Origin of the sequence: Marinobacter profundi, from assembly GCF_002744715.1 — a bacterium.
In the GTDB taxonomy this organism is placed as follows: domain Bacteria; phylum Pseudomonadota; class Gammaproteobacteria; order Pseudomonadales; family Oleiphilaceae; genus Marinobacter; species Marinobacter profundi.
Genome location: NZ_KZ319371.1, coordinates 1 through 111987, shown reverse-complemented (window position 1 = coordinate 111987; position 111987 = coordinate 1). Strand labels below are relative to the sequence as shown.

Here is a 111987-nt window from a genome sequence, read left to right as displayed (position 1 = left end):
GCCGGCGGCCAGGGCTGGGGCCACCTTGCGGGTGATCATAGCCACCGGGAAGTTCCAGGGTGTGATCGCCGCCACCACCCCGATGGGCTGTTTGATCACCACGATGCGCTTGTCCCGGCCATGGCCCGGGATCACGTCGCCATAGGCCCGCTTGGCCTCCTCGGCGAACCACTCGATAAAGCTGGCGCCGTAATTCACCTCGCCCCGGGCTTCTGCCAGCGGCTTGCCCTGTTCTGCGGTCATCAGCCGGGCCAGGTCTTCCTGGTTCTGCATCACCAGGTCAAACCACCGGCGCAGGATACCCGCCCGCTCCTTGGCCGGACGGGCACGCCATTCCGGCCAGGCCGCCTCGGCGGCCTGGATGGCCTGCCGGGTATCGTCGGCGCCCATGTCCGGCACGTTAGCCAGATGTTCGCCATTGGCCGGGTTGGTCACCGGCAACAGATCACCGGAACGGGCCTTGACCCATTCGCCATTGATATAGGCGCTTTCGCGCAGCAGTTGCGGATTCGTCAAGCTGATAGTCATCACAGTCCTCACAGAAGAGAGTCAATGCCCTCAGAGCAGATAGCTTTCAATCACATCCCTGACAAAGGCAGCATAGTCGTCAACGGCCACATTCTGGTCGCGGTATTTCCGGCGCTTCAGGTACCAGTCCTGCAACAGGGCCTTGATCATCGAGGCCACCAGCCGGGCATTCCTCGGCCGGTACACGCCTGCTTCGATACCGTCCTCGATAACACCCAGGAAGATGTCCTCGATTTCCAGTTCGATGGCCACCGCATCGCGCTTTTCCGGCGCCGGCAGGCTCTTTGCCTCCATGTAGGAGAAATAGAACCAGGCCCGCATCAGTTCGCTCAGGTACAGGTGCGCCTTGATCGCCGAGAACAGCTTGTCGCGAACCTCATCCACCTCGCCAGTGTAGTGCAAGAGGGTACGGCGGGTGATGGTGAAGCCGTGGCTCTGGATCAGGTGGATCAGGTCGTCCTTGTTGCGAATGTAGGCATAAAGGCCGCCCATGCTCATGCCCGAGTCCGAGCACAGGTCCCTCAGGGTCATGGCGTGGAAGCCCTTGGAGTTAGCCAGCCGCAGGGTCGATTCGATGATCCGGATCAGGTTCCTGATCGCCGTTGCTTCTTTCTTGATACTGATCCTGTCCTTGTTCTGGCGGTAAACCTCGCGGACCACATCCTCCTTGGACATGCTCAACTCGTTGCGAAATGCTTCGTAGTTTTCAATCATTGGTACCACGCCTGTCTGCTCCTGCGGCGGGGATTATATACGCCCGATCACGCCACCGACAGGAACCGGTCCTGGGTTGCCTGGTCGACGCGCAACTCGTTACTGGGCGCCTCGTGCACCACCTGGCCCTTCTCAAGAATGTACGCCCTGCGGGCATGTTTGAGGGCGAACCGCACGCTCTGGTCGGTGAACAGGATGGTGGTGGTCTTGCTCAGATCGTCGATCAGCTCGCCGATTTGCTGCACGATCACCGGCGCCAGTCCCTCGTTCGGTTCGTCCAGCAGCAACAGCCGCGGCTGGATCATCAGTGACCGGGCCACCGCCAGCATTTGCTGCTGGCCTCCGGAGAGGGTAGCACCGTCCTGGTCCGCCCGTTCACCCAGCATCTCGTACTTTTTGAGAATGCCGTCCACGGTCCAGCGGGCAGCACTGCCTTTGCGCTGGTAGGACGCGACCTCCAGGTTGTCCCGCACCGTCAGGCCGGGGAAGATCCGCCGGTCCTCCGGCACGTAACCGATCCCCGCCCGGGCAATCTGATGGGCCGGCAGACCGTGGATCGGCTTGCCATCAAAGATCACCTCGCCGGAGCGCGGCGGTGTCAGGCCCATGATGCTTTTCAGGGTGGTGCTCTTGCCGGCACCGTTGCGTCCCAGGATGCACACGGTCTCGCCCTCGTCCAGGTGCAGGGTGACACCCTGAAGCGCCTGGCTCTCGCCGTAGAAGGTCTGGATATTGCGAACATCAAGAATCATGCGTTGGCCTCCTCGACCACTTCCTCGTCTTCCTCGCCCAGGTAGGCGACACGAACCTCCGGATGGTTCTTCACTTCCTCCGGAGTGCCGGCAAACAGTTTTTCACCGCGATGCATGACCAGGATGCGGTCGGCAAGATTGAACACCACATCCATATCATGCTCGGTGATCAGGAAGGTGTAATCGCCACTGTCTGCCAGGCTCTTCACCAGCCTGGTGGTGCGCCGGGTTTCGTCCGGGGTCATGCCGGCGGTGGGCTCGTCCAGCAGTACCAGCTTGGGTCGGGTTGCCAGCACCATGGCAATTTCCAGCAAGCGCTTGTCACCGTAGCTGATGACCTCGGCACGCTGGTCCTTGAGGCTGTCGATGCCGAGCCGTTTCAGATACTCCACCGCCTCCTGCTGGATCCCGGTATTGCGGGAGGCAATGTTGAACAGTTTCCGGCTGTGACCATGGTAGGCGGACAGCACCACCTCCACGTTCTCCTGCACCGTCATCTCCGGGAAGATGTTGTTGATCTGGAACGAGCGGGACACCCCCAGACGGCTGATCTTGTGGGGCGGCAGCCCGGTGATGTCCTGCCCGTCCAGGGTGATCTTGCCTTCGGTCGGCTGCATCCGCCCGGACACCATGTTGTAGAAGGTGGTCTTGCCGGCACCATTGGGCCCGATGATGGCAATGGTTTCCTTCGGCATTACCTCCAGATTGATACCGTTGACGGCGGTAACGCCACCAAAGCGCTTGGTGAGGTTGTCTATGGTCAGGATCGGCTTGCTCATTTCTTCACCTCCAGCCACCAGTCAAGGGCGGTTCCGAGCAACCCCTTGCGGAAGAAAATCACCATCATCGCCAGGATGATGCCCAGAACCAGCATCCAGGACTCGGTGAAGCTGGTGATCCAGGTTTCCAGCAGTACGAACACCGCCGAGCCGACAAACGGCCCCAGGAAGTAGCCGGTGCCACCGAGAATCGCCATCAGAACCGGTTCGGCGGACATGGACCAGTGCAGCAGTTCCGGACTGGCCACCCGCAGGAACGGGGCAATCAGGCCGCCGGCAAGACCGGCGAAGGTACCGGCAATGACAAACGCCACCAGGCGGTAGGTACGCACGTTCAGCCCGGCGAAGGACACCCGCTCCGGGTTCTGGCGGATCGCCCTTAGGATCATGCCGAAGGAGCTGCGGCAGATCAGGTACAGCACCACCGCGGCAATGGCGACAATGGCCAGCACCACATGGTAGTAGACTGCCGGGTTACCCAGGGTCAGGTCCAGGCCGAGCCCGAAGGAGCCCAGGGTGAAGCCGGCCAGGCCGTCACTGCCGTTGGTCACCGAGCGCCACTGGTAGGCGATGGCGAACACCATCATGCCGAACGCCAGGGTGAGCATGGCGAAATAGACCTCGTTCAGGCGGACGCTGAGGAAGCCGATTACCAGGGCCAGCAGCGCCGAAGCGCCCATGGACACCAGCAGGCAGGCCAGGAAAGGCCATTCCAGGTGGATCAGCACCAGCGCCGTGGCGTAGGAACCGATACCGAAGAAGGCCGCATGGCCGAAACTGAGCATGCCGGTGTAGCCGAAGATCAGGTTGAAACTGGCTGCGAACAGGCCAAGGATCAGGATCTCGGTGAGGATAAAGATATAGAAGTAAGAGGCAATCCAGGGCACCGCAATCAGCCCGGCGATCACCACGGCCATCAGGCCCATCAGAATCTTGGTCTTCATGCCGTCGCCCCCTTGCCGAGGATGCCATTGGGTTTGAACAACAGAACCAGCGCCATGCCAAGGAACGGCAGCAGCAGGTTCACTTCCGGCAGGTAGCGACCGCCAAAGCCGTGAATCAGGCCGAGGACGATGGCGCCGAGCAGTGCGCCCGGGAAGCTGCCCAGGCCGCCAATAACCACCACAATGAAGGACTCGATGATAATCTTGTCACCCATGCCCGGGTCCAGGGCCCGCATCGGCGCAGCCACCACACCGCCAACGGCGGCCAGCCAGGCGCCAAAGGCAAACACACCGGTGACCACCATGCGGGTGTTGATGCAAAGGGCTTCGGCCATGTCCCGGTCCAGCGCGGCAGCGCGCATGATGCGACCGACGCGGGTGCGATTGAACAGGTACCAGAGCCCCGCCAGCAACAGCAGGCCGATAACAATCACGAACAGACTGTAGGTGGATACAGAACTGCCCAACAACTGCACCGAGCCGGACAGCAACTGTGGCGGCTGGACCACCTGGATACCGCTACCCCAGATGGTGCGGATACTCTCGTTGATGATCAGCAGGATGGCGAAGGTCAGCAGCAGGCTGTCCGCCACATCCCGGCTGTAGATGAATCGCAACAGCACCCGATCAATGATGACGGCCAGGATGGCCACACCGATCGGTGCCAGTAAAAGGGCCGCCCAGAAGGGCATTCCCACAAGGTTGATCAGGGTGAACGCCAGGTAGGCTCCCAGCATGTAGAGAGCCCCGTGGGCAAAGTTGATGATGTTCAGAACACCGAACACGATATTCAGACCCACTGCGATGATGAATAGCAGCAGGCCGATATCGAGACTGTTCAGCAACGCCGCTCCGATGCCAGACATGGATTACCTCATTAGGTTAGGGCCGGTTACGTGGCGCCCCGGAGGGCGCCACGGCAAGCTGTTGAAAAGGTTCAGATCAGAGCTTGCAACCGGTCTCTTCGATGGTGCGGGCAACTTCTTCACCGTCAAAGATCTGCAGGTTGGTCAGGGTCCGGATGCCGTGCTCGGGGTGCATCGGTCCGGAAACACCCCAGTTCGGGCTGACCATGGCCTGGTTGTCGCCTTTGCGGAAAGTCACCGTGCCGTTCGGGGCTTCCATGCTCATGCCGCTGAGGGCCTTGGCCACAGCCGGGCCGTCGGTGGTTCCGGCCGCTTCCATCGCCTGCTTGTAGGCGTAGATGGCAGCGTAGGCACCCTCGGCGTTATAGCTCGGCGGATTGCCGTAGGCATCGATGTAGGCCTTCACGAAACGGTCGTTGATGTCGTTGTTATAGGCCTCGTACCAGTAACGGGTGGACAGGTGCACACCTTCGGGCATTTCCTCACCCAGGGCGGACAGCACTTCGGTGGCTGCACCAACGGTGAACATCAGCTCCATGTCCTTCTCGAAGAAGCCACGGGTATTGGCCTGACGGATGAAGTTGACCAGGTCACCACCCCAGACGGAGATCAGCACACCGTCGGCACCGGAGTTCATCACCCGGTCAATGAACGGGGTGAAGTCCTCGGCACCGAAGCGCGGGAAGTTGGTCTCCGACATCAGGTTAACGTCCGGTTTGATGTCCTTGAGGTAGTTACCGAAGAACTCCCAGGACTGGTGACCGAAAGCGTAGTCCGGTCCGATGGTGGTCCAGTTGGTGGCATCGGTTTCCGCCGCCACCTTCGCCGCAGCCTTCATGTTCTGGGCCACGTTGACGCTGATGCGGTAGGTAAACGGGTTACACAACTTGCCGGTGACGTCCGGCGTAGCCGCGTGGGTGATGATCAGCGGCTTCTGCAGCTCCGGCATGGTCGGCACCATACCCTGGGCCACACCCGAGCTGTCCAGGCCCACCAGGGCATCCGCCCCTTCCGAGTAGACCAGCTTGCGGGCGGCCTGGATGGCTACTGAGGCCTTGCCCTGGCTGTCCTCGTAGATCATTTCCACCTGGCGACCGAGGATGCCGCCGGAGGCGTTGATTTCCTTTACCGCCAGATCAATACCCTTCTGGGCAAACTCACCGTAGGTGGCAGCACTGCCGGAGAGGATGTAGAGGCCGCCGATGCGGATCGGATCCTCGGCATAACTGGTCCCGGCGGTACCGAGAGTGGTGGCTGCGGTCATCGCAACCAGCAGTTTCTTAATGCTTGGTTTTTTCACGGTATTGCTCCTGTGTTCTTGTCTTTGTTGTCACTGGAACTTTCAGGCCCATTGAGTCGGGCCGGTTTTCGTGGCTCTGAATGCGTTGTTCGCGCTATCGCAACCTCCTGCTGACCATGGTCAGCCCGATCATCGGGACAGGGAGTCCCGGAGAATGTTCTTGCGGATCTTGCCGGTGGCGGTCTTGGGCAGCTCGCCCAGTACCACCTTACGCGGCGCCTTGAAATGCGCCATGTTGTCCCGGCAAAAGGCAATGATGTCCTCGGCGGTCAGCTCGTCACTGTCGTCCACCGGATTGACGAAGGCACAGGGCACCTCGCCCCACTTCTCGTCCGGCATGGCAACTACCGCCGCTTCGGAGACTTTCGGGTGGCGGTAGAGCACTTCCTCGACCTCCAGGCTGGAAATGTTCTCGCCGCCGGAAATGATCACGTCCTTCGCCCGGTCCCGGATTTCGACGTAGCGGTCAGCATGCATGACTGCCAGATCGCCGGTATGAAACCAGCCATCCCTGAACGCCTGGTTGGTGGCTTCCGGGTTCTTCAGATAGCCCTTCATCACGGTGTTGCCGCGGATGCAGATCTCGCCCATGGTCCGGCCGTCGGCCGGTACCGGCTCGCCGCTGACCATGTCGAGAATGTCCACGTCGTCCAGGCCATGGGTGGGCACGCCCTGGCGGGACATCTTTACCGCCCTCTCTTCCAGGGGCAGCGCCTGCCATTCCGGCTGGGGCACGCACAGGGTGGACGGGCCGAAGGTTTCGGTCAGGCCGTACAGATGGGTGATCTCGAAGCCGATTTCTTCCGCCTTGCGGATCACGCTGCTGGGGGGCGCGGCGCCACCAAGGGCAAAACGGGCGCCCCGGGAAAGCCGCAGCTGCTCACGGCCGAGGTCCTGCACCAGCATGTTCATCACCACCGGGGCGCCACACATGTGGGTCACGCGGTTTTCCTCGATCCGGCGATAGATCTCCCGCGGATCGACTTCCCGCAGGCAGACATGGGTGCCGCCGACGGCGGCGATCGCCCAGGTGTAGGCCCAGCCGTTGCAATGGAACATGGGCAGGGTCCACAGGTAGACGGTGTCGGCGGTCATGTCGAAGGCCATGGCGTTCGACATGGCGGCCAGGTAGGCCCCCCGGTGATGGTAGACCACGCCCTTGGGATTGCCGGTGGTGCCGGAGGTGTAATTCAGGGTGATGGCATCCCACTCGTCCTCCGGCTGCGACCACGACGCTTCCGGGTCGCCCTCCGCGAGCAGGGACTCATAATCCAGTTCCGCCAGGCCGTCGCTGGGGCCGGCCTTGCGCTCGATGGCCACCAGCAGTGGCGGTACCTCAAGCTCGGCAACTGCCGCCCGGACCTGGTTTTCCCACTGGGTGTCGTAGAACAGCACCCGCGCCTCACCATGGGCCAGGATGAAGGAGAGGGTGGCGGCGTCCAGCCGGATGTTGATGGCGTTGAGCACCGCCCCCGCCATGGGAACCGAGTAGTGGGACTCGAGCATTTCATGGCTGTTGGGGCACAGGATCGCTACCGTGTCGCCGGTGGTAATGCCCCGGGCGCGCAGGGCATCCGCCATCTGCCGGCAACGGCGATACAGGTCCCGGTAGGACAGGCTCATGTCATCGTCGATGACCGCCTGCTTGTCCGGGTAGACCCGCGCCGAGCGCTGCAGCAGAGTCAGCGGGGTCAGGGCGGAATGGTTGGCGGCGGTCTTGTTCAGGTTCTTGTATTTGTTCATATCGCACCGTGTTGGACTGTCCGGATTACTTCAGAAAGCCCGGATTGTTGATTCGCAACCGGGCCTCCGTCATGCCCTTCAGAACCGATCTCAGTTCCGGATCATCGCCATCGAGCCGGCGGTCACGGAGGGCCCGGGCGAGGGTCTGCTCACCCTGTGAAGGGGCATCCGGTAACCGGTGTCCGGCCAGGAATTGCGACAGCGACCGGTCGGTGGCTTCCGGCTCACCCTGAGCCCGCTGCTCGATCTCCCGGATGGCCATGCCCATGGCGTTGGCGATCATCAGGGCCTGGTATTTCTGCTCCCCCGCCAGATCCGGTACCAGGGAATCCAGCAATACCTGGCGGGCCTCGGTCAGCAGGTCGCGGCTATCCGGCTCGTTGATCATTGCCCTTCCTCCAATTCCGGAATCTGGTTCAGCAGGTCGTATTCCATCTGGGCCACCATGCGCCCGGTCAGGGCCAGCTCCAGCGAGTGCTGTTCTCCGGACATATGCCGGCGTGCCTGTTGCAACGCGATCATCGCCCAGCGCACCAGCGCCATGACTTCCCAGTAGCTGACTGCAGCCGGATCGATGTCGGCGCCACTCACCTCCCGGTAACTGGCCAGAAGATCGTTTTTGTCGCCAACGCCACCGACTTCCCGGTCATCACCACCGAAGCGCCAGCTGCGGCAGCAGAGCCAGCCAAGGTCCTCGCAGGGATCACTCCAGGCGGCAAATTCCCAGTCCAGCACCGCGGTCAGCTCGTCACCATCTACCATGTAGTTTCCGGTGCGGAAATCGCAGTGGCACAGCGCCGTCGGGCCGGGTTCCGGCGCGTGATCCTCAAGCCAGTTCAGGGCCCATTCCAGCACCGGATGCGGTTCCCCGATTTCCTCCAGGTAGCGGCGGTACAGCGCCACCCGGCTCAGGGCCGGATTGTTCCCGGCCGGCAGTTCGAGAAAAGCCAGCGAATCCATCGGCGGCCGCACCGTGTGCAGCCGGGCCAGCTCGGCACCGAGCCGGCGCACGAGGTGCCGACGCTGATCCTCGGTGAGATCACCCTTGACCAGTTGGCGCGGTGAGGCGGTACCGGATGCCCGGCTCATGACATAAAAGATACGGCCGCTGATTTCGGCGTCCTCACACAGCCAGAGCGGCTCCGGAGCGGTAACTCCGGCGCCGAATGCGGCCTGCAACACCCGGAACTCCTCCGGCCGGGACAGACTCTCCGCCACCCCGGAGGGAGCGTCCTGCCGGACCACGAATTCCTGTCGGCCCGGCCGGTCGCCGCCGTCTAGCTCCAGGGTTAACCCGAAGTTGTCCTGAATGGCGCCCCCGGAGAGCTTGCTGAACTGGATGACTCGCGCGCTGCGGGCGCCGCTCTGCCGGACAACAAAATTGCTGAAGGTGTCGGCCAAGGCAGACATCAGGGCTTCACTCCCCAATGCCAGAAATCGGTGCGCTCCGACAGCAGCAGCTTCGAGAACACCATCTTGTGCACTTCCGAGGCACCATCCACCAGGCGGGCCTGGCGGGCATAGCGGTAGATCCATTCCAGCGGGGTGTCCTTGGAATAGCCCCGGGCGCCACAGAGCTGGATCGCCGTATCGACGGCCTTATGCAGGGTATCCGCCACCGCAACCTTGGCCATGGACACTTCCTTGCGGGCAAAGTCGCCCTGATCGAGCTTCCAGGCGGCATGCATGGTCAGTAGCCGGCCGATCTGGATCTCCATGGCGGCCTCGCCCAGCAGCCACTGGACACCTTCACGCTGGGCCAGGGTCTGGCCGAAGGATTCGCGCTTCTCGACATAGTCGGTGGCGATTTCCAGGGAACGACGGGCCAGGCCCAGCCAGCGCATGCAGTGGGTCAGGCGCGCAGTGCCCAGACGGATCTGGGTCACCTTGAGGCCGTCGCCCACCTCCATCAGCCGGTTCTCGTCGGGAATCTCCAGGCCGTCAAAACGGATCTCGCAATGGCCACCGTGTTCCTCCGGCCCCATGATCGGAATGCGGCGGACCACTTCCCAGCCCGGATCGTCCTTGTGGAACATGAAGGCGCTCAGGCCCTTGCGGGTATCGTCGGAGGTTCGGGCAATCAAAATGAAATGGGACGCCTCTCCGGCCCCGGTGATGTAATGCTTGTGACCATGGATCACCCAGCGGTCGCCCTTGCGGGTAGCGGTGGTCTGCATCATGCCGGGGTCCGACCCGCAGCCGGGAGCTGGCTCGGTCATGGCGAAGGACGACCGGACCCGGCCCTCGACGATGGGCTTGAGCCAGCGCTCCTGCTGGGCCTCGGTAGCCACCTTGGCCAACACGATCATGTTGCCGTCATCGGGCGCTGCGGAGTTGAACACCACCGGCCCGAAGATGGACCGGTTCATTTCCTCATAGCAGGCCGCCATGCCGGAGATATCCAGTCCCTGGCCACCGAGGTGCTCAGGAATCTGCAGGCACCACAGGCCCTGCTGCCTGGCCTTGGCGCGCATCTGCTCCAGATATTCCGGCGCAATGTTCTCATGCTCGTCGTAGGCGTCCGGGTTCTGCTCCAGCGGTAACAGTTCCTGTTCCACAAAGTCCCGGATTCGTGTGCGGTACGACTCGTTCCTGGGGTTCAGATTGAAGTCCACAGCCTGCTCCTTACAGCGAGGATTGAAGATGGCCGCCATCCACCACGAGGGTGCTGCCGGTCATGTAGTCGGAAAGGTCCGAGGCCAGCAGCAGCAATGGCCCGCTCAGATCCCCCGCCTGGCCGAGGCGGCGCTGGGGGATCCGGCGAATCATTTTCTGGCCGGGCTCGGTCGCGAAGAAATCACGGTTAAGATCGGTCTCTATGTAGCCGGGAGCCAGGGCATTGACGCGAATACCATAACGGGCCCATTCCAGCGCCAGTGCCCGGGTCAGCTGCTCGACACCGGCCTTGGCCGCCGCGTAGGGCGCCACGTTGCCGGCCACCCGATGGCCCAGGATGGAAGAAATCATGATGATGCTGCCGCCCCGGTTGATGGCGGACAGACGGCGGGCGGCCTCATTGGCCACCAGCCAGCAGCCCTTCAGGTTGGTGTCGACCACCTGGTCCCAGTCGGAGCCGGTATGGTCCAGGGCCTTTTTGCTGGTGGCGACGCCGGCATTGGAAACCACCACATCCGGAATGCCGACGTCATCGGCCATGGTGTCGAAGGCTTCGGTGACACTCGTCTCGTCGGTGACATCCATGGTGACCACATGGATCCGACCGGCATGCTCGGGAAAATCGCTTTTGAGAGATTCCAGCGCCTCGCGGCGGCGGCCACTGACGATGACCGTGGCGCCGGCTTCGAGCAGGCACCGGGTAAAGCTGTGGCCCAGGCCGCCAGCGGCGCCGGTGACCAGTGCGGTCTTGCCGCCAACGTGCAGGGACCAGTCTCTATTGCCAGGGTTCGTGTTATTGGAATTGTTCATATCTCGACCTCCGGAACCCAAAAATAGAACGAGCGCTCGAAATATTCAAGAGGCAAAATGAAAAAATCCAACCGATTGCGGGATTGGTCGGGCGAGCCAATTCTTTAACTGGCAGGGTAGAGTGGGGGGGGGCGACGTGGCTGCTTCAGGCTGCAGCCGGTAAATCTGGCGGGTCGATCGGAACTGAACTGTTTTCAGGGAGCAGGCAGGGATGCAGTCATGCAGCCTGCCTGCTCATATGGAGGCGATTTCGGTTACTGCACGGACGATTCCGTAGTGCCGGCCTGGGACACTGTGGTACCGGTGGGTGGACGGTAATGCAGGGAGTAAATGACCCGATCCAGCACCGACTGGCCATTCCAGGCGGGGTCCGTATTGATCATGCCGACGACCGCCCAGGTAGTGTTCGTTTCATCCCGGGTAAAGCCCGCAATCGAACGGACATCTTCCAGAAAACCGGTCTTGATCCGGCCCTGGCCATCGAGGCCGGTGTTGCGCAGGCGGCGGGCCATGGTTCCGTCCATGGCGATCAGCGGCATGGAGGCCATCAGGTCGGCGCCATAGGGGCTCTCCCAGGCGTGCTGCAGAATCTGCACGCCCTGGCGGGCAGTAATCCTGCCGTGGCGGGTCAATCCTGCGCCGTTATCGATCACCATGCCGGCGGTATTGATGCCTTTGGCTTCCAGCCATTGATAGATGGCGCGGATGCCGGTAACCCGGTCGTCGTCATCGTCGGCGGCACGGGTTTCGGCGCCAATGGTCAGCAGCAGCTGGCGAGCCATGACGTTGCTGCTCCACTTGTTGATGTCCCGCACCATGGTGACCAGGTCCGGCGAAGTGGTCCGCAGGATCAGTCGGGCATCCTCCGGCGTGGTATCAGTGCGGTCCTGCCCGGCAATGGTAATGTTCATGTCGGTCAACAAACTGCGGATCAGCGAGGCCGTGTACTGCTCATGGGGCAGCAGTGACATATACGCTGTGGTGCGACAACCCTGGGGCAGTTCGCCACTGACCCTTACCGTTACCCGGTTATCATCGTGAAACACCGGCTGCCAGGTAAAGCTGCGGCGTGACGGGCATGGCCCTTCGGGCAGCGCGGTTACCCGGTTATCCAGTACCACTTCGGTCAGGGCCGGGGTGGTCCAGGCCTGGGTGCCCCGTTCGTCAGCCCGGACCTGGAAGTGCAGCAGGTTCAGGTTGGTCAGATAGGCGGAGGGCTCCACCAGGAAGGGGCGATAGGGGTTGTCGCCGTTATCCTCGAACTTCGGGAGCCCCCCTGACAGGCGGAAATAGCTGCCATCAAGCACCAGGTCTCCGGTAACGGCACTGATGCCCATGCCGCGGAGTTCGCCCAGCAGGCCCCACAGGCGCTCATGGGTCAGTTTGGGGTCGCCGCCAAGTTTCACATAGAGATTGCCGTCCAGGGTGTCGCCCCGAACCTCGCCGTCCATGTAAAAGCTGGTGTTCCAGTGATGGGTCGGCCCGAGAATCTCCAGGGCCGCGTAGGTGGTCACCAGCTTCATGATGGAGCCGGGACTCATCAGGGTATCGGCATTGATGAACTGTTCAATCCCCGGGCCATTCAGCGGCACTGCCGCCAGGCTGAGGGCATTCTCATCCTTCAGGGACTTCAGCGCGTAATCGCGGATTTCGTTGCTCCACACCCGGAAATTGCCGTCGGACCGGTCGCCGGGTTCGGCCGCGGGGGCAGGGGCAATGTTCAGGACCAGGGCAGTCGCCACTACAGCCTGCATAAGGCTGACGCTGCGCCGGTTATTCTGTTTTTTTGTGGTCTGGTGCAAGACCGGTGCTTGGCGCGGCATAGTACAGGGCTCAAATGAGTTCTCAGTGGGTTAACAATAGCCCATCTTTCCCGGTTGTTCTATGTGGGCAAGCTCTACATGACGTTAAAAAATGCCAGTAGGGTTATGGTTTAGTTTGCTTTTTTGTGACAGCTTGTAAGTGCTCCATGGAAATCATGAAGTTAGACTGGTCATTTTCGGCCAACCGATCTGACGGAGTCATCGGTGGCGCTGCGGTCATGGCATCTTCCCGCCAAAAGGCGTCTCCTGTTCCGGTACCCGAGCGTCTTTCCAACAACAACCAGAAGGAGAGCCTGATGATTGGTATCCCCATTGGTCTGCTGACCGCCAACGCTGTGGAATGGGTTTTCCACAAACAAGTGCTGCATGGCCTGGGCCGCAACCGCGACAGTTTCTGGGCCTTTCACTGGCACGATCATCACCGCAGTGTTCGCAAGAACGGTTTTCTCGACGAGGATTACCGTCAGCCGCCCCTGACCTGGAATGCCCAGACCAAGGAAGTGGCCGCCCTGGTCGCCGGTGCTGCAGCGGTGACCCCGCTGTTGCCGGTGGCACCGTTCTTCGTCGGTACTCTCTATTACTGTGCCTGGAATTATTACCGGGTGCACAGGAAGTCACACCTGGATCCCCAGTGGGCCCGGGAGCATTTGCCCTGGCACTACGATCACCATATGGGGCGGAACCCCAACGCTAACTGGTGCGTTACCAGGCCCTGGTTTGACAACCTTATGGGGACCCGGGAGCCAATGGAAAGTCGCCAGCCGGCGTCATAATACCGACGTTTGCGATACCCGCGGCCGGCCCGGCAAGGCCGGCTCTGAACCACTGAAGAAGGTCTTGTCCATGCCCAATGTTGTTACCCATAACCTGAATGTCCTCGGTTCCGTGGCCACCTCGTCCCTGACGGCGTGGCGCGGGTGCCTGGTGGTTCAGCAGGCGGTCCAGCCGGAAAAACCGATCCTTCTGTATGACATCGAGGCGTGCCCGTTCTGCCGCCGGGTGCGTGAGGCGCTTACCGCACTGAATCTGGATGTGGAGATCCGCCCTTGTCCGAAAGGTGGGCGTCGCTTCCGTGCCGAAGCGGAGGCGCTGGGTGGCAAGCAGCAGTTCCCGCTGCTGGTCGACCAGAATACCGATACGGTCATGTATGAGTCGGCAGCCATTGTCGACTACCTGTTCAGCCAGTACGCCGGTCGCCCGGTGCCCCGCTATTATCGCGCCCGGAGCTACCAGCCGGTGCTGGGCTCTGCGGCATCCGCCGCCAGTGGCCTGCGCGGTATGCGGGCGCGGCAGGGCAGGGTGCCGGAACAGGCCCTGGAGTTGTGGAGTTTTGAGGGCAGCCCGTTTTCCCGCCTGGTGCGGGAAAAGCTGTGTGAACTGGAGATCCCCTACACGCTGCACAACCTCGGCAAGGAACACTGGAGCGAAGTCGGCCCGGCCAGGCAGCGCATCAAACCGGGGCCCTATACGCCGATTCCCGGCGGCAAGCGCGATGCCTTCTTCCAGCAGCACCGGCGGGTGCAGGTGCCCTATCTGGAAGACCCGAATACCGGGCAGGGCCTGTTCGAGTCTGCCCGCATTCTCGACTACCTCGAGCAGCAGTACGCGGTTTAGTCCCAGACCGGGGCGAAGGACGGATTGGCGAGGCGTTCGCCGCGATCAAGGGCATCGATTGCGGCAATTTCCTCTGCGGTCAGACGGATTTTCAGTGCATCCAGGTTGGCCTTCTGGTGCTGGGGCCGGGTCGAGGAGGGAATGGGAACTATCCCGCGACTGACCACCCACGCCAGGGCAATCTGCGCGGGTGACGCGTTGCGTTCCGCGGCTATGCGTTGCAAGGTCTCGTCCTCCATCACCCGGCCGACCGCCAGTGGCATGTAGCCGGTGACCTGCATGCCCAGCTGCTGGGCATGCCCGACCACCTTGCGATTGGCCAGGAACGGATGCACCTCCACCTGGTTGGTGAGGATCGGGCTGTTGCCGAGAATGTCCCGCGCCCGGTCCATCTGGTCACAGGTAAAGTTGGACAGGCCAATGTGCTCGGTCAGGCCCTCGCGCTGGGCATTGCGCAGGGCACCAAGATAGTCTTCCATGGGTACTTCGTCACCGGGTGAAGGCCAGTGGATCAGCGTCAGGTCCACATGATCGGTTTTCAGCCTGGCCAGGCTGTCGTGCAGGCTGTGGATGAGGTCGTCAGGCTGCAGATGGGTGTGCCAGATCTTGGTGGTGACAAAGATTTCCCGCCTTGGAATGCCGCTGGAGGTGATGCCATCGCCCACTTCCGCTTCATTGCCGTACATCTGGGCGGTATCAATATGACGGTAACCCAGGGAGAGGGCACTTTTGACGGCATCCCGGGCGTCATTGCCCTGCAGCCGGAAGGTGCCCATACCGATCTGCGGAAGTGTCTCGAATGACATAGCGTCCTCCTTTGCTGAACCCTCAAAAAAAGTTCTGACTGTTATGTGGTGGCCCTGTGCTGGCTCTTCAAGTGGGCCGCGGGTATCATGCGGCCTGCACAAAAACCGGATGACAAGGGGCGAACCGTGCTGACAGGACACTGCCTGTGTGGTGATATCAAGTTCGAATACGACGGTCCGCTCGGGCCGATTTCACTGTGCCATTGCAGCCAGTGTCGCCGCGCTTCCGGCAGTGCCTTTGCTGCCAGCGCCCCGGTCCAGACGGTCCGTTTCCGTTATCTGGCCGGCGAGGAGCTGGTCCGGGAGTACGAATCCCGCCCCGGCAAGTTCCGCGGTTTCTGTCCCCGCTGTGGCAGCCAGCTATACAGCCGGGTGGATGCCATTCCCGGTATCCTGCGGCTGCGGGTTGGTGCCATCAATGAGCCGCTGGGCAAAGGGCCGGCGTCCCACGACTATGTTGCCTCGGGGTCGGACTGGTTCGCCATTACCGATAATATCCCCCGATTCGATAAAACCCGGCGCACCAACGATCCCCACTGAACGCTCCCGGGTACACGGTTACTCTGCCGGCACCAGCCGGTAAACCTTGCCCTGCGGTGCATCCGTCAGCAGCCAGAGCATACCGTCCGGGCCCATGCGAACATCACGGATCCGGGCGCCGAGATCTGTCAGCAGGTCCTCCTCTTCGGTTACCTCGCCATCGTCGATAGTTAGCCGGACCAGCTTCTGCATTTTCAGCGCGCCGACAAACAGGTCGCCCTGCCAACCGGGAAAATGCTCTCCGGTATAGAACGCCATTCCCGACGGCGCAATCGAGGGATCCCAGTAGTGCAGGGGCTGGGCCATGCCTTCTTTCTTCACCCGATTGGTAATTGGCAGACCGGAGTAGTCAATGCCGTAGGTGATTTCCGGCCAGCCATAATTGATGCCGGAACGGATGATGTTGATCTCGTCGCCACCTCGCGGGCCATGCTCATGGCTCCAGATTTCACCGCTGACCGGGTGCCGGACCATGCCCTGGATGTTGCGGTTGCCCCAGCTGTAAAACGTGTCATTTGCTCCGGCCTTGCCAACAAACGGGTTGCCCGGAGCGGGTTTGCCATCCACCGTTATCCGGTGCACACCGCCGGCGTCATCCTCCAGATCCTGCGCCCGGTCCATTTCCCCGCGGTCACCGACCGCCACGTAGAGTAATCCGTCGCGGTCAAACACCATGCGGCCGGCAAAGTGGCGGGAGGTGTTGCCACGCGGGGCCGCTTCGAAGATGACCGTGACCTCCTCCAGGCGAGTGCCATTCAGGGTTGCCCGCGCAACCCGCGTGGTCATGCCGTCACGGTTCCGGTGAGCGTAGCTGAGAAACAGCGTGTTGTTGTCGGTGAACTGCGGATGCAGCACGACATCCAGCAGGCCACCCTGGCCCGACACCACCAGTTCCGGCAGCCCGGTCACCGGGGCCTCTTGCAGGGAACCGTTCTGGATCACCCGCAGGCGCCCCGCGCGCTCGGTGACCAGCTGCCGACCGTCGGGCAGGAAGGCAATGCTCCAGGGATGCTCCAGTCCGCTGGCGACCGTTTCCAGGCGAAAACTGGCTTTGTCCGACTGCCAGGTTTCCGGTGCGGACCATGCCATAGAACTGACCGTGATGAGCCCGAGGATGACGGTTGTCTGCATGAATGTCCTGATGATCCTGGTCATCGGCGGTCTCCTGTTCCCTGTATTCACGGAGTGTCCATCAGCATAGCACCGGGGAGCAGCTCCCGCTGTCGGAACACCTGAATTTTGGTGTTGAGATGCTGTCAGGTATTTTAAATTAGAATGATTCGCATTAAGATATCGGGGATTCGATGGAGCTATCTCTAGCTAACCCAGTTTTACCTGACCCGTTTGTACCTGACCATTTGTTCCTGACCCAGGTATGACTAACCCCTGTATGACGGAGTGTAAGATGTCCCCAACCCCGCGAGCCCGGTTTCGCCGCAGTGCCCTGGTGTCTGCAATCGCCCTTGCTTCCCTGCCGGCTGCAGTGCTGGCCCAGCAAGCCGAACCCACATTGCTGGATGCCATCCAGGTCTCGGCCGAGCGTGACGAGCCGGCATCGGAATCTACCGGCAGTTACAGCGCCGGCACCACCAGCACAGCCCTGAAACTGAACCTGGGCCACCGGGAAACCCCCCAGTCGGTTTCGGTGATTACCCGCAAGCAGATGGACGACTTTGGCGAAGTGGACGTCAACGACGTGCTGGAAGGGACAACCGGTGTCACTGTGGAATCGGTGGAAACCGACCGTACCTACTACACCTCCCGCGGCTTTGATATCAACAACTTTCAGTACGACGGCGTGGGTCTGCCTGCGGTCTACGACAATGTACAGGGTGACCTCGACACCGCCTTCTATGACCGGATCGAAGTCCTGCGGGGTGCCAACGGCCTGATGACCGGCACCGGGAATCCGTCCGCGACCATCAATTTTATTCGCAAGCGCCCCACCGCAGAGACCCGGGCGGCGGTTGCGGTCACCGGCGGTTCCTGGGATAACCGCCGGGTGGTTGGCGACCTGTCCGGTTCGCTGACCGACTCGGGCAAGGTGCGCGGACGGGTGGTGGCAGGTTACCAGGAGCGGGATTCCTGGCTGGACCGCTACAGCCAGCAAAAACAGATGTTCTACGGCGTACTCGAGGCTGACCTGACGGCCAGCACCCTGCTTGCCCTGGGTCATGCCACCCAGACGTCCGATACCGACAGCCCGCTGTGGGGGGCCTTGCCCCTGTTTCATACCGATGGCACCGCGACCGGTTACAGCCGCTCGACCAGTACCTCGGCGGATTGGTCCTACTGGGATAACGTGCAACACAACAGCTTTGTGGAACTGACCCAGCGCCTCGGCGGTGGCTGGCAGGTGAAGGGTTCGGTACTGCGCCTGGAAAATGACAGCAATTCGGAACTGTTCTACCAGTTTGGCACCCCGGATCCGCAAACCGGTGAAGGTCTGATGGCCTACCCCAGCCAGTATGACCTGAATACCGAACAGTACGTGGCTGACCTGTCCGCCAGTGGCCCGTTCCGTCTGGCCGGCCGCATCCACGAGCTGGTGGTGGGAGCCTCCCGGGCCCGTTCGGAAACCGTGGACGAGTCCCGCTACGGGCAGGGGATCGGTGATCCGCTACCGCCGCTGGATGAGTGGACCGGCGATTACCCGCGTCCGGTATTCGATAACGGTACCGCCGGCTCGGACTGGACCGACCGGGAAACCAGCACCTACGCGGCCGCACGCTGGACGCTGACTGACCGCCTGACCGCCATCACCGGCATTCGCCTGGCCTGGCTGGATAGCACAGGCACCAGTTATGGAGCGAGCAAGGCAACCAGCTACGACGCTGAGGAGACACCGTACGCCGGACTGGTCTACGACCTCAATGACAACCATTCCGTCTATGCCAGTTACAGCGAGATTTTCACCCCGCAAACCGAAGTGGACATCAACCGTGACCGTCTCGATCCCATCGAGGGTGCCAACTACGAACTCGGCCTGAAAGGTGAATACCTGGATGATCGCCTCAGGTCCACGGTGGCGCTGTTCCGCACCCGGCAGGACAACCTGGCGGAAGCCGCCGGCACCTTCGAAAACGGCGTGGATACCTATTATCGTGGCGTGGAAGGCATCACCAGTGAAGGGGTGGAGCTGGAGCTGGCTGGCGAAGTGAGTGATTCAGTCCAGCTGTTTGCCGGCTACACATGGATCAACATCGAGGATGCCGATGGCCATTCCGCCAAGTCTTTCATTCCCGAGCATCTCGCCCAGCTGCGGGGAATCTGGAAGGTGCCGGGCGTTAACGGTCTGGAGCTGGGCAGCCAGCTGCGCTGGCAGTCGGCGATCAGCCAGGTGCAGGGCGTGGCGACTACCGGAGCGAATGCCGGCCAGAGCATCGTGACCGAGCAGGACAGCTATGCGGTGCTGGACCTGATGGCCAGTTACGATTTCGCCCGCAACTGGAATGCAACGCTCAACGTAAACAATGTGACCGACGAGAAGTACATCGAGAGCCTGAAGAAGTTCGGTGCTTCGGCACAGGGCTTCTACGGTGAGCCGGCCAGCGCCAACCTGACCGTAAGCTGGGTGTACTGAGCCGCGCCAGGTATCGGGGAGCCGGCTTGCGGCTCCCCACTGATCATCCTTCAACAACCGTGCAGCAACAGGGAGCAGGAACCGTGACACCGGAGCATGAAATCATTGAAGGTATCAAGCTGGCGGCCGGCGCCGGCCTGTTCATTCTGCTGGCGACCACTGCCCTGGTGTGGCTGGTGCCCGGCGTGCCGGCGTGATTGCGCCCAGGCGTTCCTTGCGGTAGACCCCGCAGGTCCCGCAATAGCCCCCCTGCGGAAGCTGGTACTTCAGACAGCAGCCGCGGCGCTGGGGAATTCCGAATGTCCTGCCGTCGAATCTGGCGGGAATCCAGTCAATAAACCTTGCCGCATCACAATCGAAAGCCTCCAGCCACTCGCTTGCCAGGGCACAGAGTGCCGCTGGCGGCGCCTTGTCGTACAACGCCGAAAAGGGCATGCCCAGCCCGAGGCCCACACTGCTCCAGTAGGCACCGGGGCTGACGCCAAACGCCTGGCGGAACACCGGATACCAGCGGTTGGCGTGGTCGGCCATGGTGGTGAGAAAGCTGTCTGCGTCGAGCTCCGTCGCGGTTTCCCGCCAATGCCAGCGATGATCGCCACCGGCGGGCAGCAGGAAAATATCGGCGGCCGTCAGCGCCGGCGCTTTGCCATCCAGCATCAGCCGCAGTGAGAGGGGGGCAATGACATCCAGGGCAAGTGCCTGCTGCAGTACTGAGAGTCGTGCCCTCAGTTCCCTGGGGTTGGGGTTCCCGCCCGCTTCGCCGGACACTTGTGCCACCAGGTGATCGGGCGTCGTCAGGCAGTGCTGGAGTGTCAGGGTGTCCGGAGTCCGGTGAACGCCGTGCAGCCGGTAGCTCCGGCGGATCTCGTCGCTGGCGGCACCCGCCAGTTCCCGCAGCGCAGACCAGCGTTGCGGCCAGCCACGCCCCTCGGTCTGCACGGCTGGCTGCCTTTCAGCGACGGCCATGGCGGCTCAGTCCCCAGAGGAAGTACAGCCCGCCGACCAGCGCCGCCAGCAGGCCCGCGGGCAACTGGTTGGGGTATAGCACGACCCGGGCCAGGTAATCAGCAAGGGCGAGCAGGGCTGCGCCGGCCAGTGCCGCGGTGACCAGTTGCCGGCCGACCGTTTGCTGGCCCATTACCCGGGCCAGATGAGGCGCCATCAGACCGACAAAACTGAGGGGACCGATAACAACGGTAGCTGCAGCGGTCAGCACGGCGGCCAGCACCAGCAACAGGATTCGTGCCCGTTGCACATTGAGTCCCAGTGACGATGCCGGAGTCTCACCCAGGGGCAGCAGCGTCAGGGCGCGCACCGCGAGGGTGGTGACGGCAATCAGTACCGTCATCACCGCCGCCAGGGCCAGCGCCTCGGACTCCGATACCAGCCAGGTGGAGCCGTACATCCAGTTCAGCAACTGCGCGGCCACGGTTCCGCCCGAGGCCATGACCAGTCGCAATCCGGCATCCATAAATACATACAGTGCAACTCCGCCCAGCAACAGCTGGTTGCCGGCAAAGCGGTGGCGACGGGCCAGCAGCATCAGCAGCATCAGTGCAGCAGCGGCACCCAGGGTGCCGGCCGCCAGCTGGCCGGCCCGGCCGACCTGGGCGCCCAGCAGCACCATGGCTACCATCACCAGTGCCGAGCCGCCGCTAATGCCGAGAACTTCCGGGCTCGCCATGACATTGCCGGTCATCCGCTGAATGATGGTACCGGCCAGGCCCAGTGCCACTCCGGCCGTTATGGCCGCCAGCAGCCGCGGTCCGCGCCAGTTCCAGGCGTCCGCCCAGTCTGCCGGGGGTGTCCAGCGCCAGCCTTCGATGCCCGGTGACCAGCCCATGGCGGCGATGATGGTGGTTAAAAGGACCAGCAGCAGTATGCCGGCGGCAACGCCTGTCGGCCGGCGACGGGGCACGAAGGAGGCCGGTCCGGAGGGCTCTCCGGGCATGTGATGGGTGTTGTTGACGCCGCGCAACGCCAGCAGAATGATCGGCCCGCCGATCAGCGCTGTGGTGGTTCCCGTAGGTACCAGCGAGCCATTGCCCCAGGTGGTCGCCCACTGCGCAAGGGTATCGGCAAGCAACAACAGGCCGCCGCCGAGCAGGGTGCTCCAGGCCAGCCGGCTGCGCAACGTGCGTGCGCCCAGCAGACGTGCCAGTACCGGTGCTGCCAGGCCAACGAAGGCAACGACGCCGACCCGGCTGACCACGGTTGCGCTCATCAACACCACGAGAAACAGGGCCAGCAACCGCAGGGCATCTACCCGGGCTCCCAGCCCGTGGGCAGACTCGGAACCCAGCTGCAGTAACTCGAGCGGTCGCATCAGCAACACCAGGGCAATACCCAGCACCAGCACCCGTGGCCATAACTCCAGGAACTGGGACCAGTTGTTCTGTACCAGTGATCCGGCCCCCCAGATAAACAGATTGCCCAGCCACTCGCCCTGCAGCAGCAGGAAGCCCATGTTCAGGGCGCCCATGAAGAAGGTGATGACCAGGCCGGCGAGAATCACGGTGACCGGGGAGAAGCCCAATCGCCAGGTCAGCGCAATGACCAGACCAATAGCCAGCAGGCCACCGGCGATGGCTGCAAGGTCCGGGCTGAATGCCAGCATTGCCGGCGCGTAGAGGGTGGCGAGTGTGACGCCAAACTGGCCGCCGGCCTCCACACCCAGGGTGGTGGGGGAGGCGATCGGGTTACCCAGCACCTGCTGGGTGACGGCACCGGCAAGGCCGAGACCACAGCCGATCAGGATGGCGACGGCAATCCGTGGCGCCCAGCTGAAGTGGGCCATCACCGACGCATAGTGGCTGCTGTCGTAGCTCCAGAACGCCGTTACGAGGGTGGTCAGGTTGGCCTGCGGCAGCATGGGCAGCGCACTGGTCGCCAGGGCCAGCAGCCACAGCAGCAACGTCGCCAGCGGTAAGCGGCGGGGCAGCCCCGGGGGCTGGCCTGTGGGGTGGCGGGTCGAGCGCTGGGCAGAGGTCGGGGCAGAGGCGCTGTCAGAGGTGCTGTCAGAGTTGCTGTCAGAGGTGCTGTGAGAGGTGCTAGCGAACATGGTTGCTGCCTCCGGCAAGCAGGGCGTCGGTGAGCAGAAGCGCGAGGCGCTTGACCGGGTAGAGACCGCCAAATGTCCACACCGGGTCGACCTGATAAACCTGCCGGTTCCGTACCGGCGGCAGGTGGCTCCAGAACGGGCTGTTCGCCAGGCTGTCAGCCAGCCCCGGCAGGGTGGGTGAAATCACCACAAGCCGGGCGTCCCGGTAAGGCGCGAGGGCGTCCAGGCCAATTACCGAAAAACCCCAGAAGTTGCCGTCATAAGGCCACACATTGTTCAGGCCCAGCGCTTCAATTGCTGTATCCAGCATGCCGTTCGGGGTATTTATCCGGACATGGCGAGGATCCAGAAAGCTGACCAGGGCAATGTCGTCGCCACTGTGCCCGGCGCGTTCGAGGCGGCTGCGCTGGGTGGCCAGGGTTTGCTCCACGTCCGCAATCACCGCTTCGGCCCGTGCCGTCTGGCCCAGCATGTCGCCGAGGGTGCGCAACATGTGGCGCGCCTGGCGGTAAGGGTCGTGACCTTCCTTGTAGACACTGATGACGTAGGTCGGGGCTATCCGGTTGAGCAGGTTTCCCGCCGGTGACATTTCACTGCTGGTGACAATCAGGTCGGGTTTCAGTTCGGCAATCGCCTCCAGGCTCGGTGCGGTGCGCGATCCCACGTTGTGAACCCCTTCCGGCAGCGCGGGTTCGTGCACCCAGTGGCTGTAGCCGTCCCGGTCGGCAATGCCGATCGGGGTAACACCCAGCAAGAGCAGGGCCTCGGTGGCGGCCCAGTTCAGGGCAACCACCCGCTTCGGGGTCGTCGCCAGGCTCACCGAACCGTTTTCGTGGACCCAGCTCCCGGCGTGGACCGGCGCCGCTGTCGCCATGGTTACCCCTGCCGCCAGCATCGTCACTGCCAGCAGCCCCAGCGTTATCCGGCCGCTGCCGGGTGTCGTCTGCCGCCTAGTGGACATAGGACACCCACTGGCCCGGAGACCGCTCCATGACCCCCATGGCGACGTCATAGATAGCCTCCAGAACCCCGCTGTTCATTATGTCGGCCGGCCGGCCATCGGCGATGATTTCGCCGGCCCGGAGTGCCACCAGGCGGTCGCAGAAGCGTGCGGCCAGGTCCACATCATGGAGCACCACAATGACGGTCAGGTCCCGTTCGGAAGCCAGCCGGTGAACGAGTCGCAGGGTTTCCACCTGGTGTTTTACATCCAGTGCGGAAATGGGCTCGTCCAGCAGCAGGCAACGAGTCTGCTGGGCCAGCAGCATGGCAATCCACGCCCTTTGGCGCTCGCCGCCGGACAGGGTATCCACCGAGCGGTAGGTAAACGGTGTCAGCCCGGTATCGGCAATGGCCTGACTGATCAGCGCGTCGTCTTCAGGGGTATAGCGACCCAGCGGCCCCCGCCAGGGATAGCGGCCAAGGGAAACCAGCTCCCTCACGGTCAGGCCATCGGTCGCGGGCGGGTGCTGGGGCAGGAAAGCCACCTGGCGAGCAAACTCCCGGCTGCCGGTGCGGCTTACCGGTAGGCCCTGCAAGGTGACGGTGCCGGCCGACGGCGTTATCTGGCGCGCCAATACCCGGAGCAGGGTGGACTTGCCGGAGCCATTGTGGCCGAGCAGGGCGGTCACTTCGCCTTCGGTAAAGCCAAGGCTGAGGTCTTCGAGGATGCGATTGCTGCCGATCGTAACGGCAAGATCGGCCACTTCAAGAAATGCTGGCATGCGGACTCCCGGCGGTCCCCGGAGGCAACGGGGCTGGGGTGGGCTTGGAAAGTCCGCAGAATAATCTAAATGCGAATCAGTATCAATGATGTTTTGGTGGTATCACCAGGCTTGTCCGGTCTGTACCCGCCACTGGGCGGCGTAGGGGCCATCCCGTTCCAGTAACTGCTCGTGGCTGCCTTGCTGGACGACCTTGCCATTTTCAATGACGGCAATGGTGTCCGCATCGACAATCGTGGACAGCCGGTGGGCGATCATGATGACCGTGCGGTTGTGGCCGATGCGTCGCAGCGAGCGCTGGATGGCGGCCTCGGTCTCGTTGTCCACGGCGCTGGTGGCTTCATCCAGTACCAGAATGGGTGGGTCCTTGAGCAGGGCGCGGGCCAGTGACAGGCGCTGACGCTGGCCGCCGGACAGGCGCACCCCGCGTTCGCCAACCTGGGTGTCCAGTCCTTGTGGCAGGGCTTCGATAAAGGACCAGGCCTCTGCCGTGCGTGCCGCGTCGATGATCTGCTGGTCACTGGCGGCAGGCCGGCCGTAAGCGAGGTTCTCCCGGATCGTGCCGTCGAACAGGTAGACATCCTGGCTCACCAGGCCAATGGCTTCGCGCAGGGATCTCAGGCTCACTTCGTGGATGGGCTGGCCGTCGATCAGGATGCGGCCCGCGTCTGGGTCGTAGAACCGCAGCAGCAGTTTGATCAGGGTGGATTTACCGGACCCGGTTGCTCCTACCAGGGCCAGGGTATTGCCCGCCGGCACGGCGAGGGAGATGCCATCAATGCCGGCACCGCTGGCCGGATAACGAAAGCTGACCCCGTCGAAGGTTACCTCACCACGTACCGGTCCTGGCAGGTGATTGCCCGGGTCATCCCGGACCTGCACCGGCTCGGCAAGCAGGTCGAGGATGCGCCGGGTACTGGCCATGGCCCGCTCGAACAGGTCAATGACTTCTGCCAGGCCGGTCAGCGGCCAGAGCAGGCGCTGGGTCAGGAACACCAGTACACCATAGGCACCCACGTTGAGAGCGCCGGACAGGGCCTGCATGCCGCCGACGATAAAGGTCGCCAGGAAGCCGGCCAGGATCGCCATACGGATCACCGGAATGAAGGCGGAGCTGATGCGGATCGCCTTGCGGTTGGCCTCGACGTAGGCCTCGCTGCTCGCTTTCAGGCGTTCGGCTTCCCGTTGCTCGGCGGTGAAACTCTTGATGGTGGCAATGCCGCCAAGGTTGTTCGACAACCGGCTGGACAGGTCGCCGACCTTTTCCCGTACGTCGGCATAGAGAGGGCCGGCCTTGCGCTGGAAGTAAAACGCGCCCCAGATGATCAGCGGAATCGGGGTGAACGCCAGCAGGGCGATCACCGGCGACAGCACAAAGAACACCGCGCCTACGGCAACCACGGTGACCAGAACCTGAATCATCGCGTTGGCGCCGCCATCAAGAAAGCGCTCCAGCTGGTTGACGTCGTCGTTCATGGTGGCCACCAGCTGGCCGGAGCTGCGGGCCTCGAAAAAGCTCATGTCGAGCTTCTGGGCATGCTCATAGGCGTCCTGGCGCAAGTCCGATTGCAGCCGCTGGGCGAGGTTGCGCCAGAGGATCTGGTAGAGGTACTCGAACAGGGATTCGCCGGCCCAGATAAAAAAGGTGAGTACGGCAAGGATCAGGATCTGTTCCCGGGCGGATTCGAAGCCCAGCGAGGCGACGAAGCTCTCTTCCTGGTTGACTACCACATCGATGGCGATACCGATGAGGATTTCGGGGGCAATATCGAACAGCTTGTTGATGACCGAGCAGGTGGCGGCCGCGATGATCTGGCGGCGGTAGCCTCGGGCATAGCGCAGCAGCCGGCCAAGGGCCGCGAAGCTGCTGGTGGTTTTGCTGATCGTGTGCTGGGTCATGTTGAGCTCCGCGAGCGCCGGAAAAGCGGCAAGGGTAGCGGATTTGGCTGGCGCTTAAAAGAGAATCATTATCAATGCATTGGTGGGAGGCTCAGGATCGTTTGATGTTGCGTTGCAGCCAGCGGTCGAGCTGGTCGGCAAATTCCTTGCGATCCCCCTGGGAGAAAGCGGACGGGCCGCCGGTCACCTGGCCGGCGTTGCGCATTTCTTCCATGAAGTTACGCATGGCAAGGCGCTGGCGAATATTCTCGTTGGTAAAGGCCTGGCCCCTCGGGTTGAACACGTCGGCGCCTTTTTCGATGGCCTCGGCAGCCAGGGGGATGTCCTGGGTGATGACCAGGTCGCCTTGGTGCATCTGGTCCATGATCTCATTGTCGGCGACATCAAATCCCTGGGGTACCTGCCGGCGGCGGATGTAAGGGCTGGGCGGCAGGCTGATGACGTGGTTGGCAATGAAGGTGGTTTGCACCTGCCAGCGTATGGCAGCACGGCAGAGGATTTCCCGGATGGGCACGGGGCAGGCGTCGGCGTCGACCCAGATCGGCATGAGGTTTTCCTTGGTTGGTGGCCTGGGGCAGAGTTTAACTGCTGTGGCAATACTGGCGATAGATCAGGGCAATATCATTGCTCTGATGGTATATAATCGTGCACTCATTCAGTTAACAGGAAATGATAATGTCCCAGCTTCCTCCCTGTCCGAAATGCAGTTCCGAGTATACCTACGAAGACGGTCCCAACCTTGTCTGCCCGGAATGCGGCCATGAATGGTCCGAGGCCGAGGCTGCCGAAGCGGCGGCGGGCAAGGTGATCCGGGATGCCAACGGTAACGAACTGCAGGATGGTGACACCGTCACGGTGATCAAGGACCTCAAGGTCAAGGGCTCCAGCCTCGTGGTCAAGGTCGGCACCAAGGTGAAGAATATCCGCCTGGTGGAAGGCGACCACGATATTGATTGCAAGATTGACGGCATCGGTGCTATGAAGCTGAAATCGGAGTTCGTGAAGAAGGCCTGATCAAATCAGTGTTTATCCGGGAGCGCTTGGAGGCAGTGAATGACTGAGAAGGGTCATGAGCGGGAAAATCAACCCGATCCCCAGACGGTAAAAAAACACGAGCTGCACCAGGAACTCCCGGTCGACTTTCCTGATCCGTTTTTCCGCGCACTTCACCGGATCATCCGGTTTGCGATTCGCGTGCTTGCGGTGCTCATGGTTGCGGTGATCCTGTGGGGGGTGGGTGATGTCATCTACATCATCTACGACCGACTGGTTACGCCGCCCTTCCTGCTCCTGAATATCAACGATATCTTCTACACGTTCGGCGCCTTCATGGCGGTGCTGATTGCGGTGGAAATCTTCATCAATATCCGGCTGTACCTTGGTACCAATGTCTTCCCGGTCCAGTTAGTGGTGGCAACGGCGCTGATGGCCATTGCCCGAAAGGTCATCGTGCTGGATTTCGATACGCTTACGCCGATGTACCTGATCGGGATTGCCGCGACAACACTGGCGCTGGGGATTACCTACTGGCTGCTCAGGCAGGGCAACCAGCAGCACGAATGGGATGACTGATACTGCGGGTTGTCCTGCCAGCGTTCGTTCCTGCCGCGAGTTGCGCGTGATTGATCATTCCCTCCCCATCGTCTAAACATTAGATAACGTGTCTTCGGGCACCCTGTGTATGTCCCGACAGCGTGTGACCCACGCTCACAATAAATCGACCAGCCCCGATGCTGACACCATGTCCGCCACAAGCGGACGGCAGCGCAGCAAGTGTTTCTACCAGAACGCGGGGTAAGGAGGATGGGATGAGACAACGCCACGAATTTCATGTGGACAGCACCCGCTATCTGGATAATCACGGCAAGCCCCTGGGGGATCTGCCGCCCCTGGCAGAGGACAGTGATCGTGTTCTCGCCGCCTACCGCAACATGGTGCTGACCCGCACCTTCGACGCCAAAGCCATCGCCCTGCAGCGTACCGGTAAATGCGGGACCTATCCCTCGGTGCTCGGGCACGAGGTCATTGGTACCGCGATTGGCCAGAGCATGGCGAAGACCGATGTGTTCGTGCCCTATTACCGGGATCAGGCGGCGCACATGCTGCGCGGAGTGAGCCTGAAGGAAATGCTGCTGTACTGGGGCGGCGACGAGCGGGGCAGTGCGAACTGGCCGGAGTGCCCGCAAGACCTGCCCATTTCAGTCCCCATTGCCACCCAGTGCTGTCACGCGGTCGGGGTGGCCTCGGCGTTCCGGATCCGCGGTGAAGACCGTGCCGTGGTCTGTTGTGTGGGGGACGGTGGTACATCGAAGGGCGACTTTCTGGAGAGTATCAACCTGGCCGGCGCCTGGCACCTGCCGGTAGTGTTTGTGGCCATCAACAATCAGTGGGCGATCTCGACGCCCCGCAGCCTGCAGACCGGGGCCGAGACCATTGCCCAGAAGGCGATCAGCGCGGGCCTGCCCGGCCACGTGGTTGATGGTAACGATTACTTTGCCACTTCGGAGGCGCTCGATAACGCGCTGGAGCGGGCCCGGGGCGGCAAGGGCGGAACCCTGATCGAAGCAGTCACCTACCGGCTGGGGGATCACACCACGGCGGATGATGCCACTCGCTATCGCACCGCAGAGGACCTCAAGCGCGCCTGGGAGAAGGATGGTATCAAGCGCCTGCAGAACTGGTTGCACGATAATGGCCACTGGAGTGCGGACAAGGAAAAGGCGCTGCAGGCCGAGGCCCGGGCCCTGGTTGACAAGGCCGTGGAGGAGTACCTGGCGACGGAAGCCGAGCCCCCCACCGCGATGCTGGACTCGCTGTTTGAAACCCTCCCGGTCGCCCTTCAGGGGCAACGCGAGCGAATTGCCAACAAGTACCGGGGAGGTGAGTCATGAGCAAGGCCGAGATGCGTGACGTAACCCTGGTCGAGGCGGTCAACATGGCCCTGGCCTGGGAGATGGAGCACGACGAGAACGTGGTCGTGCTGGGTGAGGATATAGCCACCAACGGCGGGGTATTCCGGGCGACCGTGGGGCTCAAGGAGCGTTTTGGTTTCAAGCGGGTGATGGACACGCCGCTGGCGGAGAATCTGATTGCCGGTACCGCCATCGGTATGGCGACCCAGGGCCTGCGGCCGGTCGCCGAATTCCAGTTCATGGGGTTCATCTATGCCGGAATGGAGCAGATCGTCAGCCATGCGGCGCGGATGCGCAACCGCACCCGGGGCCGGCTGCATTGTCCGATCGTCTATCGTGCGCCGTTCGGCGGCGGTATCCATGCTCCGGAGCATCACTCCGAAAGCACCGAGGCGCTGTTCGCCCACATTCCCGGTCTGCGGGTGGTGATTCCCAGCTCACCGCAACGTGCTTATGGCTTGTTACTGGCGGCCATTCGCAATAATGATCCGGTGATTTTTCTGGAGCCCAAGCGTATCTACCGGGCCGTCACCCAGACGGTTGCGGACAATGGCGAGGCCTTGCCGCTGGACAGCTGTTTCACCCTGCGGGAAGGGGACGATGTCACCCTGATCAGCTGGGGTGCGTCGATTCTGGAGACCCTGCAGGCCGCGGATCAGCTGGCGGAGCAGGGTATTACTGCCGAGGTTATCGACGTGGCCACCGTCAGTCCGCTGGACCGGGAAACCCTGCTGTGTTCGGTGGCCAAGACCGGCCGCGCAGTGATTGTCCACGAAGCCTGCCGTAACGGCGGCGTGGGGGCGGAGATTGCCGCTTCCATTGCCGAGGGTGCGTTCCTGGACCTGCAGGCCCCGGTGGTGCGGGTGACCGGCTACGACACCGTGATGCCGTATTACCGCAATGAACAGGCGTATCTGCCCGGCGTGGCAGACATTGTTGAAGCTGTGGAACAGGTGATTGCGCTATGAAGAACTTCAAACTGCCGGATCTGGGCGAGGGCCTGCCCGAAGCGGAAATTGTGGAGTGGCACGTCAAGGTCGGTGACACAGTTGCGGTGGACCAGGTCCTGGTCTCGGTGGAAACCGCCAAGGCGATTGTCGAGGTGCCGTCGCCGGAAGCAGGGACCATCGCCAGGCTGTATGGCGAGCCCGGTGACATCATCCACACCGGTGAACCCTTGCTGGCTTTCGAGGGGGAAGGGGATGACAGCGGCACGGTGGTCGGTGAGCTGAAAAAAGCCGATACCGGCAGCAGGCAGGACCAGTTTATTGTGGGCGCCGCCGCGTCCAGCAAGCGGGCGCGGGCCAATCGCGCGACGCCGGGGGTGAGGGCGCTGGCAGAGCGGCTCGGGGTGAGCCTGGAGCAGATCAAGGGCAGTGGCCCCGGCGGGCTGATTACCAACGATGACGTCCACCGCCAGGCCAGTCATCAGAAGGCGCTGGGCGATGCGGAACCGCTGCGCGGAACCCGCCGTACCATGGCCAGGAACATGGCCTTGTCCCATGCCCAGGTGGTGCCGGTGTCGATCTTCGAGGACGCCGACATCAATGACTGGAAACCGGGCACCGACATCACCATGCGCCTGGTTCAGGCCATCGGCCAGGCCTGTGAAGCGGCACCGGACATGAATTGCTGGTTTGATGGTGACAATCTCAGCCGCAGACTGCTGACAGAGGTTCATGTCGGCATCGCCGTGGACACCCCTGATGGTCTGTTTGTGCCGGTGTTACGGGATATCACCCACCGCTCCCTCAAGGACCTGCGCAAGGGGCTGGAAAACCTGCGCGAAGCGGTCCGTACCCGCAAGATTCCGCCCAAGGAAATGCAGGGGGCCACCATCACCCTGTCCAACTTCGGCACCCTGGCGGGCGAATACGCCAACCCGGTGGTCACGCCACCACAGGTGGCCATCGTTGGCGCGGGCCACATCCGCGACAAGGTGGTACCCCACGAAGGGGCTGCGACCATTCGTCGCATCCTGCCCCTGTCGCTGACCTTTGATCACCGCTCTGCTACCGGCGGCGAAGCCGCGCGGTTCATGGCCGCGCTGATCGCGGCGCTGGAGAAGCCCTAGGGTGGAGACAATCAGCGGCAGCCCCGAAGCGGGGCTCAAGGGTTGTCATCCATCAACTTAGCGGCAAAACTGTCCCCTGCTGATGACAACCCTTTTCCGGACACAAGAGCGCGAGACGCCATGCCCCGACTGATCAACATCGCTGCCACCCTGATACTGACTGCTACGACCGCCTGCACCGCCACCCTGGCGACGGCTGCCGATCATAGCCAGCACAACATGCAGGCCCAGCCGCAGGCTGACCAGCACAGCGCGCTCCGCATCCACAATCCGTGGTCCCGACCCACGCCCCCGGGTGCTGCCATGGGCGTCGGTTATATGACCATTACCAACACCGGCGACCAGCCGATCACCCTGATTGCCGCCGACAGCCCCCGGGCCGGCCAGGTGTCCATTCACCAGAGCCGGATGCAGGACGGCGTCATGCGGATGGAACCCCTGAAAGAGGGGCTCGTCATCGCGGCCGGCGAAACCGTGGAGCTCAAGCCCCACAGCTACCATCTGATGCTGGAAAGACTGAAGGAGCCCCTGCGGGAGGGCGAAAACATTCCGTTGACCCTGAGTTTTGACGGGGCACCGGACGTTCGCCTCGAGCTGATGGTCCAGCCGCTGGATGGCCAACCCGCGAAGATGGAGCATTCCGTGCATTCCCATTAGTGCGTAGCACCGCAAAAACTGGATAATGGCGGGTTCATGTCGTACAGCTCGCCAAATTCTCCAAGCCTGGTGCCCCGCAATGGAAATCAACGTCAATTTTCTCGATAACCTCAGACTTGAAGCCAAGTTTGACGACTTCACCGTTATCGCCGACCAGCCCATTCGCTACAAGGGGGATGGGTCCGCCCCCGGCCCCTTCGACTACTTCCTGGCATCCTCCGCGTTGTGCGCGGCCTACTTTGTCCGGGTCTACTGCCTGGCGCGCAATATTCCGACCGACAATATCCGCCTGTCGCAGAACAACATTGTCGATCCGGAAAACCGTTACAACCAGATTTTCAAGATCCAGGTCGAGCTGCCCGAAGACCTCTCGGAAAAGGACCGGCAGGGCATCCTGCGGTCAATTGATCGCTGCACGGTAAAGAAAGTGGTGCAGACCGGCCCGACGTTCGAGATCGAGACGGTAGACAACCTCGACGAGGACGCCCAGGCCCTGCTGATGGTCAAGCCGGACAGCGAGCACCGGACCTTTATCGAAGGCAAGGATCTGCCACTGGAGCAGACCATCGCCAACATGACCGCCATCCTGGCGGAGCTGGGCATGAAGATCGAGATCGCTTCCTGGCGCAATATCGTGCCCCATGTCTGGTCGCTGCACATCCGTGATGCCGCCTCGCCCATGTGCTTTACCAATGGCAAAGGCGCCACCAAGGAGAGCGCGCTGTGTTCGGCGTTGGGTGAATTTATCGAACGGCTGAACTGCAACTTCTTCTATAACGACCAGTTTTTTGGCGAGGACATCGCCAACAGTGAGTTTGTTCATTATCCGAACGAGAAGTGGTTTCAGCCGGGGCCAGAGGACGAGCTGCCGGAGGGAATTCTGGATGACCACTGCCTGGCCATCTATAACCCGGAAGGCGAGCTGTGCGGGTCAAACCTGATTGATACCAACTCCGGCAACGTCGAGCGCGGTATCTGTGCGCTGCCCTATGTGCGCCAGTCGGACGGTGAGGTGGTGTATTTCCCCTCCAACCTGATCGAGAACCTGTTTCTGAGTAACGGCATGAGTGCCGGTAACACCCTGCACGAAGCGCAGGTGCAGTGCCTGTCGGAAATCTTCGAGCGGGGTGTGAAGCGGCAGATTATTGAAGGCGAGATCGCGTTGCCGGATGTCCCCCGCCAGGTACTGGAAAAGTACCCCGAACTTGTGGAGGCCATCGAGGCGCTGGAGAGTCAGGGTTTCCCGGTACTGGTGAAGGATGCGTCACTGGGCGGGCAGTTCCCGGTGGCCTGCGTCACTCTGATGAACCCGAAGACCGGCGGTGTTTTCGCGTCCTTCGGGGCCCATCCGAGTTTCCATGTGGCCCTGGAGCGCAGCCTCACCGAACTGCTGCAAGGCCGCAGCTTCGAGGGCCTGAACGACCTGCCGCCACCGACGTTCAACTCCATGGCGGTGACCGAGCCCAACAACTATGTCGAGCACTTTATCGACTCGAGTGGCGTGGTGTCCTGGCGCTTTTTTAACGCCAGGGCCGACTTTGACTTCTGCGAATGGGATTTCTCCGGCACCAATGCCGAAGAGGCGGCCACTTTGTTCGGCATCCTCAAGGACATGGGCAAGGAATGCTACATGGCGGTCTTCGAAGAACTGGGCGCCCCGGTGTGCCGGATTCTGGTGCCGGGTTATTCCGAGGTCTACCCGGTGGAAGATCTGGTGTGGGACAACACCAACATGGCGCTGGCATTCCGTGAGGACATTCTCAACCTTCATCGCCTCAGTGACGAGGACCTGGCCGACCTGGCGGAGCGGCTCGAGGAGAGCGAACTCGACGTCTACATGACCATCACCACGCTGATCGGCATCGAGTTCGATGAAAACACGGTGTGGGGACAGCTCACCATTCTGGAACTGAAGCTGCTTATCTACCTGGCGCTGCAACAGCATGAGGAAGCACTTGAGCTGGTGGAAACCTTCCTGCAGTTCAACGACAACACCGTCGAGCGCGGGCTGTTCTACCAGGCCATGCAGGCGGTACTGGAGGTGACTCTGGACGACGAGCTGGAGCTGGCCGACTACCTGCACAATTTCCGTCGCATGTTCGGCGAGGCAACCATGCAGGCAGTGGCAGGTTCAGTAGACGGCACCGTCCGCTTCCACGGCCTGACCCCGACCAACATGCAGCTGGAGGGACTGGACAAGCACTTGCGGCTGATTGAAAGCTACAAGAAGCTGCATGCGGCCAGGGCCAGGATTGCCGGCCTGGACCGGGCCGGGCCAGGCCTCGCCTGAACGCCCGGCTATTCGTCAACCACGACTTCAAAGCCCCCGTAGATTAATCGCTTGCCATCAAACGGCATGGGATTTACATCTGGTTTCAGGCGGGGGTCTTCCATAAGCCTGGGCATGGCCTGGTCCCGCACTTCGCGGGACGGCCAGACCAGCCATGAGAAGATGACGGTCTCGTCCGGACGGCATTTCACCGCCATGGGAAATGAGGTGATTTCGCCGTCAGGCACGTCATCGCCCCAGCATTCCACTATCTTCAGAGCGCCGTATTCCTTGAAGACCGCAGCGGCGTCGCTGGCGTGCCTGATGTATTTCGCCTTGTTGGCGGTTGGTACTGCAGCAACAAATCCATCGACATAACTCATGGTGTTTCTCCTTGTTCAGTCTTTGGGGGGGAGCTCCCGTACCGGACGCACTTCAATGCTACCGAAGCGTGCCGGCGGTATCCGGCCGGCCAGTTGCAGTGCTTCATTAAGATCTCTGGCCTCCAGCAGGTAGAACCCAGCCAGTTGTTCTTTGGTTTCCGCGAACGGGCCGTCGGTTACCAGCAGCTCTCCGTTGCGTACCCGCACGGTGGTGGCGGTGTCGACCGGCTGCAGAGGCTGGCCGGTGACGTAATTGCCCTGGGAGGTCAGTCGCTCCACACCGGCCACGCATTCCTGGTTGAGGTCGTGCCATTCCTGCTCGGTCATGGCGTTGATAATGCTCTCCTGGTAGTAGACCAGGGCGACGTATTTCATGGTTTCCTCCTTGTCGTTTACAGGCAGGACCTGGTCTGACAGCTGATCATCCACTGCACTCCGAAACGGTCCCGGGTCATTCCGAACCGCTGTGCCCAGAACGTCTCCTCAAATGGCATGATCACGGCGCCGCCCTCCCCAAGTTGACGGAATACCCGTTCTGCCTGCTCCGGATTCCCGTATTCCAGGTGGATCTGCGCGCCCTGGGGAGCCTCGTAACAATCACCCATGGCATCCGCCCCCATCAGGCGACGCCCGCGTATATTGACGGAGGCATGAATGATCTTGTCATGCCAGTCCGCCGGTACACCTTCGGCGGCCGGGGTTTCCCCGAAGCTGAGCATCGCCTCCAGCTGGCCGCCCGTCACCTCCTGGTAGAAGGTCATGGCCTCGCGACAGTTGCCGGGGAAGCCCACATGCACATTCATCTCCAGGGGGAGTCGATCCAGGTCCTGCAGCATGTCCCCCCGGGGCAAGCCACTGTTTTCGTCGTCCATCTCTGCCTTGCGCATCAACAGTTCTTTCATGATGTCCTTCTCCTTCGGTGGGTTTTACGGTTAAGTCGCACAACACCGGTGGCAATCGACAGGGGGGCTAAAAATTCTTTTCAGGAGGCGCTGTCCAGTTCCTTCAGCCGGCGCTCGAGAAAGCGCCGTTCCGGGCCCTGGGTGGCCAGGGCCAGCGCTCGCTGGTAGGCACTGATGGCGGATGCCCGGTTACCCGCCCGGCGGTGCAGGTCGGCCCGGGCGGCGTGGAACAGGTGGTAACCGAGGATTTCCTTGTGGCTGGTAAGCTGCTCCAGCAGTGCCAGGCCATCCGCCGGTGTGTCACGCATGGCGACGGCCGCCGCGCGGTTGAGGGCGATCACCGGAGAAGGCTGCCGGCGGTACAGCGCGTCGTACAGGCGAACAATCCGGGCCCAGTCGGTATCCTCGGCCCGGGCGGCCCGGGCATGGACCGCAGCAATGGATGCCTGCAGGGTGTAGATGCCCATGGGTGTGCTGGCAAGGGCGTGCTCCAGCGATTGCAGGCCCTGACGGATGCTCGCCTCGTTCCAGAGGGTACGGTCCTGGTCTTCCAGCGTGATCAGCTCGCCACTGGCATCCTGGCGGGCCGGGCGTCGTGAGTCGTGCAGCAGCATCAACGCCAGCAACCCGAACACCTCCCCCTGGGGCAACAACTGGGTCAGTGCTCCCGCCAGGCGAATGGCTTCCGCCGACAGACTGACATCCACCACCGATTCACCCTCACTGCGGGAATAGCCCTCGTTAAAGACCAGATAGATAACCTGCAAGACGCCGGGCAGTCGTTCGGGAAGCTGCTTCGCATCGGGCACTTCGTAGGGTATGCCCGCATCACGGATTTTCTTCTTGGCACGCACAATGCGCTGGGCGAGCGTGGCCGGTTTTTGCAGGAGGGCACTGGCGACCTGCTCGGTGGTCAGTCCACACATCTCCCGCAGGGTCATGGCGACCCGGGCATCCATGGACAGGCCCGGGTGGCAACAGGTGAACAGCAACCGGAGCTGGTCGTCTTCAATCGATGGATCATCGGTATCGACAACCGGGTCGTCCGGCGTTGCCACGAGATAGGAATAGTGCTGGGCGGTCTGTTTGCGCCGAATCTGGTCGATACCCTTGCGATGCCCGGCGCGAATCAGCCAGGCGACGGGGTTGTCGGGTACCCCTTCCCCTGGCCATTGGCGGACCGCCGCAGCAAACGCCTCTTGCATGGCCTCCTCGGCGAGGGCGAAATCACCGAGCAGGCGAATCAGTGTCGCCAGTACCCGGCGGGATTGTTGCTGGTACAGCTGTCCGAGGTCATATTGATGGCTGGTCATCCGTCTCCACCCGTGAAATCCACGCTGACCGCTTAACCTTATCTCAATCGAACCGGTCCCAATAGGGCGGGTCGCCAAAATAGCCGTCGAGGAAGTCGATAAAACTGCGCACCTTGCTGGCCAGCAGTTGCCGGTGTGCATACACCGCATAGAGCGCCAGCGGCTCCGGTTCGTGATCTGGCAGCAGGATGCGCAGTTTGCCGTCGCGGATAGCCTCGCCGGCTATAAAGGTGGGCTGGATGGCGATGCCGGCGCCGGCAATGGCGGCTTCCACCAGCACATCACCATTGTTGCTGACCAGGTCACTGTCCCGGCTGCCACCCTCGCTTTGCAGCCACCGGAACACCGGTTGACCGGCCTCCGGATCCATATAGCTGTAGCGCAGGTAGCGATGGTCCCGGAGGTCCTCCGGTTGCCGGGGGGTGCCGTGTCGCGCCAGGTAAGCGGGGGCCGCGCACATCACCAGGCGTACCGGTGCAATGCGCCTGGCAATCAGCGACGAGCTTTTAAGGTGGCCAATGCGCAGGGCGATATCGAATCCTTCCTCGACGATATCAACCTTGCGGTCGTTCAGTTGCAGGTCAATGCCCACGGCAGGGTGGGCCGCCTGGAATTCGGCCAACAGAGGGGCCATGTGGCGGATGGCGAAGGAAACCGGGGCACTGATGCGCAGCCGGCCGCGAGCCTCGCCCTGCAGGTCGCCGAGCTGGTTCTCCATATCGTCGATGTCGTTGAGCACTTGCTGGGCACGTTGATGGTAGCGGGCGCCCGCCTCCGTCAGGTGGATCTTGCGGGTGGTACGGTTAAGCAGGCGGGTGCCCAGGTGGTGTTCCAGCTGGGAAACGTATTTGCTGACCAGTTGAGGTGACAGTTCCAGCCGGTCAGCGGCACGGGTGAAAGAGCCTTCGCTCACCACCGTGACGAAGGCCCGCATGGCATCGATACGGTCCATGGATATGTCCTGTTCAGGGAGCACTCCAGATTATCGTTGATATGTTGATAATAAAGCAACAATAGCGATCTTAGTCTTTCGATTCGATGATAGTAAAGTGGCTACATCTCCTGAGGCGGGGCTTCGGGGCACATCAACAGAGAAAGATTCGAGGTGATCAACATGAACACTCAATTTGCACAGGCGCTGTTCCGTTCCAACGGTGGCTTTGCCGCGCTCGTCCTGCGGGTCCCGGTTGGATTGATTCTTGCGGCCCACGGCGCCCAGAAGCTTTTTGGCTGGTTTGGTGGTTATGGCCTGGAAGGCACCGGGCAGTGGCTGGCGAGTATTGGCCTCGGGCCGGGTTACCTGATGGCCCTGCTGGCCGGTAGTGCCGAATTCTTTGGCGGACTGGCGCTGGTGTTGGGCCTGCTGACCCGACCGGCGGCGCTGGTTGCGGCCTTTACCATGCTGGTGGCGCTGTTCGCGGTGCATATCGGTAATGGCCTGTTCATGGCCAATAATGGCTACGAGTACGCGCTGACCCTGGCGGCGGTATCCTTGTCTCTCGCAATCCAGGGCGGTGGACGGTTCGCACTGGACAATGTGCTTCTGGAGCGATTTGCTGGCGGTCGCGGACAGCGCATAGTCACTGGTCACTGAGTACGCCGGGTACCGGGCGATAACACGATGACCGGCACGCCCCCTGAGCGGGGGTGTGCCATCATCCGGGGGCATCGCAAGAGGAGGGTTTGATCATGCTGGTTAACGGTGTATGGCAAGAAAACTGGCAGCCGGTGCAGTCGAAAGATGATGAGGGGAGGTTCATCCGGCAGACCTCGTCTTTCCGCAACTGGGTCACGCCGGATGGCAAACCCGGTCCCACCGGTGCCGGCGGTTTCCGGGCTGAGCAGGGCCGTTATCATCTTTATGTCGCGTATATCTGCCCCTGGGCGTCGCGGACGTTGATGGTCCGCGAGCTGAAAGGGTTGCAGGATGTTATCGGTGTAACCGTCGTCAACCCGCGGTTGACGGATCAGGGCTGGCAGCTTGGGGATTATCCCGGTGCCGACGAGGATGCGCTGAACGGCGTGCGTTACATGCATGAGCTGTACACCCGCGCCGATCCGCAAATCTCCGGTCGTGCGACTGTGCCGGTGTTATGGGACCGGCAGACGGGGACCATCGTCAACAATGAATCGGCCGATATCGTCCGCATGCTGAACAGCGCGTTCGCCGGAATTGTGAATGAGGGCCCGGACCTCCATCCCGAGGATCTCGCCGGCGAGATTGCCTTGCTGAACGACTTTATCTACCGGAACCTGAACAACGGTGTATATCAGGCAGGCTTTGCGTCCAGCCAGAAGGCCTATGACGAGGCCTATGACCGGGTTTTTTCCGCACTGGATGAGCTGGAGTCCTGCCTGGCCGATGGCCGCCGCTATCTGTTCGGTGATCGCCTGACCGAAACCGATGTGCGGCTGTTCGTAACCCTGGTGCGCTTTGATGCCGCCTATCACGGGTTGTTCAAGTGCAACCGTAATACGCTTCGGGAAATGCCGCACCTGCATGCCTACATGCGGCGGATCCTGGCGCTTGAGGGCATCGCCGGCACCGTAAATATTGACCACATCAAGGCGGGCTATTACTCCATCAAGGCGTTGAACCCCGGCGGGATCGTGCCCGCCGGGCCCGACGCTCTCTGATGTTGCACGATGGCGTCCGACCATGAATGGTTTCCAGGGAGCATAGCCATGAGCAACCAGACTGACGTTTTGTTTATTTCCCACGGCGGCGGGCCAATGCCGCTGCTGGGGGATCCGGGCCACCGTGAAATGGTCGACCGGCTTACCGGACTTGCCGGCACGTTGCGCAAGCCCTCCGCCATACTCGTCATTAGTGCGCACTGGGAAGAAGCCGTGCCGACCGTCAGCTCGGGTGCCAATCCGGGGCTGATCTACGACTATTATGGGTTCCCGCCCGAGTCCTACGAAATCCAATATCCCTGTCCGGGCGAGCCGGCACTGGCGGAGCAGGTCCGGCAGGCGCTGGAAAACGCCGGGATCTCCGCACGGCTGGACGAACAGCGGGGGTTGGATCATGGCGTGTTCGTGCCTCTCAAGCTGATGTATCCGAATGCGGATATCCCGTGTGTGCAGCTGTCCCTGGTGAACAGCCTGGATGCCGCTGCCCATCTGGCGATCGGCCGGGCGCTGCAGGCGCTGGACTACGACAACCTGCTGGTGATCGGATCCGGTTTCTCGTTTCATAATATGCGAGCATTTTTTGCACCGAATACTCCGGATATTCAGGCGCACAACCAGGCCTTCGAAGACTGGCTGGAGCACACTTGCACCGCTAATGATATGGGCGAGTCGGAGCGCGCCGAGCGCCTGATCCACTGGGAGCTCGCACCTTACGCCCGCTTCTGTCATCCCCGAGAGGAGCACCTGCTGCCATTGCATGTGTGCTACGGACTGGCCGGCAAGGCCAGTGAACGCCATGTTTCGGCAACAATACTGGGGAAGAAATCAGGGATGTTTTACTGGCGGGTCAACTGACCCGGGATCCGTCAGTGGGTGTGGCAGCACGAGAATTTTCAGAAGTTTGCAGTTCTTCGGGAGCATCTTTGCAGGTTTGGGTTTACGCTGTAGGTCAGTTCAAACGGATCTGTCAACGTATATGGAAAGCATGAGTTCTTCCGCTGTCAGGGAAACCTCACCGGAGCGCCGCCCGCAGTTCTGGCAGGTTGCCCGGCGTTGTTGCCAGATTGCCGGGTCGATCGATGTCGCTTTTTTCTTCCTCTTTCACCTGCTCGGTTCACCCATTCTTGCCTGGGTCAACGTGGTCAGCGTCGCCATGTACGTGGCGGCCTATCACGCCCTTGGCCGGCGGCGGAACCGCCTGGCGGTAGGCCTGATCTGGACCGAGGTCCTGGTCCACGCCGGGCTTGGTACCGTCCTGATCGGCTGGGAAAGTGGTTTTCATTATTACCTGCTGATGTTCATTCCTGCGCTGTTTGTCAGTGCCAGTCTGCGGGGTGCGGTGATCGCGTTGCTGGTGCTCTGGGGCTACTACGTCGGGCTGGATGTGCTGATGTGGACCATCGAGCCCCTGCAACCTGTTACCCCGGGCGCCTTGCTGGCGGTGCATCTGTTCAATCTGAGCGTGGTTTTCGCCATGTTCAGTTACCTGTCGTTCTTCTACCTCTCGATGGTTACCAGTGCCAGTCGCAAGCTTCGTCAGCTGGCAACGACCGACCCGCTGACCGGCCTGCTCAATCGCCGTCACATGACCGATCTCGCCGAGAAGGAGCTGGCCCGGTTCTGCCGCACCGGTCGTCCGGCCGGGGTTATTCTGTTGGATGTGGATCATTTCAAGTCGATCAATGACCAGTTTGGCCATGATGTTGGCGACAAGGTACTGCTCGGAATTACGGAGGTTTTGCTGGCTCAGTTGCGCAAGCAGGACCAGATCGCGCGGTGGGGCGGAGAGGAGTACCTCGCGCTCTTGCCGGAGGCCGATATCGGGATTGCCCGGGAGAGTGCTGAACGAATTCGGGCGGCGTTGCGGAATTATGACTGGCGCAAGGCGACCGGTCTTGACCTCACTGTAACGATCAGCGCAGGTGTCAGCGAGTTTGGTCCGGGTGAAGATCTGAGGGCGACCATCACCCGCGCTGACCGGGCTCTGTATCGGGCCAAGGCGGAAGGGCGAAATCGCGTGGCGATGGGTGGGGTTGTTCCGGAACTGGCGGGTTCTGACTCATAATCGGGCAAATTGCCCTGTCCAGCGCGGTAACGGTGATTTCGGGTGTTAACGGGAAAGAGAGTTCTTGATGTCCAGGATTAGACAGCAGGCCATCCGGGGCCTGAAAGCGGGTGATGCATTCACGATCTCCCGTACCTTTTCCGAAGAAGAGGCCGGGGTCTTCGGAACGATCAGCGGGGATCAGAACCCGGTTCATTTTGATGACCGGTTTGCCAGTGCGAAGAATCTGCAGGGGCGGTGCTGCCATGGTTTGCTGGTGGGTGGCATGATCACCGAGGTGGGTGGTCAGATCGGCTGGTTTGCCTCGGGAATGAATTTCCGCTTCCGGCGCCCGGTGTATTTCGGTGACAGGGTGACCTGCGTGTTCACCATTACCGAGGTGGATGAGCGGAACCGGGCCAGGGCAGAGGCAGTGCTGTCGAACCAGCATGGTGAGACGGTGATTGAGGCCTGGCTGACAGGAGTGTTGCCAGGGGAAGAGGAGCGGAGAGTCATGGCCGCCATGATGGCCGAGCAACATTGAATCGATAAGGGAACCCAGAGCAACGATGAAGTTACTTGAGAGCAGGATTCCGCCGCTGGCACTGGTGGTAATTGCTGGTGGCCTGATGTGGGGTATTTCCCGGCTGGCGGGAAGTGTCGCGATGCCAGGTGGGATTCGCCTGGGTGTTACCGCGCTCATACTGGCCCTGGGAGTGTTCTTCTGTGTGGCCGGTGTGGTGTCGTTCCGCCGGGCCAGGACAACCGTTGATCCGCGCACTCCGGAGGCCGCCACGGCGCTGGTGGACTCCGGAATCTACCGGTTTTCCCGCAATCCGATGTACGTGGGCTTCGCGGCCATCCTGCTGAGCTGGGGCGTTTTCCTGGCCTCACCCTGGTCGCTGCTGGGGGTTGCGGGATTTATCCTGTATCTGAACTGTTTTCAGATTACGCCGGAAGAGCGGGCTCTGCAGGGCGTTTTCGGCGACGCCTATACCGCCTACCGGTCGCGGGTACGCCGCTGGCTATAGCGTGGCGTCGGCGGTGTCGAGTTCCAGCAGGTTGATCCGGTAGAACCCGCAAAGCGCTGCATATACCGCAGGTTGTTCGTCCGCCAGGTGGCGCGGCTGCTGAAAAAACGCTTCCGTCAGTACGGCGAAGAACTCGGCAGGTTCGGTAGCGCCATAGGGATCCAGCCAGCTGTGCTGGTGATGGCTCAGTGAATGGCGCAGGTGCTGGTAGGCGTCGGTCATGGTTTGCTGCCACTGGCGGGCCTGGGTACCACTGAGTGGCGGTGCACCATCGGCAGCGCCATCCAGGTAGTCCAGTTGATGGGCGAATTCATGGAGGATGACATTGTGGAGGCTGCCGGGCCGGGAGGCCGCCTCGCATTCCGTCCATGACAGCACCACCCGGCCAAAGTCCGAGGCTTCGCCGGCGCGGACCTCGTGGCTGACACTGACCACGATGCCGTCGTCTTCTGTTTCTTCAACCCGGTAGACATCGGGATACACCAGGATGCTCTTTACCTCGTCAAAGTCTGACCAGCGACGCGCCAGCGTCAGCAGGCAGGCGTGGCCGGCGATGGTGATTCGTACCTCGTCGTTGATGGCAAAGCCGTCGCAGCCGTAGAAGTTTTTCTCCGCAACAAATAACCGCACATGTTGCTCCAGCTGCAGTTTCAGGCTGGCGGGCAGCCGTGTATACAGCGGGACGCGGGTTTCGAGGATTTTTCGCCAGGGCTCCGGGAATGGCCGCCGCAGCTCCCTTTGCCGGCGCCAGTCCCGGTAGAAGAACAGGTAGAAAACCGCCACGGCGATGATGATGACGGCGGTGACAGCAAACACGAGGGGTGACGACATCCGGAGCCTTTGGTTGCAGAGCGGACCCGGTGATAGTAAACCCGACACGCAGGCAGAACAATGTGACAGCAAGGAGCCGCGCGATGCAATGGCTTGTTACTCCTGACCCGGCACGCCCAGGTTACTGAGCACCGTTTCCATAACCATCGGACTCCACAACAGGCGGTTGTGCCCCAGGCCGCGGGTGCGTAATACGTCGGATGTGTTCCAGTTTTCAGCCACCCGCAGGCTTTCTTCCGGCGCAATGGCGGTGTCGTCGTCATCAATAACTATGAGCCCCCGCTGGGTGAGTGAAGCGGAGAGGTTTGCCATGTCCAGCTGGTCCCATAGCGACGGGCCAAACCGCTCCTCCATGAGTTGAAGATGAACGGACAGAACCTCCGGACTCAGCCCCAGTTGCCGGCCCAGGTTCGTCATGACGGCGGACAGGCTGGCCGGCGGCGCCAACATCGCCAGGTAGTCGGTTTGCAGTCCGTCGGCGATGGCCCTGGCCACAGCTATGCAGCCGATGGAATGGGCCAGTACGCCATGGACCCGGCCCACGTCGGCGGCGACACGGGTCACAACTTCGGCCATTTCAAACAGGTCGGTGCTTTCCCCCTGGGCACGGCCATGGGCCGGCGCGTCGAAGAGGACGACCCGATAGCCGGCGTTCACCAGTGGTTCAATCCAGGCGCCGAACTGGATGCCGGCACCCCCCCAGCCATGGACACCCAGAATAACCGGGCCCTGGCCCCAGGAATACAACGGAATGGTGCGCGTACCATGGTGAAGCTGGGTATAGCTGTCGGTCTTGTCCAGCAGATCCTCGTAGCGGATCGGCATGGGCAGCCGTGATGGCCGGAGTGCCATTCGATGAACCAGCCGGCCGGCTTTCTGCGGCGCCATACGCCCATACAATTGCAGCGCCAGCCGGGTGGCGGAGAGCGCCATATTCGCAGGTTTCCGGGCCTGGGTGGGGTGGCGAGCCGGTTCCGGTTGTGTGTTCAGTTGTGTGTTCAGTTGTGAGGTCATGGAGAAAGTCCTTCTTCGTGCAGTGGTGAGTGACAGCTTCAGATTAGGGCTTGTGGGTTACCGGCAGGAGTGTCATATTTGACATATAAAGTGCGAAAAGAGTCATGCCCGTGATGAACATTGCCATCGTTGCCTTACCCAATTGCCACGCATCCGGTGTGCACGGTGTGATGGATTTCTTTACTGTGGCCAACTATTGCGCTCGCATGCCCGGAGTCCGGAGTGACCCCCTGTTCAACTGTCAGGTGGTAACGGTGGATAACGGGCCGGTCCGTGGCTACAGCGGTGCCATGGTTATGCCGACGGTGTGTCGTGAGGAGTTCCATCCGGACCTGATTGTTGTCGGCTCATCCGTTGAGGCGGCGGTCAGTGCGCAGCGGTTGGACAGTACCCTGGCGCCTGCCATACCCCTGCATGGCTGGCTGCGACAGGCGTTCGCCGATGGGGCGGTACTGGCCAGTGTCTGTACCGGCAGTTTCGTGCTGGCGGAGGCCGGTTTGCTGGCGGACCAGGTGGCTACTACCCACTGGCGGGCGGCCCCGCTGTTCCGCAGCCGTTACCCGGATATCCGTCTGGAGGAAGAGCAGTTGCTGGTGGATAACGGCCCGATCATCTGTGCCGGTGGTGCGATGGCGTTTGTGGATTTGTGTCTCTACCTGGTGGAGCGCTTCGCCTCGCCGTCGGTTGCGCTGGCCTGCAGCAAGATGCTGGTGCTGGATGGTCGCCGGGTGGAGCAGACGCCCTATATGGCGTTCTACAGTCGCAAAGCCCATCAGGATGATGCCATCCGCAAGGCGCAAGCCTGGCTGGAACAGCATTACTCCGAACCGGTCAGCATCGATGATGTTGCCGAAGTGGCCGGCCTGGGCGCGCGAACCTTCAAGCGCCGCTTCAAGGAGGCAACCGGAGAGACGCCCATCGGCTACCTTCAGCATCTGCGGATTGAAGCTGCCAAACATCAGTTGGAGTCGAGCCGTGACCAGACCGCCCGGATTATCTGGAGCGTGGGTTATGAGGATGCCAGCTCGTTCCGGCGCCTGTTCAAGCGAGTCGTGGGCTGCACCATGGAACAGTATCGCAGGCGCTTCAGCTATGTGACGCCGACGGTGGTGTGAGCGGGCTGGCGGCTTTCAGGGTCTGCGTCAGCCGGTCCATGACGCCCCCGCCATGGCGCCAGAAGTGCCAGTACAACGACACCTCCAGTGACCGGCCCGGGGCAATGCTTACCAGCCTGCCCGCGGCCATGTCCCGGTCCACCTGAATCCCCGGAATCATGCCGTATCCCATGCCCGCCAGCGCCAGTTTTACAAAGCCCTCGGATGACGGGCACAGGTGATAGGGAAAGCTGCGGTGGTAACCACAGGCTGCCAGGAACCGGTGCTGGAGCTGGTCGTTGGGCCCGAAAACGATGGCAGGTGCCGCCCCCAGGCTGGTTTCTGAAATCCCCCGGGCAAAATGGCGCGCCACGTAGGCCGGTGTCGCCAGTGGCAGGTATTCCATACTGCCAAGCGGCACACAGCGGGCACCTGCCACCGGCTGCGGACTGCTGCACAGGCAGGCTGCAACATCCCCTTCGCGCATGCGCCGCAAGCCGATATCCTGGTCTTCAATCACCAGGTCCAGCAGGAGCTCTTCATCACGGCAGAAGTCACCAAGGGCCGCCGCCCACCAGGTTGCGAGGCTGTCGGCATTCAGCGCGATTCGGAGTCGCGCCGCAGGTTCCGCCAGGCCGGGGATGGCTCGGGTCAGGTCCCGCTCGAGCAACTGGACCTGTTGGACGTGATTGAGCAACCGTTGCCCGGCCGGTGTAGCCCTGAGAGCAGGGCTGCGTACCAGAACCGGCTGGCCAAGCCGGATCTCCAGCGTGCGTATCCGCTGGGATACCGCTGACTGGGAGAGACCGAGAGCCTGGCCGGCGCGCTCAAAGCCCCCGCATTCGACGACGGTGGCAAGGGCTTCCAGCAATTTGTAGTCAATCATAAGTAAATCTTATTCAACATAAGTATTATGAATTCGAAGTATAGTGAACTTTGGGTATCCTTGCGCCATCAAGCAAGGAGTCAGAGCTGTGCTGGAAAGTTACTTCACCGGGTTGCTGGTTTGCGGGGGTATCATTGTCGCGATTGGTGCCCAGAACGCCTATGTGTTGAGCCAGGCCATTCGCCGTGAGCATCACTGGTGGTCCGCGGGTTTGTGCATGGCCTCGGATGTTGCCCTGTTTACCCTTGGCATGTTCGGCGTGAGCGCGGCTTTGATGGCGGTGCCCCAGGCTTTGGAAGCCCTGCGTTGGCTGGGGGTTGTATTCCTGGGCTGGCTCGCGCTGCAGGCCCTTGCCCGAGCGGGGCGTGGGCGGGCGGTGCTTGAAGCGGGTGCAGCAACCAGGCGCAGCCTGAAGGGGGTTCTGCTGACCACGCTGGCCGTTACCTTGCTGAACCCGCAAGTGTATCTGGATACCCTGTTGCTCATTCCCGCCATAGGCGTCCAACAGCAAGACGCCACCACGTTTGTTGCCGGTGCCAGCAGTGCGTCCGTAATCTGGTTTGGCGCCCTGGCGTGGGCCGGGTCGGCCCTGGCACCGGTGTTGTCGCGTCCTGCTGCCTGGCGGGTGATCGACGGGCTTATCGGGGTCATGATGGCGGCAATCGCCTTGCAGCTGGCCTTCGGCAGTGCCTTGATCTGAAGGCTCTGCGGGCGGCCGGAATTGCAGGATCTCAAGGACACGCATTTACAAATCAGGTAGGTTGGGTCCAATCTGTATCGTACATTGGATCTGAAGTGGTGAGTCCATGCCTGCCAAAGACAACAAGAAACCTGAGTTCGAGCTTTTCCCCTGGAGCAGCCAGTTTGAAACCGGCATTGACCAGATAGACGAGCAGCACCGTAAGCTGGTGGCCATTCTGAACCGCCTCGCCTGGCATATGTCGGCGGAAAACGACGACCTGCAAGCCAACGAAGTGCTGGATGAGCTGCTGGATTACACCCATTACCACTTTCGCTCGGAGGAAACGGTCTGGCACCGGTATTTTGCCGATACCAGCCTGGAGGAGAATCATCACAAGGCCCACGAACACTTCTTCGAGCAGGTACGGCTGTACCAGGCGCGACGGGAACAGGGCGATGAGAAAACCCTGGCGGAAATGTTCGATTTCCTCACCCGCTGGCTGGCCTTCCACATCCTTGAATCCGATCGCCGGATGGCGCTGATGACCTTTGCAATGGAAACCGGCCATAGCGTCGATGAGGCCATCGAAGAGGCTGATCGAACCCTCAGTGGCACCAGTTCGGTCATGGTCAAGGCATTGCTGGAAATTTACGGCAAACTCTCCAACAGCACGGTGCAGCTGATGAAGGAGCGTGCCGTCCGCCGTCAGCTGGAAGAAGAGGTACGGCAACTCCGGGCCAGTCAGGGTAAGGGCAGCGCGGACAGCTGAAGCGGCGTCTTTGTCTCCCGCGGTTTGCCGGACGGCGGCCCAAAGGGCTGCCCTCGCAGGCACCGCAGGCCGGGTCTAAGCTAGGGGTATCCCTGGTGACGGAGGAAACACCCCATGGCAGAGCCCGCAGTCATGAAGGTTCAGCTGTTGAGCCCCGATGAGGTCGTGGATGCCTGCGATACCCTGGCCAGGCACATCCAGGCCAGCGGTTATCGGCCGGACATCATCGTCGCGGTCGCCCGTGGTGGCTTTATGCCGGCCCGGTTTCTCTGTGATTTTCTCAATATCGGGGCACTCTCTTCCATCCGGGTACAGCACTATGTGGCCGGTGCGCAGAAGGGCAGGGAGGCGCGGGTGACAATCCCGCTGGCGGCGGATATCCGGGGCTTGCGGGTGCTGCTGGTGGATGATGTGAATGACAGCGGTGACACGCTCAGGGTGGCCAGGCCTTACCTGGAGTCCCTGGGGCCGAAGGAACTGCGTACCGCCGTGTTGCACGAAAAGCTCGTTACCACCTGCCCGGCGGATTTCAGCGCCGGGGAAATTCGTCATTGGCGTTGGATCCTGTACCCGTGGGCGATGGTTGAAGACGTTGCGCAGTTTATCCGTGACATGACGCCTCCGCCGGGCGACGCCGAGGCTGTGCTACGCCAACTCCTCGAGCGTTACGACATGGCGCTTACCCCTTGCCAGCTTACCCGGGTGGTGCACTTTGGTGGCCTGCCGGCGACACTTTTACCGGCGTAACGCGCTCTGTAAAGGGCAAACAACCTGAGCATCCTGGCACAGGTTGTTTGCCGGAGATCCGCTTACCAGCCCCGGTAGAAAGGCTGTTGGCGCTGCCGGAGTTGCTCCCGTTGTTCCTCGGTGAGGACCTGCTCCAACTCTTCCTCGGCTTTCAGGCGCTGCTCGAACATCTTCAGCTGTTGTTCCTGAAACCGCTTGTGGGCGTCCATCAGCTTGCCGCGGTCGGGACGACCGTTGCGATAAAGCTCCTGCATTTCCTGCTGGTGTTTGATCATGTCCTGCATCTGGTTTTGCTGCTGCTCCCAGAGCCGGTTGTGAATTTCATTCATCCGCTTGCTCTGGTCCTCGCTGAGATTGAGGCCATAGTAAGAGCCCGGAGCCTGGCCTCCGCCCCACATCGGATGCTGCATCATGCCGGGTCCGCCGTGCATGCCGTAACCCATGCCATAACCTATCATGCCCGGGCCCGGCCCGTAGCCCATGCCATTGCCCATCATGCCGCCGTGCATGCCATAGCCCATGCCGGGACCGTAGCCCATGCCCGGGCCATAGCCCATCCCGGGTCCCGGCCCGGGCCCATACATTCCCATCCCGGTGCCCGGTCCCATGCCGGTTCCGGGGCCCATGCCCATATAGCCCTGGGCGGCCAGTGGGCCGCTCACGCCAAGGCTAAGCATTGCCGTAACCAATGCTGCTCTGATGCCTGGTAAACCACGCATGCGGCTTCCCTCCCTATCGAAGTGATCTGCCCTTGACGGCGCGTCAAGGGACTGTTCTACAAGTCTGGCACAAGTGGGCCAATCGACAACCTGAACATTGTTGGTCAAACCGGGGCTGCCGGTCACAAGCCGGGCTCGGGGTAATCGTCATTCAGCGGATCAATAGCGAGAATAACGGGCGTGGGCTCACACCTTTGGGGCGGGGAATGATAGTTTGAACCATCGCCAGACTCGTAGCTGTCATCCGATGTCTCACTGTTAACACCTTATCAACCTGAGGAGCCCGTCATGGCAACCCCCACCGAATTTTCCAGGCTGATGCCGCATCCCATCATCCAGGCGCCAATGGTTGGAGTGTCGACGCCGGCGCTGGCGGCGGCGGTTTCTAATGCGGGCGGGCTCGGTTCGATCGGGCTTGGAGCCAGCACCCCGGCACAGGCCGATGAACTGATCCGGGAAACCCGGGCGCTGACCTCGCAACCGTTCAATGTCAATCTGTTCTGCCATCGGCCGGCGGAGCCGGATGCGGCGGTGGAACAGGCCTGGCTGGAATTCCTGCGGCCGCGGTTCGAAGAATTCGATACTGAGCCGCCGGGGCTCCTGGAGCTGCCGTACCCGAGCTTCGTCGAAAGCCCGGACATGCTGGAGCTCCTGCTGGAGCGCAGGCCTGCGGTGGTCAGTCTGCACTTTGGCTTGCCGGAGCAGAGGTGGATTGACCGCCTGAAAGCCGCCGGCATTGTGCTGCTGGCCACCGCGACCAACCTTGCCGAAGCCCGGATGATCGAAGAGGCGGGCATTGATGCTGTGGTGGCGCAGGGTCGGGAGGCCGGCGGCCACAGCGGGGTCTTTGATCCTGTTGCCGGTGAACCGGAGCTGGGGACCTTCCCGCTGGTGCGGCTGTTGGCCGAACAGCTCAGGATTCCGGTAGTTGCCGCCGGTGGCATCATGGATGGCCGGGGCATTCGCGCTGCCAAGGCGCTCGGCGCCTGCGCTGTCCAGATGGGGACCGCCTTTATCCTTTGTCCGGAGTCTGCTGCTGATGCCACCTACCGGAAGCTACTGGCAAAGGCGCAACCGCTCACTACACGACTGACGGATGTGATTTCCGGTCGTCCGGCGCGGGGCATCGTTGACCGCTGGTGGACGGAGGTTGATGTCACCCATGCGCCGGCGCTGCCGGACTATCCGATAGCCTATGCTGCCGGCAAGGCCCTGAAGGCGGCTGCCAGGTCCGCAGGAAACCAGGGGTTCGATGCGTTCTGGGCCGGGCAGGGCGCGGATCTGGCGCGGGCGCTGCCGGCGGCAGAGCTGGTCCGCGAATTGGTCCGCGAGAGCGAGGTTACTCCTTGAAGTACATGATCTGGGTGGTACTGAGCAGCAGCTGCCCGCCGGCGGACCAGATGTGGGCACTCTGGTCGGAATAATTGTTGCGGGACTGGTTCGCCGTGGCGTAGCCCAGCACATACTGGTCGCCGATCGCGGCCAGCTCCTCGCTGTCGGTGTGGAAATACAGCGTCATGGACACGGTGCCGATGGGGACAAATTTCTGGCGGCGGATGAACACCCGCGGGAAGAAACTGTCGCCGATCGCAGTCAGTGACTGGAAGTCCATGGCCCGGCGCGGGTAGTCGCGAACCCACATCAGGCTCTGGGAGTTGTCTGACTCGCGGGGCTCCGCCGGATTAAACGATCCGTTGACGATGCGGAAATCGTAGTTGCCCATCCATTGCCGCCGTCCCTTGGTGGGCAGGGCGGCGAGAGTTTCCGGGGCCGGCGCATCGGGTGCCAGCATTTCCTGCTCTGACCAGGTCTCCCGCCGGATGGCGAAAAACGCAGTGCCCGTGGTGGCGATGGTGTCTCCCTGGCGCAGCACCAGGTTCCAGTGTTGGGTCGAGCGATTGGTGCGTACCGGGATGGCCTCGATAATAAATTCGCCGGGCTCTACAGGCCCTGCGTAGTTGATGGTCAGTGCAACCGGCTCACCCAGGCGTTCCGGATGCAACATCACGGCATTAAGCATAGCGGCGGCGGTGACACCACCAAAGGGACCCACCATGTTGTTGTAGGGTTCGGTCGTACGCCCGGCAAAGCGATGGCTATCCAGTGGGGTCAGGGCGATCGCCTCATCGAAGACGTGAGGATAAACATCGGGTTTGGTCATGACTTGGCTCTTGGTTGTTTTGCTAGGCGAAACAATGTTTTGAGTTATATGAAAAGAGTAAAGAATGGCGTGATGCGGCGCAAGGGGGCGTCATAATGAAAAACGGCAGCCCTGAGGCTGCCGTGTGTTCGGAGGTGAGTCGGTGGGTAACCCCGGATCACTCTACCTCGCTTTCGTCTTCCAGGATCAGTTCGACTTCTTCGCTGTCCAGTACCTGGGCTTCGTACTCCAGCCCCTGGGCTTCGATGACCTCAACGAAGGCGCGCAGGTGGCTTTTAGAGCCGTCAAGCAGATTGGAATACGCCAGAATGATGGCCCGCTCATCGGTCTGGTCAATGGCTGCCAGGATATCCCTCATATCCTTTTCTTCAATAAGAGCGCCGACAAGTAAACCGTCAATCAGCGAGTTCTTACCTTTGGCAACCAGGTCATTGTATAACGCCTGGAGTTCTTCGTTGGTGAACACCCCGATGGTGTCATTGATGACCGGATCTTCTACATCAAATTTATCGAGAAGATAATCGACGGTGCTGGTATGGGATTCTTCGGATAATGCAATTTTCGCAAATACCTGGGTTTGTTGACCCCAGGATTGATCAAGAGTCAGATAAACATCGCGGGCCAGCTTTTCTTCCTCCCGCATGTATTGCAGGTCGCTGGTTTCAATGGTTGTAAGACTGGTAGATGTTGATGTGGTCAGATCGGTAGTGCCTGAATCCTTTCGTGGGCCTCCCGCCGCCATAACGGTACTTCCGAAAAACAGTGAGCCGATCAGTGTGGCAGCAATAAAGGGTTTGGTATTCATAACAACCTCTCTTCAAGTGGTGTTTCGATAGTAATAAATATTTCCTGATTGGATAGTTAATAAATTGAAAGGTTCCCTGATTATCTTTTAATAAGTCGATTTTTTGATAGGTATATGTCTTTATCTATATGCGGCGATTTGTCGCACTTTAAATTTAAATAAATGTTTTTTGGTTTTATTTATATCTTTGACAGGTAAATGATAATGCGTTTCCTGATCGTTCTGTTGTAAGTCTTCGACAGGGGCAGATAGCCGGGATTGGCGGGAGGTTGGCCGGAGCGGCACACCGGCGGTCGACAGGAATGGAACGTAATCCGCCGCCATGTCGTGTATCAAGCGGACAATAAACAATAACAAAGGGTCCCGGCAGATACAGGCCTTCCCCTGGCCTGGCAAATTGCCACCATGCCTTGTCTGGCGGGGCTTTCGATGGAGAGTGTTTTATGCCTGTACCTGCATCTCGCCCTTTGTTGCCGACAACGTTGCCGGCAATTCTGCGGTTTTCTATGACGCTGGTGACTGCCGGGCTCCTGGTGGCCTGCGGCACATCCAGCAATGATGGCGCCCCGGAGTCCCCGGCTGTCGCCGGTGACCGAACCACCCGGGATGACAGCCAGGCGTGTGAGCGCCGGCCAGAAGACCGCGAAACGGGTCCGGATGAGGCCGCCGGGTGCGATGGAGATACCACACCGTTGCCGCAACCCCCGGCATCCTGCATTGCCGGTGAGGCACTTGACGGTGGCCGCAGCTATCCTGTGTATCTCCCATCGGACAGTGGTGAAACCATCGCTTTCCAGGTGCTCGAGCCGGTTGGTGGCATCGACTGTTCAAAGGGGCATCCGCTGGTTCTTCATGGCCATGGGTTTGGTGGCTCCCGCTCGGAGTCCGGGTTCGACGAGTACCGGGCAGCCGGATTTACCGTGCTTTCCATCGATCAGCGGGGGTTCGGAGAAAGTACCGGCACGGTCCGCGTGATGGATCCGGAATTTGAAGGACGGGATCTGATACGGATCCTCGATTGGGCCGAGGACAATCTGGACTATCTGCAAAAGCGCCACGAACCCGACCTGCCGGCGACGCTTAACCCCAACCTGGTGGTAGGGGCAATCGGCGGCAGCTACGGGGGTGGCTTTCAACTGTTGCTGCATGGCCAGGATCCCGGCCAGCGCATGGATGCCATGGTGCCGGATATTACCTGGCATGACCTGCGTTACAGTCTGAACCCCGGGAATGTGATCAAGACCGGCTGGGACCTGGTGCTGGTGGCCGGTGGCGAATCGGGATCCGTCAGCAACCAGAACAGCGGTCTTGATCCGATCATCCGCGAGATCCTTGCCCAGGGTGCCGCGCTTAACCGCTTTCCGGAGGCGGGTCTGGACTTCTTCTATTATCACAGCCCGGCCTATCGTTGCAGCGGGGCGCCGATCGAGCCGGCCGAGCCGGGGGACCTGCTGAACTACCTGGCCAGCCCGCCTGCCTACGATGTCCCGCCAACGGCCTACCCCGCGGTGGACGTGCTGCTCACCCAGGGGATGACGGACACCCTGTTCAACTTCAATGAAGCCTGGCGCAACTACGAATGCCTGCGGGAGCGGGGCGGGGATGTGCGGCTGATGACTCACCAGAGCGGGCATATCCTGCCCCTGGAAGTGCCGGACGCGCTGCAGCCCTCGACTTACGTGGACCCTCTTGCAGGCCTGCTGGAAATACCGGGTTTCCAGGGTCCGGCTGGCGCCTTTGCCTGTGGCAATGTTCCGATAGCCCGGGCCACCTTTGACTGGCTGCGCCACAAACTGCAGAAAGCGCCCCTGCCAGCCTATTTCGACGGCTCGGACAGCCAGGTCTGCCTGTCGACGGCAACCGGCACCTCGGTCCAGGTGGCAGTTGCCGATTTCCCGGCTCCGGAACCGGGAGGGGTGCTGGAGGGGCCCTTCGTAGTCGAGCGGTTGGTGGCGTCCACCACGCCGGTACCGTCAGGCTATGAGGCGGTCGCTGCAGCGACGATTCCGCCGGTGGCGTTGCCCCTGGGGCAGACTGGTGCGGAGGGCGCCATCATCGGCGGCATTCCCACGGCGATACTGACGGTATCCGATCTGCTCGGCCGCACTGCCTGCGAAGAAGGTTTACCGGCGTATAGCCCCGGCTGCGACCCGATCATTTTTGTCGGTCTTGGCAAGCGCGGCGTGGGCGAGAGCGGCTGGTCCCTGGTGGATGACCAGGTCAAGCCGGTGCGGGGCTTGCAGCAGCAGGCAGCGGTGGAGCTGGTGGGGATTGCCGAAGAACTGGCCGCCGGTGATGAGCTGGCCTTGCTGGTGTACGGTTTCCATCCCCAGTATCCGGCGAGCTGGTCCAGGGATGCCCTGGTCCCGCTGGTGAATGTCAGCGGCTCGGTCCAGCTGCCGTTGCTGCAGGGCAGCCTGGCAAGTTTGGATAGTGTGGAGAGTATGGAGGCTATAGAGAGTACGGTGGAGTTCTGATCACCACGGGCGGTTCGGGGGGAGCGGCTTCCGCGGAGCCGGGTTCACAGAGTATAGTCTGGGTAAATTCACAGAAAATCGACTAATATTGCGGCAAAATAGTCTTAATTTTCTGTATTTTATCCTTTATCAGTGTCCAGGCTAACGGAGTAGAGACGTGTCCGACCTTCCTTCCTACCAGAGTTTTGCTGTCGATGTCGCCGAGGGCATCGCCCATGTCCGGTTTAACCGCCCGGATTCCCTCAACTCCATGACCAAGGCCTTCTGGCTGGAACTGCCCCGCTGCATGCAGGACATCGAGGCCCGGACCGATGCCCGGGTGATCGTGATTTCCTCCACCGGCAAGCACTTTTCAGCGGGCATGGATCTCGGGGTGTTCAGCGATCCGACCGCGGTCCCGATGACCGGCGATCCCGGCCGCATGGCCGAGAACCTGCGCCGGGTGGTCCTGCAGCTGCAGGATACCCTGACGTCGCTGGAAAAAGTCCGCCTGCCGGTCCTGGCGGCGATCCAGGGTGGCTGTATCGGTGGCGCGCTGGACCTGGTCTGCGCCGCGGACAGCCGTTACTGCACCGCGGATGCCTACTTCACCATCAAGGAAACCGAACTGGGCATGACCGCGGATGTGGGAACCCTCCAGCGCCTGCCCCGGCTGATGCCCCAGGGCGTGGTGCGCGAGCTGGCCTATACCGGTCGCAAGTTGTCTGCCGGCGAAGCAAAGGACCTTGGGTTCGTGAATGCGGTCTATGACGATCAGGACGCCATGCTCGATGGGGTGATGGTGGTTGCCCGCCAGATTGCCGCAAATTCTCCATTGGCGGTTACCGGTTGTAAGGAGATGCTCAATTACAGCCGCGATCACAGTGTGGAGGACAGCCTGCGTTATATGGCGACCTGGCAGGCCGGAATGTTCCGTCCGGGGGATATGATGAAGACCTTCCAGGCCAAGGCCCAGAAAACCGCGCCGAAGTACGATGCCCTGTTCCCGGTGAAGGGCTTGTTCGAATAATCCGCGACGGTCAGAACCTCAGTACCAGCCCGGCCCCGGCTTCGACCTGCAGGTAGCCGCTGCTCTCGAAGCGGGCCGTGCACCCGCCCGAACAGAACACGGCGCCGCCGCTGTCCAGCACCGTGTAAATGCCGCGCAAGTCCAGGCGCAGCAGGACATTGCGGGACAGGGGTAACTTGTAGCCTCCGCCGAGGGTCAGGGACGCGCGGTGGTGGCTGTCGAAGCCGCTGTCTTTCGGATCCAGCCGGGTGACGCCGATGACTCCCGAGGCAAAGCCGCCGGTGGTCTGGCCCCCCGGGAAGTAGAGTCCGCCGAACTGTAACTGGTGAATGACCAGGTCGACCGACGAGGTTTCCGGTGCCAGCAGGGTCGTGGACGTGGTTGCCGTGGTGTCCTGGCGGCTGTAGTAGAATTCCAGTTGCTTGCCGGGTTCCGCCAGATCGACGTTGACCACCAGACCGAGGCTGGCGGTATCATCAAAGTCGAGACGGCTGGTGGAGTCGTCCGTGCTGTCGCGGATATCGAACTCCCCACCCATCCGGAAACCGGCGAAGGGCGCCAGCTCGATATCGGCGTGGGCGACGGGGGCTGTCAGGGCTGCCAGTACCAGGCCCGCTAGCCAGTGGCGGTGACGGTTGGGAAACATGGGCTGCCAGCCTCCTGCTGATGCTGTTTACGGGTGACCGGGGTGGGTTAGTGAATCCGGCGATCAAGGCGCCCGCGATCGGTGTCATCATACCGCCACTTTGACAGCCAAAGGAATCGCAACCAGGGAGATTGAGCGGGCGATGGGTAATGTCTCTCCGTTATTTGTCCTGACCTTCCAGGGCGGAATTGTCGTGGTCGCATTCGCCGCCATGCTGCTGTTCGGTATCAAGATCGATAGTGGTGGCATGACGACGGTCGCAGCGGTGATCTGGGGAACACTGGGGGGTGTCGGCACTTATATCGTGTTGCTTGCCCTGACCCGGGTGGACGCCTTTTTCCCCGGCCAGCTGCAACAGCATGTCAGTGAGCTGCGGGCGTTTGCCCGCTCGTTTTCCTATCCCATGATTGTGGCACTGTCGGCCCTGGCGGGTGTCGGGGAAGAGTTACTGTTTCGCGGCGTAATCCAGGGCGGGCTCAGCGGTGTGCTGACACAGCCGGTGGCGATTCTGGTGGCCGCACTGCTGTTCGGCGCGGTGCATTACCTGTCGTCTATCTATTTCCTGATCGCCACCTTGCTGGGGGTTGTGCTCGGGGTGGCGTATGCGGTGTCCGGGAGCATCCTGGTCGTGATGGTGTGGCACGGCGTGTACGACCTGACCGCCATGGTGTGTTTACGACGTTTTCCGGGCCTGTTCGACAGTCGCTGACGGTTTGCCGGCCGGGGCCAGTTGGTGCAGGAACCGACCGATATCGTCGAAGGCCTCTTCTGCTTCGGGCAGCAATGGCGCGAAAATGTGCCACACGTGCACCATGCCCGGCCAGGTATGAAGTTCCGCCGGTGATCCGGCGTCTCTGGCTCTGGCCACATAGCGCCGGGCGTTATCCAGCAGCATCTCGCAGTCACTGGCATGGACCAGGGTTGGCGGCAGGTTGGCCAGGTTGCCCCGCAGGGGAGAGGCCAGGGGGCTCGCCGGTGGCACCCGGAAGGCAGCATAGCTGGCCCACCAGAGCACCGGCAGGGGAATTCGCGACAGGCCACCAAAGGTCGGCCCCAGCAGCGGGTCGGTGCCGATGTTATTGCGGTTGCTGGGGGCGGTCAGAGTCAGGTCGGTTGATGGCGACAGGGCGATAGCTGCATCTGCTTGTCGCAGCCCCCGGTCCCGGGCCCAGGCCAGCAATACCAGGGTGTGGCTGCCGCCGGCGGAATCGCCGGCTACCACAACGAAGCTGGCCGGCTGGTCACCGTCGGGGCCATGGTCGAGTATCCAGCGATAGGCGTTGCGGCAGTCCCGCAGGCCATCAATGTAGCGGTGCTCCGGCATCAGGCGATAATCCACCGCGAACACTGCCGCGTTGGCGACACGGGATAACTGGTCGGTAATGGCGCGGTGGCTACGCGGGCTGCCGGCCACCCAGGCGCCGCCATGAATATACAGGATGCGACGGGAAGTGTCGGTGCCCGGGGCGATCACCCACTCACCCCGCGGCTCACCGGCGCCGCTGGGCCGGAATTCCGAGCTCAATGGGATACCGTCACTGAGGGTGTCCATGTGCCGTCGCAGGGCATAGAGCCGGGCCTTGCCCTTCAGTCCGCGGGCGGAGCTGGTCAGCTCGCGGAGTTTCGCCAGTACCTCTTCGTGTTGATCGCTGGGTTTGCGATCGCAGGGCGGCAGTTCATCGCGGTCCAGGTGAGACAGGTCCTCGGCCCGCAGCGCCAGCAGGAGGGCAAGGATAACGGCCAGCAGAATGGCCAATACAATCCAGATCATGGTCTAAGAGGTCCCCGGTAAACTTTTTGCCGGCCTGGTGGTCGTCAGGTATCGTGCTGACTTATGCCAGATCTTTGGCATTGAGAAAAGCAGATTGCACTGTGCCGGTCTGGGATTCAACCGGGCGTTACCGGGTTGTGAGCCGGATTCTGCATTGGGAGATGACAGTGCTGTCGCTGGTCGTGGGTCGCGAGCCGTGTGCGCTGGCCGCCGGCGGATTTTCCTGCAAATGCAGGGAGGTCAGCTATCTTTAGAGAAGGTCTGCCGGGGAATCGCCATGTAGCTGCTGAGACCCCGGCGGTACCCTGTTCCCACATCCGGAAACGCCCAGAAAAGAGGAGAAAGTGCATGTCCATCAGTGATCACGCCCTGAAAAACGATTTTCCGGAATTTGCCGCAAACATCCTTGAACTGCGTAAGTCCGATGACGATTTCCGCAAGCTCAGCGACGACTACGATTCACTCGACAAGAAGATCCGTGGGCTGGAAGTTCGTGACGTTCCTACCGACGATCAACACTTCAATGAAATGAAACTGGAACGGGCAAGGCTCAAAGACACACTCTACAAGCGACTTACCCGTTACTGACGGTCCGGCGGTGCCGTGTCCGAAACTGTTCCGATATTCTCTGCAGGTTGTTATTGCGTGAAACCCAGGTATTTTTCGCGTCAGCTTCTTTATGGGTTGTTTTCCATCGTCCTGATGGTGGTGTCTCTCGGGGGGCTGACGGCCTATGGTGAGGAGGCGCCGGAAGCCCGGGAGAGCTCCGCGGCCGAGGGGGCAGACCAGCCTTCAGCGGAAACCCAACCCAAGGTGCCGGTGATCGAGGCACCACAGGAGTCGGAAACTCCCGAGCCACTGCCTATCGATGTGCCATCCGAATCGGAAACCGGCATCAGGGAGGAAATCCAGTCCCTGCGGCAATCCCTGACGCAGCGCAGGGAAGCGCTTAGTCAGCTGATCGAGCGGAAGTCCTATGCGGATTCCCGCCTGGAAGTTCTGAACAAGGAGTATGAAAGTCTCGGTGCCCGGCTGGAAACCGCCGGCCTAGGGCTGACCGAAAGCTACGCCAAATTGCTGCAACGCAGGCTCGACCGGCTGGAGCAGCAACACCTGGCGGATGATCTGTCGGTTATCGTCAACGAGCAACTGGAAGCCGCCAGGGTCGAACAGTTCCGCCTGGAAGAAATCGGAGCCGTGCTTCCTTCCGGCGAAGATGTCGACCGGCGCCTTACCGACGAGCGTGAGCGCTTGCTGACCGACCTCAAGGAAGCGGTCGCAGAACACATTGATCTGTTGACCGGCTACTTCGATACCATCACCGCCCTGCAGGACCGGATTGCCGCCTATAAGGTCCTTGTGCGCCAGCGCCTGTTCTGGCTGCCCAGTGAAGAGCCGTTCAGTGCGGAAACCTTTGGTGAGTTGATCGGGAGTATTGGCTGGCTGATGTCGGCCTCGCAGTGGCTGGGTATTCTGAAAGATGTTCCCGCTTCGGTAGAGGAGCGCCTGCCGTCGATCATGTTCCTGCTGGTTGCCCTGGTGGTGTTGCTGGCATACCGCAAGCGGATCCGGCAACGGCTGATCAGCACCGGGGAGTCCGTCGGCAACGTCAGTGTTGACCGCATCGGGCTGACCCTGTCGGCACTGACCGACAGCCTGTTACTGGCATTGCCGCCGGTTATTATCCTGGTGCTGGCGGCGCTGATGCTGGATAGGGGAGGCGAATTTGCCGATGGCCTCGCCAAGGGACTGCGTAGCGCCGCCCTGCTTTATCTCCTGTTGGGCGCCGTTCGCCAGATTGCGCTGCCGGGAGGCGTGGCGGAAGTGCACTTCCATTGGCAACCGGGGACGCTGGCGGCAATCCGTCGGGGTATTCCGCGGCTGCTGTTGCTGTTGCTGCCGGTCACCCTGATTACCCGGCTGACGGAAAACCCGGTCGGGGCCGACTACGAGAGCAGCCTCGGCCGGGTGGTGTTTGCCATTGCCTCGCTGGCCCTGGCGATGTTTGCCTATCGCCTGTTCCGCGCCCTGCGCAATGGCAAGGCGGAGCTGGAGCGGTCACGGTTCTACCAGCTGGTTCAGGTCGCTGCGGTGGTAACCCCGTTGTTCTTTACCGGCATTTCACTGGTGGGATATCACTACACTGCGGTGCAGCTGGAAGGTATTTTGTTTATCAGCATCTGCTGGCTGGTTCTGGTGGCCTTGCTGCATTTTGTCGGGTTGCGTGCCTTGTCGGTGCGGGAGCGCCGCATCCGCCTGCTGCGCTTGCGGGAGCAGCGGGCCACCGAGCAACGGGAGGCGGACGACCGGAATGCCACCGAACCCTCCGGCGACGCCCGTCCGGCCAGCCTGGACCTGCCGGAAGTTGATTTGCATGATATCAACACTCAAAGCACCACCCTGCTGAGGGTGGCCTCGTTTGCCCTTGCCCTGGTTGGCCTGTGGTTGCTGTGGTCACCCGTGGTTCCTGCCTTGCGAATTTTTGATGAGATCATTCTGTGGACCGTCGGCGAGGGGGATGCTGCACTGGCCATCACCTTCGGTGACCTGATCCTGTCGCTTCTGGTAGCGGTGGCGACGATACTGGCCGCCCGTAACCTGCCCGGTACCCTGGAGGTGATGGTACTCAGTCGAATGCAGCTGGCTCCCGGTACCGGTTATGCCATCACCACCATTGCCACCTACCTGATCGTGATCCTGGGCGTGGTGTTTGCCCTCGGTGCCCTGGGTGCCCAGTGGTCCAAGCTGCAATGGCTGGTCGCGGCCCTGGGGGTGGGGCTGGGGTTTGGCTTGCAGGAGATCGTTGCCAACTTCGTATCCGGCATCATCCTGTTGTTCGAACGGCCGATCCGGGTCGGGGATACCGTCACGATTGGCGGCGTCACCGGAACCGTGTCCCGTATCCGGATCCGGGCGACCACCCTGGTGGACTGGGACCATAAGGAACAGATCATTCCCAACAAGACGTTTGTCACCCAGGACCTCACCAACTGGACGTTGTCCGACTCGATCACCCGGGTGATCGTGACTGTGGGGGTGGCCTATGGCACCGACATTGATGAAGTTCAGGACTTGCTGACCGAGCTGGTGCACCAGAATGAACGGGTGGTTGAGGACCCCGCGCCGGCGGTATTCTGCACCGGTCTGGCGGACAGCAGCATCAACTTTGAAATGCGGGTGTTCGTCAAGTCGATGGCGGAGATCATGCCGCTGGGTCATGAGCTCAGATCCGCGGTGACCCGTAAGCTGCACGAGGCCGGTATCGAGATTCCGTTCCCGCAGCGGGACATCCATATCCGTTCCGCGGCAGCGCTCGGGCCGGTGGCGTCGGCGCAGGGTCGCGATCCCGCAGCCGAACTGTGACGTCTGTGCCATTTGGCAACAAATCGCCACAGTCTGTTGCAGATGCTAATTTTGTCATGTCGCTAAAAGGGGTAGGCTCGGTGTGGCCGTGACGTGTGTAGTTCGTGGCACCCTCCTGACAGATACCGGGCCGGCAGGGCAGGTATCGCCACCGATCATCAAAAGGAACTGATATGCCCGAGAACAAGAAAAACCTCCTGACCATTGCTGTGTTCGCGACCTCGACCCTGATGCTGGCCGGTTGTGGCGGCGGCGGGAGCAGTAGTGACACAACCAGGAGCACCGGGGGCACCCTGCAGCTGGACAGCGAAGGCTATGGCGCGCAGAAGGCTGCACTTTACACCGCCGAGGATTACGACGCGGTTGCCGCCTCCTACGAGTCGATGAACGATGCGCAGGTTCTCGTCGAGGACGTGGCGTTCAGCCTGCAAAGCTTCAGTACCGCTTCGACCGGCGAGGTCAGGGCTGCCGCGACTGAAACGGTCACCCTGGGCTGCGAGAATCCGGAGGGTTCCGTGGTGGTCAGTGCGACCTTCTCCGAGACTGCCGACCGGGAAACCTACCAGTTTTCGAATTGCCAGCTGCCCACTTACTTGTTGGGGCCGGTGGTTCTTAACGGTCGTTACGAGTACGCCTTTGACCTGTCCTCTGCCACCGCCCTCACCGGTTACGACAGCTACAATATCAGTGGCACCGTGCTGAATACCGGAGAGGCCCTGGCCCTGGTGGGACGCCAGGATTTTGCCATGACCGATGTTTCCGACACCACCAGCGAGGTCACCTTCCGCACCGGTTCACTGGAATACCGCGTGGGTTCCAACTACGTGGCCTTCGTCAACATGGTCACCTCAGCGATGCTGACCGACACCCGGATCTCGGTGACCATGGACGGGTCCCTGGTCGGTTCGGCCATGGGCGGCGTTGTCGATATCTCGACTCCGGCCGCCATGGTGCTGCCATTGGAGGCAACCTGTCCGACCGAGGGTGTATTCCGCTTCGAGGGAGACGGCTATGTGGAAGTCCGTTATGGCATGCACACTGGAACTGCCGATGTGATGACCGTTGAGACCAACAGCAGTTCGCGCATCGGTTACAGTGACTGCACCGGAGCGGATTTCGCACCACTGTAACGCCGGAGCCATAATGCCGCGGGTGTTTATCGGCCTTGAACTACCGGAAACCGTAAAGCGTCCGCTGCTGGATTTGCGGCAGCGGATTGCCGGCGCACGCTGGCAAAGCGCAGGGCAGCTGCATCTTACTCTGCGCTTTATCGGTGCCGTTGACGGCCAACAGCTTGCCCTGCTGCGGGCGGCCCTCGCAGGGCTGCCGGTGGCGCCATTTGATCTCGTAGTCAGCAGGACGGGCAGCTTTGGCAATCCGGAGCACCCCCGCAACCTGTGGGCGGGGGTCGCTGCGGAGCCGGCACTGATGACCTTGCATGACGAGATCAGTGGGCGGTTGGCAATGGTTGGCTGGCCAGCGGAGGCGCGGCGGTTCCGGCCCCATATCACCCTGGCCCGGTTTGGCAGGGAGGCCGGGTCCGTGGCTGGCTTTATTGAGCAGCACCGGGGCCTTGCCCTCGAACCGTTTATGGTCGACCGGGTAAGCCTGTTCGAAAGTAACCAGACCCCGGAAGGTTCCTGCTATACGGTCATCGGACGGTTCCCGCTTGCGGGCGGTTTGCCGGAGGACTCTGCAGGCTGAGGCCGGTGCCGACGCGGCCCGGCGGTCAGGCGATTTCCTTTTCGCACTCATCCAGCACCTGCTGGACCTCTTCTGCCGAGAGAGTTTCCTTGTCCAGTACTGCCTGGGCCAGGGCATCGAGCTCCCGGCGATGCTCCGACAGAAACCCGATGGTGGTGCGCTCCAGTTCAATGAGCTTGGACTGTACCTCGCTGTCGATAAGCTCTGCGAGGCGTTCACTGTACTCCCGCGGCTGGCCCAGTTCGCGGCCGAGGAAAACGTGTTCCTCGCCAACACTCAGCCCCATGGGGCCCACTTTTTCGCTCATACCCCACTGGCCGACCATCCGGCGGAGCAGGGCAGTGGCTTCTTTCAGGTCGTTCTGGGCACCGGTACTGACTTCGCCGAACACCAGTTTTTCCGACGACCGCCCGCCGAGCATCACCTTGATACGATCCGTCAGGTAGCTCTGGGTGTAGTTGTAGCGGTCTTCCTTCGGGGTCTGCTCGGTTACGCCCATGGCCATGCCGTGGGGAATGATGGTGACCTTGGTGAGCGGATCGGCCTTGGGCATGTAATGGGCCATCAGGGCATGGCCGCATTCGTGGTAAGCCACCACCCGCTTTTCTTCCTCGCTGAGTTCGGTGTCGCGTTCCTCACCCAGCACAATCCGGTCACGGGCGATGTCAAAGCAGTGACTGTCGACCTCGGTCAGGTTCAGGCGGACGGCCGTCAGGGCGGCCTCGTTCACCAGGTTCTTCAGGTCAGCGCCGGAGAATCCGGTGGTGCGGGCGGCAATCTCTTCCAGGTCCACGTCTCCGGCCAGTGGCACCTTGCGAACGTGGACTTTGAGAATGGCCGTGCGAGCGTCCTTGTGGGGGCGGTCGAGGGTAATCTTGCGGTCAAACCGGCCCGGCCGGAGCAGGGCGGTGTCGAGCACGTCGGGGCGGTTGGTGGCGGCCAGCACCACCACGTTCTCGTGTTCCTCAAAGCCATCCAGTTCGGTCAGGATCTGATTCAGGGTCTGCTCCCGCTCATCGTGGCCACCGCCCAGCCCGGTGCCGCGGGACCGGCCGACGGCATCCAGTTCGTCAATGAAAATCAGCGACGGGGCCTCCTTGCGCGCCATGGTAAACATGTCCCGGACCCGCGCCGCACCGACACCGACAAACATCTCGATAAATTCCGACGCACTGATGCTGAAGAACGGCACTCCCGCCTCGCCGGCAATGGCCCGGGCCAGCAGCGTTTTGCCGGTACCCGGCGGGCCGATCAGCAGGATACCCTTCGGCATGACGGCCCCCAAGGCGCGGAATTTCTCCGGGGTCTTGAGGAACTCGATGATTTCGGTGATGTCCCGCTTGGCGGACTCGATGCCCGCGACGTCATCAAGGGTGGTGGTGGAGGTGTCCCGCTGTGCCCGGCGGGCATGGGACCGGCTGAACTCGAAGGGGTTGTTGCCGCCCCCCATCATCCGGCGCTGGGCCGCTGACCAGAACCAGAACATCAGCGCCAGCAGCAGGATCCACGGCAGGAAACCCCGGATCAGTTGCTGCCACCAGGGGCCTTCGGCAGGCTCGGCACTGATGGTCACCCGATGCGCTTCAAGCAGGGCCAGCAGGTCCGGATCCTCCATCGGGGGCCGGATGGTATGGAAAAACCGGCTCCGGGAGTCACCGGTCTGGTCCGCAACCCCCTGGTCTGCAACGCCCCGGTCGGTAAACTGGCCCTGGATATGGTCCGAACGCAGGGTAACTTCGCTGACCTGATCCTCCGCCACCGCCTCCTTGAACTGTGAGTAGGGCAGTTCGCTGTAGCGGGGCTGCTGGCCGTCCTGCAGCCAGCTGAAAATGAGAAAGATGACCGCGCTCAGCCAGAGAAACGAGTAGGTCGCCGGTAGCTGTGGCTTCTGGGGTTGCTGCTGGTCGGGCTTCTGGGGTGTTTCCGGATTAGGCATGAGGCGCTCTTTACTGGATGACTTCTGATACTTTAGCAACTTCCCGGGACTTGTCAGTGAAGAGTTTGCCGAACGCCACTGGCTTTCGACCGTCTAAACTTGCTGACTGAACAGACAATCCCTGAGCAGGCCAGGAGGGGCCGTCATGACTCGTCGCCGTATCCTGTTGTGGACTATCGGGCTACTGTTGCTGCTGCTGGCCGTGGCAGGGCTGGCCCTGCGTGAAGCCTGGCTGCTGTGGCAACAGCAGAACGGCATCACCCGCGTGCACTGGCAAGGTCTTGAGGTAGCCCCGGCGGGCATTGCCATCGGCCAGTTGGTGGTTACCCAGCAGCTGCCCTCCCGGGTGGTGACCCTGGAGGCACGGGGTCTGAGGCTGGGCTGGAACCGGCAGTGGCTGAACCCGGAGCCCCGGACGTTGACCATCGATCGCCTGGCAGTGGATTGGCAGGGTAGTCTGTCGCCGGCCAGCGCAGGGACGGCAGCTGCGGATCCGGAAACCCCGGTCAGCCCCTTGCCCGCGCCGCCGCGATGGTTACCGCAGCAGCTGGTGATCCGGCAGTATGAGCTTTCCCTGCCCTGCGCATCGGGCAGTTGCGAGCTGACCGGTTCCTTTGACGCGCAGCGTCAGCAACAGATGCTACCGGTGGCCGCCGAACTGGTTATTGTCCGGGATCAACATCGGGTTGAATTACAGGCCGACATTGCCGGATCAGGACCGGACGACCTGGTTATCCGAGGTGGCCTGTCGCTGGATGGCGAACCGGTGGCGAAACTGGAGTCGGTCTTTCAGCGTAGTGCAGCAGTGACCAACTGGAGTGGGGCGCTGGCAATGCCGGCACTGCCTGCCAGCGACTGGTTGCTGGCCTGGTTGCAAGAGTGGCAGCCGATGGACACTGCCGGGCTGCCGCCGCAACCTGACAGCGCCAGGCTGGATATCGAATGGCAACTTCAGGCGCCTCCGGGACAGCCGATCCGGGAACAGGTGAGCGGCAGCCTCCGCCTGGATGTGGAATTGCCTGCCCCCTGGCCTGTGCCCGGATTGGCGACGATTCAGGGCGATCTCCGGCTGGCATTGGTCGCGGAGCTGGGGGTCTGGTCCGGGCAATTGGAAGCGGGCCGGATCAGGTTATCCCGTCCCGAGCTGGTCACCGCCGACTGGACCATGAAAGGCGTGCGCGCAGATCTGGCGGTTACCGGCACAGTGGACAGCAACACCCTTGTGCTGGAGTTCCAGCAGCCATCGGTGCTGACGGTGGAGCGCTTTGACCAGGTGGCAGCCAGCGACCTGCTGGCCGCACGAAACCTGACATTGGACCCTGGCAAAGCACAGTTGCGGGCATCCTATCGCACTGCCGGTGCGGAACTGCAGAGTCTGGAATTGCAGAGTCTGGAACTTCAGAGTCTGGAACTGAAAGGACCGCTGCGGCTTGCGGCTGACCGGCTGATATCGCCCTACCTGGTCGAACAGTCCTGGCGATTTGACGGCACCACTACGGCAAGTCTGGATCGAGTCGCCGTGACCGGGCACCTGCGGTCACATGCCGGCGCGACGGCCGATCTGCAGCTGGACTACGCGCCCGGCAAGGCGCTGAAGGTGAAGGGAAGTACCCGCCTCTCCGGTGAACAGGGCGCGGCCGCGCTGGCAGCGACCATCGCCCACTGGCCACAGGAGCTTGCGGTTTCGGGCGGGAGCCTGTCTGCCCGGATCGAGCTGCTCAAGGCTCCCGGTGCGGCGGCCGGGCTGGAGGGAGCGCTGACGTTTACCGGCCTGTCCGGGATCTACGGGCGTACTGCGTGGAGCGGTCTGGAGGGGCTGTTGACCCTGAACCTTGCCGGCACGGATGTCGAGGCCACGGCCCCGGCGCTCAGTGTTGCCAGCATCAATCCCGGTATCCCGGTGGAGAGTATCCGTCTGGCAGGTCGATATCGGGCACCCCTTGCCAATGTGCGGCAGGGCCGGTTGCGACTGGACCAGGCCAAAGGCGAACTCCTTGGCGGCCAGGTCACGGTGGTACCGGGACAGTGGGAACTTTCGGACCTGCCGTTCCGGCTGCGGGCCCGGCTCGACAGCATCGCGCTGGCCGAATTAATGCAGGTCTACCCCGCAGAAGGACTGGCGGGCACCGGCTTCCTCACCGGCGAGGTGCCGGTCACCATCTCGGCAGCAGGTGTTCAGGTTGAGCAGGGGCGGGTCACTGCCCAGTCGCCCGGGGGGCTGTTGCAGTTGCCTGCGGAACGCCTCACCGGGCTGGCCAGTGGTAATGAAACCATGCGGTTGGTAGCCGAAGCCCTGCAAAACTTTCACTATTCCGTCCTGGAGAGCACGATAGACTATGATCAGGAAGGTAACCTGATGCTGGGGCTGCACCTCGAAGGACGTAATCCCAAGGTCCGGGACGGCCATCCGATTGTGCTCAACATCAATCTTGAAGAGAACATCCCGGCCTTGCTGACCAGCCTGCAGCTCAGTGGCCGGGTCAACGAGACTGTTACCCGCAAGGTTCAGGAGCTCCTCCGTAAAAAGGCGGAGCAGGGCGGGACAGGCATCAGTCCGAACCCATAAAAGGAGATCAAGCCATGGCTGAAATCCGGCGGGGCCCAGCCGCCCCGGCAATCCTGAAGCGGTTGCTCTGTGCTGCGGCACTGGCCAGCCTGGTGGCGGCCTGTACGCCCACTGTGCAGATGGCCGCGCCCAAGGAGCCCATAACTGTCAATCTTAACGTCAAGATCCAGCACGAGATCTATGTGAAGGTGGACAAGGAAGTGGATGAACTGTTCACCGAAGACGGCCTGTTCTGACCGAAGGAGCAAGACATGACACTGTTAACACGATTCGGCGCCGCCGTGCTGGCCCTTTGCCTGAGCCTGCCGGCCCTGGCGATCAGCCTTGACGAGGCCAAACGGGGGCTGGAACCGGCCAAGAGCGCCGGACTGGTTGGCGAAACGCCGACCGGCTACCTGGAGGTGATCCGGCCGGAAGGACAGGCTGCCGACATTGTCGACGCCATCAACCGTGCCCGGCGGGACGAGTATGCCCGGATTGCCCAGAAGCACGGCATTCCGGTGGCCGAGGTGGAAGCCGTCGCCGGCAAGAAAGCCATCGAGAAAACACCGGCGGGCCAGTACATCCAGCTCAACGGCAAGTGGGTCAGGAAATAGCCCGGCCCCGATCGGGGTTCACAACCGGCTGGTGGCGAAGGTATTGCAGGTTTCCATGTCGCCACTCTCAAAACCCCGGCGAAACCACCGCGCCCTTTGTTCAGACGTGCCGTGGGTGAAGCTGTCGGGAACGACCTCGCCGCCAGAGCGGTGCTGGAGGCGGTCGTCGCCAATGGCGGAGGCAGCTTGCAGGGCTTCATCCAGGTCACCGGGTTCCAGCAACTGGCGGTCCCGGTGGGCGATGTGTCCCCACACTCCCGCAAAACAGTCCGCCTGGAGTTCCTGCCGGACCGATAGTTCGTTGATGTCGGCCTGGCTACGGCCCTGGCCGGCTTCGCGCACCTGCTGGCTGATACCCAGCAGGGTCTGCACATGGTGGCCGACTTCGTGGGCAACAACGTAGGCCTGGGCAAAATCTCCCGGCGCGCCGAAGCGGGTGGCAAGGTCATGGAAAAAGGACAGGTCGAGATAGACTTTTTCGTCCCCCGGACAATAGAAGGGCCCGACGGCTGCACTTGCAAAGCCACAGGCTGAGCGAACCTGCCCGGAGAACAGGACAAGGACCGGCTCCCGGTAGCTACCCCCCAGATCGTTGAAGATCACTCGCCAGCTGTCTTCGGTATCCGCCAGCACGACCGACACAAAATCCGCGAGCTGCTGTTCTTCGGCGGAAAACTCGCGGGGGGACTGGACGGTGGCGGAGCCGCCACCCAGCAGCATCGGCAGCAGGTCGATGCCGAGGAACTTGCCACCCAGGACAACCACTACGCCCAGTATCAGAACCACCCGGCCAACCTTGCTGCGCAACATCATCGGCAGCAGTCGTAACAGCATCATCCCGCCGGCTCCCGCGGCAGAATAGCCCGGCGACGTTCCCCGCCGGTCCTCCACGTTATTGCTTCGTCTGCCGCCACGCCAGCGCATGCCCCAACCCTCCCTTTGCGTCCGTTAACGTCCGTTTTCATACCTGTCCTGACAGCACAACGACGGACTCTCTGTAGATAATAGTCCGCAACCGGGACAACCGTGGGGGAAAAGGCTAGGCTGGCGTTTGTCCCGAATTGCCTTGAAACCTGGAGGGCCGATGAGTACGGAAAAGAGAGTTGCGCTGGTGAGCGGGGGTGCCCGGGGCATCGGCCGCGGCATCGTGGAATATCTGCATGGCAAGGGCTGGCGGGTCGCGTTCTGTGACATTGACCGCGAGGCCGGTGAACAACTGGCGGACAGCCTGGGCAGTGGCAGCGAGCTGAAGTTCTTTGCCGCGGACGTTGCCAGTGAACCTGCTGTCCGTCAGCTGATGGAGGAGGTGGTGCGCTGGGCCGGCAGGCTGGATGCGTTGGTCAACAATGCAGGGATTGCCAGCCCGGATAACGGTCCGGTTGAGGAACTTGCACTGGATGTCTGGCAGCGCTATCTGGACGTTAACCTGACCGGGCCGTTCCTGATGGCCAGGTATGCCGTTCCGCACTTGCGCAAGGTGCGGGGCAGCATCGTGAATATGGCCTCGACCCGTGCGCTGCAGTCGGAGCCGGATACCGAAGCCTATGCCGCCACCAAGGGTGGCCTGGTTGCGCTGACCCATGCCCTCGCGGTGAGCCTCGGGCCGGACATCCGGGTGAACTGTATCAGTCCCGGCTGGATCGATGTCCGGGAGCTTCAGGGCCCGGTGACAGCAGCGGTTGCACCACTTTCGGAGGTGGATCATAACCAGCACCCGGCGGGGCGTGTTGGTCGCGCCGCTGATATTGCGGCCATGGTGCATTACCTGATTGGCGAGGAGGCCGGTTTTATCACCGGCCAGAACTTTGTGATCGATGGCGGGATGGTGCGCAAGATGATCTATGCTGACTGACAACAATGAGTGTATAACGGCCTTGAGCTAACAGGGGCTAGCGGCGCCAGTCGCAATTGTGGAGATCAGTAATGACCGATGTATACAGTTATCTGAATGCCCTGGTGGAACGGGGCGGTTCCGACTTGTTCTTCAGTGTCGGAGCACCGGTAAACCTGAAGCGTGATGGTGAACTGGAGCCATTTGATGATGTCGTCCTGACCAACGAGCAGGTGCGTGAACTCGCCTACCAGGTGATGAACGCCAAGCAGGTCGAGCAGTTCGAGAATACCCTGGAAATGAATCTGGGGCTTGGAGTGCCGGCCATCGGCCGATTCCGTATCAACGTGTTCTTCCAGCGCGGCGAAGTCGCCATGGTGATCCGCCATATCAGTAACCATATCCCTGCGATTGCCGATCTCGGCCTGCCGGAGAAACTCAAGGAACTGGTCATGCAGGACCGCGGCCTGATCCTGGTGGTGGGTAACGCCGGGTCTGGCAAGTCCACCACCCTGGCCTCCATGATTGACTACCGCAACAGCAACCGCAGCGGCCACATCATCTGCATCGAGGATCCGGTGGAGTTCATTCACCAGCACAAGCGATCCCTGGTAAACCAGCGCGAGGTGGGGCTGGATACCGTCAGCTTTGAAGAAGCGCTGCGCAATGTACTGCGGGAGTCGCCGGATGTGATTGTGATCGGTGAGATCCGCGACCGCCAGACCATGCAGCATGCCCTGCATTACAGCGAAACCGGTCACCTGGTGCTGGCGACGCTCCATGCCACCAGCACAGTTCAGGCCATCGAGCGGGTGGTTAACCTGTTCCCGGAAGATAACCGCCAGCAGATCCTCGGTGATATTTCCATGAACCTGGCCGCCATAATCGGCCAGCGCCTGCTGCGGGGAAGCCGCCGGAAACTGCTGCCTGCGGTGGAGCTGCTGTTGCGGACACCGTTTATTGTTGACCTGATCGAGCGGGATGAGCTGCCCCAGATCAAGATCGCCATGAGCCGCAGCACCGAGCAGGGGCTGCAGACCTTTGACCAGGATCTGAACCGGCTCCGGGCCTCTGGCGAAATCTCCCTCGACGAGGCCCTGCGCAACGCCGACTCCCGCACTGACATGATGCTCAAGAGCCGTCTTGAAGATGGTCAGGGCCATGGGGATCATCCCGACTTCCGGGTGATGGGGGATGACGACAACTGAGGGGTTGCGGGCCGCCCGGGGGGCGGCCCGATGATCATGGCCGGCAAACGTACCAGTAATTCTGGAAGTCATGGGCCAGTTCATTGACCTCAACGGTGCCGAAGCCCGCCTTGCTGAAGTAGTCCAGAGCTCGCTCCTTGCCCCACATCGCGCCCAGTCCTTCGCCCCCCTGGGCCAGTGACACGGTCATACAGTGCATGCAGGACACGGTATAGAGCATCGGGCCGATGGGGTGGTCGCGGTCGCCGTGATGGTGACTGGATCCCTTGATGTCCTGGGCCAGGTAGACCCCGTCGTCCGCCAGCGCCGCCCGGATGCCCCGGAGCACGGCCAGCGGGTCTTTCTGGTCGTGGATCGCATCGAAGGTGGTGATCAGGTCAAAGGTGCCGCGCTCATTACCCTCCCCAAGGGTAGCGGCGTCGCGGACCTGGAAGGTGGCATTATGATGGCCCTGTTCGCTGGCTTCCCGGCGGGCGTAATCGACCGCTTCCCGGGAAAAGTCATAACCGACAAACCGGCTGGCAGGATACAGCCCGGCAAGGCAGTTCAGGGCCTTGCCACGGCCACAACCGACGTCGAGTACCCGGATGCCCTGTTCGAGCCGATCGGTTAATCCCGGAACCAGCGGCAGAATGTGCGTATCCAGTGCCGCTACGACCGATTGTCCACTGTCTTCGGCCATCACTTCATGGAAGCGATGGAAGCTCTCATAGGGCACACCGCCACCGTGGCGGAAGCAATGGACAATCTGGTCTTCCACCGCTCCGAGCAGGGGGATGTACTGGGCGAAGACTGCGATATTGTCCGCGGGCGACGTTCTGGACAGGCTGATGGCGTGCTCGCTCGGGAGCTGGTAGGTGGCGGTTTCCGGTGTGTGGCGGATGATGTCGCTGACGGTCATCGCGCCAAGCCATTCTCTGACATAGCGTTCATTCAGGCCGGCCCGGCTGGCAATTTCCTCACTGGTTGCCGGAGCCATCGCTGCGAGGGTGTCGAACAACCCTGTCCGATGGCCAATGGATATCATCAGCGCGGTACAGCCGGCGTTGAGCATGTCCACCATCCGTTCGGCAAATTGCTCGGCGCGGTGTTCGTCAAAGCCGGCGTTGATGATGTGTTCTGCGGTTGCAATGGTCATGTTTGGTTCTCCCTGGTCCCGTGTATCTGTCGTTACTGGGTAATGAACAGAATGGGGGAGTTGCGCCATACTGACTAGTAATCGCGTGGTACGGTTTGGCCCGCCTTGCTGATCCCCATCAGATCAGCCGGTTACCGTTTTTGTAGCCTCTTTTCGGGGCTATTGTCGTGGAGGAGAGGTGGCATAACTGTACTCACGGTACGGTTACCCGGAGGACACGACAATGAGCAAGGGTGAGGAAACACGGGAACGGATTCTGGCGATCATGGAGGAATCGGTGTTGCAGAAAGGCTTTGGTGCCACCTCGATTGAAGAGGTGATCACCGAGGCGGGCATCACCAAGAGTGGATTCTTCTACCACTTCCAGAACAAGAATGCGCTGGCCAAGGCCTTGTTGCTGCGTTACCTGGAACGGGAAGATGTGATACTGGATGACGTCTTCAATCGTGGCCGTGACCTGGCGGAAGACCCGCTGCAGGCGTTTCTGGTGGGACTCAAGCTGCTGGCGGAACTCATGGCCAATCTGCCCCAGGAGCATCCCGGCTGCCTGGTGGCAACCTGCTGCTACCAGGAGAGCCTGTTTGACCGGGAAGTCCGGGAGCTGAACCGGCGTATTGTGCTGCACTGGCGGCAGCGCTTCCGGTCATTGCTGGAAGCCATCGCGGAGCGCTACCCGTCGCGCTGTGAGGTTAACCTGGATGAGTTGGCCGACATGGTGTCGGCCACCATTGAGGGGGGCCTGGTACTGGGGCGGGCCACCGGCGACCGGCAAATTCTCCCGGCCCAGATCCTGCTCTTGCGTAGCTATATCCGGCTGTTGTTCGAACCGGACCGGGCCACGGTGCACTGAAGGCCGGCCAGACCGGTTAGTGGACTTCCTCGGCCTGGCGGGCTCGGATCAGCGTCGGCCGCCCCGTTTCCAGGGCTTTGAGCAGTTGGCTGCGCTTCTGCTGAATGGCCCCGGCGGCCTGCTCCCGTACCGGGCCAAAGCCGCGAACCTCGGCAGGCAGTTCGGCGAGCTGCAGGAAGGTGTCGTAGTTGTCCGCCGTCAGCTCTCCGGGGATACGGGTGACCAGCGCGCGGTAATCGGCCAGCAGGCTGCGGTCCAGCTTGCGGTCCGCGGAATAGCGGAACGGGTCGAGCGGGGTGCCACGCAGGCGGCGCAGGCGGGCGAGGACGCCCATCACCCGGAGCATCCACGGCCCAAAGCGACGTTTACGGGGCCGGCCGTCGGCGTCGAGGCCCTTGCCCAGTAAAGGCGGGGCCAGGTGGAAGGCAATCTGGTAGTCGCCCTCAAAGGTGTTCTCAACCTCCTTGAGGAAGTCGGTTTCGGTGAACAGCCGGGCCACTTCATACTCGTCCTTGTAAGACATCAAGCGGAACAGTTGCTGGGCGACGGCACGGGTCAGCAGCTGACTTTGGCTGTCCAGTTGCTGTTCTGCCGCCCGCACTGCCCCGACCAGGCCCCGGTAACCATCCGCCCAGGCGCGGTTCTGGTAAGCCACCAGGTGGCGGTAACGGGTTTCGATCTGCTCATCCAGGGTTGGTTCCTGCCCGGTCTGGCGGTCGTTGCCGGAGGCGGATTCGGGCTCGTCACTGACCAGTGCAGTGACGGCCTGCGGGGTGGCAGCCGCAAGCCGCCCCCAGCCGAAGGCTTCCATGTTGCGGTCCACCGCGACACCGTTCAGTTCGATGGCGCGCATCAGGGCCGCTTCCGACACCGGTACCAGGCCCTTCTGCCAGGCATACCCCAGCATCAGTACATTGGAAAACACGGTATCGCCCAGCAGTTTTTCGGCCAGGCCATTGGCGTCGGTGCGGTCGAAGCGCTCGACGCCGACCGTGTCGCGGATCAGGTCCAGGCGCTTGTCGGCCTGCATGTCGGCATCCCGGTACAGCACATAGTCTGCCGTGGGCAGCTCAGCCTCGTTGGCCACCACCCGGGTGTGATTGGGCCGCATGACGGCGAGCGCCTTCTGGGACGAGGCCACCACCAGGTCGCAGGCGATGACGGCATCTGCCTGGCCGGCGCCGATACGGACCTGACGCAGTTGCTGCGGCGAGGGTGCCAGCCGCACGTAGCTGAGTACAGTGCCGCCTTTCTGGGCGAAGCCCATGAAGTCCAGCACCGAGGCACCCCGCGCTTCGAGGTGGGCAGCCATGGTGATCAGCTGGCCTACGGTAACCACACCCGTGCCGCCGACACCTCCTACCAGCAGGTTGTAGGAACCTTTCAGGGCAGGCACGGCAGGCGCCGCCACCCGGGCCAGGTGCTGCTGCAGCAGCGAGCCGGTATCCATTGCCCGGGACTTGCGCAGCCGGCCGCCTTCGATCGTGACGAAGCTCGGGCAAAAGCCACTGACACAGGAGAAATCCTTGTTGCAGGACGACTGATCAATCCTGCGTTTGCGGCCCAGACCGGTTTCTCGTGGCACCACCGAGAGGCAGTTGGACTGCACCGAGCAGTCGCCGCAGCCCTCACAGACGTGGTGGTTGATGAATGCACGTTTCGCCGGGTCAGGGAAGGTTCCGCGCTTGCGGCGGCGACGCTTCTCGGCGGCACAGGTCTGGTCATAGATCAGTACAGTGCAGCCCGGGATCTCCCGCAACTCCCGCTGGACTGCATCCAGCTCCTCGCGACCGTGGAAGGTCACGTCCTCCGGGAACTGATTATGGTGGTCGTCGTACTTTTCCGGCTCATCGCTGAGTACCACGATGCGGCGGACACCTTCGGCGGCAACCTGCCGGGCAATCATCGGTACGGTAATCCGGCCATCGACCGGCTGGCCACCGGTCATCGCCACGGCATCGTTGAACAGGATCTTGTAGGTGATGTTGATACCGGCGGCTATCGCCTGGCGGATGGCCATGGAGCCGGAGTGGAAGTAGGTGCCTTCGCCCAGGTTCTGAAACACGTGGGGATTGCCGGTATAGCGGGCCTTGCCGATCCAGTTGACTCCCTCGCCACCCATCTGGATGAGGGATTCGGTATTGCGCCCCATCCAGGAGGCCATGAAGTGACAGCCGATCCCGGCCAGCGCCTTGCTGCCTTCCGGCACTTTGGTGGAGGTGTTGTGGGGGCAGCCCGAGCAGAAATAGGGCAGGCGACGGACGCCCCCGGGTTCCTGCATGGCCGGGTAGCTGTTGATGGCATCCAGCCGGTTGTCAAAGTCGGCGCCAAAGAAACGTTGTAACCTAGCGGCCAGAAAGCCGGCCACCAGCCTGGGGCTGAGTTCACCAACGTAGGGCATCAGCGGTCGGCCCTGCTCATCCTGTTTGCCGGTGATCAGTACATCTCCGGGGCGGTCCGGCTCGGACATGTACTCCTTGATCTGGCTTTCGATGATGCCGCGCTTTTCCTCGATGACCAGGACCTCTTCCTTGCCGTGGACGAAATTCAGGATGCCCTTGCGCTCCAGCGGCCACACCATGCCGACCTTGTAGATATCGAGCCCCAGTTCGCCGGCGCGGGCTTCGTCGATACCCAGCATGTCCAGTGCTTCCAGCAGGTCCAGGTGCCCCTTACCGGTGGTGACAATGCCGAAGCGGGCCCGGGGGTTGTTGTACAGGCAGCGGTCGATGGGGTTGGCGCGGGCAAACGCCTGCACGGCCGCCAGTTTGTGCTCGATGCGGGTTTCCAGTTGCGGTCCGGGCAGGTCCGGCCAACGGTAATGCAGGCCGTCTGCCGGTGGCGTGAAGTCTTCCGGGTCGCGAAACGCCGGCACCGGCGGCAGGTCCACCGAAGCCACACTTTCCACCGTCTCGGAAATGGCCTTGAAGCCGACCCAGCAGCCGCTGTAGCGGGACAGGGCATAACCCCAGAGACCGAATTCCAGGTACTCCGCGATGTTGGCCGGGTTGATGGTCGGCATGAACCAGGCCATGAAGGCGACATCCGATTGATGCGGCATCGAAGACGACACACAGCCATGGTCGTCACCGGCCACCACCAGCACCCCGCCGCGGGGTGAGCTGCCGTAGGTGGTGCCGTGCTTGAGCGCATCGCCGGCGCGATCGACGCCGGGGCCTTTGCCATACCAAAGGCCGAACACGCCATCTACCTGACGATCCTCGTCGCTCTCCACCTGCTGGGTGCCAAGCATGATGGTCGCGGCCAGGTCCTCGTTGATGGCGGGTACAAAATCGACGCGGTTGTCGGCCAGCAGGTCCTTGGCCTGCCACAGGGCCTGGTCATAGGCGCCCAGGGGCGAACCGCGATAGCCGCTGATCATGCCGGCGGTATTCAGGCCGTTGCGACGGTCCAGCCGGGCCTGCATCAGGGGGATCCGCACGAGAGCCTGGGTGCCGGTGAGAAAGACCCGCCCGGTTTGTCGAAGGTAGCGGTCTTCCAGCTTGTAGTCGTCAAGTTGCGGGGAATCGGCGGACATGGCCGTGAGCTCCTTTCCTGCGGGGGAATTGTTGTTGTCACTGAGTGAAATTCTAGAGAGATTGCGTTTGAAGGTGCTTGCTATTTGAACAGTGGGATTCAGCGTTTGCGAAAGAAGCTTTGATAAAAGACAATAATAAGAAAGAAAATTTGATAAAAGGCAGGTGTTACCAAATGAAACAGCCCGAGTTGGATCGATTCGATCGCCGCATCCTCGCCGAACTGCAGGCGGATGGCCGTATCAGTAACCAGTTGCTGGCGGAAAAGGTGGGATTGTCACCGGCTGCCTGTTGGCGTCGGGTACGGACCCTCGAGGAAGAGGGGGTGATACAGGGCTACAGTGCCCGGCTCGATCCGGAAAAGCTGGGGCAGGGCCTGTGCGTGCTGGTCAATCTGTCCCTGCAGCGCCATACCATTGACAGTACCGCCGGTATCGAGCGGGAAGTGCGCAGCTATCCGGAGGTCCTGCAGTGTTTTGCGGTGACTGGCAACGCAGATTTTGTGTTGCGGGTGGTGGTGCCGGACATGGCGTCGTACGACCGCTTCCTCAACGAAAAGATCTTTACCCTGACGGGTATAGCCAATGTTCATTCGAACTTTGCGTTACGTGAGATCAAGAATACCCACTCGGTGCCGGTTGCCGACTGACTTCAAGGTTCGCCAGCCGGGCCGGCACCCTTGCCAGGTCAGTCGAAGCGTCGTGCCTGGGTAAACCTGCCGCGCCAGTAGAGGCCGTTCAGGCTGGACTCGGTTACCCCGACTGACGTGGAGGCATGAATAAACCGGTCTCCCCCCATGTAGATGCCGGCGTGTTGCTCGCGCCCCCGGATGTTGAAGAACACCAGGTCGCCAACCCGGAGCTGGTCCTGGGGTACCGATCTGCCCTCGGTCAGCATCTGGCGCGTGGTGCGCGGCAGGTGACGGTCCAGCCCCTCCGCGAAGGCCTGGCGAATGAATCCCGAGCAGTCAAAACCTTTCGGGGTGGTGCCGCCATACTGGTACGGAACGCCCTGGTAACGCTCGAAGACTTGCCTTAGCCGGTCGACTGTGGCCGACTGTGGCACCGGACCAGCGGTGTTACCGGTTTCAGTCCGTGGCGCGTGGATGTCAGTGGTGACGGACGGGGGTTGTGGCGACACCTGGGGCTGCTGGCTGGCGCAGCCAGCGAGCACCAGCGCCCACAGCATGGCCAGAATGGCCGGTTTGAAGGTCCTGGTATTCAGGTTGGCGGGGTTCTGTTCAGCCACCCGGCAAAGCAGCCCCTGAGCGGAAAGACGCATGGATCACCAAGCTGTGGGTATGGACAATACCCGATCACTTTATAAGGAAGCGGCCTGGTTGTCAGGTTACGATTGCCAGGGTTTTAGAGTTCCAGGGTTTCAGGTGTTCAGGGAGACGAAATTCAATGATTTCCAGAGTCTTGTTGCTGGCATCATGTGCCGCATTCGTGGCGTTGTCGGGCTGCGTGAGCTTTGACCAGAGCAACTATCCGGCCGATTGGTCCGAGGTGGTGGCGGATAACAGCGATTGCAGCGCGGTCAATGGTGAGTACCGAGCACAGCTGAGCCGGCAGACTTACCCCCATCCCCAGGGTGACCAGCTGTTGGCGCTGACCCTGTTGCCCGGAGAACAGCGGCTCAATCTGGTGCAGTCGGTGTCCCTCAGCCTTGAAGACAATGACTCCCTGGTAGTCTCCGGCCATACGCCGGGCGGGGCCGTGCTGGTGCGGCAGCACTACCGGGAAAGTGACGGGGTCTTTGACTGTTACGATGGCTGGCTGGTGTTCCGGCCGTCGAAAGTGCCCGGGGTCCGGCGCGCGCCTGATAACCCGGTAGTCGGGCTGACCTGGAGCGACGTGGCGTTTCGCAATGCGGTCGACGGCTCGTTGATCATGCATGAGACCGGGGGCGCCATCGGGCTCGCCTTTCTGCTGGTTCCTGTTTATGCCGAAACGGGCAGCTGGTATCTGTTCGAGCGGGTTCCGGCGCCACAGAAACAATAACCTGGACGGAATAGGTCACGGTATGGAAGATTTCAGATTCTTATCGGTAAAGAACCATCGATGCTGAAGATTTCGAACGCGGTCGAGTTGGCCGACTGGGAGATCGAGATTACCCAGATTCGCGCCCAGGGTGCCGGTGGCCAGAACGTCAACAAGGTGGCCTCGGCGGTGCATCTGCGTTTCGATATCCTGCATTCCAGCCTGCCGCCGTTCTACAAGGAGCGGCTTATGGCGCTGTCTGACCAGCGCATCAGCAAGGAAGGTATTGTGGTCATCAAGGCCCAGAGTTTCCGCACCCTCGAGCTGAACAAGGAAGATGCCCTGAACCGCCTGCGCGAACTGATTCAGGGCGCGGTGAAGCAGCAGAAGGCGCGCCGTCCCACGAGGCCGACCAAAGGCTCGCAGACTCGCCGGGTCGACAAGAAAACCCATAAGGGAAAGATCAAGGCATTGCGGGGCAAGGTCCAGCCCTGACACTCCAGCATGAAGTCGTCCTTCCGGGAGGCGCGAGCCGTCCGCCAGGCGCCGGGTGATTCCCGTCGCCGCTTTGTGTTATGTTATAACACTCCTGACTTCTCTCACCTCCCGGACGCCCGCCATGAAACAACCGATCCCTACCAGTCTGATCCTCGGCTTTCTCGGGGCGGGCAAGACCACCGCCATTCTTGACCTGCTCAGGCACAAACCTGCAGGTGAAGTATGGGCCGTGCTGGTCAACGAATTTGGCGAGGTAGGTATCGACGGGGCGATGCTGGAAACCGAAGGTGCCTTTGTCAGGGAGGTGCCGGGGGGGTGCATGTGCTGCGTTGCCGGTTTGCCGATGCAGATCGGACTGAATCAACTGATTCACAAGGCAAAGCCGGACCGGTTGTTGATTGAACCCACCGGGCTGGGCCACCCTTCCCAGATCATCGAAACCCTGACCAATGAGCATTATCACGATGTGCTGACCCTGGGGCCGGTTATTTGCCTGGTGGATCCGCGCCGGCTGGCAGATCCGCGGGTACTGGACAATGTGCAGTTCCGTGATCAGGTGGCGGCGGCGGACATCCTGGTGGCAAACAAGGCCGACCTGTGTACGTTGGACCAACTGGCCGAATTCGACCGTTGGGCGGAACAACTTCAGCCGGCAAAACGCGCGGTCTGCCATACCCGTTACGGTCGTCTCGATGCGCGCTGGCTGGATGGCGTAACGGACCTGCCGCAGGTGAGCGAGCCGGGCGCCCATCATCACCATCATCCCGAGCCGGAAAAACCGGTGCCACCGTCGGTGGTGGAGGAACCCTGGCAACAGGTATGCAACCAGGGACAGGGACACTTCAGTGTGGGCTGGCGCCTGCATCCGGACCTGGTACTGGACGAGACGGCGTTGCTGGTGCTGGCGATGGATGGCCGGTTGCAGCGGTTCAAGGCCGTGGTGCACTCCACCGAAGGCTGGCGAGTGGTCAACGTGGCGGACGGTGCCCTGAGCGTATCAGCCACCGAACCCCGCGAACTGTCGCGACTCGAGGTGATCAGCGGTGAACCGCTGGATGAGCAAGCGCTGGATGCGCAACTGCGGCTGGCCCTGGCAGGACGGGCCACTAATCCTGACGGCTCTGCTTCCTGATCAGTTCCGCGGAATCATTTCGCGGATTGTTGACCGCCGGTGATACCGGCCAGGCGGTCAATTGCCGGGCCGGCAGGCGGTGGCTCACTGCCCGGATCTGCTGCCGGTCAGTGATATCGGGGTTGAGCCAGTCCGCCAGGCAGCCGGGATCAAGCACCACCGGCTGGCGATCGTGAATGTGACGAAGGTGCTCTGCTGCCGGTTCGGTGATGATGGCGCAGGCGGTGGTTTCATCTCCTTCAAAGGGCGTCCAGAGGCCGGCAAAAAACAGTGTGGCGTACTTGCTGTCGTCAGAGCGGGTAATGTACCAGGGCTGCTTCACGGGGCCTTCCCGGGTCCATTCGTACCAGCCATTGGCGGGAATCACGCAGCGGTGGTGGGCAAAGGCCTCGCTGAAGTAGCGGGACCTTGCCGCGGTTTCAGCGCGGGCATTGATCGGCGCAGGTGCCGTGTCGCCCGCCCAGGTCGGGCGAAAGCCCCAGAGTGAGGGGGCCATGACGGCAGGACCGCTCAAGCGGGCGCGGATCATCGGGATTCCCACCCCTGGCGTGATGTTGTAGCGGGGCGGAAATTGCCCGTCTACTTCCAGGCCGTCCGGAAAATAGTTCAGCAGCAGGGTTTCCGGAGGGGTGTAGTAGGTGAATCGTCCGCACATGGTGTTCCGGTCTCTCAGTCCTGGTGCCAATAGCATGGCACCGGCGCCGTCTGCCGGCAAACCGGACCCGGGCCTCTGGCGCTGGCGGGCACTCCTGTGTATCTTCCGGTCATCATGAACAATACTCCCGAGTCCTCTTTCGAACGCTGTCCGGTCTGCCAGGGCAGTGGTTCCCTGCGACATCTCGTAACCATCCGCGAGGTACCCTACTGGCGTTGCGAGCGCTGCCAGTGCACGCTGATGGACGCTCGCTGTCGGCTATCGCCGGATGACGAGCAGGAAGTCTATCGGCTCCATGACAACCAGCCGGAAGATCCCGGCTACCGCCGCTTTCTCAATAAACTGGCCGGGCCGTTGCTGGCGAGGCTTGCCCCGGGCAGCGAGGGGCTGGATTTCGGTTGCGGCCCGGGCCCTGCGCTGGCCATGATGTTGCGTGAAGCGGGGATGCAGGTCCGCCTCTTTGATCCGCTCTTTTATCCGAACCATGGGGCGCTGGCGGGGCAGTATGAGTTCGTTACCTGTACCGAGGTGGTGGAACATCTCCATCACCCCCTGGAGACCTTCAGCTTGCTGGACCGGCTGCTGAAGCCAGGTGGCCTGCTGGGGGTAATGACCTGCTTCCAGACGGATGACAGCCGCTTTGCCAACTGGCATTACCGCCGTGATCCGACCCATGTGGTGTTCTATCGGGAGGCTACGTTACAGTGGCTTGCCGACCATTTTGGCTGGGTTCTGGAGATTCCCGCCAAAGACGTCGCGATTTTCCGCAAGCCGCTCAGTCAGCCGCCGGTACCGGGCAACGGATGACCGGACAGGACTCGCTGGCCGGCGCCGCTGCCAGGTCCGGGGTGCTCCCGAAGCGGTCCGGGTTCAACTGCGCCGCACACGCCGCCGCGTCCCTGGCGGAAACCCCGCAGCCCTGGTGCGCCAGGGCGTGGGCGAGATTGTTCCAGCCTGCGGCGACATCGGGAAACCTATCGGTCAGCCGCTGATAATGGCGGCTGGCCGCTGCCCAGTCCTGCCTGCTGTATGCAATGTTGCCCTGGCCCAGCACGGCGGCGGGCTGATCCGGCCAGACCTGCTCGGCGGTCTGATAGGCCTGGTTGGCGGCATCGAAGCGGTTGGTGCTTTCGAGGTCGCTGGCGGCCATCAGGTAATCCACCGGCTTGGCGGTAGCCGGCACCTCGTCGGGTGGCATCATCACTACCGCCCAGTTTCCGGCACGGCTCCAGGTTGCCATGAACACTTCTACCGTCTCCCGGTGTGCCTCGCGGGTATCCGTGTGCAGGATAATACGCCGGTCGTCGGCATCGAACCCGATGACGACCGCAAAATGCCATTGCGGCCACCAGCTCAGCCGCAGATTCTGCATTACCAGCACCGGATTACCCGCAGCGACTTCCGTCAGCAGGGTTTCGAGGGTGCCATCCAGTGGATAAACCAGCAGATCATGGCTGCGGGCGGCGGCCACCAGCTCCACTTGCAGGGAGCCCTGGCGGCCTGGCAGGTAGACGAGCTCTTTCAGGTCATCGGGGTTCCGGTTCATGCCCCGGCTGTTCAGCATCATGGCGAGCGAGGCCGGACCACACTGGTAGCGCTCCTGGGGATGGAAGGGCACTTGGTCGAGCTGGACACTGCGGTCGAGCCGGACACTGCGGTCGAGGCGCACATTGGCGTCGCCGACAGCGACCGCGGGCCATTGCGGCTGTGTGGCGCAGCCTGCAAGCAGAACCGCCAGCACAAGGCTGGCGGTTCTGAGCATGTGTCTGCCTGTTGATCGGTTCATCCCGGCCGGGCACCTATCGGATACAGTTGATGAACGAGAAGATATTGGTGGCACACAGCATGTCGGTGATGATGAAGACCAGCAAGAACAGCACGATAATGCCTACGACGTCTTCACCAACCGGTGCTTCGGCCAGTTGTTGTTCGAAGGAAGCGAGCTCGGTGGGTGTCAGGTTCTGGATCCGTTGTTCCACCTGCTCCTGGGTTACTCCCATGTCGGCCAGCTTGGCTTTGACCTCTTCCCGTTCCAGCATGTCCAGCAGTGCCTGACGGTCAAGCTCCACGCGCTGTTCCGTCAACAGTTCGCCGGTACCGACCACGCCGGCCGCCGCGGGTGCGGCACCGACCGTGACCGCAGCCATCAGAAGGGCCATGAAAAACGAGATATACCTCATGTGCTTGCGAAAACCCTGCATTCCAGACTCCCTATGCCTTCAGCGAGGCCGTTATTGTGGAGAAGGTACCTGCAGTCAGCAAAGAACTGCATTCCCTTTTTAAAGTAGAGAGGCAGTTGTTAAAGATCAATATGCTGCCTCCGTCTACAGTTGGACCCTGAGGCGCCGTTCCGGCCAGTTCAGGCTGGCGGAACGGGTGACCATTAGCCCTGTCAGGCCAGGGAAGTCGTTCCCTCTTCCCGTTACCATTTGGTTAAGAATTGTACGGTTAGACGTGATTCTCAGAAAACCCTGTTAGAATCCCCGAGACTATTTTTCAGAAATCCGGACCCGTTTCCGGATGGCCGAGTTGATTCGTGAGGATATCCCGATGCTGAAGAGGCGCCAAACACGCACTCTGGCAGCCACCTTGTGTGCCGCAGTTCTTTCCATGGTTCCCCCGCTTTCCCAGGCGGCAGATCTTGACAGTTCGCTGTTGGCCAGGATGGCATCTGCTGCACCGGACCTGAACCGGGACGTGCTGGAAAAGGCCTTCGCCGCCTCCAGTTGTGCGATCCGTAACGGCGTAACCTCGCCGGAGCGGCTGGCGGTGATCGACTTTTCACTGCCGTCCAGCGAGAAGCGGTTATGGGTGTTCGATCTCAGCCGTGGTGATCTGGTGCTGAAGGATCTGGTGGCTCACGGTCGCAACTCTGGCGATGCCAGCGCCAGTTCGTTTTCCAACCGCGAGGGTAGTCACCAGTCCAGTGTTGGCCTGTTTCTCGCCAGTGAGACCTATTATGGCAAGCACGGGTACTCACTGCGCATGGATGGCCTGGAGCCAGGATTCAATGACCATGCCCGTCAGCGCGCGATCGTTATCCATGGTGCAGACTATGTGGCGGATTCCTGGATCGAAAAGTACGGCCGCATCGGCCGCAGCCAGGGTTGTCCGGCGGTACGCCAGGAAGTTATCCAGGAAGTCGTCGACAATCTCAAGGGCGGGCAGCTGGTCTTCAAGTATTACCCTGATGAGCGCTGGCTCCAGTCTTCAGCCTATCTGAACTGTGGCCAGTCCGATGTCGCCCACGCCAATCTCGGTGATGCTGGCCAGAGCTGAGCAGTTGCCCCTCCAGGGCACCAACCTGAATCCGGCTGGCGGGTCTTGCGAATGACTGGCCTGCCCGCCGGGTTTCCGGCTATTTCTCGTCGTCGACTTCCTCTTTGGCCTGCAGGATTCGTTGCAGGTTTTCGTGTAACAGCGCTTCCAGCTTGATCAGCTTTACCCGGTTTTTTTCATTCGGCCGATTGGTGTACAGGTCGACATACGTCCGGGTGACTTCATGAAGGATCGGATGCAGCTTTTTATACTCTTCATCGGACATGACGCTACTCCTTGTCGTTTCAGGTCTGATGCATTCAGCAGCCTCTGATTAACTATGGCCCAGCCGGCCCGAATTGCCAGTTTGCGGATGGCAGGGTGCAAGGTTTCAGAAGGTGGACATGCCGGTTGCTTCCATAACCCGGTACCGCCAGTAGCGCCAGCGGGATTCGTCTGCATAGTCTTCATAAGGCAGGCTGAGCACCGGCTGGTTGCCAGGGCCCTGCTGCCATTTGCGGTCAAAGGCGAGACGGGCTCCGTCCAGCACCGCTGACGGCCCGGTGCCCCGGATCCACACGTCGGTTTCCAGGTTCAGGTTGTCCAGGTTACGACGGGTGAAGTTGGCGGAGCCCATCAGAATCTGCCAGCTACCTGCGTCGTCACGTCGCATCAGCATCTTGCTGTGGCATTGCTCACCATGGGTGTTGCACCAGCGCACCGGGATGCCGGCACGGGTCAGTTCCATGGCAACCTGGCGGTTGGGGATGCCGCTCTTGTCGTGGCCGAAAGCCTCATTATTGGGGTCGAGCAAGACGCGGATTCTGGAGCCGCGGCCATGGGCTGCAACAAGAGCTTCGACGATGTCCCGGTGAGACAGGTAGAAAATCGACAGCTCGAGGGCCGCGTCGGCTCCGGAGGATCGGATCATCTCCAGGGCGGCATCGCGAATTGCGGCCTCGGTGACAACCTGCAGTGATTCGTCGCCCTGTTGACGATCGGTTGCGCTTTCCGGAATGGTGATGTCGATAACGTCGGAGTCGGCGCCGGACAGTGCCAGGGCTGCCTTTTCAGTAGCGAGCAGGTCGGTAACGGCCTCGCCGCCAAAGCTCAGTGCGGTATTGCTGTGCTGACTGCTGCCATCGTGGGGGTTGGCGGAGGTGACCAGTGCCCGGTAGCTGTCTCCGTCATCCACAATCAGCGTCTTGCGATGATTGGCCTTGAAGTTCAGCAGGGCCAGGTAGCTGCGCAGTGGCACCGGGTCCGGCCCCAGGGCATTGGGTAACCAGCCACCATCCGCGGAGTTGCCCAGCCACTGGCAGCACAATCGCCACCAACCGGACCACAGGGGGTTGGTGTCCCGCAAGCGTTCCAGGCGGGTTTCAACCACCGGAATGCCGGCATCCCGTAAGGCGTCGAAATAGGGCGAGCGGGTGCCGCCGTACATGGTGTTGAGCGGGTCGGTGATAACGATGATGCGGATATCCGCGACGGCTTGCTTCCTGGCAATCAGCGCCCTGGTGAGCTCCTCGGACAGTGCCCGGTGGCGGTCATGGGGACGGGTGTCGTTGAACAGAAACATGTCGACAAGGATGAGCTTCTCCGCCTGCCCGATCAGCCGGAACACCTCATCAAAAATCTGATGCTCCAGCTGCAGATTGCCCTGCTGGTCACGATAGGTCAGGTCGGTAAGGAACTTCGGAGCGACCAGCGGGCGCTGCGGACCTTCGAAATTCAGTCCGGCGGGCAGTGGTTTCAGGGTGTGGTACAGCGCGGTGCCGGTTACGGCGACCACGAGCAGTGCGAGGAGAAACTTCAGTGTCATCGGCGGGCTTCCCGGCTTCCCAATATCTGCCAGTGACTATACTGCATCCCGGATGACATCAGAAATCCGGCAGTAAGCGTAGTGCGAAACGGGCAGTGCTACTCCGGGATAAGGCAGGTGAGACGGTGGAAACTGGGGTTGTACTGAGCGGAGGAGGTGCCCGGGCTGCGTATCAGGTGGGCGTGCTGCGGGCGATTTCCGATATGTATCCGGACTGGAGTCATCCCTTCCGGGTTATTGTGGGGACGTCAGCCGGGGCCATCAATGCAATGGCCCTGGCCGGTGGTGGCAGCATTTTCCGCCACAATGTCTCCCGCCTGGAAGGCCTCTGGGGGGAGTTGGCTGCCGGCCAGATCTATAAAAGCAACACGCTGGACCTGTTTCGCAATATGACCGGGGTTGCGCGCCGGCTGATTGCCGGCAGTGAGCACTGCGCTCCCATTGCACTGCTGGATAACTCGCCGTTGCGAAAACTGCTGGGGCGCGAGGTGGATTTCGGGCTGATCCGGCGTGCCATTGATGAGGGTGAGTTGAAGGCGGTAGGGGTTAATGCCTGCAGCTATTCCACCGGCCAGAACGTGTGTTTTTACGAAGGGCCGGAAGACCTGGGAGGCTGGCTGACCGGCCAGCGTTGTGGTGTCCGGACCGAGCTCGGTCTCGATCATGTCATGGCGTCTTCGGCTATTCCCACGGTGTTTCCTCCGGTACGGATCGGCCAGGAGTTCTATGGTGACGGCATTACCCGTCAGATGGCCCATATCAGTCCCGCACTGCGCCTGGGGGCCGGCAAGGTACTGGTTATCGGGGTCAGTGCCAATGGTCAGTGCCCGGTCAAACCGCCGCCCCGTCACGACACCCCGGAAGCCCCAAATTTCGCGCATGTCATTGCCCATGTTTTCAATGGCATGTTTCTCGATACGCTGGACTATGACATCGACCGGCTGAGGCTGATCAACCAGCTGTTGGGCCTTATTCCCCGGGCCCGCCTGGAGCGCGCCGGGCTTGACCTGCAGCCGGTGGAGTTGCTGGAGATTTCTCCCAGCCAGCCCCTTGATGAAATTGCCGCCAGGTACATGGATGGCATTCCGCTGGTGTTGCGTAACCTGGTCGGATCGGCGGAGCACGGTCACCCTTCGACCGCAAGCCTCGCCAGTTACCTGCTTTTTGATAGTCGCTTTTGTAAGGCCCTGATACGTCTGGGATATGAGGATGCCCAGGCCCATGCGGGTCAGATTGACCGGTTTTTTGGTGTCGATACCCGGTGAGGCCAGTTTATTGACGGTTTGCAAGCCATTGTGCTGGTTATTGCCCAGCGTTGTGCCGGAATGTAATTTTTTGTGCGTTGCAGACCTGACGGGGAACCGAGAGCGTACCAATCCTTACACACGCAGGGCCTCTTCGGGCCTATAGTATCTGCCTGATCTGAAATGGACTGCTCCGATGTCTGATATTAGCCGCACTCTGGTTCTACTTGCGCCTCTCGTTCTGCTTGCTGCCTGTGGTGGCGGCTCCGGTGGTGATTCCCGTCCGGCGGCGGTTGCGCCTGTCGCCGAATCCGAGAGCGGTTCGCTGGATGCCGGTGCAGGCACCGTGATGCTGTCCGGCTGTGAGGTGGAGGCGTACCAGGCAGAGCTGTGGCAGCGCGTCAACCAGGCCCGCTCGCAGGCCCGCAGTTGCGGCAATGAGCAATTCGATGCTGTCGCACCGGTTACCTACAGCTGTAGGTTGGAGGGTGCGGCCGAGCGTCACAGCGGCGATATGGCGGACAATAACTTCTTCAGTCATACCGGGTCTGATGGCTTGCGGGTTTCTCATCGGGTGTCGGCAACCGGGTACGACTGGTCCATCGTCGGGGAGAACATTGCTGCCGGGTTCGGCGAGGTGACAGACGTGGTGAATGGCTGGCTCGAGAGCCCCGGCCACTGTCGCAATCTGATGGATCCCAGGTTCACCGAGATGGCCGTCAGCCGCATCCTGACGAATGCCGCCGACTATGATAACTACTGGACCCAGGTTTTTGCGGCGCCACGCTGAGCCAGCATCAGTAAGGTGGTGTTGTCGGCAGTGAGGCAGATGCCGGGGTTTCTCGAGGTTTGTTTCGCGCAACGTGAAGCCGGTCTCAATTGAACATTCACTTACAAAAATAGCACCGGTTCCCCTGTTGCTATCTTTTTGAAGCCCATAGACTTTCCGGATCCCCAAACGGAGTTCCAGGAAGTTGTGAATCCGGTCAGTGCAGTTCTCTCGCGAATATTCAGCCTGCGGCTGGCCATACTGGCACTGACTCTGATGCTGGTGCTGGCCGGCGAAACGCCCGGGTTTCTGGCCGCACTCGACCAGATGATGCTCGGCCTGCCTGGTTACCCGTACTCATCCGTTCCGGTCGCGCCCTTCTGGTCGGATGCCGTGGTTCACGTCGGTCTGGTTGTCTCGGCCCTCTACCTGGTGATTGCCGTCCCGCGCCTTGGGGCAGCTGTTGCGCTTCCCGTCACCCTGCTGATTGGCTGCCTCCTCCTGGTGACGCAGGCGGCCCTGATGTTCTACCACGACAGCTGGCTTCCTCTGGGTGAGGTGGTGTCATTCCTGGTCGGCGGTTACCTCCTTATGCTGTTCTGGCTGCAGCCCCGGCGGGAAAACCTTGCCCTTGCCGAGAGTAACGGAGTGGCGCGCCTGCAGCTTGGCCGGCTGTTGCTGCAGCAGGGCCGGGCCGACGAGGCGGGGGCGGCGCTGGCGGCGTGTTCACCGAGCGATACGGTTCTCGGTCTGTTGTACGACATAGCCATCGTCCAGGAGCGCAAGCGACAGTATGACAAGGCGGCGGCCAGTTACCGCGACATTCTGAAGCGGGACAAGGGTTTCCGGGATGTTGCCAAGCGACTGGCCGCACTGGAGGCACTGGCCGGCCAGAGTGGTTACCCCGGCGTCGATGGCTTTGATGCCAACAGGACCCTGGTCATCCCGGAACAGAGTCTCAGCAGGCCAACGCTCGGTCGCTACGAGATTGAACGGGAAATCGGTCGCGGTGCCATGGGCGTGGTTTATCTTGGCCGCGACCCCCGGATTGCCCGCACCGTGGCCATCAAAACCCTGAACTGTGCAGCCTTCGAGGAGCAGGAGGCTGGTGCACTGAAGGCGCGTTTCTTCCGCGAGGCCGAGGCAGCGGGGCGGTTGAGTCACCCGGCCATCGTCACCGTTTATGATGTCGGTGAAGACGCGGATCTGGCGTACATCGCCATGGATTTTGCCCGCGGGCGGCCGCTCAGTGACTTCAGCCGGCCAAGAAAGCTGCTGCCGCTTGCCACCGTGCTCGACATTGTCGGCCGGGTTGCCGAGGCACTGGACTATGCTCACGGCCACCAGATCGTCCACCGCGATATCAAGCCCGGCAACATTATCTATGACCCTGCTACCGGGGAGGTGCGGATCACCGATTTCGGTATTGCCAAGATCGCCGATGACTCCCGGACCCGGACCGGTAGTGTGATGGGCAGTCCTCTTTACATGTCCCCCGAACAGTTGAAGGGGAGCAAGGTAACCGGCCACTCGGATATCTACAGTCTGGGGGTGACCCTGTACAAGCTGGTCTCCGGCGAGACCCCCTACGACGGTGACACGCTTGCCAGCCTGACCTACCAGATTCTCAACAAACGCCCGCGCAGTGTCCGTGAGTGGCGTCCGGAGTTGCCACAGGGCGTGGTCCGGCTGATCAACAAAGCCATACAGCGGGAGCCGGACAAGCGGTTTGCCAGTGCTGGCGCCATGGCTGAGGCGATCCGGCGGGTGCTGGTTCGCGAAACGGAACGGGTGGTCTCATGACGTGTTTTGCCGTGGCCGGATTGTCCGATGCCGGTGTTCGGAGGGCGGTCAATGAGGATGCGGTGGCCTGGCGGGTAAGTCAGGCGGGGGATCAGGCGTTGCTCGTCGTTGCCGACGGCATGGGTGGCTATGCGGGTGGCAGCGTGGCGAGTGAGCTTGCGGTTGCCGCCGTGCTGGAGGTGATTGGTCCCAAACTGGAAATACCGGATCAGGATCCCATGACAATGGATGATGCGATCCAGGCAGCGTTCAACCTGGCGCAGCGGCGGATCCTGTCGCGGCGTCAGCAGATGCCGGCGCTGGCAAAGATGGGCACAACCCTGGTTCTGGCCTGGATTCGTGACGATGAAGCTCACATTGCCCATCTGGGAGATTCCCGCTGCTATCTGATCCGCGGTGGGGAAGTGCAGTGCCAGACCCGCGACGACACCGTGGTACAGAAGATGCTCGAGGACGGCAGCATCAACGAGCGCGATGTTCCGAAAGTGCCCTTCCGCAATGTTCTTACGCGAGCCCTGGGCGGCTCATCGGATGTGCTGGCGAGCATGCGCAGGATCGATCTGCTTGCCGGAGATCGCCTGCTGCTCTGTTCCGACGGGTTGACCGGGGCGCTGCCGGAGAGCTGCTGGTCCGGATTACTTGGTGGGGAGGCGTCGTCTGCAGAACAGGTCCGTCAGCTGGTTGACGCCAGTCTGGCCAACCAGGCGAGCGATAACGTCTCTGTGGTTTTGTTAACTGTGCTCTAACTGAGGATTTTCCGATGGCATCACTGTCCCAGCTTGTCGACAATGTTGTGGTCATGTCGTTTGACCTCGATCAGTCCCTCGTGACGATTGGTCGGCGGGCGGAAAACAGCATCCGCATCGACGAGATTTCGGTCAGCGGCCAACATGCTGTGATCGAAGCGATTCCCAATGCTTACCTCGATGGTGTTACCGATTACTACATCTCGGACTGCAACAGCACCAACGGCACACTGGTGAATGACCTGCGGGTCAGCGAGCGTCAGCGCCTGAACAGTAATGATCTGATCCGCATCGGCTGGAACGAGTTCCGCTTTATTGATGACAGCGAGAATGCGCTGGAGCAAACCGCCTACATTCTCGAGGAGTAACGTGCGTTAGCGACTGGACCGGTTGGTAACCAGGTGCAGGAAGCGGCGCAGCAGGCCAGTTGCTTCCGGGGTATCGGTCACGGCAGCGAGCAGGGTTTCCGGCCGCTGGTTTTCGGCGCGCAGGCTGTCAGCCTGGATCTCGAGGTAGGCTCGCATCACCTCGGCACTGAATTCCGGGTGGAACTGCACGCCCCAGGCACAGCGGCCAATCCGGTAGGCCTGGTGGGGTTCAAAGTCCGTTGATGCCAGCAACACGGCTCCCGGTGGCAGGCTGATGACGGACTGGCGGTGAGTAAGCTGGGCCGGGAAGCGTTCCGGCAGGCCCTCGAAGAGCGGGTCCTGGCGGGCCGCCTCATGAAGCCGGATGCAGTGGGTTCCGGATTCGCGACCGCGAGGGTGGTTGTCCACCTGGCCGCCGGTTCCGTGAGCCAGCAACTGGTGGCCATAGCACACGCCCAAGACCGGAATCTCCCGTTCGACGGCCTCGGCAAGCCATTTTGCGGTCGCCTCGCTCCAGCCGGCCCGGTCCGTCACCATGGCCGGAGATCCGGTCACCACGATGCCGTCCCAGTCGGCTACCGGCCCGCAGGAATCGCCACCCGTCACATCAATTACGGTAATCTGCGGACCGGGCCCGAGCGCGGTGATGAACCAGTCCTCGAAATCCCCGAACCGCTCGCTGACGGAGGGGAAAGTCCGGCCGGTCTTGATAATGGCGATTCGCGTCATCGGGCCGTTCCGGGTTGTCAGAGTTCCGCGTTGTGGTAGACGTTCTGGACGTCGTCCAGTTCGTTCAGCATGTCGAGGAACTTCTCGAACATCGGAACATCATCGCCTTCAATGGTTGTAGAGGTTTGCGGCAGGAACTGGATCTCGTCAACCTCGAATTCAATGCCTTCGAAGGCGTCGGTCAGCGCCTGCTTGGCTTTGGCGTATTCGGTGTGGGGTGTAAAGACAGTGATCAGGCCATCTTCGTTCTCGATATCGGTAACGTCGACATCGGCCATCATCAGCGCTTCGAGAACGGCTTCTTCGTCCTGGTCCTTGAAAGCGAAAATGGCACAGTGATCGAACATATGGCTGACACTGCCGGGGGTGCCGATCTTGCACTTGGTCTTGGTGAAGGCCAGGCGAACGTCGCCAAACGTCCGGTTGGGGTTGTCGGTCAGGCAGTCGATAATCACCATGCAGTTGCCGGGGCCGAACCCCTCGTAACGGGCGGGGGAGAAGTCCTCAGCGGCGCCACCGCGGGCTTTCTCGAGGGCTTTCTCAATAACGTGGCTGGGAACCTGGTCTTTCTTGGCGCGGTCAATCAGGCCGCGCAGGGTCAGGTTACTTTCCGGCTCGGTACCGCCGGACTTGGCGCATACGTAAATCTCGCGGCCATACTTGCTGTATACCCTGGTTTTCGCGGCGGCCGTCTTGGCCATGGAATCTTTGCGGTTTTGATAGGCTCTGCCCATAACGCTGCCTCGTTGAGCTGTTCGAAAACTGCGAATTTTACTCGACAAGACAGGCTGACAACAGGTTTATTTGACCACGCGCGGAAACCGGGCGGGCGGAAAACGTCTAAGATTACTGACAGAGTCGTGAGAAGGAGAGGCAATGACTGATCCGCGGGGAATGTTGTATGGCCGGCAGTGGAGCGTCGGCCTGGTAGTGACCCTCCTGGTCTGGGCCTGCGCTGCCAACGCCGAGGAGGACGCGCTGGCAGATCCGTTGGCCGGAGACGCCGTCGAGCTGGTCGACCCACCTCACGAAGGGTATCAGCGATTGTTGAACGCGCGGGTGCAGGTCAAGGTGTTGCAGGGACTGGAATGGCCGGTTATACCGCCGGGACCGTCTATCCACTCCGGGGAAAGCGACGAGCGCTTGCCACAGATCCGTCAGCGCCTGACGCTGCTGGGGGACTTCACCGCCTCAGGCATGGAGGATCCCTCCCTCTACTATGACCTGGAACTGGAATCCGCAGTGCGCAACTTCCAGGCGCGGCACGGTCTGGAGGTGGATGGGGTGATCGGTCGTCGCACTCTGGAAGCGATGAACGTCACGCCCCAGCAGCGGCTTAATACCATCGATGTAAATCTCGAGCGCTGGCGATGGCTACCGGATGTACTGGGGGAGACCCGGGTCCAGGTCAATATCGCCGGCTACGAACTGCAGGTGTTCCGGGATGGCCGGCTTGCCGGCACCCATCGGGTAGTGGTGGGTCGGCCCTATCGCAGCACGCCGTTGTTCAGCGATCAGATTCGTTACCTGGAATTCAACCCCACCTGGACGGTGCCGTTCAAACTCATGGTTGAGGATGAGCTTCCGAAGATCCGCCGGGATCCGGATCGTCTCCGTCGTCTGGGGTTTGCGATTTATCAGGGCTGGGGCGATGAACGCAGGCTGGTTGACCCCGACACCATCGACTGGGACAGCCTGTCCAGGAGCTATTTTCCTTACCAGCTGGTCCAGCAGCCCGGGCCGACCAATGCGCTCGGCCAGGTCAAGTTCATGTTCCCCAACCGGTTCGCAGTTTACCTGCACGATACCCCTGCCAAGAACCTGTTCTGGCGGACCGAGCGGATCTTCAGCTCCGGCTGTATCCGGGTGGACCGCCCCTTCGAACTGGCCCTTCAGTTACTGGGTGATGAGGGATGGGACCGGGGACGGATCAACAGCATTCTCGACCGCGGCGAGACCCGGGTGGTCCACCTGCCGGAGCCGGTCCCGATTCATTTGCAGTACTGGACCGCCTGGGCCGAAGCGGATGGCACCCTTAATTTCCGGCGCGACATCTACGATCGTGATCACAAGGTCCTGGACGCCCTGCGGGCGTCAGCGCCTGGTGTGCCTGTGGAGCGGCCCGCTGACCTTCAGGTGTTCTGACCAGCATGGATTCGATGTCAGCCGCGAGGGCCTCGCTGTCGATCCGGAATTCGGCCTCGTGTTCCAGGCATAACAGGCGGCGGATCCAGGCTGTTTCGGCAAAGTTTGGCCGGAAAGTCAGGCGGGGTACGTACTGGCAAAGGGCGCCGTTATATTGCCAGGTAACCACCGGCGCACGATGCAGGTGACCGCACGGATCCCGCTGGTCCTGCTGTGCATACTCCCGTTGCCAGCCGATGTGCAGGTCGGTGACGCCGGTACGCTCTTCCATCGCCCGTTCCTGGGTAAGGCCGATCAATCGTTCTGTAACCATGCCCATGTGAGAGCCTCCTTTTTTGGCCTCGATTTCATGTGTGTACAACTGTACACATGAAGATCTCGCAAAGGGTAGAGGCAGAGCGATTGATGGCCTTTAATGACAGTAGATGAATCTACTTACCTTGCCCGGTCACTCAGACGTAATCCACCGGCGGCCGGTAATTTTCCTGGCTCATCAGGTCGATACCGCAGTCCATGTTACTGACCCAGTTGAGGAACTGGTCCACCATCGCCGGGCCCTCAAAGCGCTTGCCGTGCTGGGGTACGATCATGCTGACATCCATCTGGCGCACCATGTTGGCCCAGAGGCCGCACACCTTGCGGGACGCAATGTAGCGGCGGTGGAAGCCAGCCATCGTGGGGATGTGCTTGTTGAAGTCCTGCACCGGGAGGTGATCGTCCTGTGCGCCAATTGACGCGCCCAGGTCGCCGGAGAACAGGATCTTGGACACCGGATCGTAGAACTGCAGGTTACCCACGGAGTGCATGAAGTGGGCGGGCAGGCACTGGATATAGCTCTCACCGAAGCGTACGTTGGCGCCGCCGTCCGGAATGGCGGTAATCCGGTCGTAAACGCTGCCGCTCAGCTGTTGCGTGACATAGCCGGACACCAGGTGCGGCAGGAAGCGGGCCCACAGGCGGGAGGTGACAATCTGCGCCTTGGTGTGGACGATCCAGCGATCGATGGCTCCGATAATGTCGGGATCCTGGTGCGACGCGAACACGTAGTCCATGTCGCGGATATTCATGTACCGGGACGCCGCGACAGCCAGCGGGGTGTAGGTGAGGTCTCCGCCCGGATCGATCAGGGCTTCGTGCTTGCCGTCAACAATGAGGAACTGGTTGGACTGGACGCCTTCGCCCGCGACCAGTGAATCGAACATCAGGCACTTGTGGTGCCCGTTATCAAACAGAACGATGGGTTCAGCCGCCATCTTTTTCTCCCAAAATGAAACACATCCGACTTGCAGGGCCAGGTTGAAACATTGGGGCGCAGGGTACGGGAGGGTGGCGGGCGTGTTCTTGCGTCAGGTCAAGAAAGTGATATCCATCAAGTAACAAAATGCAACGGCGCCACATTACCGGACGCCGTTGCCAGACGTTCAGGCGTGGTGCGGGACCCGGCGAATGCCCTTGCGCAGTCCCTGCTCCAGTGCCGCACTGACCAGCCGGCCGGTATAGGGCAGGAACTCGTCGAAGGTTATGCGGTAGTTGATCCGGGTATGGCCTTCCGGGGTGTCTTCGAAGCGGATTCGGCCCAGGTGGTTCTTGATGGGGCTGGCGCTGGTGATGGTGTATTCGATCAGCGAATCGGGCTCGAAGCCGGTTACGGTTTCTTCCAGCCCGACCGGACCGATTCCGATCTTGCGTACCGAACCCAGCCCGTTGGGATCGGCCTGGTCACTGTCTTTGATCCGCCGGACCGGTGCCCCGAGCAGTTTGCCGAAACGCTGGTGGTCGGCAAACAGGGCAAAGACCCGGTTGCGGGGGACGTCAAAGGTTTCCTCGATTTCAATCGTGTACATAGCCATGGCTCGCTCTGGAGAAGTTGTTATTTGCCAAGCGTAGCGTTTCATCGCCTACAACAAAAGTCGTAGAAGGCGGCAGGATGAAATCTGGCCCCGGACGCCGGGTTTAATGGCGGGCGGTATTGCGGTAGTCCCGGGGCGACTGGCCCATGACCTTTTTGAACAATCGCGAAAAATAGTAGGCGTCGTCATAGCCAAGACGGCGACTGATGTCCGCAAAACTCAGGCTGCTGGTATCCAGCATCTGGCAGGCCCGCTCCACCTTGAGGTGGAGGAAATGCTGGATGGGGGAGGTGCCGGTCTGCGACCGGTAACGGGTGGCAAAGTGGGCCGGCGACAGGCCGGCAAGTTCGGCCAGCTGCTCCAGGCTGAGGCGCTCCTCCAGGTGCTCGCGCATGTAATTGTGGATCGTCTCCAGCTCGCTCTGGCGCTGGAGTCCGGCTTCGTCTGCGTTCAGCGGAACTGCAGCCATCAGCTGGCGCAGCCGGTTGGCGGCATGGATCAGGCCGCGGGTGCGGAAGCCGGTCTGCCGGACAGACAGCAAACCGTTAAAATCCACCAGCAGGCGAGGCTGACGGCCAAGATGGCGAATCCTGGTGCTGCCCCCGAACCCCATATAGTTGCGGAACTCCTCGGCGAGCGGGCCGGTGTAATGGACCCAGTGAATGGTCCAGGGATTGTCCGGGTCAGCGGTGTAGCGATGGCTGGCTCCGGCAGGCAGCAGCAACAGGTCGCCGGGCTGTACCACGTGGGGTTCGCCGCAGACATTGAGAAATGCCTTGCCTTCCGTGCAGTAGATCAAAAGATTATCGCGGTGGTGTTCCCGGTGCATGTGATGCCCGGCTGCCTTGCGGTAGTGGCCGAATGCCAGCGGATACAGCTCCCGGGTCAGCGGGTGGCTCGCCAGTTGGCGAATAATCGGCTCCGGCACTACGTAGCGTACGCTGTCGGCCGGCACCGGCCATTGGGATGTCTGGGGCATTGCGCGGTTCGCTTTGGTTGGTAATCGAAAAATAATCCATCACGGGCGAAATTTAGTCAATCGCAGGATGCCAGAACCCGTGCTACGATTTTTGCCATCGTGGTCGAAGCCCGTCGGGTTTTGATCGGCTTCCCGCATAACAACAAACAGGGACTTCATTATGAAAAATGTACCGCTGTACCTTGCCGGTGAATTCATCCAGAGCCAGACCAGCGAATGGATCGATGTCACCAATCCAGCCACCAACGAAGTGATTGCCAAGGCTCCGTGCACCACCCACGCGGAAATGGAACAGGCCATCAAATACGCCAGTGAAGTGTTCAAGACCTGGAAGGAAGTGCCGGTTTCCGAGCGCGCCCGGGTCATGCTGCGGTATCAGGCACTGTTGAAAGAACACCACGACGAGATCGCCGAAATTCTGTCCCAGGAAACCGGCAAGACCTTTGAGGATGCCAAAGGCGATATCTGGCGTGGTATCGAGGTGGTTGAGCATGCCGCCAACGTTGCTTCCCTGATGATGGGTGAGACCGTCGAGAACGTGGCACGGGAAGTGGATACTCACTCCTGGATCCAGCCCCTGGGTGTGTGTGCCGGTATTACACCGTTCAACTTCCCCGCGATGATTCCCCTGTGGATGTTCCCGATGGCGATTGCCTGCGGTAACACCTTTATTCTCAAGCCGTCCGAACAGGATCCGCTGACACCGATGCGCCTTGCCGAGCTGTTCGAACACGCCGGTGCCCCCAAGGGAGTGCTGCAGGTGGTTCACGGTGGCAAGGAGCAGGTGGATACCCTGCTGACCGACCCGGCCATCAAGGCGGTTTCCTTCGTGGGTTCGGTACCGGTGGGCCGGTATATCTATGAAACCGGTACCCGCAACATGAAGCGTGTCCAGAGCTTTGCCGGTGCCAAGAACCACATGGTGATCATGCCGGATGCTGACAAGCAGCAGGTCATCAACGCCCTGGTAGGTGCTTCCGTCGGGGCCGCCGGCCAGCGCTGCATGGCGATCTCCGTGGCGGTCTTTGTTGGTGAAGCCCAGCAGTGGATTCCGGAACTGAAGGATGCGATGGCCAAGGTCCGTCCCGGCGCATGGAACGACTCCGGCGCCAGTTATGGCCCGATCATCAGTGCCAAGGCCAAGGATCGCATCGAATCGCTGATCGCGACGGGCGAAGCCCAGGGGGCGAATCTGCTGCTGGACGGGCGCAACTGCACCGTCGACGGTCTGCCCGATGGCAACTGGGTTGGTCCGACGCTGTTCTCCGGCGTGACCACCGGGATGGACATCTACAAGGAAGAAATCTTTGGGCCGGTACTTGCCTGTATGGAAGTGGACAGTCTGGGAGAGGCCATCGAGCTGATCAATGACAGCCCCTATGGCAACGGTACTTCCATCTTCACCAACTCCGGTGGTGCTGCCCGCCGCTTCCAGCATGAGATCGACGTGGGCCAGGTCGGGGTGAACATTCCGATTCCGGTGCCCCTGCCGTTCTTCTCCTTCACCGGCTGGAAGGGCTCCTTCTACGGTGACCAGCACGCCTACGGCAAGCAGGCAGTGCGGTTCTACACCGAGACCAAGACTGTGACCTCGCGCTGGTTCTCCAGTGAGGCAACCTCCGAGGCGAACTTCTCTATCCAGTTGCGTTGATTGGTTGAACGTGGGGATGGTTGGGCCGGAGTCGCTTCCGGCCCCTTTTTCCTGCCGACGGCCAGGTTTATCAGATCCGGAGTGATTCAATGGACTTTAACCTTACCGAGGACCAGCTGGCATTCCGCGAAGCCGCGCGGGCGTTTGCTGAGAAATCCATGGCACCGTTTGCCGCGCAATGGGATGACGAGCACATCTTTCCGGTCGAGGTAATGAAGGAAGCCGGCGAAATGGGCTTCATGGGCCTGTATACGCCAGAGTCATTGGGCGGTATGGGGCTTTCCCGGCTCGATACCTCGGTGATCGTGGAAGAGCTGGCAGCGGCCTGTCCGTCCACAGCGGCCTTCATCACCATTCACAACATGGCGACCTGGATGGTGGCCAGTTTTGCGGCGGACGACCTCAGGCAGGAGATCGTGCCGAAGCTTGCCAGCGGTGAATGGCTGGCGTCCTACTGCCTGACCGAACCGGGTGCCGGGTCGGATGCCGCAAGCCTGCGTACCAAAGCGGTTCGGGATGGCGACAGCTACGTAATCAATGGCAGCAAGATGTTTATCTCCGGTGCCGGCAGCACCGATATCCTGGTGCTGATGGCGCGGACCGGGTCCCCGGACAGCGGTGCCAAAGGTATCTCGACGTTCGTGATTCCGGCCGATGCCGAGGGTATTTCCTACGGCAAAAACGAAGAGAAAATGGGGTGGCACAGCCAGCCTACCCGTATGGTCAGCCTGGAGAATGTGCGCATTCCCGCGTCTAACCGGGTTGGCGAAGAGGGCGATGGCTTTGCGATTGCGATGAAAGGCCTGGATGGCGGCCGCCTCAACATCGCCACCTGTTCCCTGGGTGGCGCCCAGGCAGCCCTGCTGCGCGCCCGCAATTACATGCACGAGCGTGAGCAATTCGGCAAACCCCTGGCCGCGTTCCAGGCCTTGCAGTTCAAGCTGGCCGACATGGCGACCAATCTGGTTGCCGCACGCCAGATAGTGCGACTGGGCGCGTTCAAACTCGACCAAAAGGATCCCGAAGCCACCTTGCACTGTGCGATGGCCAAGCGCTTTGCCACCGACGCCTGTTTTGAGGTGGTGAACGACGCCCTGCAACTGCACGGCGGTTATGGCTACATCCGCGAATACCCGCTCGAACGCTATGTGCGGGACTTGCGGGTACACCAGATTCTGGAAGGCACCAACGAAATCATGCGCCTGATCGTGGCGCGCCGCCTGCTGGATGACGGTGTGGTCGAGGCGATCCAGTAATCAAACACCCACACCGCAAGGATAACGGGAGAAACAGCATGAGTGACCTGATTCAGCTTGAAAAACGCGGCCACGTTGCGGTACTGACGATCAACAATCCGCCGGCCAACACCTGGACCGCGGAGTCCCTGCCGGCATTGCAGGAAACCATCCGGGAGCTTAACGCTGACCGGAATATCTTCGCCCTGGTGGTGACAGGGCAGGGTGAGAAGTTCTTTTCCGCCGGCGCCGACCTCAAGACCTTTGCGGATGGCGATAAAGCCCGTGCCAACGAGATGGCACAGGCCTTTGGTGAGGCTTTCGCTGCGCTGACCCGGTTCCGCGGCGTTTCCATTGCCGCGATTAACGGCTACGCCATGGGTGGCGGTCTGGAATGCGCCTTGGCCTGTGATATCCGTATTGCCGAAGAACATGCCCAGATGGCGCTGCCCGAAGCCGGGGTGGGACTGCTGCCCTGTGCCGGTGGCACCCAGAACCTGCCGTGGCTGGTCGGCGAGGGCTGGGCCAAGCGGATGATCCTGTGTGGGGAACGGGTCCGGGCCGACAAGGCCTTGCAGATTGGCCTCGTTGAAGAAGTGGTGCCCTCCGGCCAAAGTCTGGAAAAGGCGCTGGAGCTGGCGGAAATGGCCTGCAAGCAAAGCCCGTCTTCCATCGCCCGCTGCAAAACCCTGGTAATGAGCGCCCGCGATGGCCGGAGTCATTCCGATGCCTGGCGGATGGAGCGGGAGTTGTTCGTGGAGCTGTTCTCCACCGAAGACCAGAAAGAGGGCGTGAATGCGTTTCTCGACAAGCGCAAGCCAGAGTGGAAAAACCGCTGATAGCTGCTGCCGGGCAACGGACGAAGGACCTGTTATGAGTGATCAACCCATCATTTTTGAAGAATGGCAAACGGCCGACGGCACCCTGATTGCCGTGGCGAGACTGAATGCCCCCAAGGCGCTCAATTCGCTGTCGCTGGAGATGATTCGCCTGCTGACCCCGCAACTGCGGCGCTGGGCGGAGGATGACCGCGTCGGGGCGGTATGGCTGGAAGCCGAAGGCGACAAGGCATTCTGCGCCGGTGGTGACATTGTGGCGCTGTATCGCAGCATGACCGAACCGCAGGCGGTCAGCGCCGGCGAAACGTTCTTCGCCGAGGAATACCAGCTGGATTACCTGATTCACACCTTTCCCAAACCGGTGGTGTGCTGGGGTCATGGCATTGTCATGGGCGGTGGCATGGGCATCATGGAAGGTGCGTCGCACCGTGTGGTTACCGAAGGTTCCAGGCTGGCCATGCCCGAGATCACCATCGGTCTCTACCCGGACGTGGGGGCGGGCTGGTTCCTCAACCGCACCCCCGGCCGCACCGGATTGTTTCTGGGGCTGACCGGTGCCCGGATGAACGGCGCAGATGCGCTGTTTGTCGGGCTGGCCGATCGCTTTATCCGGCATGAGCTGAAACCGGCGGTCGTCACCGAACTCAAACAGCGCAGCTGGCTGGGCGAGGATGCCCACGGTGTCGTCAGCAGTGTCTTGCGACAGTACGAACAACAGAGTGCCGACGCCCTGCCGGAGTCCCCGGTGCGCACTCATTACGACGAGATCAACCGGGTGACGGATGCCGACTCGCTGGATGCAGTCATCCGTCAACTGGGTGAACTCGCCGGTGGCGAGGGTTGGGTTGCCAAAGCAACCCGGTCACTGGCCAATGCTTCGCCCACCTCGCTGGCCCTGGTCTGGCGTCATTTGCAGGGCTGCCGGCACGACAGCCTGCGCGAAGTACTCGACAAGGAGCTGGTGCTGTCACGCAACTGCCTGAGTAAGGGGGAGTTTGCCGAAGGTATCCGGGCTTTGCTGATCGACAAGGATCAGCAACCCCGTTGGCACTATGCCTCGCTGGCAGAAATGGACAGTGCGTGGATTGACGACTTTTTCAAACCATAGCCGACGGACCGCCATGGCTGGCGGTCCGCTCGATCGAATACAACAAGAAAGGGGAAGAGATATGGCAACAATTACCTTCATCGGTCTGGGCAACATGGGTGGCCCCATGGCCAGCAACCTGGTGAAAGCCGGGCACGACGTGACGGTCTTCGACCTGTCGAAAGATGCCGTGAGCGCGCTGGTGGCAGAAGGCGCCAAAACCGCCGATTCGGCACAGCAAGCTGTCAGCGGTGCGGAGTGTGTGATCACCATGTTGCCCGCAGGGCAACACGTGGAAGCCGTGTATCTGGGCGATAACGGTCTGCTGGCGACGTTGCCGGCGGGTACCCTCGTCATCGATTCCTCCACTATCGCCCCGGAGACTGCCCGGGGTGTGGCCGAGGCGGCAAAGGCCCGGGATATCCCGTTTATGGACGCGCCGGTCTCCGGGGGGGTCGGCGGTGCCAAGGCGGGGACACTGACCTTCATCTGCGGCGGTGCGGAAGAAACCTTCGGCAAGGCCCGACCGATCCTCGAAGCCATGGGCAAGAACATCTTCCATGCCGGCGAACACGGCTCCGGCCAGGTCGCCAAAATCTGCAACAACATGTTGCTGGCCATTCTGATGGCAGGCACCAGCGAGGCCCTGGCGCTGGGGGTAAAGAATGGCCTGGATCCCGCCGTACTGTCGGAGATCATGAAGCAGAGCTCCGGTGGTAACTGGGCGCTGAACGTCTACAACCCATGGCCGGGTGTGATGGAAGGTGTCCCCGCATCCCGCGGTTACGAGGGCGGATTCCTGGTTAACCTGATGACCAAGGATCTGGGCCTGGCCTTTGATAATGCCGTCAAGAATCAAGCCTCGATTCCCATGGGGGCCCTTGCCCGCAACCTGTTCCAGCTCCACGCCGGTCAGGGCAATGGCACGCTGGATTTCTCCAGCATCCAGCGTTTGTACAAGCCGGAATGAAGGGTTAGCAAGCAGTGTGAACCGGGTACGATAGCGGTGCCCGGTTACTGGATTTTTCCGCCAAGGGCTGGTACTTTCCGAGCCGGTTAACGGGCAGCGTCATCAAGGACTGGATGGCAGGGCCCGCCGGGTTCAACGGAACGAATCAAGACTTCAAGGACTGAAGACATGCCCCAGGCAAGCGGACTGCAGTTCACCGCCCGTATCGGTGATTTCCCCTCTGATCATTTTGCCGTAGTCGGCTTTGCGCTGACTGAGGGCCTCTCCTCGTTGTTTCAGGGCCGCCTTGAGCTGGCCAGCAGTGACCGTTCGGTAGTCCCCGGCGCGGTGCTGGAGCATCCGGTGGACCTGGTGATATGGCAGGACGGCCAGCTGCTGCGTCGCTTCACCGGTGTGGTCAGCGAATTTACCCGGGGTGATACCGGCCACCGCCGTACCCGCTATGAGCTGGTCATCCAGCCCCCGCTCTGGCGCCTGGGCCTGATGCACAACAGCCGCATCTTCCAGACGCAAACCACCGACACCATCGTGCACACCCTGCTGGAAGAGCGGGGCATTGTGGATACCGTCTTTGACCTGAAACGTCCGCCGGAAGAACGGGAATACTGCGTCCAGCACCGGGAAACCGACCTGCAGTTCATCGAGCGCCTGGCCGCCGAAGAGGGCTGGCACTACCGCTACCAGCACGGCAGTGTCGATGGCGAAGTACAACCCGCGTTGATCCTCGCGGACCATCATGGCCATGCCCCGAAGCTCGACCCGGTAACTTGCAACACCAGGGCCGGTGGCAGTACCAAGCAGGCCTGCGTGTTCCGGTTCGCCTACCAAGAACGGGTAAAAGCCGCTTCCGTGGTCATGAAGGACTACACCTTCAAGAACCCGGCCTATGCCCTGATGCACGAACACAGTGCCGGTCGTGTGAACCACCGGGAAGACTACCAGCACTACGACTATCCCGGTCGCTACAAGGCTGACGCCAGCGGCCAGCCGTTCACCCAGAGCAAACTGGATGCCCTCAGAAACGACGCATCGATGGGCCAGGGCCAAAGCAACCGCCCGGATTTCACCCCGGGCGCCAAGGTGGCGCTGCAAGGTCACGACAACCAGGGCCTGAACCGGGAGTGGCTGCTGACCGCCATTACCCACACCGGCAAACAGCCCCAGGCCCTGGAAGAAGAGGGCGGCAGCGAGCCCACCAGCTACCACAACGACTTCAGTGCCATTCCCGCCGACAAGACCTGGCGCCCCCTGTGTGACCACAAACCGCTGATGGATGGCCCCCAGATGGCCATCGTTACCGGACCGGAGGGCGAGGAAATCCACTGCGACCAGTACGGCCGGGTAAAAGTCCGTTTCCCCTGGGATCGGCGCCTGCGGCCAGCAGAGTCAGAGAGCAAGAAGAACGACGAACACAGCAGCGCCTGGCTGCGCGTCGCTCAGGGCTGGGCCGGCGGCCAATACGGCTTCATGGCGCTGCCGAGAATCGGCCACGAGGTTATCGTATCCTTCCTGGACGGCGACCCGGACCAGCCCATCATCACCGGCCGCACCTACCACGCCACCAACACACCGCCTTATGCGCTGCCGGAACACAAAACCCGCACCACCCTGAAAACCAAAACCCACAAGGGCGAGGGCAGCAACGAACTGCGGTTTGAAGACGAAGCGGGCCAGGAACAGATATACGTTCACGCCCAGAAAGACCTGGACCTGCTCACCGAACACAACCGCACCGAAGTCATCAGGAACGACAGCCACCTGACGGTGGAAAACAACCGCTTCAGCCACACCAGGGGCAACAGCCACCACACCACCGACGGCGAACACCGCGAAAGCATCGGCGGCGACTACAGCCTGACCGTAAACGGCAGCCACCACAGTAGGCAGGGCAAGAACCAGCTGGTGGAAGCAGGGACGGAAATCCACCACAAGGCCGGCATGAAGATTGTGATTGAGGCGGGTGCCGAGGTGACTCTGAAGGCGGGTGGCAGCTATGTGAAGGTGGACCCGAGTGGGGTGACGGTGTGCGGGCCGCTGGTAAGGATGAACTCTGGGGGTGGGCCTGGGAGTGGCAGTGGGGTCTCCGTGCAGGCTCCGACCAAGCCGGCCTTGGTTGCTGAACACGAGTCGCCAGGAGTTGAGACCGCGCAGCTGGCGGAAACTGGAACCTGGGTGGCGGCGGGGCCTGCTCCCGCGTCGGTTCAGGCGCTGAGGTCAGCAGCCGGCAAAGACGTTGCTTTCGTAAAGCAATGCGGGCGTCAACCGGATGGAACTTGCGCCATGAAAGCCTGTGCCTGTGAGGGTGATGTTGCATGACAGGTCTGGATCAAAAGACTGCGGAGCGAGCATGGATACTGCTGGATGGCGCGGTTTTGGACGCCCCCAGACTGGTCTATGAGCACGATGATCAGCCCGAATTGGACTATCTCTACCGGAACACGCCCCATGAAGGGGCCATCGAGGCAAGTCCATGCCTGGTTAAGCCTTCGCCCTTTTCACGACTCTGGTCTGAGCAGGCCCGGTGGCGGGAGCATGGGATCATTCTGGTTACTGATGAGAACTTATATCCGCTCGCCGACCATTTGCGCAGCCTGCTGAGCATCAGGTTGCCTGATGGGGCTTTTGCCTATCTGAGATTCTATTCGCCAACGCAGCTGCCCCGGTTGATGGCAGCGTTCAGTGATCTGGAACGAGCTGAGTTTAGTGGGCCTGTTACGGATTGGCTTGCCTTCCAAAGCGATGGTCAATGGCGACGATTCCGTGCGGATGGTAATAAACCAGTCCGGCGCGCCTCGGAAGAGGGCTGGTTTGCTCTGACGGATCACCACATTACAGCGATGACCGGTCGGGCTAGGGATGAGTTCATAGCCAGGCTGGCCAGATACCTCTCTCTGAACGATCCAGGCAGGATTGATACGTTAATCCAACAGGCGAATTCGCTGGGTTTCCGTACCGAGAAAGACGTAAGCCGATATGCAGAGCTAACGGTGGTGCATGGAGAGCGCATCAATCATCCTGAGCTTCATGCTGTTTTGTCCAGCCGTGAAATGCCGACAGCCCTGCGCTTGAGTGAAGTGGATAAACGTTTGGCATATGGAGTTGCCTTATGAGTTCTGAGTACACCGTCAAGTCCGGCGATACCTTGAGCGCCATTGCACAGCGGCACCAAACTACCCTGAGCAGTCTCCTGAGACTGAATCCGGATGTCGACAATCCGGATCGGATCTTCCCCGGACAGATACTGAAACTTCCCGCTGCAAACGATGCAAATTTCTCCAGTTGTGAGGTCGGGCAGGTTGCCCAGGAACCGCCGTGCGCTGAAGAAATTGTAGAAGTTGTTCATGTCACAGGCTCTGATGAGTTGATCCTGTTGACTGAAGACGAGCTCTCCGAGTGGCTTGTAGAGGAAGAGTTTGTTTGTGGCCCTATGAATGAGTTTTACACAAAGCTGGATGAGTTCAATGACGGAAACCGGGATTCGGAATTGAGCCCTGCTGAAGGTGAGGGCCAGTTGCTGTCGGAAGTTCAGGAAGAGAAAGAGCTTCTGATGGCGGAGCTGGAAGCTCGTGGAGTGCTGACGAATGATATGCAGAGCATACCGCCGATCACCGAGATCAAAAGATTAGCCGGTAATAAACATGTCACGTTTGTGCGCTCTGACAAAATGAATAATCACCGGAGACGATATTCGATAGCTGCCAGAGACCGAGCGTGGAGCAAGGGATGGCTGACGGAGAATGGCGTTGATCCGGCAAAGCTGCGAGATGCCATTCGAAGTGAGCTAAATATCAAGTTCAACGCAAAATTGTGGGAGCCTGAGCGCAATGGCGCACTCATGACGACATTGAACAAGTTTTACGATGAAGCATCTTGGTCGATATGGGGTGATGCCGAGGCAAGTCGACAAGCCATTGACGAAACCGGTTTCGATGCTTCGGCAGAGGCCCAGTTCATGCGCTTTTCGGCGGGCGCAAGCGCCTCTGGAGAGTTTGATCCGAGAAAGGGCAAGGTTCACTTTCAGGCCAAGGCAGAAGGGCAATATTCTCTGGCGCAGGGCAAGGTGGGGGTTGAGCAGTCTTATCCTGTTAATAACCGGTCTGAGGTCAGAGTTTACTACCGAATTGGTGGTTGGGATGGAGAGCGAAAAGAGGTTTCTCTTGGCCACTTCCAAGCAAGGCTTCGAGCCTCGTTGTCTGGATTTGCCGGGGCTTCTGCACTTCTCGCTGCAAATGTAACGATAGATTCGAGCAATGGCATACCGAATCTAAAAGGTATTGCAGCTAGACAACGCGGACAAGGTGCAGCAGTTGATGGAGGAGTTTTTGCGGGTGTTCGTGGGGGCTGCGAACTGGCAGGGGCGCTGCTTTGGGCTGATGTGCTGTCGGCACAGGCTGACTGGAAAACACTTTGTGAAATAGGAAAGAAAGTTGAGGCGGCCGCGGGAATTGGTGGGGAACTTTGCCTCCGATTGGAATTCAGTGAAAACACAGGCAAGTTTTATTTTAACTTTCACGCTGGCGTGGTCTTGGGCGTTGGCGCGTCTGGAAGCTTTGTACTTGAGGTGGATCCGGCAAATATAGTTACGATGATTCACTACGTCTACAAAGCTATGGGAGATGTGGACTTTCGATACTTGGAACTTTTCGATCCGTCAACAGATGCTTTTAATTGGTACACCAAGCTCGCCATATACGCTCTTGGAACGGGTGCCAGTTTAACTGTCTCTGCGGCCAGGATGGTCGAGCAGGGTATCACAACGATAGATGAATTTATCGATGATCTTGCTCTTTCCCTTCAATCCAATCTGGACAGGGAAAGGGTTGGTCGAGAAGTTGCCCAAAATATTATCGCGGATGATGAGCGGGGAGAGGAAAGCGTCTTGCGCCACTCTCCCCCGGAGGTTAAAGCAAAGCTCTTAAACCTGTTAATCGATGACTTCTCGCTGACACCTAAATTGCTAGACGGAACATTTACAAAGGTAAGAGCAGTTGGGCTGATTCTGCAATCCATGCAGAGCTGGAGAGACTTTGAGGAGACTATGGTTCGCATCAACCCGGAGAACGAATCGAGACAGGACGATTTTGAGGAAAACGTACGGAACGTATTCAGTTTCATCGGGAAAAACGCTAACCACTATAACCTTTACAAACGAATTCTGGAGGGCACGACAGCCAATCTGGTTGGCCCTGTACGTTTGGACCCATTTTCAGCTTGCCGAGTTTCGGGGATCGTCTGATGTTAATAAAGTTACTCCTGAGATCAATGAGCGCTGGTAGTGCGATCTCCGTTTTTGCCCTCTTCGCCGGATGCTCATCACCGGAGGCGCCCTCAGAAGTTGAAATTGAAGCGGTGCTCCACAGTGCCAAACGCAATCTGGTCTTTGTCGAAGGCGGCGAGTTTTGGCTCGGAGATGTTGGAAACGAATCGGGAGTGCTTTTTAATCCGATCTCTGATGACAACAAACCGCCAAAACTTGTGGAGGTTGAGAGTTTTTCAATCCTCAAGACAGAAGTTACTTGGGGTGAGTTCGTGGCGTTTCTGCAGGATGTGGGGCGAGCGGGCGACTATACAATCGAAAAGGGCTTCAAACGCGCTGTGAGGTTGCCAATAATAGCGAACAATGATCCTGCTTCACCGAACTATAAGAACAAACCTGCACGTAGCCCTAATTTTCAGGAGGCCGAAAACTTATGTCTGTGGCTGGCTGAGAAAACCGGTCTCTCATATTCACTGCCATCTGAGGCTCAGTGGGAGTATGCGGCCCGCAACCGCGGCCAACCGATCGCATTCGCCACAGACACGGGCCAGGTGGAATTGGATAAATATCTTCAGCGTCCATCTCAATACATTGATCCAATGCAGCCTGTTTCGGGGAACGTGCTGATACATTCATCTAACCAGGTAGAGCGCCGCCCGGTCGGATCCTATCCTCCCAGCCCTCTGGGGTTATATGACATGACTGGTAATGTGCCTGAATGGACGAGAGACTGGTTCCATCCCGGTTACGCTCATCTTTCTTCGACGAACCCAGTGGCAGAGCAACCGCACAGCGAACATTCTGATAAAAGGGTAGTGAGGGACCTGGCCGGCCATGGTGACCACACCGGTGGTTTAGCAACCGTATACGCCCGCAACGGTAGGGGTATGGACTCCCCCTACCAGGGATTCCGTTGTGTGGTAAATCACTCCGAGCCCATTAATTAAATGTCAACGGTACTGTTTTCAAGGAGGAAACGATGAACAACAACCTGAATCCCTTAAACCATAAGAACTACACATCGAAAGTTGTGGAGATCTTTGCAAACACCAGCGTTGAGAACATTAATGCGCTTTCTGGGAGTTGAGTATTTGCGTGGTTTCACCCCGATTTATTGATGGCTGAAGGCGAGGAGCATTGCTCCTCGCCACACTCTGCATTAGCGTTGTGCCTATTCGCCCTTCAAGACAACGCGAGAATCACTCCCCATGCAAAACTGGCTGATAGGCATAGACCTGGGCGGCACCAAGACCGAGGTCATCCTGCTGGATGACCAATCCAACGAACACTTCCGCAAACGGGTAGCTACCCCCGTCGGTAACTACCAGGCCACCATGCACACCATCCACACCCTGGTGCAGCAAGCTGAAAGCCACGCCGGCAGCACCGGCATCCCCGTGGGCGTGGGCATTCCCGGCAGCGTTTCCCGCATAACCGGCCGCATCAAGAACGCCAACTCCACCTGGCTGAACGGCCAACCCATGCAGCAACACCTGCGCGACCTGTTGCAACGGCCGGTAACCCTGACCAACGACGCCAACTGCCTGGCCCTTTCCGAAGCCACAGACGGAGCAGGGCAGAACCACCACACCGTCTTCGCTGCCATACTGGGCACCGGCTGCGGCGCAGGCATAAGCGTGAACGGCCAGCTGCTTACCGGCCCCAACGGCGTAGCTGGTGAATGGGGCCACAACCCACTGCCTTGGACGCCGGAAGCCGAACTGGAGCAGCGCCCCTGTTTCTGCGGCCGCCACGGTTGCAAAGAAACCTTCCTGTCCGGAACCGGGCTTTCACTCACCCACAAACTGCGCACCGGACAGCAACAACCCGCCCATGCCATTGTTGAGAGCGCCCGAAATGGCGACCCGCAAGCCACAGAAACCCTGCACGAATACCTGGAACACCTGGTGCGAGGCCTGGCTGCCGTAATCAACGTGATTGACCCCGACATTATCGTGTTGGGCGGAGGCATGAGCAACGCAGGACAACTCTACCGGGAACTGCCGGCAAGGCTGCCCAGTTACGTATTTGGCGGCGAGTGCGACACGCCCATAGTAAAAGCCGCCCATGGTGATTCCAGCGGGGTTAGGGGGGCGGCTTGGTTGGCCAATGCCTGAGCCCGCCCACAAAAGCGCTGCCACGCGACGCTGCCTGTCGCTCCCGTGACTAAACTGGAACGATAACCGAACCGGCACACGATACCACTAGGACCGCCCGGGAAATTACCGGTCTTCTGCTGTTAAGGAGGATTGGCGGACGGATGTGTTTGGCAACTGGCAGGATGGCGGCGGCGGGGGGGCAGTGTGCAGTGTAGAGAGGGTGGTGTGTGACTAGCAAAACCGCTTCGTAAACTAATGCAAAGTTTTGTGAGAGTTTGACCAAAATTTCCGGAAATCCTTGGATTATTTTACTTAGAAGGCTAATGTTCCTCTAAACATCATTGGCAGAACAAGATGTATTAGCGACAGTGGATGTCGGGCTCCTCCGTAGAATCCTGGTGAATCCGCTTGCTCAAAAAAACCATGGTGCAATTGCTCTGGGTTGGAGGTAGTACATGATCGAATCGTGCCCTTTCTGTACAGATGCTACTGAGGTTCCTTTAGGTGAGCTGCCGTCGAACGAGCTGGCATACGTTCGACAGGATAAGTTCCCCGTCTCCGAAGGGCATTTACTGATTATTCCCAAGCGGCACGCGTCGGATTGGTTTGCACTAACTAACGACGAAAAGGACGCGATCATGAGCTTGGTTGATGCAGCCAAACATTGGTTGGAGCGGCACTATAAACCCGCGGGATACAACATTGGAATGAACTGCGGTGATGCTGCAGGTCAAACAATTGCACATATGCACTGCCATTTAATCCCTCGGTATGCCGGTGATCGAGAGGATCCGAGAGGTGGGGTTCGATGGGTAATCCCAGAGAAAGCGGATTACTGGAGTGCCATATGAGTTTGCTTGACTATGAAAAGCGTTTCTCGGCACTGAGACTCAACAGTTCAGGCGGTTTTAATAGTCCCCACAAAGTGGCACTGCTGCTGGCGCTGATGGATCTTATAGATCGTGGTGACCTCAGAGAGAACATAATTCGATTCGATAATGTGCTGAAAGATGCATTTGCTAATCGCCTTGCGTCGTTTGGTGATTCATCTGCCAGAAATAACCCGCACCTTCCTTTTTTTCATCTGCGTAGCGAGGGGTTTTGGCACCACAAGATAGTGCCTGGTCAGCTAGAAAGCTACGAACAGCTATCTACAGCAAGTTCAGTAGGGGTAGTAATTAGCCACATTGAGTACGCGTTTCTTGATGACGAACTTTTTGAGTTGTTGCAGAGCAAGCTGATTCGGAATCTTTTAAGTGAATCGTTGTTAACCAACCTAGATCGGGGTTCGATACTCGATATTCTGAGAGGAGACAGTAGCGCTTGGGACTGGTTGGAATGTGAGTTTCTGGTCAATGACTATATGGTTATGCTCGAGAAGCATTTGAAAGGATGGAAATACAGCAAGGCTGATCATCGACGAGAGCTTATGGTTCGGCTGAACAATCGTTCGAAAGGATCCATTGAGTACAAACATCAAAATGTTAGTACAGTACTTATTGAGTTGGGACTTCCCTATATTCCAGGTTACAAACCCGCTTTCAATTATCAGAAGCAGTTAAAGCAAGTAGTTCTTTCGTATTTTGCTGGCCACCAATCAATCCTTGATGATGTTAATTCTTTTGGAGAAAGTGACGTCACCGAAGGCATTCCCGCTGAACTAAGCTGGAACGAAGTCTATGACCCCAATCCGCCAGAACATGTAACACGTGTTTCGGAAAAGAAACCTCAGTACATAGCTAAAAGAGTGGACTATACCGAGCGAGAGTTTCGTAACAGACAGCTTGGTCTGAAGGCTGAACAGTTCGTGTTGAATCTGGAACGTGAGCGCCTTATTGAGGCAGGCCGTCCGGATTTGGCGAGGGAGGTGGAATGGTCGAGTCAGAAGCGAGGAGATGGGGTAGGGTTTGATATTAGATCTTTTGATGTTGAGCAAGATTCCGAACGGTTCGTTGAGGTTAAAGCGACAAGCTCTGGAAAATACCAACCATTCTACATTAGTGAAAATGAACGAGCATTTTCAAATGATTTTTCGGATGCATACTCGATTTATCGGGTTTATGAGTTTAGAGAAACGCCAAGAATATTCATTCTTTCAGGTTCTGTAGAACAGCATGTTCAGCTTTTTCCTAATAATTATAGGGCTGAGTTTTAGGGAGACTCTGAATAAGTCTCGAAATCAGAGATAATACGGCCATCGCCA

Annotated in this window: 110 protein-coding genes (1 of these 110 only partly in view); 60 read left to right on the top strand and 50 right to left on the bottom strand. The window is 60.8% G+C overall.

All coding sequences use genetic code 11. From position 1 onward, the window contains the following. The 13 genes from CLH61_RS10855 to dacB all read right to left on the bottom strand — a co-directional run. Positions 1-522, bottom strand: the beginning of a protein-coding gene (locus CLH61_RS10855; protein ID WP_322868242.1) for an NAD-dependent succinate-semialdehyde dehydrogenase. 942 nt of this gene lie to the left of the window's left edge; the window shows 522 of its 1464 coding nt (coding positions 1-522); the start codon lies at positions 520-522; the stop codon falls past the left edge of the window. A gap of 36 nt (positions 523-558) precedes the next feature. Beyond that, positions 559-1242 (bottom strand): TetR/AcrR family transcriptional regulator, encoded by a 684-nt coding sequence (locus tag CLH61_RS10850; protein ID WP_099614759.1) that lies wholly within the window; start codon positions 1240-1242, stop codon positions 559-561. A gap of 47 nt (positions 1243-1289) precedes the next feature. Next, positions 1290-1994, bottom strand: coding sequence for an ABC transporter ATP-binding protein (locus tag CLH61_RS10845; protein WP_099614758.1), 705 nt, complete (start codon positions 1992-1994; stop codon positions 1290-1292). After that, complete coding sequence (locus tag CLH61_RS10840) at positions 1991-2773, bottom strand: ABC transporter ATP-binding protein (RefSeq protein ID WP_099614757.1); 783 nt, start codon at positions 2771-2773, stop codon at positions 1991-1993. Before CLH61_RS10840 ends, CLH61_RS10845 begins: the two co-directional genes overlap by 4 nt. Then, a complete protein-coding gene (locus CLH61_RS10835; RefSeq protein ID WP_099614756.1) occupies positions 2770-3717 on the bottom strand; it encodes a branched-chain amino acid ABC transporter permease in 948 nt (315 codons plus the stop codon). Before CLH61_RS10835 ends, CLH61_RS10840 begins: the two co-directional genes overlap by 4 nt. Continuing rightward, entirely contained in the window at positions 3714-4583 is an 870-nt protein-coding gene (locus CLH61_RS10830) for a branched-chain amino acid ABC transporter permease (protein WP_099614755.1), read from the bottom strand. The genes CLH61_RS10835 and CLH61_RS10830 overlap by 4 nt, the downstream gene beginning before the upstream one ends. Before the next feature lie 76 nt (positions 4584-4659). Further along, complete coding sequence (locus CLH61_RS10825) at positions 4660-5883, bottom strand: ABC transporter substrate-binding protein (protein ID WP_099614754.1); 1224 nt, start codon at positions 5881-5883, stop codon at positions 4660-4662. A gap of 129 nt (positions 5884-6012) precedes the next feature. Beyond that, positions 6013-7626, bottom strand: a complete 1614-nt coding sequence (locus CLH61_RS10820) for a long-chain-fatty-acid--CoA ligase (protein WP_099614753.1) — start codon at positions 7624-7626, stop codon at positions 6013-6015. A 25-nt stretch (positions 7627-7651) separates the two neighbouring features. Beyond that, positions 7652-8014 carry a DUF6285 domain-containing protein gene (locus tag CLH61_RS10815; RefSeq protein WP_099614752.1) on the bottom strand — a complete coding sequence of 121 codons (363 nt, stop codon included), beginning with the start codon at positions 8012-8014 and terminating at the stop codon, positions 7652-7654. Further along, a complete protein-coding gene (locus CLH61_RS10810; protein WP_099614751.1) occupies positions 8011-9036 on the bottom strand; it encodes a phosphotransferase family protein in 1026 nt (341 codons plus the stop codon). Before CLH61_RS10810 ends, CLH61_RS10815 begins: the two co-directional genes overlap by 4 nt. Then, positions 9036-10241 carry an acyl-CoA dehydrogenase family protein gene (locus CLH61_RS10805; protein ID WP_099614750.1) on the bottom strand — a complete coding sequence of 402 codons (1206 nt, stop codon included), beginning with the start codon at positions 10239-10241 and terminating at the stop codon, positions 9036-9038. The genes CLH61_RS10810 and CLH61_RS10805 overlap by 1 nt, the downstream gene beginning before the upstream one ends. Positions 10242-10251: 10 nt before the next feature. Continuing rightward, on the bottom strand, positions 10252-11052 hold the full coding sequence (locus tag CLH61_RS10800; protein WP_099614749.1) for an SDR family NAD(P)-dependent oxidoreductase: 801 nt from the start codon (positions 11050-11052) through the stop codon (positions 10252-10254). 254 nt (positions 11053-11306) lie between these two features. Further along, positions 11307-12806, bottom strand: a complete 1500-nt coding sequence (dacB, locus tag CLH61_RS10795) for a D-alanyl-D-alanine carboxypeptidase/D-alanyl-D-alanine endopeptidase (RefSeq protein WP_099614748.1) — start codon at positions 12804-12806, stop codon at positions 11307-11309. A 287-nt stretch (positions 12807-13093) separates the two neighbouring features. On the opposite strand from dacB, the gene CLH61_RS10790 reads away from it, so the two are divergent. Then, positions 13094-13648 (top strand): sterol desaturase family protein, encoded by a 555-nt coding sequence (locus tag CLH61_RS10790; protein WP_228152617.1) that lies wholly within the window; start codon positions 13094-13096, stop codon positions 13646-13648. A 70-nt stretch (positions 13649-13718) separates the two neighbouring features. After that, positions 13719-14489 carry a glutathione S-transferase N-terminal domain-containing protein gene (locus tag CLH61_RS10785; protein WP_099614746.1) on the top strand — a complete coding sequence of 257 codons (771 nt, stop codon included), beginning with the start codon at positions 13719-13721 and terminating at the stop codon, positions 14487-14489. On the opposite strand, the gene dkgB is transcribed toward CLH61_RS10785, so the two are convergent. Continuing rightward, positions 14486-15295 (bottom strand): 2,5-didehydrogluconate reductase DkgB, encoded by an 810-nt coding sequence (dkgB, locus tag CLH61_RS10780; protein ID WP_099614745.1) that lies wholly within the window; start codon positions 15293-15295, stop codon positions 14486-14488. The two genes, CLH61_RS10785 and dkgB, sit on opposite strands and share 4 nt — an antisense overlap. A 126-nt stretch (positions 15296-15421) precedes the next feature. On the opposite strand from dkgB, the gene CLH61_RS10775 reads away from it, so the two are divergent. Then, the gene (locus CLH61_RS10775; RefSeq protein ID WP_099614973.1) at positions 15422-15835 is read left to right on the top strand and encodes a GFA family protein; all 414 of its coding nucleotides are present in this window, start codon (positions 15422-15424) and stop codon (positions 15833-15835) included. Positions 15836-15853: 18 nt separating this feature from the next. On the opposite strand, the gene CLH61_RS10770 is transcribed toward CLH61_RS10775, so the two are convergent. Further along, positions 15854-16924 carry a PQQ-dependent sugar dehydrogenase gene (locus CLH61_RS10770; RefSeq protein WP_099614972.1) on the bottom strand — a complete coding sequence of 357 codons (1071 nt, stop codon included), beginning with the start codon at positions 16922-16924 and terminating at the stop codon, positions 15854-15856. 316 nt (positions 16925-17240) lie between these two features. On the opposite strand from CLH61_RS10770, the gene CLH61_RS10765 reads away from it, so the two are divergent. Beyond that, the gene (locus CLH61_RS10765) at positions 17241-19418 is read left to right on the top strand and encodes a TonB-dependent siderophore receptor (RefSeq protein WP_099614744.1); all 2178 of its coding nucleotides are present in this window, start codon (positions 17241-17243) and stop codon (positions 19416-19418) included. A 26-nt stretch (positions 19419-19444) separates the two neighbouring features. Next, a complete protein-coding gene (locus tag CLH61_RS18395; RefSeq protein ID WP_155522955.1) occupies positions 19445-19615 on the top strand; it encodes a hypothetical protein in 171 nt (56 codons plus the stop codon). Here the strand turns inward: CLH61_RS18395 and CLH61_RS10760 are convergent. From CLH61_RS10760 to CLH61_RS10735, 6 genes are all read right to left on the bottom strand, one after another. Further along, on the bottom strand, positions 19560-20384 hold the full coding sequence (locus CLH61_RS10760) for a (2Fe-2S)-binding protein (protein ID WP_099614743.1): 825 nt from the start codon (positions 20382-20384) through the stop codon (positions 19560-19562). The genes CLH61_RS18395 and CLH61_RS10760 overlap by 56 nt on opposite strands. Continuing rightward, positions 20371-22479 carry a Fe(3+)-hydroxamate ABC transporter permease FhuB gene (fhuB, locus tag CLH61_RS10755; RefSeq protein WP_099614742.1) on the bottom strand — a complete coding sequence of 703 codons (2109 nt, stop codon included), beginning with the start codon at positions 22477-22479 and terminating at the stop codon, positions 20371-20373. The genes CLH61_RS10760 and fhuB overlap by 14 nt, the downstream gene beginning before the upstream one ends. Next, positions 22469-23440: an iron-siderophore ABC transporter substrate-binding protein gene (locus CLH61_RS10750; protein ID WP_228152615.1), complete on the bottom strand. Its 972-nt coding sequence runs from the start codon at positions 23438-23440 to the stop codon at positions 22469-22471. Before CLH61_RS10750 ends, fhuB begins: the two co-directional genes overlap by 11 nt. Then, positions 23430-24203 carry an ABC transporter ATP-binding protein gene (locus tag CLH61_RS10745; RefSeq protein ID WP_099614740.1) on the bottom strand — a complete coding sequence of 258 codons (774 nt, stop codon included), beginning with the start codon at positions 24201-24203 and terminating at the stop codon, positions 23430-23432. The genes CLH61_RS10750 and CLH61_RS10745 overlap by 11 nt, the downstream gene beginning before the upstream one ends. A gap of 102 nt (positions 24204-24305) precedes the next feature. Further along, positions 24306-26102 (bottom strand): ABC transporter ATP-binding protein, encoded by a 1797-nt coding sequence (locus CLH61_RS10740; RefSeq protein ID WP_099614739.1) that lies wholly within the window; start codon positions 26100-26102, stop codon positions 24306-24308. A 91-nt stretch (positions 26103-26193) separates the two neighbouring features. Further along, on the bottom strand, positions 26194-26649 hold the full coding sequence (locus CLH61_RS10735) for a YaiI/YqxD family protein (protein WP_099614738.1): 456 nt from the start codon (positions 26647-26649) through the stop codon (positions 26194-26196). A 128-nt stretch (positions 26650-26777) separates the two neighbouring features. Here CLH61_RS10735 and CLH61_RS10730 point away from each other — a divergent pair, with 128 nt between their 5' ends. From CLH61_RS10730 to CLH61_RS10700, 7 genes are all read left to right on the top strand, one after another. Then, positions 26778-27116 (top strand): zinc ribbon domain-containing protein YjdM, encoded by a 339-nt coding sequence (locus CLH61_RS10730; protein ID WP_099614737.1) that lies wholly within the window; start codon positions 26778-26780, stop codon positions 27114-27116. Between the two features lie 39 nt (positions 27117-27155). Continuing rightward, entirely contained in the window at positions 27156-27674 is a 519-nt protein-coding gene (locus tag CLH61_RS10725) for a phosphate-starvation-inducible PsiE family protein (protein WP_099614736.1), read from the top strand. Between the two features lie 236 nt (positions 27675-27910). Next, on the top strand, positions 27911-28993 hold the full coding sequence (gene pdhA, locus CLH61_RS10720) for a pyruvate dehydrogenase (acetyl-transferring) E1 component subunit alpha (RefSeq protein ID WP_099614735.1): 1083 nt from the start codon (positions 27911-27913) through the stop codon (positions 28991-28993). Continuing rightward, positions 28990-29982 (top strand): alpha-ketoacid dehydrogenase subunit beta, encoded by a 993-nt coding sequence (locus CLH61_RS10715; protein ID WP_273166401.1) that lies wholly within the window; start codon positions 28990-28992, stop codon positions 29980-29982. The genes pdhA and CLH61_RS10715 overlap by 4 nt, the downstream gene beginning before the upstream one ends. After that, entirely contained in the window at positions 29979-31088 is a 1110-nt protein-coding gene (locus tag CLH61_RS10710) for a dihydrolipoamide acetyltransferase family protein (RefSeq protein WP_099614734.1), read from the top strand. Before CLH61_RS10715 ends, CLH61_RS10710 begins: the two co-directional genes overlap by 4 nt. 120 nt (positions 31089-31208) lie before the next feature. After that, positions 31209-31745 (top strand): copper chaperone PCu(A)C, encoded by a 537-nt coding sequence (locus CLH61_RS10705; RefSeq protein WP_228152614.1) that lies wholly within the window; start codon positions 31209-31211, stop codon positions 31743-31745. Positions 31746-31824: 79 nt separating this feature from the next. Then, the gene (locus CLH61_RS10700; RefSeq protein WP_099614733.1) at positions 31825-34035 is read left to right on the top strand and encodes an OsmC domain/YcaO domain-containing protein; all 2211 of its coding nucleotides are present in this window, start codon (positions 31825-31827) and stop codon (positions 34033-34035) included. A gap of 8 nt (positions 34036-34043) precedes the next feature. On the opposite strand, the gene CLH61_RS10695 is transcribed toward CLH61_RS10700, so the two are convergent. The 5 genes from CLH61_RS10695 to CLH61_RS10675 form a co-directional block, all read right to left on the bottom strand. Continuing rightward, a complete protein-coding gene (locus CLH61_RS10695; RefSeq protein WP_099614732.1) occupies positions 34044-34397 on the bottom strand; it encodes a DUF1428 domain-containing protein in 354 nt (117 codons plus the stop codon). Positions 34398-34412: 15 nt separating this feature from the next. Then, positions 34413-34772, bottom strand: coding sequence for a YciI family protein (locus tag CLH61_RS10690; RefSeq protein ID WP_099614731.1), 360 nt, complete (start codon positions 34770-34772; stop codon positions 34413-34415). A 17-nt stretch (positions 34773-34789) separates the two neighbouring features. After that, positions 34790-35299, bottom strand: a complete 510-nt coding sequence (locus CLH61_RS10685; protein WP_099614730.1) for a VOC family protein — start codon at positions 35297-35299, stop codon at positions 34790-34792. Positions 35300-35379: 80 nt separating this feature from the next. Next, positions 35380-36612: an RNA polymerase sigma factor gene (locus tag CLH61_RS10680; RefSeq protein WP_099614729.1), complete on the bottom strand. Its 1233-nt coding sequence runs from the start codon at positions 36610-36612 to the stop codon at positions 35380-35382. 43 nt (positions 36613-36655) lie between these two features. Further along, entirely contained in the window at positions 36656-37564 is a 909-nt protein-coding gene (locus CLH61_RS10675) for a LysR family transcriptional regulator (protein WP_099614728.1), read from the bottom strand. Between the two features lie 162 nt (positions 37565-37726). Between CLH61_RS10675 and CLH61_RS10670 the strand changes: the two genes are divergently transcribed. From CLH61_RS10670 to CLH61_RS10645, 6 genes are all read left to right on the top strand, one after another. Beyond that, a complete protein-coding gene (locus CLH61_RS10670; RefSeq protein ID WP_099614969.1) occupies positions 37727-38206 on the top strand; it encodes a DoxX family protein in 480 nt (159 codons plus the stop codon). Positions 38207-38301: 95 nt separating this feature from the next. Beyond that, complete coding sequence (locus tag CLH61_RS10665) at positions 38302-39249, top strand: glutathione S-transferase family protein (protein WP_099614727.1); 948 nt, start codon at positions 38302-38304, stop codon at positions 39247-39249. A gap of 48 nt (positions 39250-39297) precedes the next feature. Beyond that, the gene (locus tag CLH61_RS10660) at positions 39298-40104 is read left to right on the top strand and encodes a DODA-type extradiol aromatic ring-opening family dioxygenase (protein WP_099614726.1); all 807 of its coding nucleotides are present in this window, start codon (positions 39298-39300) and stop codon (positions 40102-40104) included. 130 nt (positions 40105-40234) lie between these two features. Beyond that, positions 40235-41314 carry a GGDEF domain-containing protein gene (locus CLH61_RS10655; RefSeq protein ID WP_228152613.1) on the top strand — a complete coding sequence of 360 codons (1080 nt, stop codon included), beginning with the start codon at positions 40235-40237 and terminating at the stop codon, positions 41312-41314. 67 nt (positions 41315-41381) lie between these two features. Then, complete coding sequence (locus CLH61_RS10650; RefSeq protein WP_099614724.1) at positions 41382-41837, top strand: MaoC family dehydratase; 456 nt, start codon at positions 41382-41384, stop codon at positions 41835-41837. A 25-nt stretch (positions 41838-41862) separates the two neighbouring features. Then, positions 41863-42324: a methyltransferase family protein gene (locus tag CLH61_RS10645; protein WP_099614723.1), complete on the top strand. Its 462-nt coding sequence runs from the start codon at positions 41863-41865 to the stop codon at positions 42322-42324. On the opposite strand, the gene CLH61_RS10640 is transcribed toward CLH61_RS10645, so the two are convergent. Together CLH61_RS10640 and CLH61_RS10635 are read right to left on the bottom strand one after the other, a co-directional pair. Beyond that, a complete protein-coding gene (locus CLH61_RS10640) occupies positions 42319-43155 on the bottom strand; it encodes a M90 family metallopeptidase (RefSeq protein WP_099614722.1) in 837 nt (278 codons plus the stop codon). The two genes, CLH61_RS10645 and CLH61_RS10640, sit on opposite strands and share 6 nt — an antisense overlap. Positions 43156-43251: 96 nt before the next feature. Continuing rightward, positions 43252-44169, bottom strand: coding sequence for an alpha/beta hydrolase (locus CLH61_RS10635; RefSeq protein WP_228152612.1), 918 nt, complete (start codon positions 44167-44169; stop codon positions 43252-43254). 104 nt (positions 44170-44273) lie between these two features. Between CLH61_RS10635 and CLH61_RS10630 the strand changes: the two genes are divergently transcribed. Then, complete coding sequence (locus CLH61_RS10630) at positions 44274-45284, top strand: GlxA family transcriptional regulator (protein ID WP_228152611.1); 1011 nt, start codon at positions 44274-44276, stop codon at positions 45282-45284. Here CLH61_RS10630 and CLH61_RS10625 read toward each other — a convergent pair. Next, entirely contained in the window at positions 45256-46149 is an 894-nt protein-coding gene (locus tag CLH61_RS10625) for a LysR family transcriptional regulator ArgP (protein WP_099614720.1), read from the bottom strand. The genes CLH61_RS10630 and CLH61_RS10625 overlap by 29 nt on opposite strands. Before the next feature lie 88 nt (positions 46150-46237). On the opposite strand from CLH61_RS10625, the gene CLH61_RS10620 reads away from it, so the two are divergent. From CLH61_RS10620 to CLH61_RS10610, 3 genes are all read left to right on the top strand, one after another. Further along, positions 46238-46849, top strand: a complete 612-nt coding sequence (locus CLH61_RS10620) for a LysE/ArgO family amino acid transporter (protein ID WP_099614719.1) — start codon at positions 46238-46240, stop codon at positions 46847-46849. A gap of 106 nt (positions 46850-46955) precedes the next feature. Further along, entirely contained in the window at positions 46956-47600 is a 645-nt protein-coding gene (locus tag CLH61_RS10615) for a bacteriohemerythrin (RefSeq protein ID WP_099614718.1), read from the top strand. Positions 47601-47714: 114 nt separating this feature from the next. Further along, positions 47715-48347, top strand: a complete 633-nt coding sequence (locus CLH61_RS10610) for a phosphoribosyltransferase (RefSeq protein WP_099614717.1) — start codon at positions 47715-47717, stop codon at positions 48345-48347. 62 nt (positions 48348-48409) lie between these two features. Here CLH61_RS10610 and CLH61_RS10605 read toward each other — a convergent pair whose 3' ends face one another. After that, a complete protein-coding gene (locus CLH61_RS10605; protein WP_170003710.1) occupies positions 48410-49024 on the bottom strand; it encodes a Spy/CpxP family protein refolding chaperone in 615 nt (204 codons plus the stop codon). Between the two features lie 330 nt (positions 49025-49354). On the opposite strand from CLH61_RS10605, the gene CLH61_RS10600 reads away from it, so the two are divergent. Next, the gene (locus CLH61_RS10600) at positions 49355-50416 is read left to right on the top strand and encodes an NAD(P)H-dependent flavin oxidoreductase (protein WP_099614715.1); all 1062 of its coding nucleotides are present in this window, start codon (positions 49355-49357) and stop codon (positions 50414-50416) included. On the opposite strand, the gene CLH61_RS10595 is transcribed toward CLH61_RS10600, so the two are convergent. Together CLH61_RS10595 and CLH61_RS10590 are read right to left on the bottom strand one after the other, a co-directional pair. Beyond that, the gene (locus tag CLH61_RS10595; protein WP_099614714.1) at positions 50406-51227 is read right to left on the bottom strand and encodes an acyl-CoA thioesterase; all 822 of its coding nucleotides are present in this window, start codon (positions 51225-51227) and stop codon (positions 50406-50408) included. The genes CLH61_RS10600 and CLH61_RS10595 overlap by 11 nt on opposite strands. Before the next feature lie 157 nt (positions 51228-51384). Continuing rightward, positions 51385-52032, bottom strand: a complete 648-nt coding sequence (locus CLH61_RS10590) for a DUF2202 domain-containing protein (protein ID WP_099614713.1) — start codon at positions 52030-52032, stop codon at positions 51385-51387. Positions 52033-52538: 506 nt separating this feature from the next. Here CLH61_RS10590 and CLH61_RS10585 point away from each other — a divergent pair. Next, the gene (locus tag CLH61_RS10585) at positions 52539-54509 is read left to right on the top strand and encodes an alpha/beta fold hydrolase (protein WP_170003707.1); all 1971 of its coding nucleotides are present in this window, start codon (positions 52539-52541) and stop codon (positions 54507-54509) included. Between the two features lie 157 nt (positions 54510-54666). Further along, complete coding sequence (locus CLH61_RS10580) at positions 54667-55518, top strand: crotonase/enoyl-CoA hydratase family protein (protein WP_099614711.1); 852 nt, start codon at positions 54667-54669, stop codon at positions 55516-55518. Between the two features lie 10 nt (positions 55519-55528). Here CLH61_RS10580 and CLH61_RS10575 read toward each other — a convergent pair whose 3' ends face one another. After that, on the bottom strand, positions 55529-56164 hold the full coding sequence (locus CLH61_RS10575; protein WP_099614710.1) for a porin family protein: 636 nt from the start codon (positions 56162-56164) through the stop codon (positions 55529-55531). Between the two features lie 142 nt (positions 56165-56306). Between CLH61_RS10575 and CLH61_RS10570 the strand changes: the two genes are divergently transcribed. Then, positions 56307-56873 carry a CPBP family intramembrane glutamic endopeptidase gene (locus CLH61_RS10570; protein ID WP_099614709.1) on the top strand — a complete coding sequence of 189 codons (567 nt, stop codon included), beginning with the start codon at positions 56307-56309 and terminating at the stop codon, positions 56871-56873. Here the strand turns inward: CLH61_RS10570 and CLH61_RS10565 are convergent. Beyond that, positions 56838-57935: an alpha/beta hydrolase gene (locus CLH61_RS10565; RefSeq protein ID WP_099614708.1), complete on the bottom strand. Its 1098-nt coding sequence runs from the start codon at positions 57933-57935 to the stop codon at positions 56838-56840. The two genes, CLH61_RS10570 and CLH61_RS10565, sit on opposite strands and share 36 nt — an antisense overlap. A gap of 348 nt (positions 57936-58283) precedes the next feature. On the opposite strand from CLH61_RS10565, the gene CLH61_RS10560 reads away from it, so the two are divergent. The 4 genes from CLH61_RS10560 (at position 58284) to thpR (ending at position 63002) form a co-directional block, all read left to right on the top strand. Beyond that, positions 58284-58523, top strand: a complete 240-nt coding sequence (locus tag CLH61_RS10560) for an HP1242/YdcH family protein (RefSeq protein WP_099614707.1) — start codon at positions 58284-58286, stop codon at positions 58521-58523. 57 nt (positions 58524-58580) lie between these two features. Further along, positions 58581-61298 carry a mechanosensitive ion channel domain-containing protein gene (locus tag CLH61_RS10555; protein ID WP_143752147.1) on the top strand — a complete coding sequence of 906 codons (2718 nt, stop codon included), beginning with the start codon at positions 58581-58583 and terminating at the stop codon, positions 61296-61298. A 173-nt stretch (positions 61299-61471) separates the two neighbouring features. After that, positions 61472-62428 carry a hypothetical protein gene (locus CLH61_RS10550; protein WP_099614705.1) on the top strand — a complete coding sequence of 319 codons (957 nt, stop codon included), beginning with the start codon at positions 61472-61474 and terminating at the stop codon, positions 62426-62428. A 13-nt stretch (positions 62429-62441) separates the two neighbouring features. Then, on the top strand, positions 62442-63002 hold the full coding sequence (thpR, locus tag CLH61_RS10545; protein WP_099614704.1) for an RNA 2',3'-cyclic phosphodiesterase: 561 nt from the start codon (positions 62442-62444) through the stop codon (positions 63000-63002). A 25-nt stretch (positions 63003-63027) separates the two neighbouring features. Here thpR and ftsH read toward each other — a convergent pair whose 3' ends face one another. Then, positions 63028-64938, bottom strand: a complete 1911-nt coding sequence (gene ftsH / locus CLH61_RS10540; protein WP_099614703.1) for an ATP-dependent zinc metalloprotease FtsH — start codon at positions 64936-64938, stop codon at positions 63028-63030. Positions 64939-65083: 145 nt separating this feature from the next. Between ftsH and CLH61_RS10535 the strand changes: the two genes are divergently transcribed. The 3 genes from CLH61_RS10535 to CLH61_RS10525 are packed head-to-tail and all read left to right on the top strand — an operon-like array spanning position 65084 to position 68100. Next, complete coding sequence (locus CLH61_RS10535; protein WP_099614702.1) at positions 65084-67504, top strand: intermembrane phospholipid transport YdbH family protein; 2421 nt, start codon at positions 65084-65086, stop codon at positions 67502-67504. A 14-nt stretch (positions 67505-67518) separates the two neighbouring features. Next, positions 67519-67740 (top strand): YnbE family lipoprotein, encoded by a 222-nt coding sequence (locus CLH61_RS10530; protein WP_228152610.1) that lies wholly within the window; start codon positions 67519-67521, stop codon positions 67738-67740. Between the two features lie 15 nt (positions 67741-67755). Continuing rightward, positions 67756-68100, top strand: a complete 345-nt coding sequence (locus CLH61_RS10525) for a YdbL family probable chaperone protein (RefSeq protein WP_099614701.1) — start codon at positions 67756-67758, stop codon at positions 68098-68100. A gap of 18 nt (positions 68101-68118) precedes the next feature. Here CLH61_RS10525 and ypfJ read toward each other — a convergent pair whose 3' ends face one another. Then, positions 68119-69024 carry a KPN_02809 family neutral zinc metallopeptidase gene (gene ypfJ / locus CLH61_RS10520; protein ID WP_099614700.1) on the bottom strand — a complete coding sequence of 302 codons (906 nt, stop codon included), beginning with the start codon at positions 69022-69024 and terminating at the stop codon, positions 68119-68121. Positions 69025-69184: 160 nt separating this feature from the next. Between ypfJ and CLH61_RS10515 the strand changes: the two genes are divergently transcribed. Together CLH61_RS10515 and CLH61_RS10510 are read left to right on the top strand one after the other, a co-directional pair. Beyond that, entirely contained in the window at positions 69185-69952 is a 768-nt protein-coding gene (locus CLH61_RS10515; RefSeq protein WP_099614699.1) for an SDR family oxidoreductase, read from the top strand. A gap of 71 nt (positions 69953-70023) precedes the next feature. After that, positions 70024-71139 (top strand): PilT/PilU family type 4a pilus ATPase, encoded by a 1116-nt coding sequence (locus CLH61_RS10510; RefSeq protein WP_099614698.1) that lies wholly within the window; start codon positions 70024-70026, stop codon positions 71137-71139. Between the two features lie 34 nt (positions 71140-71173). On the opposite strand, the gene CLH61_RS10505 is transcribed toward CLH61_RS10510, so the two are convergent. Next, positions 71174-72277 carry a class I SAM-dependent methyltransferase gene (locus CLH61_RS10505; RefSeq protein ID WP_099614697.1) on the bottom strand — a complete coding sequence of 368 codons (1104 nt, stop codon included), beginning with the start codon at positions 72275-72277 and terminating at the stop codon, positions 71174-71176. Positions 72278-72500: 223 nt separating this feature from the next. Here CLH61_RS10505 and CLH61_RS10500 point away from each other — a divergent pair, with 223 nt between their 5' ends. Next, the gene (locus tag CLH61_RS10500; RefSeq protein WP_099614696.1) at positions 72501-73127 is read left to right on the top strand and encodes a TetR/AcrR family transcriptional regulator; all 627 of its coding nucleotides are present in this window, start codon (positions 72501-72503) and stop codon (positions 73125-73127) included. Between the two features lie 16 nt (positions 73128-73143). Here the strand turns inward: CLH61_RS10500 and CLH61_RS10495 are convergent, their stop codons facing one another. Beyond that, positions 73144-76665: an indolepyruvate ferredoxin oxidoreductase family protein gene (locus CLH61_RS10495; RefSeq protein WP_099614695.1), complete on the bottom strand. Its 3522-nt coding sequence runs from the start codon at positions 76663-76665 to the stop codon at positions 73144-73146. Positions 76666-76838: 173 nt separating this feature from the next. On the opposite strand from CLH61_RS10495, the gene CLH61_RS10490 reads away from it, so the two are divergent. Then, on the top strand, positions 76839-77312 hold the full coding sequence (locus CLH61_RS10490) for an Lrp/AsnC family transcriptional regulator (RefSeq protein WP_099614694.1): 474 nt from the start codon (positions 76839-76841) through the stop codon (positions 77310-77312). A gap of 38 nt (positions 77313-77350) precedes the next feature. On the opposite strand, the gene CLH61_RS10485 is transcribed toward CLH61_RS10490, so the two are convergent. Next, positions 77351-77944: a C40 family peptidase gene (locus tag CLH61_RS10485; protein ID WP_228152609.1), complete on the bottom strand. Its 594-nt coding sequence runs from the start codon at positions 77942-77944 to the stop codon at positions 77351-77353. A gap of 125 nt (positions 77945-78069) precedes the next feature. Between CLH61_RS10485 and CLH61_RS10480 the strand changes: the two genes are divergently transcribed. The 3 genes from CLH61_RS10480 to CLH61_RS10470 all read left to right on the top strand — a co-directional run bounded on the left by CLH61_RS10480 (position 78070) and on the right by CLH61_RS10470 (position 80275). Beyond that, the gene (locus CLH61_RS10480) at positions 78070-78666 is read left to right on the top strand and encodes a hypothetical protein (RefSeq protein ID WP_099614693.1); all 597 of its coding nucleotides are present in this window, start codon (positions 78070-78072) and stop codon (positions 78664-78666) included. A gap of 60 nt (positions 78667-78726) precedes the next feature. Then, positions 78727-79140 (top strand): alternative ribosome rescue aminoacyl-tRNA hydrolase ArfB, encoded by a 414-nt coding sequence (arfB, locus tag CLH61_RS10475; protein ID WP_099614692.1) that lies wholly within the window; start codon positions 78727-78729, stop codon positions 79138-79140. A 124-nt stretch (positions 79141-79264) separates the two neighbouring features. After that, positions 79265-80275 carry a CobW family GTP-binding protein gene (locus tag CLH61_RS10470; RefSeq protein WP_099614691.1) on the top strand — a complete coding sequence of 337 codons (1011 nt, stop codon included), beginning with the start codon at positions 79265-79267 and terminating at the stop codon, positions 80273-80275. On the opposite strand, the gene CLH61_RS10465 is transcribed toward CLH61_RS10470, so the two are convergent. Further along, positions 80250-80930, bottom strand: coding sequence for an SOS response-associated peptidase (locus tag CLH61_RS10465; protein ID WP_099614690.1), 681 nt, complete (start codon positions 80928-80930; stop codon positions 80250-80252). The genes CLH61_RS10470 and CLH61_RS10465 overlap by 26 nt on opposite strands. Before the next feature lie 114 nt (positions 80931-81044). Between CLH61_RS10465 and CLH61_RS10460 the strand changes: the two genes are divergently transcribed. Further along, on the top strand, positions 81045-81737 hold the full coding sequence (locus CLH61_RS10460) for a class I SAM-dependent methyltransferase (RefSeq protein ID WP_099614965.1): 693 nt from the start codon (positions 81045-81047) through the stop codon (positions 81735-81737). Here CLH61_RS10460 and CLH61_RS10455 read toward each other — a convergent pair. Both CLH61_RS10455 and CLH61_RS10450 read right to left on the bottom strand, forming a co-directional pair. After that, positions 81706-82692 carry a PA2778 family cysteine peptidase gene (locus CLH61_RS10455; RefSeq protein WP_228152608.1) on the bottom strand — a complete coding sequence of 329 codons (987 nt, stop codon included), beginning with the start codon at positions 82690-82692 and terminating at the stop codon, positions 81706-81708. The two genes, CLH61_RS10460 and CLH61_RS10455, sit on opposite strands and share 32 nt — an antisense overlap. A gap of 37 nt (positions 82693-82729) precedes the next feature. Then, the gene (locus CLH61_RS10450; RefSeq protein ID WP_099614688.1) at positions 82730-83131 is read right to left on the bottom strand and encodes a PA2779 family protein; all 402 of its coding nucleotides are present in this window, start codon (positions 83129-83131) and stop codon (positions 82730-82732) included. Positions 83132-83540: 409 nt separating this feature from the next. On the opposite strand from CLH61_RS10450, the gene CLH61_RS10445 reads away from it, so the two are divergent. Beyond that, a complete protein-coding gene (locus CLH61_RS10445; RefSeq protein ID WP_099614964.1) occupies positions 83541-84209 on the top strand; it encodes a murein L,D-transpeptidase catalytic domain family protein in 669 nt (222 codons plus the stop codon). 79 nt (positions 84210-84288) lie between these two features. Here CLH61_RS10445 and CLH61_RS10440 read toward each other — a convergent pair whose 3' ends face one another. Then, entirely contained in the window at positions 84289-84474 is a 186-nt protein-coding gene (locus CLH61_RS10440) for a hypothetical protein (RefSeq protein WP_099614687.1), read from the bottom strand. A gap of 105 nt (positions 84475-84579) precedes the next feature. Beyond that, positions 84580-86013, bottom strand: coding sequence for a phospholipase D-like domain-containing protein (locus CLH61_RS10435; protein WP_099614686.1), 1434 nt, complete (start codon positions 86011-86013; stop codon positions 84580-84582). Between the two features lie 125 nt (positions 86014-86138). Between CLH61_RS10435 and CLH61_RS10430 the strand changes: the two genes are divergently transcribed. The 5 genes from CLH61_RS10430 to CLH61_RS10410 all read left to right on the top strand — a co-directional run bounded on the left by CLH61_RS10430 (position 86139) and on the right by CLH61_RS10410 (position 90943). Next, complete coding sequence (locus CLH61_RS10430) at positions 86139-87278, top strand: patatin-like phospholipase family protein (protein ID WP_099614685.1); 1140 nt, start codon at positions 86139-86141, stop codon at positions 87276-87278. Positions 87279-87453: 175 nt separating this feature from the next. Next, complete coding sequence (locus tag CLH61_RS10425) at positions 87454-88047, top strand: CAP domain-containing protein (RefSeq protein ID WP_099614684.1); 594 nt, start codon at positions 87454-87456, stop codon at positions 88045-88047. Between the two features lie 186 nt (positions 88048-88233). Continuing rightward, the gene (locus CLH61_RS10420; protein WP_099614683.1) at positions 88234-89829 is read left to right on the top strand and encodes a serine/threonine-protein kinase; all 1596 of its coding nucleotides are present in this window, start codon (positions 88234-88236) and stop codon (positions 89827-89829) included. Beyond that, the gene (locus CLH61_RS10415; RefSeq protein ID WP_099614682.1) at positions 89826-90575 is read left to right on the top strand and encodes a PP2C family protein-serine/threonine phosphatase; all 750 of its coding nucleotides are present in this window, start codon (positions 89826-89828) and stop codon (positions 90573-90575) included. The genes CLH61_RS10420 and CLH61_RS10415 overlap by 4 nt, the downstream gene beginning before the upstream one ends. A gap of 14 nt (positions 90576-90589) precedes the next feature. Then, positions 90590-90943 (top strand): FHA domain-containing protein, encoded by a 354-nt coding sequence (locus CLH61_RS10410; RefSeq protein WP_099614681.1) that lies wholly within the window; start codon positions 90590-90592, stop codon positions 90941-90943. A 6-nt stretch (positions 90944-90949) separates the two neighbouring features. On the opposite strand, the gene CLH61_RS10405 is transcribed toward CLH61_RS10410, so the two are convergent. Together CLH61_RS10405 and CLH61_RS10400 are read right to left on the bottom strand one after the other, a co-directional pair. Further along, positions 90950-91672 (bottom strand): glutamine amidotransferase, encoded by a 723-nt coding sequence (locus CLH61_RS10405; RefSeq protein ID WP_099614680.1) that lies wholly within the window; start codon positions 91670-91672, stop codon positions 90950-90952. A gap of 17 nt (positions 91673-91689) precedes the next feature. Further along, positions 91690-92406 (bottom strand): YebC/PmpR family DNA-binding transcriptional regulator, encoded by a 717-nt coding sequence (locus CLH61_RS10400; protein WP_099614679.1) that lies wholly within the window; start codon positions 92404-92406, stop codon positions 91690-91692. Positions 92407-92548: 142 nt separating this feature from the next. Here CLH61_RS10400 and CLH61_RS10395 point away from each other — a divergent pair, with 142 nt between their 5' ends. After that, complete coding sequence (locus CLH61_RS10395; protein ID WP_099614678.1) at positions 92549-93817, top strand: L,D-transpeptidase family protein; 1269 nt, start codon at positions 92549-92551, stop codon at positions 93815-93817. Here CLH61_RS10395 and CLH61_RS18350 read toward each other — a convergent pair. The 4 genes from CLH61_RS18350 to CLH61_RS10375 all read right to left on the bottom strand — a co-directional run bounded on the left by CLH61_RS18350 (position 93708) and on the right by CLH61_RS10375 (position 96646). Continuing rightward, complete coding sequence (locus CLH61_RS18350; protein WP_143752146.1) at positions 93708-94136, bottom strand: hypothetical protein; 429 nt, start codon at positions 94134-94136, stop codon at positions 93708-93710. The two genes, CLH61_RS10395 and CLH61_RS18350, sit on opposite strands and share 110 nt — an antisense overlap. A 133-nt stretch (positions 94137-94269) precedes the next feature. Next, on the bottom strand, positions 94270-95070 hold the full coding sequence (locus tag CLH61_RS10385; protein ID WP_099614676.1) for an oxygen-binding di-iron domain-containing protein: 801 nt from the start codon (positions 95068-95070) through the stop codon (positions 94270-94272). A 168-nt stretch (positions 95071-95238) separates the two neighbouring features. Next, positions 95239-95667 carry an SRPBCC family protein gene (locus CLH61_RS10380; RefSeq protein ID WP_099614675.1) on the bottom strand — a complete coding sequence of 143 codons (429 nt, stop codon included), beginning with the start codon at positions 95665-95667 and terminating at the stop codon, positions 95239-95241. Between the two features lie 103 nt (positions 95668-95770). Further along, positions 95771-96646 carry an AraC family transcriptional regulator gene (locus tag CLH61_RS10375; protein WP_099614674.1) on the bottom strand — a complete coding sequence of 292 codons (876 nt, stop codon included), beginning with the start codon at positions 96644-96646 and terminating at the stop codon, positions 95771-95773. Positions 96647-96806: 160 nt separating this feature from the next. Between CLH61_RS10375 and CLH61_RS10370 the strand changes: the two genes are divergently transcribed. The 12 genes from CLH61_RS10370 (at position 96807) to CLH61_RS10315 (ending at position 111939) form a co-directional block, all read left to right on the top strand. Beyond that, positions 96807-98297: a CoA-acylating methylmalonate-semialdehyde dehydrogenase gene (locus CLH61_RS10370; RefSeq protein ID WP_099614673.1), complete on the top strand. Its 1491-nt coding sequence runs from the start codon at positions 96807-96809 to the stop codon at positions 98295-98297. An 89-nt stretch (positions 98298-98386) separates the two neighbouring features. Next, positions 98387-99553 (top strand): acyl-CoA dehydrogenase family protein, encoded by a 1167-nt coding sequence (locus tag CLH61_RS10365; RefSeq protein ID WP_099614672.1) that lies wholly within the window; start codon positions 98387-98389, stop codon positions 99551-99553. Positions 99554-99591: 38 nt separating this feature from the next. Beyond that, a complete protein-coding gene (locus CLH61_RS10360) occupies positions 99592-100371 on the top strand; it encodes an enoyl-CoA hydratase (RefSeq protein ID WP_099614671.1) in 780 nt (259 codons plus the stop codon). Between the two features lie 34 nt (positions 100372-100405). Continuing rightward, the gene (locus CLH61_RS10355; RefSeq protein ID WP_099614670.1) at positions 100406-101479 is read left to right on the top strand and encodes an enoyl-CoA hydratase/isomerase family protein; all 1074 of its coding nucleotides are present in this window, start codon (positions 100406-100408) and stop codon (positions 101477-101479) included. A gap of 61 nt (positions 101480-101540) precedes the next feature. Next, a complete protein-coding gene (mmsB, locus tag CLH61_RS10350; protein ID WP_099614669.1) occupies positions 101541-102428 on the top strand; it encodes a 3-hydroxyisobutyrate dehydrogenase in 888 nt (295 codons plus the stop codon). A 168-nt stretch (positions 102429-102596) separates the two neighbouring features. Further along, positions 102597-104744: a type VI secretion system Vgr family protein gene (locus tag CLH61_RS10345; RefSeq protein WP_099614668.1), complete on the top strand. Its 2148-nt coding sequence runs from the start codon at positions 102597-102599 to the stop codon at positions 104742-104744. Further along, positions 104741-105538, top strand: a complete 798-nt coding sequence (locus CLH61_RS10340; protein WP_099614667.1) for a DUF4123 domain-containing protein — start codon at positions 104741-104743, stop codon at positions 105536-105538. The genes CLH61_RS10345 and CLH61_RS10340 overlap by 4 nt, the downstream gene beginning before the upstream one ends. Continuing rightward, entirely contained in the window at positions 105535-107664 is a 2130-nt protein-coding gene (locus tag CLH61_RS10335; RefSeq protein ID WP_099614666.1) for a LysM peptidoglycan-binding domain-containing protein, read from the top strand. Before CLH61_RS10340 ends, CLH61_RS10335 begins: the two co-directional genes overlap by 4 nt. A 26-nt stretch (positions 107665-107690) precedes the next feature. After that, positions 107691-108632 carry a formylglycine-generating enzyme family protein gene (locus CLH61_RS10330; protein ID WP_170003704.1) on the top strand — a complete coding sequence of 314 codons (942 nt, stop codon included), beginning with the start codon at positions 107691-107693 and terminating at the stop codon, positions 108630-108632. 261 nt (positions 108633-108893) lie between these two features. Further along, complete coding sequence (locus CLH61_RS10325) at positions 108894-109802, top strand: ROK family protein (protein ID WP_099614664.1); 909 nt, start codon at positions 108894-108896, stop codon at positions 109800-109802. A 437-nt stretch (positions 109803-110239) separates the two neighbouring features. Then, a complete protein-coding gene (locus CLH61_RS10320) occupies positions 110240-110635 on the top strand; it encodes an HIT family protein (protein WP_099614663.1) in 396 nt (131 codons plus the stop codon). Beyond that, a complete protein-coding gene (locus CLH61_RS10315; RefSeq protein ID WP_099614662.1) occupies positions 110593-111939 on the top strand; it encodes a protein NO VEIN domain-containing protein in 1347 nt (448 codons plus the stop codon). Before CLH61_RS10320 ends, CLH61_RS10315 begins: the two co-directional genes overlap by 43 nt. Positions 111940-111987: the final 48 nt, after the last annotated feature.

Bases quoted from the DNA above. Each gene is read 5' to 3' on its own strand.
- CLH61_RS10850 (WP_099614759.1), bottom strand. From the start codon at position 1,242: ATGATTGAAAACTACGAAGCATTTCGCAACGAGTTGAGCATGTCCAAG.
- CLH61_RS10845 (WP_099614758.1), bottom strand. From the start codon at position 1,994: ATGATTCTTGATGTTCGCAATATCCAGACCTTCTACGGCGAGAGCCAG.
- CLH61_RS10840 (WP_099614757.1), bottom strand. From the start codon at position 2,773: ATGAGCAAGCCGATCCTGACCATAGACAACCTCACCAAGCGCTTTGGT.
- CLH61_RS10835 (WP_099614756.1), bottom strand. From the start codon at position 3,717: ATGAAGACCAAGATTCTGATGGGCCTGATGGCCGTGGTGATCGCCGGG.
- CLH61_RS10830 (WP_099614755.1), bottom strand. From the start codon at position 4,583: ATGTCTGGCATCGGAGCGGCGTTGCTGAACAGTCTCGATATCGGCCTG.
- CLH61_RS10820 (WP_099614753.1), bottom strand. From the start codon at position 7,626: ATGAACAAATACAAGAACCTGAACAAGACCGCCGCCAACCATTCCGCC.
- CLH61_RS10815 (WP_099614752.1), bottom strand. From the start codon at position 8,014: ATGATCAACGAGCCGGATAGCCGCGACCTGCTGACCGAGGCCCGCCAG.
- CLH61_RS10810 (WP_099614751.1), bottom strand. From the start codon at position 9,036: ATGTCTGCCTTGGCCGACACCTTCAGCAATTTTGTTGTCCGGCAGAGC.
- CLH61_RS10800 (WP_099614749.1), bottom strand. From the start codon at position 11,052: ATGAACAATTCCAATAACACGAACCCTGGCAATAGAGACTGGTCCCTG.
- dacB (WP_099614748.1), bottom strand. From the start codon at position 12,806: ATGCAGGCTGTAGTGGCGACTGCCCTGGTCCTGAACATTGCCCCTGCC.
- CLH61_RS10790 (WP_228152617.1), top strand. From the start codon at position 13,094: ATGGCATCTTCCCGCCAAAAGGCGTCTCCTGTTCCGGTACCCGAGCGT.
- CLH61_RS10785 (WP_099614746.1), top strand. From the start codon at position 13,719: ATGCCCAATGTTGTTACCCATAACCTGAATGTCCTCGGTTCCGTGGCC.
- dkgB (WP_099614745.1), bottom strand. From the start codon at position 15,295: ATGTCATTCGAGACACTTCCGCAGATCGGTATGGGCACCTTCCGGCTG.
- CLH61_RS10770 (WP_099614972.1), bottom strand. From the start codon at position 16,924: ATGGCATGGTCCGCACCGGAAACCTGGCAGTCGGACAAAGCCAGTTTT.
- CLH61_RS10765 (WP_099614744.1), top strand. From the start codon at position 17,241: ATGTCCCCAACCCCGCGAGCCCGGTTTCGCCGCAGTGCCCTGGTGTCT.
- CLH61_RS10760 (WP_099614743.1), bottom strand. From the start codon at position 20,384: ATGGCCGTCGCTGAAAGGCAGCCAGCCGTGCAGACCGAGGGGCGTGGC.
- fhuB (WP_099614742.1), bottom strand. From the start codon at position 22,479: ATGTTCGCTAGCACCTCTCACAGCACCTCTGACAGCAACTCTGACAGC.
- CLH61_RS10750 (WP_228152615.1), bottom strand. From the start codon at position 23,440: ATGTCCACTAGGCGGCAGACGACACCCGGCAGCGGCCGGATAACGCTG.
- CLH61_RS10745 (WP_099614740.1), bottom strand. From the start codon at position 24,203: ATGCCAGCATTTCTTGAAGTGGCCGATCTTGCCGTTACGATCGGCAGC.
- CLH61_RS10740 (WP_099614739.1), bottom strand. From the start codon at position 26,102: ATGACCCAGCACACGATCAGCAAAACCACCAGCAGCTTCGCGGCCCTT.
- CLH61_RS10735 (WP_099614738.1), bottom strand. From the start codon at position 26,649: ATGCCGATCTGGGTCGACGCCGACGCCTGCCCCGTGCCCATCCGGGAA.
- CLH61_RS10730 (WP_099614737.1), top strand. From the start codon at position 26,778: ATGTCCCAGCTTCCTCCCTGTCCGAAATGCAGTTCCGAGTATACCTAC.
- CLH61_RS10725 (WP_099614736.1), top strand. From the start codon at position 27,156: ATGACTGAGAAGGGTCATGAGCGGGAAAATCAACCCGATCCCCAGACG.
- pdhA (WP_099614735.1), top strand. From the start codon at position 27,911: ATGAGACAACGCCACGAATTTCATGTGGACAGCACCCGCTATCTGGAT.
- CLH61_RS10715 (WP_273166401.1), top strand. From the start codon at position 28,990: ATGAGCAAGGCCGAGATGCGTGACGTAACCCTGGTCGAGGCGGTCAAC.
- CLH61_RS10710 (WP_099614734.1), top strand. From the start codon at position 29,979: ATGAAGAACTTCAAACTGCCGGATCTGGGCGAGGGCCTGCCCGAAGCG.
- CLH61_RS10705 (WP_228152614.1), top strand. From the start codon at position 31,209: ATGCCCCGACTGATCAACATCGCTGCCACCCTGATACTGACTGCTACG.
- CLH61_RS10700 (WP_099614733.1), top strand. From the start codon at position 31,825: ATGGAAATCAACGTCAATTTTCTCGATAACCTCAGACTTGAAGCCAAG.
- CLH61_RS10695 (WP_099614732.1), bottom strand. From the start codon at position 34,397: ATGAGTTATGTCGATGGATTTGTTGCTGCAGTACCAACCGCCAACAAG.
- CLH61_RS10690 (WP_099614731.1), bottom strand. From the start codon at position 34,772: ATGAAATACGTCGCCCTGGTCTACTACCAGGAGAGCATTATCAACGCC.
- CLH61_RS10685 (WP_099614730.1), bottom strand. From the start codon at position 35,299: ATGAAAGAACTGTTGATGCGCAAGGCAGAGATGGACGACGAAAACAGT.
- CLH61_RS10680 (WP_099614729.1), bottom strand. From the start codon at position 36,612: ATGACCAGCCATCAATATGACCTCGGACAGCTGTACCAGCAACAATCC.
- CLH61_RS10675 (WP_099614728.1), bottom strand. From the start codon at position 37,564: ATGGACCGTATCGATGCCATGCGGGCCTTCGTCACGGTGGTGAGCGAA.
- CLH61_RS10670 (WP_099614969.1), top strand. From the start codon at position 37,727: ATGAACACTCAATTTGCACAGGCGCTGTTCCGTTCCAACGGTGGCTTT.
- CLH61_RS10665 (WP_099614727.1), top strand. From the start codon at position 38,302: ATGCTGGTTAACGGTGTATGGCAAGAAAACTGGCAGCCGGTGCAGTCG.
- CLH61_RS10660 (WP_099614726.1), top strand. From the start codon at position 39,298: ATGAGCAACCAGACTGACGTTTTGTTTATTTCCCACGGCGGCGGGCCA.
- CLH61_RS10655 (WP_228152613.1), top strand. From the start codon at position 40,235: ATGAGTTCTTCCGCTGTCAGGGAAACCTCACCGGAGCGCCGCCCGCAG.
- CLH61_RS10650 (WP_099614724.1), top strand. From the start codon at position 41,382: ATGTCCAGGATTAGACAGCAGGCCATCCGGGGCCTGAAAGCGGGTGAT.
- CLH61_RS10645 (WP_099614723.1), top strand. From the start codon at position 41,863: ATGAAGTTACTTGAGAGCAGGATTCCGCCGCTGGCACTGGTGGTAATT.
- CLH61_RS10640 (WP_099614722.1), bottom strand. From the start codon at position 43,155: ATGTCGTCACCCCTCGTGTTTGCTGTCACCGCCGTCATCATCATCGCC.
- CLH61_RS10635 (WP_228152612.1), bottom strand. From the start codon at position 44,169: ATGACCTCACAACTGAACACACAACTGAACACACAACCGGAACCGGCT.
- CLH61_RS10630 (WP_228152611.1), top strand. From the start codon at position 44,274: ATGCCCGTGATGAACATTGCCATCGTTGCCTTACCCAATTGCCACGCA.
- CLH61_RS10625 (WP_099614720.1), bottom strand. From the start codon at position 46,149: ATGATTGACTACAAATTGCTGGAAGCCCTTGCCACCGTCGTCGAATGC.
- CLH61_RS10615 (WP_099614718.1), top strand. From the start codon at position 46,956: ATGCCTGCCAAAGACAACAAGAAACCTGAGTTCGAGCTTTTCCCCTGG.
- CLH61_RS10610 (WP_099614717.1), top strand. From the start codon at position 47,715: ATGGCAGAGCCCGCAGTCATGAAGGTTCAGCTGTTGAGCCCCGATGAG.
- CLH61_RS10605 (WP_170003710.1), bottom strand. From the start codon at position 49,024: ATGCTTAGCCTTGGCGTGAGCGGCCCACTGGCCGCCCAGGGCTATATG.
- CLH61_RS10600 (WP_099614715.1), top strand. From the start codon at position 49,355: ATGGCAACCCCCACCGAATTTTCCAGGCTGATGCCGCATCCCATCATC.
- CLH61_RS10595 (WP_099614714.1), bottom strand. From the start codon at position 51,227: ATGACCAAACCCGATGTTTATCCTCACGTCTTCGATGAGGCGATCGCC.
- CLH61_RS10590 (WP_099614713.1), bottom strand. From the start codon at position 52,032: ATGAATACCAAACCCTTTATTGCTGCCACACTGATCGGCTCACTGTTT.
- CLH61_RS10585 (WP_170003707.1), top strand. From the start codon at position 52,539: ATGACGCTGGTGACTGCCGGGCTCCTGGTGGCCTGCGGCACATCCAGC.
- CLH61_RS10575 (WP_099614710.1), bottom strand. From the start codon at position 56,164: ATGTTTCCCAACCGTCACCGCCACTGGCTAGCGGGCCTGGTACTGGCA.
- CLH61_RS10570 (WP_099614709.1), top strand. From the start codon at position 56,307: ATGGGTAATGTCTCTCCGTTATTTGTCCTGACCTTCCAGGGCGGAATT.
- CLH61_RS10565 (WP_099614708.1), bottom strand. From the start codon at position 57,935: ATGATCTGGATTGTATTGGCCATTCTGCTGGCCGTTATCCTTGCCCTC.
- CLH61_RS10560 (WP_099614707.1), top strand. From the start codon at position 58,284: ATGTCCATCAGTGATCACGCCCTGAAAAACGATTTTCCGGAATTTGCC.
- CLH61_RS10550 (WP_099614705.1), top strand. From the start codon at position 61,472: ATGCCCGAGAACAAGAAAAACCTCCTGACCATTGCTGTGTTCGCGACC.
- thpR (WP_099614704.1), top strand. From the start codon at position 62,442: ATGCCGCGGGTGTTTATCGGCCTTGAACTACCGGAAACCGTAAAGCGT.
- ftsH (WP_099614703.1), bottom strand. From the start codon at position 64,938: ATGCCTAATCCGGAAACACCCCAGAAGCCCGACCAGCAGCAACCCCAG.
- CLH61_RS10535 (WP_099614702.1), top strand. From the start codon at position 65,084: ATGACTCGTCGCCGTATCCTGTTGTGGACTATCGGGCTACTGTTGCTG.
- CLH61_RS10530 (WP_228152610.1), top strand. From the start codon at position 67,519: ATGGCTGAAATCCGGCGGGGCCCAGCCGCCCCGGCAATCCTGAAGCGG.
- CLH61_RS10525 (WP_099614701.1), top strand. From the start codon at position 67,756: ATGACACTGTTAACACGATTCGGCGCCGCCGTGCTGGCCCTTTGCCTG.
- ypfJ (WP_099614700.1), bottom strand. From the start codon at position 69,024: ATGCGCTGGCGTGGCGGCAGACGAAGCAATAACGTGGAGGACCGGCGG.
- CLH61_RS10515 (WP_099614699.1), top strand. From the start codon at position 69,185: ATGAGTACGGAAAAGAGAGTTGCGCTGGTGAGCGGGGGTGCCCGGGGC.
- CLH61_RS10510 (WP_099614698.1), top strand. From the start codon at position 70,024: ATGACCGATGTATACAGTTATCTGAATGCCCTGGTGGAACGGGGCGGT.
- CLH61_RS10505 (WP_099614697.1), bottom strand. From the start codon at position 72,277: ATGACCATTGCAACCGCAGAACACATCATCAACGCCGGCTTTGACGAA.
- CLH61_RS10500 (WP_099614696.1), top strand. From the start codon at position 72,501: ATGAGCAAGGGTGAGGAAACACGGGAACGGATTCTGGCGATCATGGAG.
- CLH61_RS10495 (WP_099614695.1), bottom strand. From the start codon at position 76,665: ATGTCCGCCGATTCCCCGCAACTTGACGACTACAAGCTGGAAGACCGC.
- CLH61_RS10490 (WP_099614694.1), top strand. From the start codon at position 76,839: ATGAAACAGCCCGAGTTGGATCGATTCGATCGCCGCATCCTCGCCGAA.
- CLH61_RS10485 (WP_228152609.1), bottom strand. From the start codon at position 77,944: ATGCGTCTTTCCGCTCAGGGGCTGCTTTGCCGGGTGGCTGAACAGAAC.
- CLH61_RS10480 (WP_099614693.1), top strand. From the start codon at position 78,070: ATGATTTCCAGAGTCTTGTTGCTGGCATCATGTGCCGCATTCGTGGCG.
- arfB (WP_099614692.1), top strand. From the start codon at position 78,727: ATGCTGAAGATTTCGAACGCGGTCGAGTTGGCCGACTGGGAGATCGAG.
- CLH61_RS10470 (WP_099614691.1), top strand. From the start codon at position 79,265: ATGAAACAACCGATCCCTACCAGTCTGATCCTCGGCTTTCTCGGGGCG.
- CLH61_RS10465 (WP_099614690.1), bottom strand. From the start codon at position 80,930: ATGTGCGGACGATTCACCTACTACACCCCTCCGGAAACCCTGCTGCTG.
- CLH61_RS10460 (WP_099614965.1), top strand. From the start codon at position 81,045: ATGAACAATACTCCCGAGTCCTCTTTCGAACGCTGTCCGGTCTGCCAG.
- CLH61_RS10455 (WP_228152608.1), bottom strand. From the start codon at position 82,692: ATGCTCAGAACCGCCAGCCTTGTGCTGGCGGTTCTGCTTGCAGGCTGC.
- CLH61_RS10450 (WP_099614688.1), bottom strand. From the start codon at position 83,131: ATGCAGGGTTTTCGCAAGCACATGAGGTATATCTCGTTTTTCATGGCC.
- CLH61_RS10445 (WP_099614964.1), top strand. From the start codon at position 83,541: ATGGTTCCCCCGCTTTCCCAGGCGGCAGATCTTGACAGTTCGCTGTTG.
- CLH61_RS10440 (WP_099614687.1), bottom strand. From the start codon at position 84,474: ATGTCCGATGAAGAGTATAAAAAGCTGCATCCGATCCTTCATGAAGTC.
- CLH61_RS10435 (WP_099614686.1), bottom strand. From the start codon at position 86,013: ATGACACTGAAGTTTCTCCTCGCACTGCTCGTGGTCGCCGTAACCGGC.
- CLH61_RS10425 (WP_099614684.1), top strand. From the start codon at position 87,454: ATGTCTGATATTAGCCGCACTCTGGTTCTACTTGCGCCTCTCGTTCTG.
- CLH61_RS10415 (WP_099614682.1), top strand. From the start codon at position 89,826: ATGACGTGTTTTGCCGTGGCCGGATTGTCCGATGCCGGTGTTCGGAGG.
- CLH61_RS10410 (WP_099614681.1), top strand. From the start codon at position 90,590: ATGGCATCACTGTCCCAGCTTGTCGACAATGTTGTGGTCATGTCGTTT.
- CLH61_RS10405 (WP_099614680.1), bottom strand. From the start codon at position 91,672: ATGACGCGAATCGCCATTATCAAGACCGGCCGGACTTTCCCCTCCGTC.
- CLH61_RS10400 (WP_099614679.1), bottom strand. From the start codon at position 92,406: ATGGGCAGAGCCTATCAAAACCGCAAAGATTCCATGGCCAAGACGGCC.
- CLH61_RS10395 (WP_099614678.1), top strand. From the start codon at position 92,549: ATGACTGATCCGCGGGGAATGTTGTATGGCCGGCAGTGGAGCGTCGGC.
- CLH61_RS18350 (WP_143752146.1), bottom strand. From the start codon at position 94,136: ATGGGCATGGTTACAGAACGATTGATCGGCCTTACCCAGGAACGGGCG.
- CLH61_RS10385 (WP_099614676.1), bottom strand. From the start codon at position 95,070: ATGGCGGCTGAACCCATCGTTCTGTTTGATAACGGGCACCACAAGTGC.
- CLH61_RS10380 (WP_099614675.1), bottom strand. From the start codon at position 95,667: ATGGCTATGTACACGATTGAAATCGAGGAAACCTTTGACGTCCCCCGC.
- CLH61_RS10375 (WP_099614674.1), bottom strand. From the start codon at position 96,646: ATGCCCCAGACATCCCAATGGCCGGTGCCGGCCGACAGCGTACGCTAC.
- CLH61_RS10370 (WP_099614673.1), top strand. From the start codon at position 96,807: ATGAAAAATGTACCGCTGTACCTTGCCGGTGAATTCATCCAGAGCCAG.
- CLH61_RS10365 (WP_099614672.1), top strand. From the start codon at position 98,387: ATGGACTTTAACCTTACCGAGGACCAGCTGGCATTCCGCGAAGCCGCG.
- CLH61_RS10360 (WP_099614671.1), top strand. From the start codon at position 99,592: ATGAGTGACCTGATTCAGCTTGAAAAACGCGGCCACGTTGCGGTACTG.
- CLH61_RS10355 (WP_099614670.1), top strand. From the start codon at position 100,406: ATGAGTGATCAACCCATCATTTTTGAAGAATGGCAAACGGCCGACGGC.
- mmsB (WP_099614669.1), top strand. From the start codon at position 101,541: ATGGCAACAATTACCTTCATCGGTCTGGGCAACATGGGTGGCCCCATG.
- CLH61_RS10345 (WP_099614668.1), top strand. From the start codon at position 102,597: ATGCCCCAGGCAAGCGGACTGCAGTTCACCGCCCGTATCGGTGATTTC.
- CLH61_RS10340 (WP_099614667.1), top strand. From the start codon at position 104,741: ATGACAGGTCTGGATCAAAAGACTGCGGAGCGAGCATGGATACTGCTG.
- CLH61_RS10335 (WP_099614666.1), top strand. From the start codon at position 105,535: ATGAGTTCTGAGTACACCGTCAAGTCCGGCGATACCTTGAGCGCCATT.
- CLH61_RS10330 (WP_170003704.1), top strand. From the start codon at position 107,691: ATGAGCGCTGGTAGTGCGATCTCCGTTTTTGCCCTCTTCGCCGGATGC.
- CLH61_RS10325 (WP_099614664.1), top strand. From the start codon at position 108,894: ATGCAAAACTGGCTGATAGGCATAGACCTGGGCGGCACCAAGACCGAG.
- CLH61_RS10320 (WP_099614663.1), top strand. From the start codon at position 110,240: ATGATCGAATCGTGCCCTTTCTGTACAGATGCTACTGAGGTTCCTTTA.
- CLH61_RS10315 (WP_099614662.1), top strand. From the start codon at position 110,593: ATGGGTAATCCCAGAGAAAGCGGATTACTGGAGTGCCATATGAGTTTG.